At 64.7% G+C, this 94,024-nt stretch carries 84 protein-coding genes, 1 tRNA gene and 2 pseudogenes (1 of these 87 cut by a window edge); 44 read left to right on the top strand and 43 right to left on the bottom strand.

Translation table 11 applies throughout. From position 1 onward, the window contains the following. Window positions 1–584: 584 nt before the first annotated feature. Complete coding sequence (locus KK488_RS16850; RefSeq protein ID WP_214624859.1) at window positions 585–1,595, bottom strand: polysaccharide deacetylase family protein; 1,011 nt, start codon at window positions 1,593–1,595, stop codon at window positions 585–587. Between the two features lie 126 nt (window positions 1,596–1,721). Next, on the bottom strand, window positions 1,722–2,474 hold the full coding sequence (locus tag KK488_RS16845; protein WP_214624858.1) for an SDR family NAD(P)-dependent oxidoreductase: 753 nt from the start codon (window positions 2,472–2,474) through the stop codon (window positions 1,722–1,724). A gap of 113 nt (window positions 2,475–2,587) precedes the next feature. Here KK488_RS16845 and KK488_RS16840 point away from each other — a divergent pair, with 113 nt between their 5' ends. The 11 genes and pseudogenes from KK488_RS16840 (at window position 2,588) to KK488_RS16790 (ending at window position 15,247) form a co-directional block, all read left to right on the top strand. Next, complete coding sequence (locus KK488_RS16840) at window positions 2,588–3,496, top strand: LysR substrate-binding domain-containing protein (protein ID WP_214624857.1); 909 nt, start codon at window positions 2,588–2,590, stop codon at window positions 3,494–3,496. A 293-nt stretch (window positions 3,497–3,789) separates the two neighbouring features. After that, a complete protein-coding gene (locus tag KK488_RS16835; RefSeq protein WP_214624856.1) occupies window positions 3,790–4,161 on the top strand; it encodes a DUF305 domain-containing protein in 372 nt (123 codons plus the stop codon). A gap of 12 nt (window positions 4,162–4,173) precedes the next feature. Beyond that, window positions 4,174–5,604, top strand: coding sequence for a YncE family protein (locus KK488_RS16830; RefSeq protein WP_214624855.1), 1,431 nt, complete (start codon window positions 4,174–4,176; stop codon window positions 5,602–5,604). Between the two features lie 14 nt (window positions 5,605–5,618). Next, window positions 5,619–6,131: an RNA polymerase sigma factor gene (locus KK488_RS16825; RefSeq protein WP_250890590.1), complete on the top strand. Its 513-nt coding sequence runs from the start codon at window positions 5,619–5,621 to the stop codon at window positions 6,129–6,131. Continuing rightward, window positions 6,128–6,916, top strand: a complete 789-nt coding sequence (locus KK488_RS16820; RefSeq protein WP_214624853.1) for an anti-sigma factor family protein — start codon at window positions 6,128–6,130, stop codon at window positions 6,914–6,916. The genes KK488_RS16825 and KK488_RS16820 overlap by 4 nt, the downstream gene beginning before the upstream one ends. A gap of 215 nt (window positions 6,917–7,131) precedes the next feature. After that, a pseudogene (locus KK488_RS16815) lies at window positions 7,132–8,001 on the top strand (LysR substrate-binding domain-containing protein). Then, window positions 7,998–9,140, top strand: coding sequence for a TDT family transporter (locus KK488_RS16810; protein ID WP_214624852.1), 1,143 nt, complete (start codon window positions 7,998–8,000; stop codon window positions 9,138–9,140). Before KK488_RS16815 ends, KK488_RS16810 begins: the two are co-directional and overlap by 4 nt. A gap of 13 nt (window positions 9,141–9,153) precedes the next feature. Beyond that, entirely contained in the window at window positions 9,154–10,392 is a 1,239-nt protein-coding gene (locus KK488_RS16805) for a molybdopterin-dependent oxidoreductase (RefSeq protein WP_214624851.1), read from the top strand. Between the two features lie 11 nt (window positions 10,393–10,403). Further along, complete coding sequence (locus KK488_RS16800) at window positions 10,404–10,874, top strand: hypothetical protein (protein ID WP_214624850.1); 471 nt, start codon at window positions 10,404–10,406, stop codon at window positions 10,872–10,874. A gap of 309 nt (window positions 10,875–11,183) precedes the next feature. Beyond that, window positions 11,184–12,319: pseudogene (locus KK488_RS16795) on the top strand (IS30 family transposase). A gap of 480 nt (window positions 12,320–12,799) precedes the next feature. Then, the gene (locus KK488_RS16790) at window positions 12,800–15,247 is read left to right on the top strand and encodes a TonB-dependent receptor (protein ID WP_214624849.1); all 2,448 of its coding nucleotides are present in this window, start codon (window positions 12,800–12,802) and stop codon (window positions 15,245–15,247) included. A gap of 59 nt (window positions 15,248–15,306) precedes the next feature. Here KK488_RS16790 and KK488_RS16785 read toward each other — a convergent pair whose 3' ends face one another. Together KK488_RS16785 and KK488_RS16780 are read right to left on the bottom strand one after the other, a co-directional pair. Next, window positions 15,307–16,626 carry a sensor histidine kinase gene (locus KK488_RS16785; RefSeq protein ID WP_250890588.1) on the bottom strand — a complete coding sequence of 440 codons (1,320 nt, stop codon included), beginning with the start codon at window positions 16,624–16,626 and terminating at the stop codon, window positions 15,307–15,309. Window positions 16,627–16,652: 26 nt separating this feature from the next. After that, window positions 16,653–17,330: a response regulator transcription factor gene (locus tag KK488_RS16780; RefSeq protein ID WP_214624847.1), complete on the bottom strand. Its 678-nt coding sequence runs from the start codon at window positions 17,328–17,330 to the stop codon at window positions 16,653–16,655. Between the two features lie 500 nt (window positions 17,331–17,830). Here KK488_RS16780 and KK488_RS16775 point away from each other — a divergent pair, with 500 nt between their 5' ends. The 3 genes from KK488_RS16775 (at window position 17,831) to KK488_RS16765 (ending at window position 20,974) form a co-directional block, all read left to right on the top strand. Then, on the top strand, window positions 17,831–19,237 hold the full coding sequence (locus KK488_RS16775) for a sensor histidine kinase (RefSeq protein ID WP_250890586.1): 1,407 nt from the start codon (window positions 17,831–17,833) through the stop codon (window positions 19,235–19,237). 528 nt (window positions 19,238–19,765) lie between these two features. Beyond that, a complete protein-coding gene (locus KK488_RS16770; RefSeq protein WP_214624846.1) occupies window positions 19,766–20,596 on the top strand; it encodes a 23S rRNA (adenine(2030)-N(6))-methyltransferase RlmJ in 831 nt (276 codons plus the stop codon). A 57-nt stretch (window positions 20,597–20,653) separates the two neighbouring features. Next, the gene (locus KK488_RS16765; protein ID WP_214624845.1) at window positions 20,654–20,974 is read left to right on the top strand and encodes a hypothetical protein; all 321 of its coding nucleotides are present in this window, start codon (window positions 20,654–20,656) and stop codon (window positions 20,972–20,974) included. Between the two features lie 398 nt (window positions 20,975–21,372). Here the strand turns inward: KK488_RS16765 and KK488_RS16760 are convergent, their stop codons facing one another. Together KK488_RS16760 and KK488_RS16755 are read right to left on the bottom strand one after the other, a co-directional pair. Then, the gene (locus KK488_RS16760; RefSeq protein ID WP_214624844.1) at window positions 21,373–22,608 is read right to left on the bottom strand and encodes a tyrosine-type recombinase/integrase; all 1,236 of its coding nucleotides are present in this window, start codon (window positions 22,606–22,608) and stop codon (window positions 21,373–21,375) included. A 186-nt stretch (window positions 22,609–22,794) separates the two neighbouring features. Then, window positions 22,795–22,870 (bottom strand) — tRNA-Thr (locus KK488_RS16755). A gap of 224 nt (window positions 22,871–23,094) precedes the next feature. On the opposite strand from KK488_RS16755, the gene KK488_RS16750 reads away from it, so the two are divergent. Beyond that, window positions 23,095–24,396 carry a PAS domain-containing protein gene (locus KK488_RS16750; RefSeq protein WP_250890585.1) on the top strand — a complete coding sequence of 434 codons (1,302 nt, stop codon included), beginning with the start codon at window positions 23,095–23,097 and terminating at the stop codon, window positions 24,394–24,396. Window positions 24,397–24,560: 164 nt separating this feature from the next. Beyond that, complete coding sequence (locus tag KK488_RS16745) at window positions 24,561–29,231, top strand: NAD-glutamate dehydrogenase (protein ID WP_214624842.1); 4,671 nt, start codon at window positions 24,561–24,563, stop codon at window positions 29,229–29,231. A 30-nt stretch (window positions 29,232–29,261) separates the two neighbouring features. Here the strand turns inward: KK488_RS16745 and KK488_RS16740 are convergent, their stop codons facing one another. From KK488_RS16740 to KK488_RS16680, 13 genes are all read right to left on the bottom strand, one after another. Then, window positions 29,262–29,936 (bottom strand): peptidylprolyl isomerase, encoded by a 675-nt coding sequence (locus KK488_RS16740; RefSeq protein WP_214624841.1) that lies wholly within the window; start codon window positions 29,934–29,936, stop codon window positions 29,262–29,264. A gap of 291 nt (window positions 29,937–30,227) precedes the next feature. Continuing rightward, the gene (acs, locus tag KK488_RS16735) at window positions 30,228–32,171 is read right to left on the bottom strand and encodes an acetate--CoA ligase (RefSeq protein ID WP_214624840.1); all 1,944 of its coding nucleotides are present in this window, start codon (window positions 32,169–32,171) and stop codon (window positions 30,228–30,230) included. Between the two features lie 255 nt (window positions 32,172–32,426). Further along, window positions 32,427–32,936, bottom strand: coding sequence for an MmcB family DNA repair protein (locus KK488_RS16730; RefSeq protein WP_214624839.1), 510 nt, complete (start codon window positions 32,934–32,936; stop codon window positions 32,427–32,429). Between the two features lie 75 nt (window positions 32,937–33,011). Then, window positions 33,012–33,647, bottom strand: a complete 636-nt coding sequence (locus KK488_RS16725) for a cell wall hydrolase (RefSeq protein WP_214624838.1) — start codon at window positions 33,645–33,647, stop codon at window positions 33,012–33,014. A 172-nt stretch (window positions 33,648–33,819) separates the two neighbouring features. Beyond that, a complete protein-coding gene (locus KK488_RS16720) occupies window positions 33,820–34,161 on the bottom strand; it encodes a DUF1491 family protein (RefSeq protein ID WP_214624837.1) in 342 nt (113 codons plus the stop codon). Beyond that, entirely contained in the window at window positions 34,158–34,712 is a 555-nt protein-coding gene (locus KK488_RS16715) for a PaaI family thioesterase (RefSeq protein ID WP_214624836.1), read from the bottom strand. The genes KK488_RS16720 and KK488_RS16715 overlap by 4 nt, the downstream gene beginning before the upstream one ends. After that, window positions 34,660–35,127: a PTS sugar transporter subunit IIA gene (locus tag KK488_RS16710; protein WP_214624835.1), complete on the bottom strand. Its 468-nt coding sequence runs from the start codon at window positions 35,125–35,127 to the stop codon at window positions 34,660–34,662. Before KK488_RS16710 ends, KK488_RS16715 begins: the two co-directional genes overlap by 53 nt. 230 nt (window positions 35,128–35,357) lie before the next feature. Beyond that, window positions 35,358–35,960, bottom strand: coding sequence for a ribosome hibernation-promoting factor, HPF/YfiA family (hpf, locus tag KK488_RS16705; RefSeq protein WP_214624834.1), 603 nt, complete (start codon window positions 35,958–35,960; stop codon window positions 35,358–35,360). 73 nt (window positions 35,961–36,033) lie between these two features. Beyond that, window positions 36,034–36,732 carry a DNA polymerase III subunit epsilon gene (dnaQ, locus tag KK488_RS16700; RefSeq protein ID WP_214624833.1) on the bottom strand — a complete coding sequence of 233 codons (699 nt, stop codon included), beginning with the start codon at window positions 36,730–36,732 and terminating at the stop codon, window positions 36,034–36,036. Between the two features lie 28 nt (window positions 36,733–36,760). Then, window positions 36,761–37,366: a dephospho-CoA kinase gene (coaE, locus tag KK488_RS16695; protein WP_214624832.1), complete on the bottom strand. Its 606-nt coding sequence runs from the start codon at window positions 37,364–37,366 to the stop codon at window positions 36,761–36,763. Next, the gene (locus tag KK488_RS16690; protein WP_214624831.1) at window positions 37,367–38,200 is read right to left on the bottom strand and encodes a shikimate dehydrogenase family protein; all 834 of its coding nucleotides are present in this window, start codon (window positions 38,198–38,200) and stop codon (window positions 37,367–37,369) included. Then, entirely contained in the window at window positions 38,197–38,799 is a 603-nt protein-coding gene (locus tag KK488_RS16685) for a Maf family protein (protein ID WP_214624830.1), read from the bottom strand. Before KK488_RS16685 ends, KK488_RS16690 begins: the two co-directional genes overlap by 4 nt. Next, window positions 38,796–39,641: a pyruvate, water dikinase regulatory protein gene (locus KK488_RS16680; RefSeq protein ID WP_214624829.1), complete on the bottom strand. Its 846-nt coding sequence runs from the start codon at window positions 39,639–39,641 to the stop codon at window positions 38,796–38,798. Before KK488_RS16680 ends, KK488_RS16685 begins: the two co-directional genes overlap by 4 nt. Window positions 39,642–39,934: 293 nt before the next feature. Between KK488_RS16680 and hemE the strand changes: the two genes are divergently transcribed. From hemE to KK488_RS16620, 12 genes are all read left to right on the top strand, one after another. Beyond that, window positions 39,935–40,969: a uroporphyrinogen decarboxylase gene (gene hemE, locus KK488_RS16675; RefSeq protein WP_349356916.1), complete on the top strand. Its 1,035-nt coding sequence runs from the start codon at window positions 39,935–39,937 to the stop codon at window positions 40,967–40,969. A gap of 100 nt (window positions 40,970–41,069) precedes the next feature. Continuing rightward, on the top strand, window positions 41,070–41,528 hold the full coding sequence (locus tag KK488_RS16670) for a CopD family protein (RefSeq protein ID WP_214624828.1): 459 nt from the start codon (window positions 41,070–41,072) through the stop codon (window positions 41,526–41,528). Between the two features lie 42 nt (window positions 41,529–41,570). Beyond that, complete coding sequence (locus KK488_RS16665; RefSeq protein ID WP_214624827.1) at window positions 41,571–41,927, top strand: hypothetical protein; 357 nt, start codon at window positions 41,571–41,573, stop codon at window positions 41,925–41,927. A gap of 617 nt (window positions 41,928–42,544) precedes the next feature. After that, window positions 42,545–43,801 (top strand): transcription termination factor Rho, encoded by a 1,257-nt coding sequence (gene rho, locus KK488_RS16660; protein ID WP_214624826.1) that lies wholly within the window; start codon window positions 42,545–42,547, stop codon window positions 43,799–43,801. Between the two features lie 24 nt (window positions 43,802–43,825). Further along, window positions 43,826–44,479 carry a YjbE family putative metal transport protein gene (locus KK488_RS16655; RefSeq protein ID WP_214624825.1) on the top strand — a complete coding sequence of 218 codons (654 nt, stop codon included), beginning with the start codon at window positions 43,826–43,828 and terminating at the stop codon, window positions 44,477–44,479. A gap of 41 nt (window positions 44,480–44,520) precedes the next feature. Further along, window positions 44,521–45,159 carry a YjbE family putative metal transport protein gene (locus KK488_RS16650; RefSeq protein ID WP_214624824.1) on the top strand — a complete coding sequence of 213 codons (639 nt, stop codon included), beginning with the start codon at window positions 44,521–44,523 and terminating at the stop codon, window positions 45,157–45,159. 99 nt (window positions 45,160–45,258) lie between these two features. Further along, window positions 45,259–45,525: a DUF6489 family protein gene (locus KK488_RS16645; protein ID WP_214624823.1), complete on the top strand. Its 267-nt coding sequence runs from the start codon at window positions 45,259–45,261 to the stop codon at window positions 45,523–45,525. A 22-nt stretch (window positions 45,526–45,547) separates the two neighbouring features. Then, entirely contained in the window at window positions 45,548–46,849 is a 1,302-nt protein-coding gene (gene mnmE / locus KK488_RS16640) for a tRNA uridine-5-carboxymethylaminomethyl(34) synthesis GTPase MnmE (RefSeq protein WP_214624822.1), read from the top strand. Window positions 46,850–46,965: 116 nt separating this feature from the next. Beyond that, complete coding sequence (gene mnmG, locus KK488_RS16635; protein WP_214624821.1) at window positions 46,966–48,822, top strand: tRNA uridine-5-carboxymethylaminomethyl(34) synthesis enzyme MnmG; 1,857 nt, start codon at window positions 46,966–46,968, stop codon at window positions 48,820–48,822. Further along, a complete protein-coding gene (rsmG, locus tag KK488_RS16630; protein WP_214624820.1) occupies window positions 48,819–49,514 on the top strand; it encodes a 16S rRNA (guanine(527)-N(7))-methyltransferase RsmG in 696 nt (231 codons plus the stop codon). The genes mnmG and rsmG overlap by 4 nt, the downstream gene beginning before the upstream one ends. Next, window positions 49,511–50,293, top strand: coding sequence for a ParA family protein (locus KK488_RS16625; protein WP_214624819.1), 783 nt, complete (start codon window positions 49,511–49,513; stop codon window positions 50,291–50,293). Before rsmG ends, KK488_RS16625 begins: the two co-directional genes overlap by 4 nt. After that, a complete protein-coding gene (locus KK488_RS16620) occupies window positions 50,290–51,192 on the top strand; it encodes a ParB/RepB/Spo0J family partition protein (RefSeq protein WP_214624818.1) in 903 nt (300 codons plus the stop codon). The genes KK488_RS16625 and KK488_RS16620 overlap by 4 nt, the downstream gene beginning before the upstream one ends. Before the next feature lie 15 nt (window positions 51,193–51,207). On the opposite strand, the gene kdsA is transcribed toward KK488_RS16620, so the two are convergent. The 4 genes from kdsA to KK488_RS16600 all read right to left on the bottom strand — a co-directional run bounded on the left by kdsA (window position 51,208) and on the right by KK488_RS16600 (window position 57,137). Beyond that, window positions 51,208–52,071, bottom strand: a complete 864-nt coding sequence (gene kdsA, locus KK488_RS16615) for a 3-deoxy-8-phosphooctulonate synthase (protein ID WP_250890583.1) — start codon at window positions 52,069–52,071, stop codon at window positions 51,208–51,210. Beyond that, a complete protein-coding gene (locus tag KK488_RS16610; RefSeq protein WP_214624817.1) occupies window positions 52,068–53,087 on the bottom strand; it encodes a KpsF/GutQ family sugar-phosphate isomerase in 1,020 nt (339 codons plus the stop codon). Before KK488_RS16610 ends, kdsA begins: the two co-directional genes overlap by 4 nt. A gap of 15 nt (window positions 53,088–53,102) precedes the next feature. Beyond that, window positions 53,103–55,256 (bottom strand): class I SAM-dependent methyltransferase, encoded by a 2,154-nt coding sequence (locus tag KK488_RS16605; protein ID WP_214624816.1) that lies wholly within the window; start codon window positions 55,254–55,256, stop codon window positions 53,103–53,105. Between the two features lie 117 nt (window positions 55,257–55,373). Then, a complete protein-coding gene (locus KK488_RS16600; RefSeq protein WP_214624815.1) occupies window positions 55,374–57,137 on the bottom strand; it encodes a hypothetical protein in 1,764 nt (587 codons plus the stop codon). 200 nt (window positions 57,138–57,337) lie between these two features. Between KK488_RS16600 and KK488_RS16595 the strand changes: the two genes are divergently transcribed. Further along, entirely contained in the window at window positions 57,338–58,339 is a 1,002-nt protein-coding gene (locus tag KK488_RS16595) for a threonine aldolase family protein (protein ID WP_214624814.1), read from the top strand. Next, window positions 58,336–59,265, top strand: a complete 930-nt coding sequence (locus KK488_RS16590) for a DMT family transporter (RefSeq protein ID WP_349356915.1) — start codon at window positions 58,336–58,338, stop codon at window positions 59,263–59,265. Before KK488_RS16595 ends, KK488_RS16590 begins: the two co-directional genes overlap by 4 nt. Here the strand turns inward: KK488_RS16590 and KK488_RS16585 are convergent. Further along, the gene (locus KK488_RS16585) at window positions 59,194–60,033 is read right to left on the bottom strand and encodes a Rossmann-fold NAD(P)-binding domain-containing protein (RefSeq protein ID WP_214624813.1); all 840 of its coding nucleotides are present in this window, start codon (window positions 60,031–60,033) and stop codon (window positions 59,194–59,196) included. The genes KK488_RS16590 and KK488_RS16585 overlap by 72 nt on opposite strands. Before the next feature lie 123 nt (window positions 60,034–60,156). Here KK488_RS16585 and KK488_RS16580 point away from each other — a divergent pair, with 123 nt between their 5' ends. Together KK488_RS16580 and pepN are read left to right on the top strand one after the other, a co-directional pair. Further along, entirely contained in the window at window positions 60,157–60,297 is a 141-nt protein-coding gene (locus KK488_RS16580) for a hypothetical protein (RefSeq protein WP_214624812.1), read from the top strand. A 77-nt stretch (window positions 60,298–60,374) separates the two neighbouring features. Then, window positions 60,375–62,978 carry an aminopeptidase N gene (gene pepN / locus KK488_RS16575; protein ID WP_214624811.1) on the top strand — a complete coding sequence of 868 codons (2,604 nt, stop codon included), beginning with the start codon at window positions 60,375–60,377 and terminating at the stop codon, window positions 62,976–62,978. Between the two features lie 43 nt (window positions 62,979–63,021). On the opposite strand, the gene KK488_RS16570 is transcribed toward pepN, so the two are convergent. The 4 genes from KK488_RS16570 to KK488_RS16555 form a co-directional block, all read right to left on the bottom strand. Next, window positions 63,022–63,645 carry an ABC-type transport auxiliary lipoprotein family protein gene (locus KK488_RS16570; RefSeq protein ID WP_214624810.1) on the bottom strand — a complete coding sequence of 208 codons (624 nt, stop codon included), beginning with the start codon at window positions 63,643–63,645 and terminating at the stop codon, window positions 63,022–63,024. 14 nt (window positions 63,646–63,659) lie between these two features. Further along, the gene (locus KK488_RS16565) at window positions 63,660–64,622 is read right to left on the bottom strand and encodes an MlaD family protein (RefSeq protein WP_214624809.1); all 963 of its coding nucleotides are present in this window, start codon (window positions 64,620–64,622) and stop codon (window positions 63,660–63,662) included. Between the two features lie 71 nt (window positions 64,623–64,693). Further along, window positions 64,694–65,536: an ABC transporter ATP-binding protein gene (locus KK488_RS16560; protein WP_214624808.1), complete on the bottom strand. Its 843-nt coding sequence runs from the start codon at window positions 65,534–65,536 to the stop codon at window positions 64,694–64,696. Further along, window positions 65,533–66,642: an ABC transporter permease gene (locus KK488_RS16555; RefSeq protein WP_214624807.1), complete on the bottom strand. Its 1,110-nt coding sequence runs from the start codon at window positions 66,640–66,642 to the stop codon at window positions 65,533–65,535. Before KK488_RS16555 ends, KK488_RS16560 begins: the two co-directional genes overlap by 4 nt. Window positions 66,643–66,722: 80 nt before the next feature. On the opposite strand from KK488_RS16555, the gene KK488_RS16550 reads away from it, so the two are divergent. Further along, on the top strand, window positions 66,723–67,400 hold the full coding sequence (locus KK488_RS16550; protein WP_432653863.1) for an HAD family hydrolase: 678 nt from the start codon (window positions 66,723–66,725) through the stop codon (window positions 67,398–67,400). 153 nt (window positions 67,401–67,553) lie between these two features. Here KK488_RS16550 and pgeF read toward each other — a convergent pair whose 3' ends face one another. From pgeF to lgt, 3 genes are read right to left on the bottom strand one after another with little or no spacing between them, the layout of a single operon-like run. Beyond that, the gene (pgeF, locus tag KK488_RS16545; protein ID WP_214624806.1) at window positions 67,554–68,318 is read right to left on the bottom strand and encodes a peptidoglycan editing factor PgeF; all 765 of its coding nucleotides are present in this window, start codon (window positions 68,316–68,318) and stop codon (window positions 67,554–67,556) included. After that, window positions 68,315–69,277, bottom strand: coding sequence for a class I SAM-dependent methyltransferase (locus tag KK488_RS16540; protein ID WP_214624805.1), 963 nt, complete (start codon window positions 69,275–69,277; stop codon window positions 68,315–68,317). The genes pgeF and KK488_RS16540 overlap by 4 nt, the downstream gene beginning before the upstream one ends. Window positions 69,278–69,334: 57 nt before the next feature. Then, window positions 69,335–70,195, bottom strand: coding sequence for a prolipoprotein diacylglyceryl transferase (gene lgt / locus KK488_RS16535; RefSeq protein WP_432653867.1), 861 nt, complete (start codon window positions 70,193–70,195; stop codon window positions 69,335–69,337). An 80-nt stretch (window positions 70,196–70,275) separates the two neighbouring features. On the opposite strand from lgt, the gene KK488_RS16530 reads away from it, so the two are divergent. Beyond that, complete coding sequence (locus KK488_RS16530) at window positions 70,276–71,961, top strand: class I adenylate-forming enzyme family protein (protein ID WP_349356913.1); 1,686 nt, start codon at window positions 70,276–70,278, stop codon at window positions 71,959–71,961. Here KK488_RS16530 and KK488_RS16525 read toward each other — a convergent pair. Further along, window positions 71,958–72,461, bottom strand: coding sequence for a sterol desaturase family protein (locus KK488_RS16525; protein WP_214624872.1), 504 nt, complete (start codon window positions 72,459–72,461; stop codon window positions 71,958–71,960). The genes KK488_RS16530 and KK488_RS16525 overlap by 4 nt on opposite strands. An 88-nt stretch (window positions 72,462–72,549) precedes the next feature. On the opposite strand from KK488_RS16525, the gene KK488_RS16520 reads away from it, so the two are divergent. Beyond that, the gene (locus KK488_RS16520; protein ID WP_432653862.1) at window positions 72,550–73,338 is read left to right on the top strand and encodes a peptidylprolyl isomerase; all 789 of its coding nucleotides are present in this window, start codon (window positions 72,550–72,552) and stop codon (window positions 73,336–73,338) included. 104 nt (window positions 73,339–73,442) lie between these two features. Here KK488_RS16520 and KK488_RS16515 read toward each other — a convergent pair whose 3' ends face one another. The 3 genes from KK488_RS16515 to sseA all read right to left on the bottom strand — a co-directional run bounded on the left by KK488_RS16515 (window position 73,443) and on the right by sseA (window position 76,577). Beyond that, on the bottom strand, window positions 73,443–74,180 hold the full coding sequence (locus KK488_RS16515) for a TorF family putative porin (protein ID WP_214624803.1): 738 nt from the start codon (window positions 74,178–74,180) through the stop codon (window positions 73,443–73,445). A gap of 325 nt (window positions 74,181–74,505) precedes the next feature. Beyond that, the gene (metC, locus tag KK488_RS16510; RefSeq protein ID WP_250890581.1) at window positions 74,506–75,735 is read right to left on the bottom strand and encodes a cystathionine beta-lyase; all 1,230 of its coding nucleotides are present in this window, start codon (window positions 75,733–75,735) and stop codon (window positions 74,506–74,508) included. After that, entirely contained in the window at window positions 75,732–76,577 is an 846-nt protein-coding gene (sseA, locus tag KK488_RS16505; protein WP_214624801.1) for a 3-mercaptopyruvate sulfurtransferase, read from the bottom strand. Before sseA ends, metC begins: the two co-directional genes overlap by 4 nt. 76 nt (window positions 76,578–76,653) lie before the next feature. Here sseA and queF point away from each other — a divergent pair, with 76 nt between their 5' ends. Then, entirely contained in the window at window positions 76,654–77,100 is a 447-nt protein-coding gene (queF, locus tag KK488_RS16500; RefSeq protein WP_214624800.1) for a preQ(1) synthase, read from the top strand. Between the two features lie 34 nt (window positions 77,101–77,134). On the opposite strand, the gene KK488_RS16495 is transcribed toward queF, so the two are convergent. The 4 genes from KK488_RS16495 to hflK all read right to left on the bottom strand — a co-directional run bounded on the left by KK488_RS16495 (window position 77,135) and on the right by hflK (window position 82,486). Continuing rightward, window positions 77,135–78,757 (bottom strand): helicase HerA-like domain-containing protein, encoded by a 1,623-nt coding sequence (locus tag KK488_RS16495; protein ID WP_214624799.1) that lies wholly within the window; start codon window positions 78,755–78,757, stop codon window positions 77,135–77,137. A 118-nt stretch (window positions 78,758–78,875) separates the two neighbouring features. Further along, window positions 78,876–80,393 carry a Do family serine endopeptidase gene (locus tag KK488_RS16490; RefSeq protein WP_214624798.1) on the bottom strand — a complete coding sequence of 506 codons (1,518 nt, stop codon included), beginning with the start codon at window positions 80,391–80,393 and terminating at the stop codon, window positions 78,876–78,878. A gap of 153 nt (window positions 80,394–80,546) precedes the next feature. After that, a complete protein-coding gene (gene hflC, locus KK488_RS16485; RefSeq protein ID WP_214624797.1) occupies window positions 80,547–81,395 on the bottom strand; it encodes a protease modulator HflC in 849 nt (282 codons plus the stop codon). Then, window positions 81,392–82,486, bottom strand: a complete 1,095-nt coding sequence (hflK, locus tag KK488_RS16480; RefSeq protein ID WP_432653861.1) for a protease modulator HflK — start codon at window positions 82,484–82,486, stop codon at window positions 81,392–81,394. Before hflK ends, hflC begins: the two co-directional genes overlap by 4 nt. Before the next feature lie 148 nt (window positions 82,487–82,634). Between hflK and KK488_RS16475 the strand changes: the two genes are divergently transcribed. Genes KK488_RS16475 through KK488_RS16455 form a run of 5 tightly spaced genes read left to right on the top strand, consistent with a single transcriptional unit; the run spans window position 82,635 to window position 87,953 of the window. After that, window positions 82,635–83,654, top strand: a complete 1,020-nt coding sequence (locus tag KK488_RS16475) for an Mrp/NBP35 family ATP-binding protein (RefSeq protein WP_214624795.1) — start codon at window positions 82,635–82,637, stop codon at window positions 83,652–83,654. Next, window positions 83,647–85,932, top strand: coding sequence for a xanthine dehydrogenase family protein molybdopterin-binding subunit (locus KK488_RS16470; RefSeq protein WP_284732220.1), 2,286 nt, complete (start codon window positions 83,647–83,649; stop codon window positions 85,930–85,932). Before KK488_RS16475 ends, KK488_RS16470 begins: the two co-directional genes overlap by 8 nt. Further along, window positions 85,929–86,945, top strand: coding sequence for a ferrochelatase (gene hemH, locus KK488_RS16465; RefSeq protein WP_214624794.1), 1,017 nt, complete (start codon window positions 85,929–85,931; stop codon window positions 86,943–86,945). The genes KK488_RS16470 and hemH overlap by 4 nt, the downstream gene beginning before the upstream one ends. Window positions 86,946–86,967: 22 nt before the next feature. Beyond that, window positions 86,968–87,690, top strand: coding sequence for an acetoacetyl-CoA reductase (phbB, locus tag KK488_RS16460; protein ID WP_214624793.1), 723 nt, complete (start codon window positions 86,968–86,970; stop codon window positions 87,688–87,690). A 5-nt stretch (window positions 87,691–87,695) separates the two neighbouring features. Continuing rightward, entirely contained in the window at window positions 87,696–87,953 is a 258-nt protein-coding gene (locus tag KK488_RS16455) for a ribbon-helix-helix domain-containing protein (protein ID WP_432653860.1), read from the top strand. 1 nt (window position 87,954) lies between these two features. Here the strand turns inward: KK488_RS16455 and KK488_RS16450 are convergent, their stop codons facing one another. Then, entirely contained in the window at window positions 87,955–88,950 is a 996-nt protein-coding gene (locus KK488_RS16450; RefSeq protein ID WP_432653859.1) for an adenosine kinase, read from the bottom strand. Window positions 88,951–89,075: 125 nt separating this feature from the next. Here KK488_RS16450 and KK488_RS16445 point away from each other — a divergent pair, with 125 nt between their 5' ends. From KK488_RS16445 to msrB, 3 genes are all read left to right on the top strand, one after another. Then, window positions 89,076–89,741 carry an EI24 domain-containing protein gene (locus KK488_RS16445; RefSeq protein WP_214624791.1) on the top strand — a complete coding sequence of 222 codons (666 nt, stop codon included), beginning with the start codon at window positions 89,076–89,078 and terminating at the stop codon, window positions 89,739–89,741. A gap of 7 nt (window positions 89,742–89,748) precedes the next feature. After that, entirely contained in the window at window positions 89,749–90,111 is a 363-nt protein-coding gene (locus tag KK488_RS16440; protein ID WP_214624790.1) for a hypothetical protein, read from the top strand. 100 nt (window positions 90,112–90,211) lie between these two features. Then, the gene (gene msrB / locus KK488_RS16435; protein ID WP_214624789.1) at window positions 90,212–90,700 is read left to right on the top strand and encodes a peptide-methionine (R)-S-oxide reductase MsrB; all 489 of its coding nucleotides are present in this window, start codon (window positions 90,212–90,214) and stop codon (window positions 90,698–90,700) included. On the opposite strand, the gene KK488_RS16430 is transcribed toward msrB, so the two are convergent. The 3 genes in view from KK488_RS16430 to KK488_RS16420 are tightly spaced (at most 41 nt apart) and all read right to left on the bottom strand, a layout consistent with a single transcriptional unit that may run on beyond the window. Beyond that, on the bottom strand, window positions 90,701–92,452 hold the full coding sequence (locus KK488_RS16430) for a hypothetical protein (protein WP_214624788.1): 1,752 nt from the start codon (window positions 92,450–92,452) through the stop codon (window positions 90,701–90,703). Between the two features lie 41 nt (window positions 92,453–92,493). Beyond that, the gene (locus KK488_RS16425) at window positions 92,494–92,889 is read right to left on the bottom strand and encodes a GtrA family protein (protein WP_214624787.1); all 396 of its coding nucleotides are present in this window, start codon (window positions 92,887–92,889) and stop codon (window positions 92,494–92,496) included. A 14-nt stretch (window positions 92,890–92,903) separates the two neighbouring features. Next, window positions 92,904–94,024 carry the 3' portion of an NAD(P)/FAD-dependent oxidoreductase gene (locus tag KK488_RS16420; RefSeq protein ID WP_214624786.1) on the bottom strand. 445 nt of this gene lie beyond the right edge of the window, so only the last 1,121 of its 1,566 coding nucleotides appear in the window; its start codon lies beyond the right edge, outside the window; the stop codon is at window positions 92,904–92,906.

Here is a 94,024-nt window from a genome sequence, read left to right as displayed (position 1 = left end):
TTCGCCCGCTCAGCCATGCCAGGACGATCTCGCCCGGATCGTGGAGGATCAAACCTCGTGTCGGACACAGAGACGTCCACCCCATAACGCCCGGCCGCGATCATGAAGGCTCGGACAAGGTGCCTCCCCGGCAGTCCGGTGACCTCGCAGACAACCATTGGCCAGCGGTGGAGGAGATACCAATGTCGAAATCAATTAGACAACAGTCCGGAATGTCTGCTTTTGAGCGGCGATGAAGGGGAAGCGGACGATCGTTCACGGTGTGCGCGAGGCCTGCTGCCGACCAAAGTGAGCCGTTCAGTACAAAGAGCCTAAAGGTCCGTTTCCGCAAAAAAGCGGACCTCCCTAGTTGGCGATTGCTCGGCGTTTCGCCGGGCGGCCCGCCAAACCTCAGGATTGCGCTGCCATGCTCCGCGCGACGTCGGCTGCCGATGACCAATTCACTCTCAGCGCGACGCTGGAGAAGATCGACAACAGCGCGCTCACGACACGGCTGCCGTCTTCGGTTGATTTGATAGGCTCGTCGTCGATGAGGAAGAACAGGCGCCCCTTTCACGCGGGGCGTCTGTTTTCTGCATGGAAATTTACGGCAGTCCGGTTTCAGCAGGCGGTCCGCGATGGACGATTGGGGTCTTCTGTCGCTGCTGAAGCGCCCAGCGGGCGATCTCGTCCTTGCGCGCGAACCACACGCCTTCATGGCTCTTGGCATAGGTGAAGAAACGATCCAGCACGCGGATGCGATTGGCGTGGCCGCTCAGGCGGTCGTGCATGCCGATCACCATCATTCGCCGCCTGGTCCCGGCCTCTTCGTAAAGCTGGTCGAACTCGTCGCGAAGCGCCTGTTCGTGGGCATGCGGGTCATAGCCCTGGAAAGGGAAGTTCATGTCGTTCATATGTAGCGTGTAGGGTACAATGGCGAAATCGCGGCCGCGCACCGGAATGATGAAGGGCTCGTCGCGGCTCGGCTCGTCGATGCTGTAGAGGAAGCCGAGGTCTTGCAGCGTCTCCGAGATGTTGACCGAGTTGCGGATGAAATAAGCGTTCCAGCCAATCGGCTGCACGCCGGTAATGCGACGGATGGTGTCGGCCGATTCCTTGATGAATGCTTTTTCCTGCTCGCGCGACATGTCGTAGGAGGCCGACCAGATCGTGCCATGCGCGCCCGGCTCGTGGCCGCGCCGCACGATCTCGCTCGCCAACTCGGGATGCTTCTCGATTGCCTCGCCGATCATAAAGGACGTCATCTTGATATCGTGCTTGTCGAACAGATCGAGCGCCCGCGGGATGCCCTCGTTCGGGCCATATTCGAAAAAGGCGTTCGTTACCTGGTCGGGGTAACCGGGCTTGATCGGCTCGGGCACGGCACCTCCGGCTCCTGAGACCGGCTGGCCGCCTCCTTCGAACATCAGGGAGATGCTGATCGCCAGCCGCGCCCCGTTGGGCCAGAACGTCCCCGGCTTGCCGGAGGTCGTGGTAGTCGTGTCAACGCCGCTGTGGGCAGCCGCCGCCGGGGGGACCATCGTGGCTAGAGCGCTGGTCGCGGCGACGCTGGCGAAGGTGCGACGGGTAAGCTGAATATCTTCCATTTTTGACATGTTGCTGTGTCCTACGCAAAGGTGATCGCCAGACGTGCATCTCGCGGGCGTTGAGCGATCATTGTAGCGCCCCGCGTCGGGGCAGCTGCCGACCGGCTGATCTCTTGGGCGGTCGGACCATCCAGTTCAGATCTGGGTGATGCCGCCGTCCACGAACAACTCGGCACCGTTGATGAAGCTCGCATCGTCCGATGCCAGGAAGAGCGTGGCCTTGGCGATCTCCTCGGGCTCGCCCACGCGGCCGACCGGGATCTGCGTGGCGAGATAGTCCTTGATGCCCTGCGCCTGTTTGCCGCCGCCGAATACGTCGGTCAGGCCGATCGTGTCGGTCGGCCCCGGGCTGACGACGTTCACGCGGATGTGACGGTCCTTGAGATCGAGGATCCAGCTGCGCGCCAGGTTGCGCACTGCAGCTTTGCTCGCGCCATAGACGCTGAACGCGGGCGTTCCCGAGGAACCGGCGTTGGAACTCATGAGGATGATCGAGCCGCCATCCTTTAATAGCGGCAATGCCTTCTGCACGGTGAAGATCGTGCCCTTCACGTTCGTGTCGAACGTCTGCTGATATTGCTCCTCGGTGATCGCGCCCAGCGGAAGCATCGTGCCGCCGCCGGCGTTCGCGATGATGACGTCGATTTGGGCGTGCTGCTGCTGGACGGCATCATAGACCCGGTCGATGTCGGCGAGCTTCGACATGTCGGCGCGCACGCCCGTGACCCGGCCGTCAATCTTCTTCACCGCGGCATCGAGGACCTCCTGACGGCGGCCGGTGATGAAGACCGCCGCGCCTTCCGCGACGAACGCCTTGGCAATAGCAAGGCCGATGCCACTGGTGCCGCCGGTGACGACGACCACCTTGCTCTTGAAACGATCTGTCATTGTACGTCTCCTGCATCTTCTGCGGCGGACTGCCGCTCGTTGGAGATGAAGCCGGGACGACGTTGCTTGTAGTCGGCGATTTTGGCACGTAGCGTTCCACGAAAGGAACGATGATGCGCGCCGACCTGAACGATCTTGCTTATTTCGCGGAAGTCGTCGGTCACGGCGGTTTCGCCGCGGCAGGTCGCGCGCTTCGTGAGCCCAAATCCAAGCTCAGCCGGCGGATCGCGGCGCTTGAGGAACGATTGGGGCTTCGTTTGATCGAGCGCTCGAGCCGGCGTTTCCGTGTGACCGAAACCGGTCAGGCCTTTTACGAGCGATGCCGCGCTATGCTTGCCGAGGCCGAGCAGGCCGAGGCGTTGGTGATGCAGGCGCAGGTTGAACCGCATGGCCGCATCCGGTTCAGCTGCCCGACCGGTATGGTCGCGCCTGTCTCGGACGTGGTGACATCCTTTCTCGCTCGATATCCTAAGGTACGGTTGCAGCTGATCGTTACGGACCGCGCCGTCGATCTTATCGAAGAGCGGATCGATCTGGCGTTGCGGGTGCGGGTGGATCTCGCCACAGATGCGGAACTCACGGTCCGGTCACTGGGCCGATCCGTCCGGATCCTCGTTGCCAGTCCCCAGCTTGCTAGTCAGATCGCCTCGGTGGAACAGCTCGCATCGCTGCCTGCACTGTCGACGGACGATGAGCATGACGTCGCAGGCTGGAATCTGGAGGCAACCGACGGTCGAAAGCAGATGCTTCGTGTAGAGCCCCGTCTCGGCTGCACGAATATTGATCAGCTACTCAGCGCCGCCGTTGCCGGTCTTGGCGTCGCACTGTTGCCCGACCGTGTCTGCCGCGCCATGCTGCAGTCGGGCAAGTTGGTACGAGTGCTGCCGGATTGGCACGCACAAGTTGGGAACGTGCACCTCGTATTCACGACACGGAGAGGTCTGCCACCTGCGGTCCGCGCACTGATCGACCACCTTGCTCGGGATTTTCCACCCGCCATTGCGGCAGGGCAAACCTCATAGGGAGTAGGCGTACGGCAGCTTTTCTCTCGCGGACTTTCGACAATACCGAAGCGCGTTCCCACCTGGCGCAGCTGTTGCCCACGAGCGGGGCTAGCCACCGAACGCCTCTTTCATCGCTTATGCTCGGTTCACAAAGGCGGGCGTCGCAGTCTGAATGGGCGGCGGCACGCAACGCGCACCCGAAGGTAGCGCTCGTTGACCAACCTTGATGATTTGCATCTTTTGCATTGCTCGATGGAATAAATTGATCGCGCGGGTGTCAAACGCTCATTCGTAATCGAATGAGGGCCAGCATGAACCGATCCAAATTCCTGTTCCCAGCAGCTTTGCTGGTCGCCTCGGCCGCGCAGGCGTCGGGGCTGCCATCCGAATTCGCCAGGGCAATGGGCGTCGCGATGGACCGCATGATGGCGGACATGCACGTGCCGGCCACCGGCAATGTCGACCGCGATTTCGTTAACATGATGATCCCGCACCATCAGGGCGCGATCGAAATGGCGGTGGCGGAGCTGCGCTATGGCTCCGACCCCAATCTCAAGCGCATCGCCCAGGAGATCATCGTCGATCAGCAGCAGGAGATCGCGGCGATGCGCCTCGCGATGGGCGACCCTCTGCCCCCGTCCGCGCCCGCTCCCACCCAGCAGCCCGGCCACGAAACCCCGTGAAGGAACATTGACATGAAGACCACGGCCCTATTCCTGGCACTTGCCACAGCAACCTCCCCCGCGCTCGCCCAGGATGCCGCGCAAGCGCCCTGGAACCGCAGCGTTCCGGCGAGCCATCTCGACCGCGTCTATGCCGCCGAGCAATTCTCGAACACCGTCTCGGTCACCGATCCGATCGATGGAAAGCTGCTCGGCGTGATCCGCCTGGGCGATCCTCAACCGGCCAATTTCAGCCCGCTCTACAAGGGCCAGGTGCTGGTCCACGGGCTTGGCTTCTCGCCCGATGGCAAGACGCTGGCGGTCGTCTCGATCGGATCGAACTCCGTGACCTTCATCGATACCGCCACCAACAGCGTCAAACACACGACCTATGTCGGCCGCAGCCCGCACGAGGCCTTCTTCACGCCGGACGGCAAGGAGGTCTGGGTGACGGTGCGCGGTGAGGACTATATCTCGGTGCTCGATCCGGCCACCTATGAAGAGACGGCAAGGCTCAAGACACCGGGTGGGCCAGGCATGACGATCTTCTCGCCCGACGGAAAATACGGCTATGTCTGCTCGTCGTTCAATCCTGAACTGGTCGTGTTCGACGTGGCTTCCCACAGCATCGTCGGCCGCGTCGCGCAGCCCAGCTCCTTCTGCCCCAACATCGCAGCAACGCCGGACGGTAAGCAGGTTTGGTATACGCTCAAAGACATTGGCAAGACGGTCGTGATCGACGCCAAGGCGCCCTTCGCCACGCTCAAGGTGATCGAGACCGGTCCGATCACCAACCACGTCAATTTCGCGCGGACGGCCAAGGGCCTTTTCGCTTATGTTACCGTCGGAGGTCTCGGCGAGGTGCAAGTGTTCCGGACGGACAACTATGAGAAGGTCGCAACCATCCCGGTCGGACGACTTCCGCACGGCGTCTGGCCATCGGGCGATGGTCGCCGCATCTTCGTCGGCCTTGAGAATGACGACGGCCTGGCGATAATCGACACCGTGACCAACAGACTTGTCGGCACCGTGCCGATCGGCCAGGCGCCCCAGGCCATCGGTTATGTCGCCAATGCGGTGCCACAGGGCGATGGACTTCAGAACCTGCAACCGCTCGGTGTCTCCGGCCAGACGACCAAGCTGGCGCTCGGCATGGGCGGCAAGGCGGTGACCAGCGTTACGCTCTTTGACCAGGGCCTGATCCAGATTCTGCAGGCCTCGGTGACGGGACTGATGCCCAAGCACCCCTATCAGCTCGTGCTTGCGGCCAATGCCGACGGCACCGGTGAGGTCGAGCCGCTCGCCAACTTCACGACCAATCCGGCGGGCTCGGCTATCGTCAATGCGACCGGCCCGATCAGGCAGGTGGTCCAGGCGGACGCACCGTCCAGCCGACGCTGGCTCGCGATCCGTGAAGGCACCGCCAACGCCCCGGGCATGCTCGTCCAGGTGCAGCAGCCCTGAGCGCCATGCAGGACATGATGCTCCTGGTTGAGCCGCTGATCCCCAGGCTGCGGCGCTATGCGCGCGTGCTGCTGCGCGACAGCGTGGCGGCGGACGATCTCGTGCAGGACTGTCTCGAGCGCGCGATCAGCCGCTGGCACCAGCGGCGTGCCGACGGCGATGCCCGGACCTGGCTGTTCACGATCCTGCACAATCTGGCGATGAACCGACTGCGCCAGACGGCGCGGCGCGGGCCGCACGTGCCGGTCGAGGACGCAAGTCCCGCAACGATCGCGCGCGCACCTGACCAGGAAGCGGGTATTCATCACCGCGACGTCATGCAGGCGCTCGATCGCCTGCCCGACGACCAGCGCGCGGTCCTGCTGCTCGTGACCATCGAGGAGCTGAGTTATGTCGACACGGCCAAGGCGCTGGGCGTACCGATCGGCACGGTCATGTCGCGGCTGTCGCGCGCGCGGGCTCGCCTGCGCGACGAGATTACGGGCCGTGACAAACCCGCCGCACCCTATCTGAGGAGAGTGAAATGAACGGCGGTCGCCCGATCACCGATGACGACCTCCAGGGCTATATCGACGATGCGATCGACAGCCGCCGTCGGGCGGAGGTCGAAGCGTATCTTGCCGACCATCCCCAGGTCGCCGAGCGGATCGCACTCGACCGGGCACTGCGCGGCGCGATGCGCGATGCGCTGGGGCCGATTGCGGACGAACCGGTGCCGGCGGAGCTCAACCTCAGCCGCCTGATCGATCGTCACCAGCGCCAGCGACGAAATTGGCGCAGCGGCCCCTGGCAGGTGGCTGCCGCGCTACTGCTGATGGTCATGGGCGGCGTGGGAGGCTGGGGCCTGCGCTCGGCGCAGGAGCCTCCGCGCGCGGGCATCGCTGCGCTCGCCCAGGAAGCCACGGACAGCTATGCGGTCTACGCGCCCGATATGGGCCGGCCGGTGGAAATCAAGGCGGCCGACGCGCCGCAGCTGATCCAATGGGCTTCGCGCCGCCTGGAACGCCCGGTGTCAATCCCCGATCTGTCGGGCGCGGGATACAGCTTCATCGGCGGTCGCGTCGTACCGACGCCGCATGGCCCGGCGGTGCTCTATATGTTCGACAACGGCAAGGGCACGCGGCTGACCATGCTGTCGCGCAACATGGCGATCGATCGCGACACGCCGATGAAGCTGGGCAATGCCGGGCGCGTGACGTCGGTGAGCTGGTCGCGCGATGGGCTCGGGTTCAGCCTGGTCGGGCCGCTCGGCGAGGCCGAGCTCCATCCCATCGCGGACGTCGCCAGGGCACAATTCAACCAGGCGATTTAGTTGGTTCGACGGGAATAGACGCTGCAGGGAGCGGAACCGAGGACAGCGCCTCGCGAGGCGCCCAAAACGGCGGCTCGTGCATGCGGGACATCGGAGGGTCCTAAAACACTGGCCGACAGACCATGATCAATCACAAATTACGATTGAAATCATAATAACAATCGCATGGACCGATGGATCATGATGGCGCATCAACGCTCCTGGAGGTCCAACCCATGACCCTTGAACAGCTTCGCATCTTCGTCGGCGTCGCCGAACGCCAGCATGTCACCCGCGCCGCCGAGGCGCTGAATGTCACCCAATCGGCCGCCAGCGCCGCGATCGCCACGCTGGAAGCGCGCCACGGCGTGCCGCTGTTCAACCGGGTCGGCCGCGGCATCGAGTTGACCGAGGCGGGCCGCATGCTCCTCGACGAGGCACGGGCGGTCCTCGGGCGCGCGGCGAGTGCTGAACAGGCACTGGCCGACTATGCCGGGCTCAAGCGCGGGACGTTGCGGCTCGTCGCCAGCCAGACCATCGCCAGCTACTGGCTTCCCCCAAGGCTGGCGACCTTTCACGATCGCTACCCGGCCATCACCGTCGAGCTCGCGATCGACAATAGCGAGGGCGCCGCCGCGCGCGTCCTGAGCGGCGCGGCGGAATTGGGCTTCGTGGAAGGCATGATCGACGAACCCGTTCTCGCGCACTGGCCCATCGCCAGCGACCAGATGGTACTGGTCGGACGCGAGGCGGTGGAGGTGGTCGACGAGGCTTGGATGCGCCAGGCGCGATGAATCGTCCGCGAGCAGGGATCGGGCACACGCTCATCCTTCGAGGAGGCGCTGCGCCGCGACGGCGTCGATCCGGCAACGCTGACGATCGCGATGACGCTGCCGTCGAATGAAGCCGTTCGCACCGCAGTCGAAGCGGGCGCAGGCGTCGCAGTCCTGTCCGAGCTGGTAGTCGCGTCGGCACTGGCCGCCGGTACGCTGCATGTGCTGCCCCTCGACCTGCCGGCCAGACGCTTCCACGCGCTGCGCCATAAGGAGCGCTATCGCACCCGCGCCGCCGATGCGCTCACCGATCTGGTCAAGGAGCTGGCATGATGGCCTCGCTGCCTTCCACGACGCGCGGCCTGCTGGGCTTCGAAAACGCTCGGGAGATCATCCGCCAGTTCACGCCCAACTGGTTCGCCGCGACCATGGGCACGGGCATCCTGGCGCTGGCCCTGCCCCAGCTTCCGAACATCGGCCCAGCGCTCGCGCCCCTCGGCGAGGCATTGTGGCTGTTCAACATCGCTTTGTTTTGCCTGTTCGGCGGCCTCTATGGTGTGCGCTGGATCCTCTTCACGAACGAGGCACGCCGCATATTCGGACATGAGAGCATGTCGATGTTCCTAGGCACGATCCCGATGGGCCTCGCGACGATCATCAATGGCTTCGTGGCGTTCGGGCTGCCGCGCTTCGGCGACGGCGTCCTGCCGGTTGCCCATGCCTTGTGGTGGATCGACGTGGCGATGGCGCTCGCCTGCGGGGTGCTGATCCCCTATTTCATGTTCACGCGTCACGCCCATGCGCTCGAGCGGATGACGGCGATCTGGCTGCTGCCGGTCGTTGCAGCCGAGGTGGCGGGCGCGAGTGGCGGCCTGCTCGTGCCGCACCTCGACACCGCCGCAAGCCAGATCACGGTACTCGTGACCGGCTATGTGTTGTGGGCCTATTCGGTCCCCGTCGCCTTCGCCATCCTGACGATCCTGATGCTGCGCCTGGCGCTGCACCGGCTGCCACATGAGAGCATGGCCGCCTCCTGCTGGCTGGCACTCGGGCCGATCGGAACCGGCGCACTCGGTCTGCTCGTGCTGGGCAGCGATGCGCCTGAGATCTTCTCCGCCCATGGCTTGGCGCAGCTCGGCGCCGTGGCCGCGGGCCTCGGCGTGATCGGGGGGCTGATGATCTGGGGCTATGGCCTGTGGTGGCTGGCGCTCGCGGCGCTGATCACCGCCCGTTACTGGCGTAAAGGCATCCCGTTCAATCTGGGTTGGTGGGGCTACACCTTCCCGTTCGGCGTCTACACCGTTGCGAGCTTCAGGCTGGGCACGGCGCTTCATCTCGCCTTCTTCGGCGGGGTCGGCGCACTTCTCACGATCGTCCTGTTCGCAATGTGGATTCTGGTTGCCGGCAAGACCCTCTCCGGCGCCTGGAGCGGTCGCCTGTTTCACTCACCCTGCATCGCCAGCGCCGCCTGAAAAGGAGCATGCCGTGGATCGTTTTGACACCCTCCTCGCCCACGCCACCAGCCGTCGCCGATTACTCGGCGGGATCGGCATAGGCAGCGCCGCGGCGTTCGCCGGCCCTGGCTTGGCCGAGACCCTCGCCAATCTGGCCCTGCCCGGCGGGCCGTCCGAGCGCCCGATCACGAACGCCTTCCCCGGCAAGGGCAGCATGATCCTCCAGCGCATCCATCCGCCGCTGCTCGAGACGCCGATCGAAGTGTTCGACCAGGACGTCTTCACGCCCAATGACCGCTTCTTCGTGCGCTGGCACTGGGCGGAAATCCCGACATCGATCGATGCCACGACCTATCGGCTGACGGTGCGAGGGCATGTCGCCCGCCAACTGTCGATCAGCCTGGAAGAATTGCTGCGCCTGCCTCGTGTCGAGATGGCCGCAGTGAATCAATGTTCTGGCAATTCGCGCGGCCTGTTCGAGCCGCGCGTGCCGGGCGCGCAATGGCGCCATGGCGCGATGGGCAATGCGAAATGGCTCGGCGTGCGGCTGCGTGACCTGCTCGACCTCGCGGGAATCAAGCCGGGTGCGGTCACGGTCCGCTTCGGCGCACTCGACCAGCCCGTCGTCGCCGGTGCGCCGGATTTCGGAAAGTCGCTTGGCATCGATCACGCCCGCGACGGCGACGTGATGATCGCCTTCGGCATGAACGGCGAGCAGTTGCCTTTGCTCAACGGCTTTCCGATCCGCCTGATCGTGCCGGGCTGGTATTCGACCTATTGGGTCAAGATGCTCAACGACATCGAGGTGCTGCCCGGCCCGGACGACGAGTATTGGATGGCCAAGGCCTATAAAGTGCCGGCGACGCCCGGCGCCAATGTCGCGCCGGGCGCGAAGAATTATCCGGCGGTACCGATCAGCCGGATGGTGCCGCGATCCTGGATCACCAGCCTGTCGGAGGACCAGACGATTGCCTTCGAGGCCGCAATCCCCTTGGGCGGGATTGCGATGGGCGGCGACGCGGGGGTCGCCCGGGTCGACGTCTCCGCCGACGGCGGACACACCTGGTATAAAAGTGTGCTTGGCCCCGATCAGGGCAAATATAGTTTCCGGCGGTGGGACGCACGCGTGCCGCTACCCCGCCGGGGCCGCGTCGCCCTCATGTCGCGCTGCACCAGCACGTCTGGCGTCACACAACCAATGAAGCCGATCTGGAATCCCGGCGGGTTCATGCGCGCCAATGTCGAAACCACCCACATCATTGCCGCGTGAGGAGAGCGACCGTGACGACGCCATCTTTCGGAACCCTGTCTTTCGGTATCGTCGGCCTTGCGGCGCTAGTCTTGGTGGCGATCGGTCCGCCGGGCCCGCGTCCGGTCCGAACCGATCCCGTCGCAGCCAGCCCGCCACCGGGCGTCAGCGCGGGTGGCTTCACCATCAGTTCGACTTCGGTCGACCTGCCGATCGATGACGGAGTCTATCCCGATGGCCCGCACGCCGATGTCATCAACGCCAACTGCACGTCCTGCCATTCGGCGAGCATGGCTCTCACCCAGCCACGGCTCTCCGCCGAGCAATGGATGGCAATCGTCAAGAAGATGCGCGAAACCTACAAGGCACCCGTCGTCGAAACCGATGTTCCGGCTATCGCCGCCTATCTTACCGCCATGAGCGGCAGGCTTGGGCGGGGATCGCTCGATGACGCCTCAGGCCATACGTCATCGCAGCCCGCTGGCAAGGACGTGACCGGCTGAACTGATCGAGCTCGTTCATAATCACAACCTCAAATCTGGGCCATAGGTGCTGACGGTGAACACAACGGCACACCACGGTCAATCGACGCCCGCATCCAGACGAGGCTCAAAGGGCCTGCTCTCGCCAAGAGCGGCCATTCAATCATAGCCTCGCGAACGACAGCTTTGTCCCAGATTTCGCCGTCGCTGCTGGGATTAACAATCGGCTGCTTTCGGGGTGCTCATGGGGCGGCCTGAATGTCCGAGATTAGGGGGCGGGTTCAATGGGTCATCGCAACACCTTAATCTGAGGGGATGAGGAGGTGAGCGATGGTAACGTCACGGATCTGGTTCACGGCTTCGCAGAAGGTTGAGCTGGGAGCGCTGGAAGCAGGGCCAGAGCATATCGGCCATTTCGCGGGCGCTGGAACGGCGCAACAAGACGGGTGTGCAGCGGATCGTGGCCCTGCATGGCGGGATTGCTCCTCAGCCACGGCATCGTTAGTCTTGGCGCTGAGGCTTGAGGAACGCGAGGAGATATCTCGCGGGATCGCAGCGGGTCGATCGATCAGAGCTATTGCACGGGCGCTCGGGCGTTCGCCTTCGACGATCTGCCGGGAGATCGCTCGCAACGGCGGCTTGCGGACCTATCGCGCAGCGCGGGCGGACAAGCAGGCCTGGGAGCGAGCCCTGCGTCCGAAGCGGTGTCGCCTGGCGCTGCATGGGCGGCTACGCTGGCGCGTGGCGCAGAAGCTGGCGCTTGAGTGGTCGCCGCAGCAGATTGCGGGCTGGTTGAAGCGGCAGTATCCAGACGACCCAGACATGCAGATATCCCACGAAGCGATCTATCGCAGCCTCTTCATCCAGGCGCGCGGGGTGCTCAAGAAGGAGCTCATGGCGCACTTGCGTACCCGGCGGCAGATGCGCCCGGCCAAAGGTGCAAAGACCAGTCGTGGACACGGGCAGATCGTCGATATGGTTTCGATCCGCGAGCGCCCGGCCGAAGCCGAAGATCGCGCTGTTCCGGGTCATTGGGAGGGCGACATGCTTACCGGGGCCAACGACACACACATCGCTACGCTGGTCGAGCGGCACAGCCGGTTCACGATGCTCGTGAAGTTGAAGAGGAAGGACTCGGCAACCGTCGTGGCCGCGCTCGCCCAGCAGATCGGTAAGCTACCTGCAGAACTGCGACGCTCGCTGACCTGGGATCAGGGCAAGGCCACGAGTGCTTCACCATGGCCACCAATATCCAGGTCTACTTCTGCGATCCGCGCAGTCCCTGGCAGCGCGGTAGCAACGAGAACACCAACGGCCTTCTGCGCCAATACTTCCCGCGCGGAACCGATCTATCCCGCTTCTCTCAGAGCCAGCTCAACGCCATCGCCCTCAGGCTCAATCAGCGGCCGCGCAAAACCTTGGACTTTGAAACACCCACCGATAGATTACGGGCAGTGTTGCGATGACCCGTTGAACCCGCCGTCGGTAGGGGCCGCTGGCCCTAATGGAGTCCACGAACAAGGTCCCATTCTGCTTGTCGGGCGATGGTACCTCGACGGCATCAACCGCGCGTCAGGGCCGAGGCGGATTACACGAATGCCCAAGAATGCAACTTGCCCATGCTTAACCCGAGCTCGTCGCAAGCTTCGCGCACAACGATACCGCCCGTCGCATCAACGCCGGAATCTCAAAAAACGCTTGGCTGAAAGAAGGCTGCGACGATCGGCGCGCGCATTCCATCAACCTGTTTTGTTTTTTGCCTTGGCTACCGGAATTGGACAGCCTGCGTGGTCCTGATCCTCCTTTGATTCAAAGTCCTTGCCGCGAAAATGAAATGAACATGAAAATCGCTCTCGGGAGCTGTCCCAAAACTGAAATGCGATTGTCTTGATCTGGACATACTAGCCCTTTCGACGGATTTTTATCCTAAAAAGGGGTTTAGTATCATGAATTTAAATATTTCCCGCACGATGCTGCTTGCTGGCGGCGCGCTGGCCGGACTCACTGCCGCCCCTATATTTGCGCAGGCGCCTGCTTCTTCGGATCAATCGGCCGAAGACGGGTTGGCGCCCGACTCGCATTCGGGGCTGAAGGAGATTGTTGTCACCGCCACCAGGCGCGAAACCAATCTGCAGAAGACCCCCATCGCGATCTCGGTTGTGGATGACGCTGTCATCCAGGATCGACACGTCGGCAGCCTGATCGATCTTGCCGACGGCGGCGTTCCCTCGCTTCGGGTCGCGACGTTCGAGGCGCGCCAGTCCGCGCTGACTGTGGGCATCCGCGGCATTGTGCCTTTCGACCAGAACCAGACGGCTCGCGATACCGGCGTCGGCGTCTATGTCGACGGCGTCTATCTGGGCCGCTCACAGGGCCTCAACGCCGCTCTGTTCGACGTCGAGCGCATCGAGGTACTTAAGGGTCCGCAGGGCTCCCTGTTCGGCCGTAATACGGAAGGCGGCGCGCTGAGCATCGTGACGAAAGCGCCGACAGGTGAATTTGGAGGCCGCGTCAGTGCCGGCGCCGGCAATTATGGCAGCCATGAAGTGCAGGGTCATATCGACCTGCCTGAATTTCAGCACATCGCAATCAAGCTGGATGGCGTGGAGCAGCATCAGGACCCGACGGTCAAGAACCCGCTCGCGGGCCAGGCCGGCTGGAACCAGTATGAGCGCGTCGGTGGTCGGATCTCGGCAAAATGGACGCCCATAGAGGGCTTCTCCGCGCTCGTCTCGTATGACAAGGCGAGAGATGAGAACACGCCGAACTATAGCCAGCTGATCACCTATAACCCCAACAACAAGACCATCGGGATCTACGATCCGATCACCCTCAAGCTGGTCGCGCCAGGGAGCCCTGCCGGGACAAGCGTCGCCTGCTCGACCTGCATCGCGCCTCTTTCGCCGCTGGTCTATGTCAGTGGGAGCAATCGCCAGTCGGTGGCCGAGATCGGCGTCCCGCAGCAGGTCAGCGTCGATCGTACCGAAGGCACGTCGGCCACGCTCAAATATGAGCTGACGCCGCATATCGAACTGCGGTCCATCACGGCGTGGCGGACGGTCTCAACCGACCAGTGGGACAATTCGGGCGGTGCACACCGCACGATCTTCGCCCCCAATGCCCTCTTCAGCCGTTATAGCCTCTCGTTCCTCAACCAGCGCCAGTTCAGCCAGGAACTCCAGCTAGTCGGGAGCATTCCACAGGTCGATTTCGTCCTCGGCGGCTATTATTTCAACGAGGGCGCCCAGGAGCAGGCCGCAACGCCGGCTTCGAACAAGTGGAACGTCGACGGGACTGGCTATACGATCCAGAGCGAAACGGTCGTGGGTCCGGTTACCTCGAGCAATCAGGGCTGGGCAATCGGTCAGCAGTTCCTGCAGCGCGCCAGCCGGGCCTTTGCCAAGAGCTATGCTGCGTTCGGCCAGGCGACGTTCACGCCCGCCGGCTTCGACATGCTCCACCTGACGCTGGGCGGCCGCTACACCAACGACAAGCGCAATGGTCTTCTCTACCTGGTTTCGGGCGTCGCAACGAACTATCAGTTCGATTTCAGCAACAGCCGCTTCGACCCGCTGGTCGTGCTTGCGCTGGACGCGACTCCGACCGTCAACCTCTACGCCAAATATTCGACCGGTTATCGCGCCGGCGGCGCCAACGACCGGTCCCACAATTTCCTCGCTTTTGGCCCTGAAGCGGTCAAATCATACGAGGTGGGCGCAAAAATGGATCTGCTCGACCATCATGTCAGGCTCAACCTGGCCGGCTACATCATGGATCGCACTGGCACGCAGACCGACTTCGACAATGTCGACACCAACCCGTTCCTGCCGGGCACGACGACGCCGAACCCCACTTTCAACCTCCATACCGAGGACACTGGCAATGCCCCCGGAGTCTCGAAGATTCGCGGCATCGAAGCGGAACTGACGGCGCGCGTGACAGACGATCTGACCGTGGGCGCATCCTATGCCTATACCTACACCAAGGTGCCAGCGACGTTGAACACGCTGCTCACACCGCCCGTACTCTACCAGGTCTATGTGGTTTACACGCCGCGTAACGCCGCCTCGGCCTATGCCGATTACAACGTGCCGGTGATGGGCAACGGGAGCAAGTTGAAGTTCCATCTCGATGCCAACTATGCGGAATCGCAGTACAGCTTCCAGAATGAAGCGGTGAAGGCCGACGCTAGCTTTATCGTGAATGCCAGCATCGCGCTGGCGAAAATCCCCCTCACCAGCAGCACGAAGGGCACGCTTTCGTTCTGGGCCCGGAACCTGTTGGACGCGACATATATTTACCGCCGATCGGCCGCCAACGCCAACAGCCTGGGCGACTATGGCAATTTCAATCCGCCGCGGACATGGGGTCTACAAGGCACCATCGAGTTCTGACGATGGTTGGTCACTGATGAGCAACGCAAATGGCGCAGATCCGACGATCTGCGCCATTTTCATGAGTGGCTGCGCGGCAAGTCGATCGTCACCTTGAGGCCTGGCCGTGCGTCATCGAGCGTCAGCGTTCCGCCGTGCAGCCGGACGATGGCATCCACGAGCGGCAGGCCCAGTCCGTGTCCGCGCGCCGTCTGGCTGCGATCCAGGCGCCCGAATGGTCGCATGACCAGCGCGCGTTGGTCGGCCGGAATGCCGGGACCGTCATCCTGTACGATCAAGATCGATCGGCCAGACAATGCGTTGACCGACATCGCCACGCCTGTGCCGAGCGGTGTGTGGCGCAAGCCATTTTCGACGAGATTGAGCAGCATTTGGGAGAGTAATCGATGATCGCCGGTCAGCCAGGCATCATCGCATCGGCCAACACCGAGCCGCTTCCCGGCATCTTCCGCGACGGGCTGCATCATGTCCGCAACCTCCATGACAAGGGCGCCAAGGTGAACAGGTTGAAAGGCGGCTCGCCTCGATCCGCTTTCGATCTCCGCAATACGCAGCATGGCTCTGAACATGCCGAGCAAATCGTCGGCCTGTTTCGTTGCCTCGATCAGTTGCTCCCTGATCGGCAGCGCATTGGCCTGTTGCTCGAGGAGCGCAAGTTCGTTGCGCAATTTTGCCAGCGGCGTGCGCAGCTCGTGAGAGATGTTGTTCGAGACGTTGCGCATTTCCGCCAGCAGATGGCAAATCCAGTCCAGCATCCGGTTGAACGCCGCAGCTTGCTGGTCGAACTCCCCACCATCGCCGCTCAGCGGAACACGCTGGGTGAGGTCGCCTTCAATGATCGAATCGACGGTCTGCCGCATTTCCACGATGCGCTGGCCGATCAGGCGCCGGAACTGCAACAGGCCGGCGAGGATCACGACAACGATCGCCCCGAAGGCGATCATATAGATGTGAAGCCGCGCGGCAAAATAATGATCTATCGGCTCGGTCTCAGCGAACACGGCAAGGTGCATGTCATTGCCGATGTCGCGCACAAAGGCGCGTCCCGAGGTCAATCCCTCGATTTGATCACGCCGATCAAGAGAAGAAAAACCAAGCGGAAGGTTGCGCGCAAGCGCAACGTTTCCGGCAAGATGATCGCCCTGTCTATTGGTGAGCAACAGTCCGAGGTCGCCGGTATCACGGCGGTTGCCGAGATCCTCGATGCGCCGCTCTAGCACCGGGCGCGTGACCGGGACGCCCGGCGGCGCCAGCGCATGGCTCTCGGACTCGATGCGCTGGTCCACCAGAGCGTCTATCGTCGACAGGGTCACGAAGAACGTGCCGAGACCGGCAAGGATCGTGACAGCCAGTAACAGACTCAGAAACAGGACCGTCAAACCCTGCAGTGACTTTGGTCGTCCGATCATTCCCTGATCAGATAGCCGATGCCGCGGTGCGTACTGATCGGGTCGTCACCATATTGCGTAAGTTTGAGCCGGAGCCGGCGAATATGCGCCTCGACGATGTTGGTCGTCGGAACGAAATCATAACCCCAGACCTGTTCAATCAGCATCGGCCGGGTGACGATGGCTCCGGCGTGACGGACAAGCGCAAAGAGCAAATTGAATTCTGTCCGCGCAAGATCCAGCGCATGGCCTTTGCGCCATGCCCGAAAGCGCGATGGACTGATCACGATGTCGCCGGCGCCAATTGTGTCGGTGGTATCATTACTAGCACGCCGCGCGCGGACGAGTGCGTTCAATCTGGCATTGAGCTCCAGACCATCCACGGGCTTGACCACATAATCGTCGGCCCCCGCGTCGAGACCTTCGACTTTGTCGAACGTCTGGCCGAGCGCCGTCAGCATCAGGATCGGCACATTCATGCCGCCGCCGCGAAGTTGCCGAACCACCGCAAGACCATCAAGCGTGGGCAACATCCAGTCCAGGATGATGATGTCGAACGCGTTGCCGGCTATGAAGGCGAGAGCCTTTCGCCCATCATCGGCAGTGACGACAGCGTGGCCGAACTGGGAGAGCTGGGCAACGAGCTGCTTGGCCAGTTGCAGGTCGTCTTCGACCAGAAGGATTTGGAGTGTCATAGGGACCTGATCGCTAGTTGGTCATTCGTGACCGAAATCGGATCCCCCGCCGACTCCAATTGCAGCGCATATCACCGATGATGCGCCTCCTCCAGCTTGGCTGGTCAGTCAGAATGCTGGATTCTGCAACACCCTCGTTCGATCGTGCGAGCGACCCAAGGCGGATCATTGGCCTTTGGTTTGTACGCGTGCTTGAATGTCTTGGTTACGGCGGCGCCGACTCTGCATGAGGCGGATCGCGCGAAGCCTGTGATGAGGACTATCGTTCCGAGAGCGCCGAGCTCCGCTTTCCGTATTCGGCATACCCCTTTTGCTAAACGAACCGGTGGCAGTACTCGAGCGTCGGACGGTCTGTAACGAATGACCCACTCTAGGGCCATGGCGTCCGATAGCTGGGAACTGAAGGGAATACCGGTTTGCCGCCTTTCCCGATCTGGGAGCATAGCAGGGGCGGCGGTTCTGGGTAAGATGTGAAGGTCTGCATTAGGCTTGTTTCGGCATTGACGACACCCCGGCGAATGCGAAGAAGGACAAAATCAGGACGTTTGGAGAGAAACGAGATGTCTGCGCAGCACGGGTCATCCGCGGGCCTTAGTGCTCTGCGATCACAGCGGTTGATCGCCTATGCGATGGGGCTCTTCCTGTTGGTCGCGCTAGTGCAAGTGACGGCAAGCATCCTTTTCTATGAGGCGATCGACCAGAACGCCTTGCATCAGGACCATGCACGGCGCGTAGCGGAACTGCTGGTCGTTAGCGACCGTATCCATCGCTTCGATCCCGCCCTCACCGCGCGGACGATGTCCAGCCATTATCTCGATGTCCGCGTTGCCAGTCAGCCCAGTATCAAGCGGCCGGCGGATGACGAGGGTGCCGTGACGCGGATCCGCGAGCATATTGTCGCGTGGGAGCCGGGCCTCGCCGCGCGCGACATCATGCTGAGTATTGTGCGCGGCACATCGGGGCGACGGGATCTGGTGGGGTCCATGGCACTTACCGACGGTGCTTGGCTGAATTTCCGCTCACGCGACATTTCCTCCGGCTGGCCGATCGTATTGCGGGCGATTGCGGCCACGCTGGCGATCGCCTTGCTGTGCGTCGCCTTCGGCCTGTACGGCCTCCATCTCCTCGCCATGCCGCTCAACCGCCTGTCGCAGGTCATGGCGCGGCTTGTGAGCGATCATCCCGAGCCGCTTGAGGAGCGCGGTCCCGCCGATATTCGCGGACTTTTTCGGTCGTTCAACGAGATGCAAGCCCGCATTTCGGATCTTGAAGATAATCAGTCCAAATCGTTCGAGGCGATCAGCCATGATCTGCGTACGCCGATCAGTCGCCTGAAACTCGCCGCTAGTTTTGTGTCCGACACGGAGATCAGCCGCATCGTCCATGGCAGCGCGACCGAGATGGAAGCGATGATAATGTCGCTGCAGACTTTCTTGCGAGCTGAGCATCTGGAGAGCGATTTGTCGTCCTTTGACCTCACAGCATTGGTCGCTGGATTGCTGGGGCGCTATGGCGCACAGGCGGTGCTGGAGGCGCCGGCCCAGGCGGTTGTACGAACGTACCGAGAGTCACTTGAACTCGCGCTCGAGCCGCTCTTCGACAATGCCCTGCAATATGGATCGAGGCTGAGCGTCCTGGTTTGCTCGTCCGACAAGGACTGGATCATCGAGATCGACGATGACGGGCCGGGCATTGCAGAGCAGCATTTTGCGGCGGTGCTCGATCCCTTCTTCCGCGCCGATGAAGCGAGGGCGCGGGATACGCCAGGGTTTGGACTTGGTATCCCGACGGCCCATCGGTTGCTGACGCGCTTTGGGGGCGCGCTGAGCTTCCACAAGAACGCCATTGGCGGCACGACGGTGCGTGTGACTGTCCGCAGCACAGCAGACGCTGAGCCAATCGCCTGATTATGCCGGGTGCGGAGCAACGCCTCCCACGACCAAAACCTCAAAATCATTGAAACGAGTGACCGCATTGCGGAGAACTGATTTCCGCCTTGACGTCCGACTTTAAGGCGGCCCGCGCCCCGATCCTGCCCCCAATCGAGAGCGGCGGCTCGCGACCAATCCAAGGCATTCTACATTGAGCGGGTGCAGGCCTCTGCTGACACAGGCAGACGCGGACCTCGAAGCGCTGCAGCTCAGATGATGGGGTTTTATATGAACGTTCTGCCGACATCAGCCGGCCGGGCGCTTCGCGGCAAATGCCAGTTGCGTCCGACTCCTCGATGATCGGACATTCCCATGCACCCGGAGCCTTGCGTCTCCGCGTCCGGCGACGATCGCCATAGACGGCTTGAGGCCGCGCGCCGAAGTACTTTGAGAGTTTTCGCGCCACTGTATACGAGCACGGGATTGCTTGTTCGAATCGTCTCGCGCTCGGTTTCCGCGCCCATCTGCTCGTATAAGAGCAGATCGTCAGGATTTTGAATTACAATGAATTATCGTCATTCTTTCCATGCTGCAAATAGCGCCGATGTCGTGAAGCACAGCCTGCTGATCGCCCTCGTGCGGGCCTTGCAGCACAAGCCGGGCGCGCTGACCTTGATCGACACCCATGCCGGTCGCGGGCTATACAACCTTGGTGGCGACGAAGCTCAACGCACCGGCGAGGCCGCGCAGGGCGTGCTGCGGGCCTTTGCCGACCCGACCCCCTTGCTGAATGACTACCGCGCCGCCGTACAGGCGGTGAATATCGGGGCCGAGCCGCAGCTCTACCCCGGCTCGCCGCAAATTCTGGCGCAGCTTCTGCGCCCGCAGGATTTCCTGATCCTGAACGAAAAACATCCCGAAGACGCCTATGCCCTACGCGGCGTGATGCGCGACACATTTGCCGCCGTGCATGAGCGCGACGCCTACGAGCTTTGGCTGGCTATTGTGCCTCCCCGCACCGCGCGCGGCGTGGTGGTGGTCGACCCGCCCTATGAGCAACTGGACGAACGCGCACGCATCACAGCCACCCTCGCCGCCGCTTGCCGTAAATGGGCGCATGGCGTGACGGTGATCTGGTATCCACTGAAAGATCGCACCATGCATTGGCGGTGGAAGAAACAGTTACGCAAGCTCGGCATCCCGAAATTGCTGACGGTGGAGCATTGGTTGTACGATAGCGATCAGCCCGGAATCTATAACGGCGCGGGCCTTTTTATCGTCAACCCGCCTTACGCCTTCATGCAGATGCTGCCATCTCTGCTGGAAGCCCTGCGTGCCGCACTGGCGCCCGAAGGGCATCAGGGCGAAGTACTTTTCGGTTGGTTGGGCGACTAAAACAAACCCTCACCAGTGAAGGGTGGAGTGCGGCTGCCGGCATGCTAAAGGCGTGTCATGCTTCATAAACATGGCCGTGGTGGCACCGTCGAAGTCGACGGATCCAAGTATGACTGGGAACTGCTCAGCGATCCCCAATTGTCCTCTTCCGATGGCTGGAAGGGCATGACGGTTTCCCTGCGTCAGCACGACATGCCACGTGAAGCAGTGCTAGAATTTCCGGCACCAAAGCGCCTGTTGAAAGGATTGCCGAAAGGGCGTTTGCATATCAACGACGCGATTGCTTCGCGAGGCGTGAGGGCAGCGTTGTCGGCAGGATGGGATCCGGCGTCGCGAGGCAAGCCCACCGTCTTCATGGTTGATGCCAACGGCGATTAAGCGGACGGAAATCGTGCTCTGCTTCCATCGTAATTTCTACAGAGATGCCGATGCCGTTGCAGAAGCGGACAGCATGAACAAACGACCGCTATTGGGAAGCTCAAGATCCAATCACAATGTGCGACATGAAGGCGCAAGCAGCCGAGCCAAACGCTTAGCTTGGCGGAGTACACACGCTGGCTTCGCGCGCAATGCGGTCCCGCTGCCATGAATAGTTGTAGCGCGCCATTTCCCTATAGGCATCCCACTCTTGAACGATTCTTTCGATCGGCCACGCGCCTACATGCCGAGAAGCAAAGGCTGTCATCTCGATATCCTCCCGGCGAAACTGGGTAATTTGGTCACGGACATCTGGGCGAGATGGCTCGCCGTGAACTGGAAAGGCGGGCGACTACTGCTCATGAAGCGACCGCGGCATCCTGCGCCGGAAACGGCACGATCTGGACGCCGTCACGCAACGCGTCGAGGTAATCGCTCCACCACTGCGCCATCTCGACGCGCTCGGCCCAATGCTGTCCGCGCGCATACGCACCGCGCACTGCGTCACTGCGGCCGTGAGCAAGCGCCCGCTCGATCGCATCAGCATGCCACTTTCCACTTTCATTCAACAAGGTAGATGCCGTTGCTCGAAGTCCATGTGCTGTCACGACATCCGCGCCGAAACCCATACGACGGAACGCCGCGTTCAAGGCATTTTCGCTCGTAGGACGTAGGTGGGACCGCAAGCCTGGGAACATCAGGTCATGGCCACCGCTGACCAGCCGTAACTCAGCGAGCAATGCCCGGGCTTGACGCGAGAGGGGCACACTGTGAGGCCGACGGAGTTTTGTACGGACAGCAGGCACTGTCCAGATCGCGTCGGCCAGGTCCACCTCCTCCCACCGGCCTTGGCGCAGCTCTCCGGGTCGCAGAAACAGATGTGGAGAGAGTTGCATGGCCAGCTTCACCGTTGCGCCACCTCCATACTCGTCGATCGATCGCAGAAAGATGCCCAACTCAGTCGGATCCAGGATCGCAGCATGGTGCTTCACGATGGGCTGCGAGAGAGCGTCAGCAAGCAGTGCGGCCGGATCGCTTCTGCAGAACGTGTTCGCAACGCCATGACGGAAAACCCTGCTGGCGAAGGCACGCGTTCGCCGCGCCGTTTCACGATGTCCCTTCCGCTCTAGAGCTTTCAATACGGCAAGCACCTCGGCAGGTTCGATTTCCGAAATAGGGCGCGATCCCAGCGCTGGCGTGAGGTGGGAAAGAAACCAACGCGCCTTTCCAACCGTCGCATCGGCCTTGCGGTTCGCTTCGAGCTTCACCGCTATGCAGTCCTCTGCAACCGACCGAAAACTGTTTCCAGCGCTGACCTGGCGGGCGATTTTCTCTTTCCGCTTCTCATGGGCAGGATCGTCGCCGGCGATAAGTTGAGCCTTCGCTCTATCTCGCGCCTTGCGAGCAGCGGCCAGGCTCACGGTAGGCCAGCCGCCTAACGAGAGCAGCTTCTCCCTTCCAGCTATGCGGAACTTAAAACGCCACAGTTTCCCGCCCGCGGGCGATACGAAAAGATGCAGTCCTCCGGCATCCGATAACTTGTACGCCTTATCACGAGGCTTGGCGTTGCGAATCTGGACGTCGGTCAGCGCCACTTGAAGCCCTTCACAATGGAGTATCTGGGGGTAGTTAGACCGCGGCGCGCTATCCTACCCCAGAAAATACCCCCGATTTTCACCGAAGGCAGACGAACTCATGCGAACTCGCATGATCTGCGCGCCGATGAATATCGCAGTTTTCGGAGATGTAAAGACGCTCACGAACGCGTGCGAACGGAGAAATGGTGCCGCTTAGGTGACTCGAACACCTGACCCTCGCATTACGAATGCGATGCTCTACCGGCTGAGCTAAAGCGGCTCCGGTGGGTGACCCGCTTGAGGGGCATCCATGCAGCGGCGGCGCTTATCAGCAGCCGCCACCGCTGACAAGCCGATAGCGCATCATCTCCTAACGCAGCGTTACGCGATCATCGCCCTTTACCACGCATTTACCGTTTCTGGCGCAGGGTATGGCTCTCGAAATCGCGGAACAGGCGGGTCAGACAGATGGACGCACATGCGCATAGCCGGGCCGACGAGGCCATGATGCCCGATGAGGCCCTGATGCTGGACGAGGGCATGGAAGCCCCGCCCATCGTGCGCTTCGACGAGCGGCGCATGCACATCCGTGCCTATAATTATTGGGCCTCGCTACTCGGCGATCGTACATTACCGTCGATCGAGGATCTCAATCCTGCGGAAATCCACGATTTCGGCTCGCACAGCGTGCTGCTCGACTTCACCAGCGGCATCGACGATCCCTCTATCGCGTTTCTTGGAACGGCCCTCGCCGCGCAGTGCGACGTCACCACACCGATTGCCCGCGCCAGCCAGATTCCGCCGCGCACCTTGCTGTCGCGACTCACCGACCATTATCTGCAGATCATCGCCAATGCGGCGCCCATCGGTTTCGAGGCCGAGTTCACCAACCAGCGCGACAGTGAAATCATGTATCGGGGCATCATGATGCCCTTCTCGACGGATGATGACACGATCGACTTCGTCTATGGCGTCATCAACTGGAAGGAAGTGGTGAGCGACACATTTGCCGACAGCATCGCGGCGGAAGTCGCGGCGTCCGGCCCCGCGCCCCTCCCGGCGCCGACGACAGTGCCGGTCTGGGCCGATCGACCGTCGGCGCTCGATCTCGATTTCGGTGAAGAAGAAGACGAGGACGACGCGCAGGACGGGATTGGCGAAGCGTTCGAGCTTACCTCGGACATGATCGCCCAGCCGGACGAGGAAACGATGCTGGGCGATTCGCTCGCTCTGGCGCGGGAAGCGGCCGCCGCCGCCCACGCCAGCGAGGGTCGCACGCGCGCCGCGCTTTATCGCGCCATCGGCCTTGCCCATGCCTTTGCTTGCGTCGCTGCCGCGCGGCCGGCCGACTATACCGAGTTGCTCACCGATTCGGGCATCGCCGTGCAGGAGCGCAGCCCGCTGACCGCGCTCGCGAAGCTCGTCTTCGGCCATAACTATGACAAGACGCGCCTCACCGAGTTCGTCTGCGCCATCCAGTATGCGCTCGATGCGGACATGGCGCCAGGCGCACTGACAGACCACTTGCTGGCGCTCCCCGGCGGCCTCAAGGGCCTCGTCGCGAGCGTCCGCGCCGCGAAGCGCGGCGAAACGCCGGCCCCCCCACCGAAGAAAAATGCCCGTGTCCTGCGCAAGCTCGGCCGCGCCGCCCCTATCGAGAACGCACTGCTTCCGGTCGATGAAAATGGCCTCGCGGTGGTCGTCGTGCGTCAGGAGGGCGATGGCTCGCTGGCGATTGTCGGCGCGTTGCCGCAGGACGACCGCGTCATTGGTCGCGTCTATGCGAGCGCTGCCAAGCAACTTTAATAGCCAGTGGCGACGCTTTATGAAAGTTTCGCGCTAATATAATTAAATTCCGTCGATCTCGCCGGCTCACGGTTGCGGCGCGGACGGTGGGGGTTTAGTTGGTCTCATGAGACTGGCGCAGACAAGCGTCGCACCCAGACGCGAACCATCGAGAGAGGATGGGCATGAGCGCAGCTATTCAGATCGATAATCCGCCTTCATCCGTCATCGCCGAGGCCCTTGTCGAAGGCCTGCATGGCAGCGAGCGCGCGGCGCTGAGCGGCGTGGCGCTCGACGCTGCCGTCGCCCTCGTCAGTGAAGCTGCTGTTACCCGCAGGAGCGGCGAGACGGCGATCCTCATCGATTCGAGCACCGACGAGTTGCGCAGCGACGGCGGCCAGCGCCGCCTGCGCCTCGCCATCATCAATGCCGACATGCCCTTTCTGGTCGACAGCATCGGCCATTGCCTGAGCGAAGCCGGGCTCGTCATCCACTTGCTCGCCCACCCCATTCTTTCGGTCCGGCGCGACACGGACGGCAGACTCGTCGCGATCGGCGACGATGACGGCGCGATCCGCGAATCCTTCATCTATATCGAGACCGATCGGGTCGATGCGAAGGGGCGGCAAGCCCTCGCCAAGGCGCTCGAGCTGACGCTCGCGCATGTCCGCGCCGCCGTCGCCGGATGGCGCGGGGCGCTCGATGCCATGAATGCCGACGCCAACCGGCTTGGGCCCGGAGAGGGCGGCGACCTGCTCCGCTGGTTCCAGAAGGGCCATCTCACCTTGCTCGGCCATGAGCTGCGCGACCGGGACGGCAAAGCGACCCGCGCCAAGGGCATCTGCACGTTCACCGACGAGCCGCTGCTGGCCGAGACGCGCATCGGCGAGGCGATCGCCTGGTTCGAGGCAGGCAATGCTGCGCCGCTCATCCTCAAGTCCAACCGCGTCTCGCGCGTCCATCGCAATGTGCTCATCGACCTGTTCATCGTGCCGCTGCGCGAGGGCGATGCGATCACCGGCCTGTCGATCCATGCCGGCCTGTGGACCAGCGCCGCCCTCGCCGCCAAGCCCGACGAGATTCCGGTCCTGCGCGACACGCTCTCCACCCTGATGGCGCGCTTCGGCTATGATCCGGCCGGCCACGCCGCCAAGACCATGGTCCATGCGCTCATCACCCTGCCGCACGATCTGATGCTGGCCTTCAAGGCCGAGGACCGCGAGCGCATCACCCTCACCGCCATGTCGCTCACCGACCGGCCGCGGCCCAAGCTCGAACTGGCGAGCGATGCGCTCGGCCGCCATCTCTTCGCGTTCGTCTGGATGCTGCGCGAGGATCTCACCACCAATCGGCGCGAGATGATCGGCGACATGCTGCTCCATGCGTCCGCCTCGACCCTGCTCGGCTGGTCCATCGCACTGGAGGAAAGCGGCCTCGCGCTGGTGCGTTACACGTTCGACCTGCGCGACCATGGCCATGTGCCCGATGCGCAGACGCTCGATCAGCAGATCGAGCAGACGTTGCGCGGCTGGGTGCCGGCCGTCGAGCAGGGGCTGGCCGATCTGGGCGAAGGCGCGCGCGCGGCGGTGCTGGCGCAGCGTTACGCGCCTGGCCTGCCCGTCGCCTATCGCGAGAGTACCGGTGCGGCCGAAGCGGCCAAGGACATCATCGCGCTCCACCAGCTCGGCGGGCCAAGCGAGCGTAATGTCCGCTTCTATCGTGCTCACAGCGACGACGAGCGCACCTTGCGCGTGAAAATCTACAGCCAGGAGCCGCTGGTCCTGTCGGAGGCGGTTCCCGCGCTCGAGAATTTCGGCTTCCGCGCGCTCGAGGAGCGCAGCACGCCGGTCCGCTCCGACGGATCGGAATCGCCCGGCCGACATCTGGGTCACATCCAGCGTTTCTCCCTGGTCCGTCAGGATGGCGGCCCGGCGGCGCCGGTGCTCGATCGCGCCGGAATCATCGCCGAGGCGCTCGACGCGGTGCTGGAAGGGCGGGCGGAGAATGACCGCTTCGCCGAACTCATCGTCACCGCCGGCATCGGCCCGCGCGATATCGTCTTCCTGCGCGCCATCTTCCGCTATCTGCGGCAGACCGGCATTTCCTACGGTCTCTCGACCGTCGTCGAATCGCTGCGTCGCGAGACCGCGATCGCGCGCCTGCTGGTCGATCTCTTCTTCGCCCGTCATGACCCCGAACGCGCCGCCAACGCCACCGATGCCGGGGCGCTCAACAAGGCGATCGACGAGGCGCTGGAACAGGTGAGCGGCCTCGATGACGACCGCATCCTGCGGCTCTATCGCGCCGTCATCATGGCAACCCTGCGCACCAATGCCTTCTCGCCGGCGGCGCAGGAGGCACTCGCCTTCAAGCTCGATTCGGCGCAGGTTCCGGGCCTGCCCAAGCCGTTGCCCTGGCGCGAGATTTGGGTCTATTCCCCCCGCGTCGAGGGCATTCACCTGCGCGCCGGGCGCGTTGCCCGCGGGGGCCTGCGCTGGTCCGATCGGCGCGACGATTTCCGGACAGAAGTGCTCGGCCTGATGAAGGCGCAGCGCGTCAAGAATGCGGTGATCGTGCCGACCGGCGCCAAGGGCGGCTTCTATCCCAAGCAGCTCCCGCCCGCCTCGGATCGCGACGCCTGGTTCGCCGAAGGCACGGAAAGCTACCGCATTTTCATCCGCGCTTTGCTCTCCGTCACCGATAATCTGGTTAAGGGCAAGGTCGTCCATCCCAAGGGCATCACCATCCATGATGGCGAGGATCCCTATTTCGTCGTCGCCGCCGACAAGGGCACCGCAACCTTCTCGGACGTCGCCAATGCGCTCGCCATCGAACGCAAATTCTGGTTGGGCGACGCTTTCGCCAGCGGCGGCTCGAACGGCTATGATCACAAGGCGATGGGCATAACCGCCAAGGGCGCCTGGATCAGCGTCCAGCGCCATTTCGCCGAGATGGGCGTCGACGTGCAGAAGGAGCCGGTGCAGGTCATCGGTGTGGGCGACATGTCCGGCGACGTGTTCGGCAACGGCATGCTGTTGTCGAAATCGATCAGGCTGGTCGCCGCCTTCGATCATCGGCACATCTTCGTCGATCCGACTCCCGATCCGGCGGCGAGTTGGAAGGAACGCGCTCGCCTGTTCAAGCTGCCGCGCTCAAGCTGGGACGATTATGACAAGAAGCTGATCTCCCACGGCGGCGGCGTCTTCCCGCGCAATCTCAAGTCGATCCCGCTCAGCAAGGAAATGCAGGCGATCATCGGCACCAGCGAGACCTCTCTGGAGCCCGCTGCGCTGATCTCCGCGCTGCTGAAAGCCCCGACCGACCTGATCTGGTTCGGCGGCATCGGCACCTACATCAAGGCGGCCGCCCAGAATAATGCCGAGGTCGGGGACGCCGCCAACGACCGCCTGCGCGTCGATGCGGAAGACGTGCAGGCCAAGGTGATCGGCGAGGGCGCCAATCTCGGCGTCACCCAGGCCGGCCGCATCGCCTTCGCGCTCAGGGGTGGACGGATCAACACCGACTTCATCGACAATTCCGCTGGCGTCGACTGTTCGGACAATGAGGTCAACATCAAGATCGCGCTCAACAAGGAAGTGGCCGAGGGCCGCTTGAGCGAAGATGCCCGCAACCAGCTGCTACGCGAGATGACGGAGGATGTCGCCGAGATCGTGCTGGAGGATAATCGCCTCCAGGCGCTCGGCCTGTCCATCGCGCAGGCCGGCGGCGCCGGGGATCTGGCTTCCTATGTACGTCTCATCGCCACCCTCGAGGCCGGCGGACATCTCGACCGGCGCGTCGAGGGGCTGGCCGGCGACCAGGAGCTGCTGCGCCGCGCGGGCGACGGGCTGGGCCTTACCCGCCCCGAGCTCGCCGTGCTCTTCTCGACCGCCAAGCTCGCGCTGCAGGCGGCGATCGAGCAGAGCAGCCTCGCCGCCGACCCGGCTCTGGCCGGCGACCTTGTCCGCGCCTTCCCGCCGCAGATGCAGGAACGCGAGGGCGATGCCATCGCGCATCATCAGCTGCGCGGCGAAATCATCGCAACCAAGCTTGCCAATCGCATCGTCAACCGGTTGGGTGTCATCCTGCCGTTCACGCTGGCCGAAGAAGCGAGCTGCACGCTCGACGAGATCGCCCGCGCTTTCGTCATCGCCGAGCAATTGCTCGATGTGCGCAAGTTGTGGGACGATATCGATGCGGCTCGCCTCTCCGAGCAGGCCCGCCTCGCCCTCTATCGGCAGGTCGCCAATGCCATGGCTGGCCATATTGGCGACACGCACCGCTCGCTGCCTGGCGATATGAAGCCCAGCGGCGCGATCGCTACGCTGACACCGGCCATGACGACCATCGGCAAGGATGTCGACAGTCTGCTCCAGCCCGAGCCGGCGCGCCGCGTCTCTTCGGCGATGGAAGACTTGCTGGCACTAGGCGTCAGCAAGGCGCTCGCCGCGCGCACGGTGATGCTCATCAAGATGGATGGCGTCATCGGTCTCTCCATCCTGGCCCGCAATCTCGGCCAGCCCGAAGTCGGAACCGTCCGCGCCTTCACCCAGTTGGGCGAAGCGCTCGGAATCGATTGGCTGCAAGGCCTTGCCGCACGCATGAGCCCGGCCGATCCCTGGGAACGCCTGCTCGTCGCGGGCAATTCGCGCGATCTTCAGCAGATGCGCCTCTCCTTCCTGTCTGCCGCAAAATATAAGGAAGCCAATATCTTCGTTGCCGAATGGCTGGCGAAGCATGCCTCAGCCGTCGCCAAATATCGCCAGCTCATCGCGCGAGCGCAGGCCTCGGCCAATCCGACGGCGGCGATGGTGGCGGAACTGACCGGACAGGCGCGGGCATTGCTGGCGCGATAAGGCGCCAGATGAAATGGTGCGGCTTCGGCCTTACTTCGCCGCGTCGCGCTTGCGCATCAGCCACGGCTTGAGCGGACCGCTCGGCCGGGGCGTACCGTCGAGCCGGACCGCACGGATGATCGTCACCCGCTTCTTGATCATCTGGCCGAACATCGGTCCCTCGCCACAGCAGGTGTCCAGCGCCATGATCCGTTTGATCACATCCATCCCCGCGACCACCTGACCGAAAGCGGCATAGCCGGCATAGCCAGGCCGTGCGTCCAGTGTCGGATTGGCGCCAACCTGGATCGAGAAGTTGCCGGTACCGCTATTTTCCTCCTTGTGCCGGGCCATCGAAATGGTGCCGTCGAGGTGGCGCAGGCCCGTCTTGTTTGTCGGCTCCAGCTCCGCAGTCGGAAAATAGACGCGCCGCGCTTCGGTGCCGATGCCGCCCTGCACGAAGCCGGTCTTCGGATTATTCTTGCGCCGATAGGCCCGATAGAAGCTTGTATTGTCGAGCCGACCGTCATCGACATAGATCAGGAAATTCGTCACGGTCTTGGGCGCGCGTTTCGCGTCCAGCGCGATCACGATATTGCCCGCGCTCGTCTCCAGCCGCACCCGCACGAAGCCGGGCGTCGGCCGCGTGGCACTTTGCGCGGAAGCGGCAGTGAGCGGAAGCAGGGCAAGAAGGCACGCGGCGAGAAAGCGGAAAATCGGCAACATGTCTCTCGGGATAGGGGTTTTGGACGAACGTCACCTGAACATGTCACAGGAAGCGGCCACGATTCAACCCGTGCCGGCCTCCATCGTCATCAGTCCGCCGACAGCAGCGCCTTACCCGCCCCAGCCATCCTCGTCGACTAATCCATGACGCGCGAGCAGAGCAACGGCATCTTCTCTCGCGCTCAAGCTGGTCGCGACCCCCATTTCCGATACCGAGATACCGCTCGCACGACCAGACAAGGGCGATGAGCAGCTCCTTATCTTTGTCGGTACTGAGCGCCTGCGTGGACGTTAAGCCACCACCTTCTGCCGATTTGCCACCAGATTATCGACCACACTCGGATCGGCCAGGGTCGAGGTGTCGCCGAGCTGGTCGACCGCATCCTCGGCGATCTTGCGCAGGATGCGGCGCATGATCTTGCCCGAGCGGGTCTTGGGCAGCGCGGGTGCGAACTGGATCACATCGGGCGTCGCGATCGGGCCGATCTCGTGGCGGACCCATTGCACCAGTTCCTTGCGCAGCGCCTCGTCGCCTTCCTCGTTCGCATTCAGGGTCACATAGGCATAGATGCCCTGCCCCTTGATGTCGTGCGGCATCCCGACGACGGCCGCTTCGGCGACCTTAGCGTGGGCGACCAGCGCGGATTCGATCTCGGCCGTGCCCATGCGATGCCCCGAGACGTTGATGACGTCATCGACGCGGCCGGTGATCCAGTAATAGCCATCCTCGTCGCGGCGACAGCCATCGCCCGTGAAATATTTGCCGGGATAGGTGGTGAAATAGGTCTGGAAGAAGCGCTCATGATCGCCCCAGACCGTGCGCATTTGCCCCGGCCAGCTGTCGGCGATGACGAGATTGCCCTCGCAAGCGCCTTCCAGAACCTTGCCGTCCGCATCGACGATCTGCGGCAGTACGCCGAAGAAGGGCTTGGTCGCGCTGCCGGGCTTCTGGTCGATCGCGCCCGGCAAGGGCGTGATCATGTGGCCGCCGGTCTCGGTCTGCCACCAAGTATCCATGATCGGGCAGCGGCCGTCGCCGACCACGCGATGATACCATTCCCACGCCTCGGGATTGATCGGCTCGCCGACCGATCCGAGGATGCGCAGCGAGGCGCGGCTAGTCTTTTCCACCCAGGCGTCGCCCTCGCGCATCAGCGCGCGCAGGGCGGTCGGGGCAGCATAGAAGGTGCTGACCTTGAACTGATCGACGACCTGCCAGAACCGGCTGAAATCCGGATAATTGGGAACGCCCTCGAACATCACGGTCGTCGCGCCGTTGGCGAGCGGGCCATAGACGATGTAGCTGTGACCCGTGACCCAGCCAATGTCTGCCGCGCACCAGTAGATGTCGCCAGGGCGGTAGTCGAAGACGTAGTGATGCGTCATTGCGGCCCAGACGAGATAGCCGCCGGTCGTGTGCAGCACGCCCTTCGGCTTTCCCGTTGATCCGCTGGTGTAGAGGATAAAAAGCGGGTCTTCCGCGCCGACCGCTTCCGCCGGGCAATCGGCCGACGCGGCATCGCGCAACTCATGATACCAGTGGTCGCGGCCCTGCGTCATGTCGACCGCGCCACCAGTGCGCTTCACCACGATCACCCTGCCGACGCAGGTGCACTGCTGCAACGCTTCGTCGACATTGGCCTTGAGCGGAATCTTCTTGCCCCCGCGCAAGCCCTCGTCGGCGGTGATGACGATGGTCGAATCGCAGTCGGTGATGCGCCCGGCCAGGCTGTCCGGCGAGAAGCCCCCAAACACGACCGAGTGGATCGCCCCGATCCGCGCGCAGGCGAGCATCGCCATCGCCGCCTCGGGGATCATCGGCATGTAGATGGTGACGCGGTCGCCTTTCCTGACGCCCTGCCCTTTGAGGAGATTGGCGAACCGGCAAACCTCCTCATACAATTCGCGATAGGTGATCGTGCGGCTCTCGGACGGGTCGTCGCCGGCCCAGAGGATCGCGGGCACATCGCCCCGTTCGGCGAGATGCCGATCGAGGCAGTTGGCGGCGATGTTAAGCCCCCCATCCGCAAACCATTTGATCCCGAAATCCCCCGCGTCGAAGCTGGTCTGCTTGACCGCCGTGAACGGAGTCATCCAGTCTATGCGCTGCGCCTGATCGCGCCAGAAGCTGTCCGGATCGCTGATCGAGCGCGCATACATGTCCGCATATTGGGCGGCATTGACATAGGCCCTGTCGCGCCATTCGGCAGAAACGGGATAGATGGACTGGCTCACAAGGACTCTCCCAAGACTGGTTGGGATGACCTTAGCGGGAGTCTCCACGCCCTGCCAAGTGTGGTTGATACTGAACTTGTTCAGTATCTGCCCGATCTGATTGCCCGAAGGTCACACCAGGTCACACTATGAGCAACGATCCATGGCGAGCGCCAGCCCGGATACCGCATGCCCGACTCGTCATGCTCTAACGCGATCCAATGGGACAGCCCGATTTCGCGACTGCGCAAGGGACAAGCTGCCTGCCCTCTCCGCCTAACCCTCGGCGCCCCACAGAATCCGGCCGTCCGGATCGGCAATCTGCGCGAGCCGCCGCGAAGCGCGGCGCGCGAGGCGCTGGACCTCGGCCTTGCGGCGCGACGCCGCCAACGGCTCGCTTGGCGCGGGGCGGATGATCTCCGCATCATATTGATCGGCGACGATGAGACCAGTGCGCGCCGGCCAGAGCGCTTCGCTCTCGAACAGGGCGAGGTCGAAGCCTGCCGGCACCGCCCAGTAATAACGGTCGCAATAGTCGAAATAGTCCGGCCACTTGCCATCACCGAGCAGGTCCGCCCGGCTGCATTTGATCTCCACCGCGACGATCATGCCGCGCGCATCGACAGCCATGATATCGAGGCGCCGACCGTTGGGCAGCGGCACCTCGGTTACGCCGAAAATGTCATGACGCGCAAACAGCCGCAAAATGCCGCGGGTCACCGCCAGCGCCGTGCCCTCGCAGAGCAGGGAACCGGGAGCGAGATCGGGAAGTGAGGCGGGGTCCATCGACCCAAACTAGAACATGTCGGGAACAAACTCAAGCGGGGAACGTTGATTGTTCCCCGCGCGGCGCTGCGTTATCTAACGATAGAAAACGTGTCCGCCGATACGCGTCACGCGCTCCTTGGCCCAGCCCGGTGCAACATTAGCTGCATGAAAATAGAGGGCACCCTTGACGGGATTTTGCCAGCTGCCCTGTTGGGCAATGCGAGCGATCGCAGTGGCGGTCTTCCACTGGCCGCTATTGACCGGCGCGGCTGGCAGATGACCGCTACGCACAAAGCTGAACTGCCCCGGTTGCGTCACCACGCCACACAGGCTGCTGGGAAAACGGCCCGAACGGGCGCGCTGGATGACGACATGGGCGACCGCGAGCTGGCCGGAGAGACTCTCGCTGCGCGCTTCATAATAGATGGCGGAGGCGAGGCAGTTCGCCTCAGCATCGAGTTCGGACCGGCCGCCGGATTCCGCGACCAGTTCAGCAAGGGTGTCGACGCCATCAGCTGTGCTGGGTCGCGGCGTGGGCTGAACGAAATTGCTTTCCTTGCCGGGCTCGACCGCATCTTCAAGCGCGACGCTGGCGTCGGCGATGATGACAGGAGCCTCAAGGCTATTCTCTGTGGGTGTGGCAATGTCTGTGGTGACTTCTGCCAGGGCGAACGTGGAAGATAGCATTCCAAAGGCCGCCAGAGCGGCAACAACGATATTCTTGGGCATTGAGTCTCAGGTCTGTGCGGTGGGTCGGATGGCGATGCACCGGTCGCGTGGGATGCGATCTGTCGGTGCGTCGGTCCGCCCCCCGTCTGCGTGTTTGCGTCGGCTGGCCCCCATGACCAACCCTCGTGCAACCTGCGCGGGTGGGGCCCTTTCGCCGTTGGGAACCTTTGTGTCAACCCGCACAGAGGATGTCGGCGGCGAGCTGTTCCCCCTCTGCGACATCCAGCTCGACAAACCAGATGTCGGGATCGGCGCGCAAACGCCGATCTATATATTGTGAGATGTCGCTGAAATCGGACACAAGCTTCGGACCTGTAGAGACCAGGTGGGACCGCCCGTCCAAGCCCATGATTCGCTCGAAAAAGCCGGTATGTCGCGCGCTTTCGACAACCTGCACGACGATTGCCCCGCTCATCGACTCACCCTTGTGAAGCACGGTCGCGAAGCCTCCGGCCGCCTGGGCGCGGCGGATCAGCGCGCTGACGAGCATCTGGCTCGTCAGCCGGCCGCTCATGCCTCGGAAAGACTCTGCTCGTCGCCGTTGGACGTGCTGTAGCCGGGCAAGCTCGCGAGCGGGATGGTCGAACGCATGAAGGTGCCGGTACCACGTCCAACCTCCTCGCCATCGCCGTCGATCAGCCGCGCCTCCGCAACATAAACGCGCCGCTTGCCCGAGAGCCAGCGTCCTTCGGCGATGATCGGCCCCGCTTTCAATGGCTTGGTGAACAAGAGATTGAAAGCCGTGGTAAGCAGGAATCGGTCGCTGACCAGACTGTTAGCGGCATAGAAGGCCGCATCGTCCAGCATCTTGAAATAGAGCGTACCGTGCGTCGCGCCGGCGGCATGGAAATAGGCGGGCGCAACATCGAATTGGATGCGCGCCTCTCCCGGAGCCGGGATATGCAGCCGCGAGGGGAACAACCGGTTGATCGGCGCGGAGGCATAGAGCCGTTCGAGCGCGCGGAAGTGCGCGTCCTCGCCGGAAGGCTCCGTCTCCGGATGGATTGCCTCGTCAGGCCGCGTCACGCGTCTCGCCACCGGCGAGCAGGGCGTAAAGCGCCGCATCGGAGCGAACGCCGCGGATCCGTGCCAGATGCCGCTCGTTACGCAGCAGGCGCGAGACGCGGGCGAGTGTCTTGAGATGCTCGGCGCCGCTATCCGAGGGGGATAATAGCATGAAGACAAGATCAACGGGCATGTCGTCGATGGCGTCGAAGCCGATCGGCTCCGCCAGGAGGATCACCGCGCCGCGCACCTTGTCCACCGCATCGAGCTTGGCATGCGGAATAGCGATGCCGCCTCCGAAGCCCGTCGAACCCAGCCGCTCGCGTTCGGTGATTCGCTCGATCACGTCGGATGCGCTAAGGCCATAGGCGTCCGCCGCCAGTTGGCCGAGCTTCTGGAAGAGCTGCTTCTTGTTGGAAATCGTGACGGCTGACGAAACCGCGTCCGCCGCCAGCAAGTCGCTGAAATTATCCATGTTCACCTGTGTCCTGCGGTCGCCGACAGGTCGCGCCGCGCGGCGGGGTGAGGAACGTCCATCACGACCGCCGGAAAAGCCGTGGCGCCCCATAGAAGCAAAGCGTTGCGCGGTCAACTGGAGCGCGCGGCCGATGACCCGGGGCGGGACGGGGCAGCATCCACCCCGTACCCAAACGCCGATCGCACCTCTGGGGGTTCCAGGCGACCGGCGCATCCGGAAAGGCAACTTCAGCCCCTGGGCGGCTCGACCCAGCCGATCGTGCCGTCATTGCGGCGATACACCATGTTGAACGCCGCGGTCCCGCTGTTCACGAACAGGAGCGCATTGGTGTTGCGCAGGTCAAGCATCATGACGGCGTCGGACACGCTTGCCTTGGGGATGTCCACGCGCATCTCGGCAATGATTGCCGGCGCATCAGCCTCGACCTCGACATCCTCTTCATAACCGCTGCTCTGGAACACGACGTAATTGGCATTGTCGATGCCGTTGCCGTCGGGCGCGTCGCGGGTGGCCTCAGCCGCGGCGCTCTGCTCATGGCGATCCTTCAGGCGGCGCATGTAGCGACGCAACTGCTTCTCGATGCGTTCAGCCGCCTGATCGAAGGACACGTGCGCGTCGTGCGCTTCGCCGGCGCCCTTGAGGATGAGACCGGACATGACGTGCGAAATGATGTCGCAGCGGAAAGCGCCGTGCGGTGCGTGACTGAAGGTGACGTGGGAGGAGATAGCTCGCGCGAAATATTTGTCGGCGATGCCCTGCAAGCGCGCGTTGACATGCGACTGGAGGGCCTCACCGGTTTCAACCTGGTGACCCGATATGCGAATGTCCATCAGCTTTCTCCTTTTGTTGGCGCTTTGGATCAATGTAGGCGGCGCGACCGGCTTTGCCAGCGCGAGAGCGGCATCAGACAGCCGGTTCCAGCCAGATGGGATTGTCGATTTTCTCCAGGAAGGAAGCGTGACGCCGGCGCTCTTCCTCGCTCAGGGTGAAGATGCGGGCGGGGCGCGCCGTCCGCTCAACGTTGACTGTCACGAGGCAGTCCGTGGCGACGACCTCGATCTGTGACTCGGCCACCAGGGTGAGACCAATCTGACGACCCCCAGTCAGTTCGATATAGAGTTGAGCAAGCAGTTCGGCATCGAGAAGCGCGCCGTGCTTCACGCGGTGGCTGCGATCAATCCCATAGCGCGAGCAGAGCGCGTCCAGGCTGTGCTTGGCACCAGGATGGAGCGTGCGGGCAATGGCAATGGTATCGATCATCCGTCCCATATCGACGATCGGATGGCGGCATCGTTCCAGTTCCGCGTTCAAAAAGCCGAAGTCAAATCGCGCATTATGCGCCACCAACTTGGAGTCACCGAGAAACTCGAGCAATTCCGCAGCACGTTCGGCAAAGCGCGGTTTATCCGACAGGAAGCGGTCGGAAAGACCGTGGACCGCCTCGGCCTGCGCCGGCATCGTTCGCTCAGGATGAAAATATGCATGGAAGGTCGCGCCGGTCGGGATCCGGTTGATCAGTTCGATACAACCGATTTCGACGAGACGGTCCCCTGTCGAGGGATCCAGGCCCGTTGTTTCCGTGTCGAAGACGATTTCGCGCATCGTGCAATGTGACTCACTTAAACAGCTATTATCGGACCAGCGACCGACGAAGGCAAGCCAGCAAACGGGAGATTTCCGCTCTTGTCTGCCATTTCGGACGGGCAGTGTTGAGGATGAAGTCGGCCCGAGCGCACTTCAGGTGGTCCGGCATCTGAGCCGCGCGGATCTTGCGCAGGCGCCCTTCGGTCATGCCTTTGCGCCGCAGGACGCGTCGACGCTGAACGAAAAGGGGCGTGGACAGCACGATCACCCGGTCCATCGCCCGCTCTCCGCCGGTCTCGAACAGCAAGGGGATGTCGAGCAGCACCAGCCGATGCCCCGCCTGGCGGCGCAGGAAGGCCTGCCGCGCGGTCCCCACTGCCGGGTGCACGATCCTTTCCAGCGCGCGCAATTCGGCCGGCTTTCCGATCACGCGCGCGCTCAGGGCCTGCCGATTGACGCCCATCGGCCCGGTCGTGCCGGGAAATCGCGCCTCAATGGCCGGGAGCAGGGCGCCGCCCGGCCCCTGCAGGCGGTGGACCTCGGCATCGGCATCGAATACCGGCACCCCGGCCTGGCGAAACACCGCCGCGACCGTGGACTTACCCGACCCGATCGAACCGGTAAGGCCGAGCCGGAAGGGCCGATGCGCCATTCAATCGGCAGCGACCGGCGCGAGCAACAGGTCGCGCAGATCTGCATCCAGCTCGCGCGGAGCGACTGCATCGAAAAAGATATCGAAGGCCAGGGCTGCCTGACCGATCAGCATCTCCAGCCCGTCGATCGTCGCCAGCCCCCGTGCCCGCGCAGCCGCCAGCAGGGGCGTCTCAAGAGGAGCATAGACGATGTCATAGACCATAGCCGCGCCGGGCAGGGTCGAGAGATCCGGCGCGTAGGGCGCATTGCCGATCATGCCCAGGGAGGTTGAATTGACCAGCAAGTCCGCCGCCGGAAGAGGCGCATCGAAACCCTGCACGATCCCGTCCAGTCCGAGCTTGTCGAGCAGAGCGCGACCTTTGGCGGCGTCCCGCACGACCAGCGTGAGTTCGTTGATGCCGATCGAGCGCAACGCAAAGCCAATCGCTTGCGCTGCACCGCCCGCACCAGCCAGGATCGCCCTGCTGCCCTGCCATTTCCGCGCGGCCAACGGCTGGAGGAAACCGCCGGCATCAGTATTGGTTCCGATCAGCGGGCCGCCCGTCTCGCAGGCAACCGTGTTGATCGCCCCGATCCGCTGGCGTACGCCGCCGGGATCGTCGACATAGTCCATCGCGGCGATCTTATGCGGGATGGTAATGTTGCAACCCAGCCAGTCGGGATCGGCGCGGCGCTGGAGGAAGTAGGCAGCGAGACCGGCCGCAGTCACACGCGTCTTGCGATATTCGGCCTCAATACCGAGCGCTTCCAGCCAGAAATTGTGGATGGTGGGGGATTTGCTGTGGGCGATAGGATCGCCGATAACTTCCGCGTAAGGTATGCCTTGTCTCATGCGGGCAGAATAGAGCGCACGCGCAAATAGTCGAGCAAAGGAAGCAGCGGCAGGCCCTGCACCGCGAACAGGCTGCCCTGGATGCGCGCGAAGAGCTGCGCGCCGGGGCCCTCGACCCGGTAGCAGCCGACACACCAGCGGCAATTCTCCCAATCGAGATCGAGATAATGATCGATGAACGCCGCGCTCAACGGCCGCATCTGCAGGGTGACACTCTCGACCTGCCGCCAGACGGGCTCGCCGCCCTGCGCGATCACCGCCGCGCTGTGGAGCTTGTGCGTCCGCCCGCTCATCCGCGCGAGAAGGTCGGCCGCTTCTTCCCGTGTATCGATCTTGTCGAGCCGGCTGCCATCCTCGAGTTCCAGCGTCTGGTCGCAACCGAGAACCAGCGCCGTCGGATGACGCATCGAGGGACGCTTGGCCTTCCATTCGGCCAGTGCGTCAGCAAGATCGCGCGCGCCCATCCCCTCCGCATCCAGCGCCGCCTTGAGCGCCTCTTCATCCACGCCGGCATCGACCGTCTCGAAGGGCACCATCGCATCGGCGAGCAGGCGCCGGCGGCTCGTGCTCTGCGAGGCCAGCAATAATGTCTCGCTCATAGGCTGGCCGAGCTCCCTATCCCCTCGGCCACGCCTTTGAGACGCTCCTGATAAAGCTGAACGATCGCGGCAGCCGTCTCCTCGATCGAGCGGCGAGTGACGTCGATCACGGCCCAACCCTGATCGGCAAACAGGCGGCGGGCATGCGCCACCTCGCCATTCACCCGATCGAGATCGACATAAGCCGTTTCCGGCGCCTGATTGAGCGTCAGCAGCCGGTTGCGGCGGATCTGCACCAGCCGCTCCGGACTGGTGGTGAGGCCAACGACCATCGGATGCCTGAGCGTGAAGAGGCTCGGCGGCGGCGGCGATTCCGGTACGAGGGGAATGTTCGCCGTCTTGTAGCCGCGATTGGCGAGATAGATGCTGGTCGGCGTCTTGGAGGTGCGCGAGACGCCGGCAAGGACGATATCGGCCTCCTCCCAATTCTCCCAGCCGACCCCGTCATCATGCGCGATCGTGAACTGGATCGCATCGATGCGCGCGAAATAGGCGTCGTCCAGCACATGCTTGCGGCCGGGTCGGTTGCGCGTCTCCTGCCCCAGCAGATTGGACATCGCATCGGTCACGGGATCGAGCGGCGCGACGAAGGGAATGCCGAGCGCCCGGCAGCCATTTTCCAGCTTCTTGCGCAGCGCCTGATTGGCAAGCGTGAACAGAACCATCCCGGGATTGCGCGCCACTTCCTCGAGAATGCGCTGCAGATGCTGTTCGGAGCGGACCATGGGCCAGAAATGGCGGATCGTCTCGACATTCTCGAACTGTGCGATCGCGGCCTTGCCGATATGCTCCAGCGTCTCGCCGGTCGAATCCGAGAGGAGATGGAGATTGAGCCGATCCATGACGTCAAACCATGTGGATAAATCGCGGATAAGGCAAGGGACGGCTCTGTGGAGAAGTCGATCCGCCGGTTTCGTCCGCGCAACCCTGTCTGGAATCAGCCTGCTTATCCACACGGCCCGTCCATCGCCAACAGCCTGTGGGAAACGGGGATGAGGATCGGGACTCGTACGCACCAAGCGGACCTGCTGCGGTCAAGCTGTTGGCAAAATCGTGACAAGGCAATAATGCCCGTCATCCACCGACCAACAGACTCCAACAATCTTTAATTAACTCTTTATTAGGAAGTAGACCCGTGGACGTTTCCGCCATCACGCCGCCTCTGCTTGGCGTGCTCAAGGGCCAGATGCCGGCACGTCCGCCGCTCTGGCTGATGCGGCAGGCGGGGCGCTATCTGCCGGAATATCGCGCCTTGCGGGCCGAAAAAGGCGGGTTTCTCGATCTTTGCTATGATCCGGCGAGCGCGGCGGAAGTGACGCTCCAGCCAATCCGGCGGTTCGGCTTCGACGGCGCGATCCTGTTTTCCGATATCCTTGTCGTGCCGCATGCTCTGGGCCAGCATCTCTGGTTCGAAACGGGGGAGGGGCCGCGCCTCGCGCCGCCGCTTTCGGGCGCCGATCTGGCGGACCTGGCGCCGGCGCCCGAGCGGCTCGCGCCGGTGATCGAGACGGTGCGGCGCGTGCGGGCGGCGCTCTCACCGGAAACGACCTTCCTGGGGTTCGCCGGCAGTCCCTGGACAGTCGCCACCTATATGGTCGCAGGCCAGGGCAGCCGCGATCATGCGGCGGCGCGGCGTCTCGCTTATGGCGATCCGGTGCGCTTCGGCGGGATCATCGCGGCGATCGTCGAGATGACCGTCGACTATCTCTCCGCTCAGATCGAGGCGGGCGTCGATGCCGTGCAGCTCTTCGACAGCTGGGCAGGCTCGCTCAGCCCCGATCAGTTCCGCGAATGGGTGATCGCGCCCAATGCCGCGATCGTCGCGGGGCTCAAGGCGCGTCATCCCGAGACGCCGATCATCGGTTTCCCCAAGGGCGCCGGCGCCAAGCTGATCGATTATGCCGCAGGGACAGGTGTCGATGCGCTTGGCCTCGACGAGACGCTGGATCCGAGCTGGGCGAACCGGGAATTGCCGCGCGGCATGCCGGTGCAGGGCAATCTCGATCCGCTGGCGCTGATTGCCGGTGGCGCCACGCTCGACCGGGCGGTGGACGAGATTCTCGAAGCACTGGCCGGGCGGCCGCACATCTTCAACCTTGGCCACGGCATCCTGCCCGACACGCCGATCGCCTATGTCGAGCGGCTGGTGGCACGGGTTCGGGGCCTCTGAGGAAGAGGACAGACGCAGGTCAGGCCCGTTCCAATTCTCTCCGTGCCGTTCTACAAGGCACCGACATCGCGCATGGTCAAAGCAGAGGAACATTCTCCCCATGTCTATCCTGCCGGGCGTCGGTTTTCTCGGCGCCGCTTATCCCTGGATCCGCGCAGCTCATGTCATCTTCGTCATCTTCCTGATGGCCAGCCTGTTCATGATGCCGCGCTTCTTCGTCTATCATCACCAGACCGCGGTGGGATCCCCGGAGGACATTGCCTGGATCGACCGCGAGATGCGGCTCAAGCGCATCATCATGAACCCGTCGCTGATCATTGTCTGGCTGCTCGGCCTCGCGCTGGCATTGAATGTCGGCGCGTTCAGCCAGGGCTGGTTCCACGCCAAGCTGCTGCTGGTGATCATCCTCTCCGGTTTCCACGGCTGGATGGTCGGCTATGCGAAGAAGCTGGCCGTGGGGCAGCGCCCCTGGCCGGAAAAGCGACTGCGCATGATCAACGAGGTGCCGGCGTTGCTGGTGACGTTCATCATCATCCTCGTCATTGTGAGGCCCTTCTGACCGGCGCTTTCCGGTCGGCAAAAATAGGGGGAGGAGCAGGGGATGCGCACATCGTTTGCCGCGTCAGTCGGGGGTGTCGCGCTGATGGCCGGGTCGCCAGGTCTGGCCGCGCAGCCGCCTGAGGTTGAAGCCGATCTGCGCTGCATCGCGATCGTCGCCGCGGCGGTGGGCCAGGCGCAAGGCGAGGCGCGGACGGGGGTCATTGGCGGGATGATGTATTTCATCGGCCGCGTGGAAGGACGGGCACCGGCGATCGATCTCGAGGCGGAATTGCGGCGCATCTACACCGCGTTGACGCAGGAAGTGGTCGAGACCGAGCGCATCCGCTGCGGCGGCATTCTCTCCGAGAAGGGTCAGCGCCTCCAGGCAGTCGGCAAGGCGCTGCAGACAGTGCAATGACCGGGGACGAGCGCTCGTGGTGGCGAACGATCTGATGCTCTATCGCGCCGTTGAGTGTCAGGCGGGGGGAGAAATTCGAAAAAACGGCTATCCGAGATATCGTCCAGAAGCCGACAGTCAGGACGCGACGACTTTTCGGACATTTAGTTCCTCCCCGAGCTTGTCTCGGGGAGGGGGACCACCCGAAGGGTGGTGGAGGGGAAATGGACGGGCCTTCCGCCTTCGGCGGCCCCTCCACCGCTTCGCGGTTCCCCTCCCCGAGACAAGCTCGGGGAGGAATAGGTGCGTCAGCTCCCCACTCCCTTTCACCCATCCGGATTCGAGAGTCAGCGCTTAAGAGCGGACAATCATTGAAGCGGGAATTTGTCCACGCAGCTAGGCCGACCCCGTCAGCGCCGACCCGCTGATGTGCTGCATATACCCAGGGATTGAGGGCGCCGGGAGAGCCGGACATATGCGCCTGGGTGTTGACGGCGTGCCTTGACTTGATCCGGGCCAGTCCCTAATTCGAAATCATTCCTTCCTGAGTGCGGCTCTCGCGCTCGTGACGCCGGTCCAATGGCGATCCCGGCTTATCCGATCACCTTGCACAACCTCCCAACACCCGGACTCTACCAATGCATCTCAAGGACCTGAAACGCAAAGCGCCCGCAGACCTCGTCGCGATGGCCGAAGAACTTGGCATCGAGGGCGCATCGACCTTGCGCAAGCAGGATCTGATGTTCGCGATCCTGAAGGTCGAGGCCGAGAATGGCACGGAGATCATGGGCGAGGGCACGATCGAGGTGATGCCGGATGGTTTCGGCTTCTTGCGCAGCCCCGAATCCAATTATCTCGCCGGTCCGGACGACATCTACGTATCGCCGAATCAGGTGCGCCGATTCGGCTTGCGCACCGGCGACACGGTTGACGGTGAGGTCCGCTCGCCCAAGGATGGCGAGCGTTACTTCGCGCTCACCAAGCTGGTCAGCGTCAATTTCGACGATCCCGATGCCGTTCGCCATCGCGTCAATTTCGACAATCTGACGCCGCTCTATCCCGAATCGAAGCTGACGCTCGATCCGCAGGATCCGACGATCAAGGACAAGTCGGCGCGCGTCATCGACATCGTCTCGCCGCAGGGCAAGGGCCAGCGCACCTTGATCGTCGCGCCGCCGCGCGTCGGCAAGACGGTGATGCTGCAGAATATCGCCAAGGCGATCACCGACAATCATCCGGAAGTGTTCCTGATCGTGCTGCTCATCGACGAGCGGCCGGAGGAAGTCACCGACATGCAGCGCAGCGTGAAGGGCGAGGTCGTCTCCTCCACCTTCGACGAGCCAGCCACGCGCCACGTGCAAGTGGCTGAAATGGTGATCGAAAAGGCCAAGCGCCTGGTCGAGCACAAGAAGGATGTCGTCATCCTGCTCGATTCGATCACGCGTCTCGGCCGCGCCTACAACACGGTCGTGCCGAGCTCGGGCAAGGTGCTGACCGGCGGTGTCGACGCCAACGCCCTGCAGCGCCCGAAGCGCTTCTTCGGCGCCGCGCGCAACATCGAGGAGGGCGGTTCGCTCTCGATCATCGCGACGGCCCTGATCGATACCGGCAGCCGCATGGACGAGGTGATCTTCGAAGAGTTCAAGGGCACCGGCAACTCGGAAATCGTGCTGGACCGCAAGGTGGCCGACAAGCGCATCTTCCCGGCGCTCGACGTCGGCAAGTCCGGCACCCGCAAGGAGGAGCTGCTGGTCGACAAGGCCACGCTCTCCAAGATGTGGGTGCTGCGCCGCATCCTCATGCAGATGGGGACGATCGACGCGATGGAGTTCCTGCTCGACAAGATGAAGGACTCGAAGACCAACGAGGACTTCTTCGCGACCATGAACCAGTAAGGCGGGCCGGGGGGCGCCGCCGCGATGTTCAATTTCTCCGCCGTCTTCACCACCGCCGGGCTGATCCAGCTCGGCCAGATCATCATCGGCGATCTCACCATGGCGGGCGACAATGTCGTCATCATGGGGTCGCTCGCGTCGGGACTGCCCGGTAAGGACCGCAAGAAGGTCCTTTTCATCGGCGTCGGCCTGGCGCTGGTGTTCCTGATCGGCTTCGCCCTGCTGGCGACGCAGCTGCTCAAGATCACAGGTCTGGTCTTTGCGGGCGGGTTGCTGCTGCTCTGGGTCGCCTATAATCTCTATCGGGAGCTGCGCGCCCGACCGGACGTGATAGCCGATGATCCCGCGACGCCAGCGATCGAGGGGCCACCCGCAAGCAAGACCTTCCTGCGCGCCGTTATCCAGATCACGCTTGCCGACCTGTCGATGAGCCTGGATAATGTGTTGCTCGTCGCGTCGATCGCGCGCGAAAATCCGGCGCTCCTGTTTATCGGCCTCAGCTTCTCGGTGCTGCTGATGGGCCTGGCCGCCAACTATGTCGCGCGCCTCATCCAGCGCTATCACTGGATCGGCTGGATCGGCCTTGCCGTCATTCTCTATGTCGCCTGCTCGATGATCTATGAGGGCTGGATGGGCGGCGATCATGTGCTGGGCTTGCGCACCCTGCTCAATCTGTAGCAGAGAGCCGCCTTCATCCCCCGAAGCAAGGCGCAGAGAATATGGCTTTTTTCGATGCTTCCGCGCTGCAGGCTCTCGGCGAGATCCTGATGATCGATATCGTGCTGGCAGGGGACAATGCGATTGTCGTTGGTGCTCTGGCGGCGGGACTGCCGGCCGATCAGCGTCGCAAGGTGATCCTGATCGGTGTGGCGGCGGCGCTGGTGCTGCGCATCTCCTTCTCGCTCGTCGTAAGCCAGCTCATGGGAATTGTCGGCCTGATTCTCGCCGGCGGGCTGCTGCTGCTCTGGGTTGCCTGGCGCATGGTGCGCGAGCTGCGCTCCCACAGCGTTCTGAACAGCGGATCGCCCGAGGTCCTTGGCGATGAACATACCGGCATGCGGCCGGCCAGGAGCTTTGCCAGCGCGGCGTTCGGCGTCGCTGTCGCCGATGTCAGCATGAGCCTCGACAATGTTCTGGCCGTGGCGGGCGCTGCGCGTGAACACCCCTATGTGCTGGTCTTCGGTCTCGTCCTGTCGGTCGCCCTGATGGGCGTCGCCTCGAATGTCATCGCCCGCTATATTGAGCGTTTTCGCTGGATTGCCTGGTTCGGCATTGCCGTAATTCTCTGGGTGGCGCTGACCATGATTCATGATGGCATCGTCCACCCCCAGGTGGGCATCCTGCGGTTGTTCGGCTGAGCCAGGCTCAGCGCGAATCGGGGAAAATTCTGGCCAAGCCCGCGCGTTTGGGGCATCTCTGGCAGTGATGCCGGCCAGCGATCACACGGAGCGAGAGCCATGAAATTCACCGTCAACGTCGATTGCACGCCCGAGGAAGCCCGGGCTTTCATGGGGCTGCCGGACATGAAGCCGATCCACGATCTCTATCTGCAGGCCGCAACCGACGCGATGAGCGGCCAGACCAATCTTGAGCAGATGGAACGCATGTTCCGAAGCATGTCTCCCATGGGCGACGCTGGCATGAAGCTCTTCGCGAGCCTGATGGATTTGGGCATCAATGCCGCAGCGGGCGGGGCTAATGGGCCGACGAAGAAGGATCGGTGAAGGTCCCACGTGAAATATTGAGATGAGCGCGCCCGAGACCTCCACAATCTTTGCCTTGTCGAGCGGGCAACCGCCCGCGGCGATCGCTGTTGTCCGCCTCTCCGGCCCGGCGGCAATGACGGCCGCCCGAGCTCTTACCACGCGCGATCTGCCTGCGCCGCGTCAAGCTGCTTTCCGCCGCTTCATCGATCCGGCGACGGGTGAAACGCTCGATGAGGGCCTGCTCATCATCTTCCCCGGCCCGCGCACCGAGACCGGAGAGGATATGGCCGAGCTGCATGGGCACGGCTCGCGCGCTGTTTTGCGAGGGATTGAAACGGCCCTTGAGCGCTTGCCGGGCCTCCGGCTCGCCGAACCAGGGGAGTTCACGCGGCGCGCATTCGTCAATGGCAAGACGGACCTCGCGTCGATCGAAGGCCTGGGCGATTTGCTGGCGGCGGAGACGGCGCTGCAGCGCCGTGCGGCGATGGCAATGATGGGCGGGGCGTTGTCACGCAAGATCGAATTATGGACGACCGGGCTTCGACGTCTCGCCGCGGAGGTCGAGGCAAGGATTGATTTCTCCGATGAGGGGGACGTGGAAGCGACAAGCGCATTGACCGGGTTTGGCGATGCCTGTGTCGCCATTGCGGACGACATGGACGCCGACCTGAGCAAACCATCTGCCGACCGATTGCGAGACGGCGTCAGAGTGGCGATCGGGGGGCCGCCGAATGCGGGTAAGTCGACCTTGTTCAATCGGCTGATCGGCCGGGAGGGGGCGATCGTCTCTCCCATTGCAGGCACAACGCGTGATGTAATCGAAGCGTCCCTGGCGATCCGCGGCATTCCGATGGTGATCGCCGACACGGCGGGGCTTCGTGGCGCAACAGAGGACGCCATCGAGCGCGTCGGGATGGCGCTCGCGGAGACACTGATAGCAGGAGCGGACATTCTGCTTTGGCTTGGCGAGGGACGGGCGGCTCCAGAGACGGACGCCAGGATTATCCAGGTCGCGGCCAAAGCGGATAGGGAAAAGGAGAGGAGGGACGGCGTGTCGGTGTCGGCTCTAACAGGGCAGGGCATGGACGAGCTGGTCGAAATGCTCTGCGATACCGCGCAATCCCTGCTGCCTATGCCGGGAGATTATGCGCTGTCGCGGCGGCAGCGCACAGCCCTTCAGCGGGCGGCGGTTTCGCTTCGAGATGCAGCCGGCCTCGAGGACGACATACTGATCGGTGAATGCCTGCGCCAGGCGCTTGGCGCATTGGATGAGTTGACGGGGCGGGCGACGACCGATGCCGTTCTGGATGAACTTTTTTCCGGATTCTGCATAGGAAAGTGAAGGCGGCCGGGATTCTCGGCCGGGATTGTTGGGACGCTTTTCCTATTATGTTCCACGTGGAACGGGGGGCCGATAGAGGCTTTGACCCCATTCGCCGCGAGGGCTAGAGCGGCGCCATGAACAAATTCGACGTCATCATCGTCGGCGGCGGCCATGCTGGAACAGAGGCGGCGACAGTGGCGGCCCGGCGCGGCGCCCGCGTTGCTCTTGTGACGGCCGATCCGGCGCGCATCGGCGAGATGTCTTGCAACCCTTCGATTGGCGGATTGGGCAAGGGGCATCTCGTCCGCGAAGTGGACGCGCTCGATGGTCTTATGGCGCGCGCGGCCGACCGCGCAGCGATCCACCGGCGTATGCTGAATGCCAGCAAGGGCGCAGCGGTGCGCGGACCACGTGTTCAGGCAGATCGCCTGCTGTATCGATCCGCCATCCAGGAAATGGTCGCGACACAGTCTGGCCTCGAAGTGATTGCCGGAGAGGCGGCTGCCCTGAAGGTTGAGCATGGCCGTGTATCGGGCGTCGTTCTCGGCGACGGTTCCGTGATTTGCGCAAGCGCTGTTGTGCTGACGACGGGCACGTTCCTCGGCGGTCGCCTATTCCGGGGCGCCGAGCGGATGGTGGGGGGCAGGCTGGGCGAACATGCCGCGAATATGCTCGCTCAGCAGCTACGTGCGTTCGACCTTCCAATGGGCCGCCTCAAGACGGGGACGCCCGCGCGGCTCGACGGACGCACCATTGACTGGGGAGGGCTGGACGCCCAGCCGACGGATCGCGACGTCTGGAGCATGTCGTTTCTCGGTCTGCCCGAGGCGATGCGCCAGCCGGAGCTTGCGTGCGCAATAACGCGAACGAACGACGATACGCACCAGATCATTCGCGATGGGCTCGACCAATCGCCATTGTTCTCCGGAGACATTGAGGGGCGCGGTCCGCGTTATTGCCCGTCTATTGAAGACAAGGTCGTTCGCTTCGGCGATCGGGACGGACACCAGATCTTCCTCGAGCCGGAAGGTCTGACGACGCACCTCGTCTATCCGAATGGGCTGAGCACCTCGCTGCCCGCGGACGTGCAATTGGCCTTCCTGCGCACGCTGCCTGGTCTCGAGCAGGTCGAGATGGTCGTCGCCGGCTATGCGGTGGAATATGATCATATCGATCCGCGCGCGCTCGATCGTCGGCTTGGTCTGTCAGCAATGCCCGGTCTCTTTCTCGCAGGACAGATCAATGGGACGACCGGCTATGAGGAGGCAGCGGCGCAGGGCGTTGTCGCCGGGGCCAATGCAGCAGCTCATGCGTTGGATTTGGAGCCGTTGGTGCTGGACCGGGCGGAGAGCTATCTCGGCGTGTTGATCGACGATCTCTGTCTCCAGGGAATCACCGAACCCTATCGGATGTTGACGGCGCGGGCCGAGTTTCGGTTGCGCCTACGCGCGGATAATGCCGCCACCCGGCTGACGCCGATAGGGGCGCGACTGGGCCTCGTAGGCGAGGACCGTGTGCGCTGGTTGGAAGAGAGGGTTGGCGCGCGCCACAACCTTGATACTTTGTTCGACGAGATCGCGCCGCCGGGTTCGCTGCAACTGGCCGGTGCGGACGTTCGCGACGATGGCATTCGCCGGCCTCTTCGGGAATGGGTCCGCTTTCCGGCGGTGACGATGGAGCATCTGGCGGCCGTGTTCCCGAACATCCTGAAAGACACGGATGCCGATCTCCTTGGCGAGGTGATGCAGGACGCAATCTACGCGCCCTATGTCGAGCGACAGGAGGCCGAGGTCCGGGCACTGCGCGCCAATGAAGCGATCGCATTGCCTACCAATCTCGATTTCGCGGGCATCGGCGGGCTGAGCGCCGAAATGATTGAGCGGTTGGACCTCGCTCGACCGGAAACGCTGGGTGCCGCTGCGCGAATTCGCGGAATCACGCCGGCGGCCCTGGCGGCGTTGCTCGTCGCCGTGCGACAACGCGCCGCATGACCGAAGAAGAGGCTCAGGCATGGCTCGCCAAACAGGGCTGGTGGGACAGCGAGGGTGGGGACCGATTGCGCCGCTTCGTCGAATTGGTGCTGGATGAAGCCGATCGGCAGAACCTGATTTCCGGCAGTAGCCGCCCTCATATCTGGGCGCGGCACATTGCCGACTCGGCGCAACTGGTCCGCCTGGCACCGCCGCCCAGGGCGGATGCCGACTGGATCGATCTTGGGACGGGTGCCGGCTTTCCGGGAATTGTCATTGCCTGCCTGCGGGATTCGCCCATGAAGCTTGTAGAAGCTCGCCCATTGCGCGTGGCCTTCCTTCAGCGCTGCGTCGATGAGCTTGGCCTTCGCCATGCGGAGGTGATCGGGGGGAAGGTGGAGAATAGTCGGTTCAGGGAACCCGCCGCGGTCATATCAGCGCGGGCCTATGCACCGCTGGATCGTCTGCTGATGACCGCGCGCCACCTGTCGGATGAAAAGACCGTCTGGCTGTTACCAAAAGGCCGTCAGGGCGAGAAGGAACTGGAAATCATCCGCCGCGACTGGCAAGCTGTGTTTCACGTGGAACAGAGCATCACCGATCCCGAAAGCGCTATCGTGACCATCAATCAGCTTGTCCGTCGGCCCAGCAGCTTTTCTTACGCGCCGCATGGCGGACGGAGCAATTCGTCCCGCGTGCGGAAACCGTCATGATCAGCATCGCCATCGCCAATCAGAAGGGCGGGGTCGGGAAAACGACCAGCGCCATCAATCTCGCCACCGCGCTTGCCGCGACCGGTCATCGCACGCTGCTGATCGACCTCGATCCCCAGGGCAATGCTTCCACGGGACTCGGGATCAATCAGCGCGACCGTGGGCATTCGAGTTATGACCTGTTGATGGGTGATTGCACTCTTGATGAAGCCGTCATGGCCACTCTGGTGCCAGGACTTGATCTGATCCCCGCAACGCAGGATCTCTCGGGCGCCGAAATCGAACTCATCGAAGTCGAGCAGCGTACCCACCGGCTGATCAACGCCTTCTCGAACGGGAGTGACCATCGCTGGGATGTGTGCCTGATCGATTGTCCGCCCTCGCTCGGGCTGCTGACCGTCAACGCCATGATCGCGGTCCAATCCGTGCTGGTGCCGCTGCAATGCGAGTTCTTCGCGCTTGAGGGGCTCTCCCAGCTCCTACAGACGGTCGAACGCATCCGTGCCCGCTTCAACCCGGGTTTGTCGATCCTGGGAGTGGCGCTGACCATGTATGATCGACGCAATCGTCTCACCGATCAAGTCGCCGACGATGTGCGCGCCTGCCTTGGCGATCTCGTGTTCAAGACGGTTATTCCGCGCAACGTGCGCCTTTCGGAAGCGCCCAGCCATGGGATGCCCGCGCTCATTTACGACATGCGTTGCGCCGGCTCGGAAGCCTATATGGCGCTTGCAAGAGAGTTGATCGACCGACTGCCGAAACAGGAGATTGCCGCATGAGCGACGCCCGGCGCCCTCTCGGCCGTGGCCTTTCCGCATTGCTCGGCGAGGCGAATCGCGATGTACCGGTGCGCGGCAAGTCCGATGGCGATTCGTCGAGCGGCGATCGTTCCATCCAACTCCTCCCCATCGCGCGGGTAGCTCCACATCCGGATCAGCCACGCCGCCATTTCGATGAATCGGCGCTGGACGAGCTTGCCGAGAGTATTCGTGCGCGCGGCGTCATCCAGCCGATTATCGTACGGGCGAAGCCCGGCGAGCGCTATCAGATCGTCGCCGGCGAACGGCGGTGGCGTGCTGCGCAGAAGGCACAGCTGCACGAGATCCCCGCAATCGTGCGCGACTTTAGCGAGGGCGAAACGCTGGAGATCGCGCTCGTCGAAAATATCCAGCGGGAAGATCTCAACCCGATCGAGGAGGCACAGGCCTACAGGCGTCTCATCGCCCAGTTCCAGCACAGCCAGGAAGGGCTGGCGCGAATCGTCGGAAAGTCGCGCAGCCACGTCGCAAACCTGATGCGGCTTCTCGATCTTCCGGGAGAGGTGCAGGATCTCGTCATGGCGGGCCGGCTCAGCATGGGTCACGGCCGCGCACTGATCGGCGCGCCCAACAGCATCGCACTGGCGAATGACATTGCGGCGAAGGATTTGTCCGTTCGCGAGACCGAGCGGCTGGTGCGCGTTGCACGCGACGGCGGCGAATCGTCACGTGGAGAGAAGGCGGCACCCTCGGGATCGCGCGATCCCGATCTTGTTGCGATGGAGCAGCATTTGTCGGATCTGCTCGGCCTCAAGGTCGGCATCAGTCACGAGGGCGGCAAGGGATCGCTGACCTTGCAGTATTCCAGTCTCGAGCAGCTCGATATGATCTGTCAGAAACTGACCGGCGGCGGTTTCTGAAATTCCTTCGCGAGATCAGCCGATGCGCTTGGCCAGCGCATCAAATGCCTGCAGGTCGGCAAGAAGGGCTGGTAGCTCGTCGAGGGGCACCATATTGGGCCCGTCGCTCGGGGCATTGTCCGGGTCTTCATGCGTCTCGATAAAGACGGCCGCGACGCCGATTGCAACGGCCGCGCGGGCCAGCACCGGAACGAAGCGGCGCTCGCCGCCTGAGCTGGTACCCTGGCCGCCGGGCTGCTGTACGCTGTGGGTCGCGTCGAAGACGATCGGGCAACCAGTCTCGGCCAGAATGGGAAGGGCACGCATGTCGCTCACCAGCGTGTTATAGCCGAAGCTCGCCCCGCGTTCGGTGAGCAGGATCCTGTCATTGCCGGTGCTACGGACCTTCGCGGCAACATTGGCCATGTCCCACGGTGCGAGGAACTGCCCCTTCTTGACGTTGATGGCGCGGCCGGTCGCGGCCGCCGCAAGCAGGAGATCGGTCTGGCGGCAAAGGAAAGCCGGAATCTGGAGGACGTCGACAACTTCGGCGACCGGGGCGCAGTGGCCGTTTTCATGTACGTCGGTGATCACCGGGCAGCCGAAGCGCTCCTTGACCTCGGCGAAGATGTCGAGTGCCTTAGCGAGGCCGATACCGCGCGGCGCGTTGGCCGACGTGCGGTTGGCTTTGTCAAAAGAAGACTTGTAGATCAACGGCATGCCGATCGCCGCGGTCATCTCGACCAGCGCCTGCGCCGTCTCCAGCGCATGCGCGCGCGATTGCATGGCGCAGGGGCCGGCGATCAGCGCCAGGGGCCGGTCATTGGCCACCTCGATCTGGCCGATCGTGACGGTGCGATAGTCCGGGTGGGTTTCTGTCATGCGCGCGCCATAGCTCATTGCTGGGCCGGCGTCATGCCGAGACGATTGAGATCGTGGATGTGGAGCAGGCCGATGGGCCTCTCCGGCGCATCGGCATCCATGACGAACAGGGCCGTGATCCGATTGATGGTCATGATCGCGAAGGCGTCCTCGGCATAGGTTCCGCCTGGGATGGTCTTGGGGCTCGCGGTCATGACGTCGCCCGCGCTGCGCGCAAGCAAACCGTCGATCTTGCGGCGTAGGTCGCCGTCCGTGATCGTGCCGATCAGACGCCCGGCCGCGTCGATCACGCCGGCGATGCCGAAGCTTTTCTCGGTCATTATAACCAGCACATCCTGCATTGGCGCGTCGGCCGACACGAGCGGAAGCTCGGCGCCCTCGTGCATCATCTTGTCGACCGGCAGCAAGCGCGAGCCGATCGATCCGCCCGGATGCAGCAGTTCGAGCTGGGTGCGGGAGATGCCGTGGGCGTGCATAACGGTGACGGCAAGGGCGTCGCCCAGCGCGAGCATCAGGGTTGTCGTGGTGGTCGGCGAGATGTTCGCAGGGCATGCCTCGCGGACCCGTGGCAGGGTCAGGCAGACGGTGGCGATCTGGCCCATCGGCGAGCCCCGCTGCGATGTGATGCCGATCACCGGGCAGTCAAGAAGACGCGCATGCCGCATGATCGGTTGCAACTCGCTTGTCGCACCGGAATTGGAAAGCGCGACCAGCACGTCCCCCGGCGTGATCATGCCAAGATCGCCGTGCGCGGCCTCGCCGGGATGGACGAAGAAGGCGGGGAGGCCGGTCGACGAGAAGGTCGCCGCCATCTTGCGGGCGACATGCCCGGATTTGCCCATGCCGCTGACGATCACGCGGCCGCTGGTCGCCAGCAGCAGCTCGATCGCCTGCGGAAAGGATTCGTCCAGCTGGTCGCCAAGCTGGGTGAGGGCACTCGCCTCTATGGCAAGCACCGAGCGGCCGTGCGCAAGCATCTGCTCGGCGGTGAGGTTGCTCCGGAGAGCGAGACGTTGCTTGATGTCATAAAACATGGATCGCGGCTCCGGTCAGGGCTTCATCGCGAACCAGGTCGGATATTTGGAATTCCAGGTATCGACCTCGCCGCACCTGATCACGTGGAGCTCCAGCCCGACATCGGCCGCGAACCTGTCGACGGCTGCGACTACCAGCGGCCAATCGGCGTGGTAGTCGTCCCCCGCGATGAAGCCGCCCCGCTTCAGCTTGGGGAACCAGTCGCGGAAGGTCGCGCCGTTGAGCTCGCCGTCATGGGCATAGCCATCGACATAGACATAATCGAGCGAATGGTCGGCGAAGAGCGGCAGCGCATCCTCGAAGCGCATCCGCCAGATGGCGTTGCGGTCGCGATAGGGCGCCAGGCGCACGATGGTCTCGCGATACTGATCCATGTCATGGCCGCGATCGCCGGCCCACATGTCGATGCTGTAAAGATAGCCGACCTTCGAGCGCTTGAGGATGCGTTCGGAAAAGTCGCCCCCGGCAACGCCCAGCTCGACGCCCGTGCCGCCCTCTAGGAACAGGGTGGCGACATCGTCGCGGCGCGTGAAGGTGGCGGCGAGGACGCGCAGCGCCTCGCTCATCGACGCATCGTAGACGTCGTTGAGGATGTGGGATGGGGTCGGGGCAACCGCGGCCGGTTGGGGCGCGATCGAGTTCATGTCCGCCATGGGCGCCGACCTATATTCCTGCCCCTTGATGTAGAAGGTGAGGGCGATCGTATTGCGGGGCGCCTCGTGCGGGCCGATTTCATCGACGCTGTGCCAGCTCTCTTCCGTCCGCACAAAGGCATAGGCGCTGTTGGGGTGGAAGTTGTTGGTCTTCACGCGTTCAAAGCCCGCTGCGCCCTTGCGGTGGAATACGGTCCCCAGATGCGCCTGCGTCTCGTCCGCCGGCAGATAGAATTGCAGCGTGGCGACCTTGCTCGCCGCATCGGGATGAATGCCGATACGATAACCCGGGAAATCGCGATAGAGCAGGGGAACGGCGATCAGCTCAGGCATGTCGTCGCCGAAACGATCGCGCAGCTTGTCTTCAAACTTGGCGACAACGGCGCGCGCGATGGCGGGCGCGGTGAAGACCTCGATCATTGCCTGCCAGAATTGCTGATCGTCAGGATCGAGCCGCGCGAGCGAATTGCGCGTCAGATCGAGAAGGTAGCGCGTGACGCGACCGTCGCTGTCGACCGCATCAGGATGCGCGATCGGCTCAAGCGCACTATCCTGGGGCAGGCGCGCGAGAAGCTCGCGATAGACATTCGACGCGAACAGGCCCTCCATGACGAGATGATCGCACGGGTCGCCGTCGACAGGCGCTGCCTCGATCCGGCTGACGATCCGCTCGACGATCTGGTCGACCGTCACCAGCGCCTCGTCATCCTCATCGGGGCCGGCGTCGGCACCCGGCGTCGTGGCGCGCAGCAGCTTGGCAGGATCGCGATGAAACAGGAAATTTTTCACATCGGCGGTCTGGGGCGTCGCAAAATGGGCATTCTGCTTCTTGTGGACGAACTGGAGCCCGGCGCCTTCAAGGAGTGCGGTCACGCTCGCAACCTGATCGAGGTCGCTTTCGATGAGCTCGATCGAGACGGACTGTAACGTCTCGTTGGCCAGGAGCGCCTGCGCGCCCTGCACGATCGCCAGTTCGATGCCATCGACGTCGATCTTGAGGTGAGTCGGAATCGCCAGTCCGAAATCGGCGATGAAGCTGTCGATATCATAGCCGATCATGCCCTGGCGGAAGGCCGGAACGAACGGCTGACCGCGGAAATCCAGAGCGGCGCCAAAATTGCTCATCGACGTCCCAACGTCGAGACTGGCCAGATTCAGCTCGCCGATCGATTTGCGATTGTCGAACGCCAGGCATAGCGGCGTCACCAGATCCTGCAGCCCGTTGAGCGCGATCGAGCAGCACAGTTGCTGATAATTGGCGAAGTGCGGTTCGAAGGCCAGCGTACGGATACCCTTTACGCCGGCATAGACGCTGTAGATGCCGACATTGGCGCCGATATCCCACAAAGTATCGCCCGGCTCGAAGCTGTCGATCCACTCGATCGTCTCGGGTTCCTTGTCGAGGAGGGTCGCATAGCGCCATCCTGCGGCATTGTTGTCATAGTGGATGAGGTGACCCTTGGCTTCGATCGTATGGAACTGCCCGGCTTCCAGGCGATGGGCCATGATGTTCATCGTGTGTCTCCTCAAACGCAGCCGGTGATGGGCCGATGGCGCGCGATCCCGAAACTGAAGAGGGCGTAGCGGGACATGGTTATCGCTTGGTTAATGACGTGCGCTGAAAGGGGCGCCTCACGCTGCGCGCAGGCGGTCATTCTCGCGCTCCAGATCGCGCGCCCAGGAGGCGAGGCCGAAGCGCCGGACATCGACCTGGCGCCAGAACAGGCCCGGATCGCGCGCCCACAGATGGAAGTGGGTGAGCGCATTGGCGCATTGCGACCCCATGTCGATGACCTCGGCGAGTTCGGTCATGTAGAAGGAGAGCGGATGCTCGGCCGGGCCGATCTGCTGCGCGTGCGGAAAAGCCGCCGCGCTCAGCGCCGTATCGAGGCCCCGCTGGAAGCAGGCGCGCGCTGCCGCCGCGTCCCCATCGGCGAGGGAGAGGCGTGCTTCGTAAAATGAAGCGGCGATCGCCTTGGTCGCGAGGAGCGGCGAGAAATCTTCCCACTGCGCCAGCGCGGCCCGGTGATACCAGTCCCGCGCGGCGGCGCGGTCGCCAGTCAGCTCCGCCAGGCGCCCGGCAAGGAAGGCGAGCGAGATCGCCCAGCGGCGCACATGTGGTGGCGCATCGTCGAGCGGCTGCTGCGCATAAGCGGCGATGACCGGCAGAACCGGCGCGGCGAGATCGGGCAGGCGCATCTCCAGGACGCGATAGCCCAGCACGGCCAGCGCCGCGCCGCGATCAGCCGAATCCGGCCGTGCATCCTCGATCACGCATTCGGCGAGGCGCGCCAGCGTGACGTCATGGCTCAGCCGCTCGCCCATCTGCACCATGGCGCGATAGAGGTAGGGATTATCATAGGCCGCGCCGAAATCGACCAGCGCCGGCCAGGGACCATCGGTCTTGGGGAAGGCGGGGTGGTCATAGTCCGCGCCACGCCCTTCGCCCGCGAGCGGGTTGGCCGACGCGATGAGGATCATCCAGTCGAGGTCCACATCCTGATCGAAGGGAGCCGACTGAATTACTTGCGGGCCACCGAGATCGGCGCTGGTCGGACCAAGAAGCTGGCGCGACTCGGGCAGGAAATATGCGGAGGCCGCCTCGACCAGCGTCGCCCAGTCGCCCGGCCGGGCATTGCTTCCGTCGCTGCGGCGCCAGCCCAGGATGATGCGGCCATCGCATTTGAGGATGCGCGCATAGTCGGCGAGTCGCCGCGTCCAGTCGCCGGGAATGATGGGCTCGATGGCGACGATCATGTCGACGCTGTTGTCGGCAACGGAGGCAAGATCGGGCTTGATCCCAGCGCGATCCTCTCCGGTCCGGCTGACCGATCCCGCGCGAGAGAGGGCGGCGAGGATAGAGGCGCCATCAGCGGATCCGGCACTATCGACGAGCAGATGATCGCCGGGGCGGGCATGAGTGGCGGCCATGGCATAGCGGGCGATCAGCGCGTCGGCCTCGCCGCCGCTGCTGCGCAGCGCCCCGGGGCGGCCCTGCACTGCGCGGGAATAATAAGTGAGACCGGGCAGGAAATAGGCCGACCAGCCGCCGAATTCATGCAGCATCATGCCTGCGGGGTGCCGCTGCCAGCCGGCATCGAACAGCGCCTGCTCGAGCGCGTGGCGCTGCTGGCCGGCTGACTGGAGGACGAGCGCGTCCATGCCGGCATAGGCACGCAGGGCCTGGGCGAAGGGCTTGCCGATCTCGGCGCCGGGCCAGTCGAGGAAGCCGATGGTCTTGCCGGGTCGGCGTTTGGCGCCCGGCCGCGGCAGGTCGATCGGATCGCAGCCGAGCAGGGCCAGTTCGTTCGCGAAATCCGCGAAAAGGCTGCGGTCCAGCGCGATCCTGCACGGGCCGAGGCGTTGAACGATTGCAGATGCCGTCTGGATGCTCATCTTCGTCTCCCCGACCGCGGATGCAGTCCCGCACAGGGTGTGCGAGACCGTCGTTGCCGATGGTTGCAACCCGACGGCTCCTGCATCCGGTTCCGATGCACGGGCCGGGATACCTGCCAGATGTTTAGGGTTGGTTAACGATGTTCTTTAGGGAAGATCGGCGGATTGACGCGCCCGGCCAAGCTCGCCATGCGAGCGACATGGACTTTTTCTCGGACAATACTGCGCCGGTGCACCCCGCCATCTGGCAGGCGCTGGCCGCCGCCGACGCGGTCGATCATGCCTATGATGGCGACGCGCTGAGCCAGTCGCTGGACGCGCGCTTCTCGGCGCTGTTCGAGCATGAAGTGACGGTCGTCTGGTCGTCGACGGGCACCTCGGCCAACGCGCTCGCTTTGTCACTGCTCTGCCCGCCTTATGGCGGGATCCTCTGCCACGAAGAGGCGCATATCGTGCTCGACGAGTGCGGCGCGATCGAACATGCGACCGGCGGAGCCCGGCTGCTGACCTGTCCGGGGAACGGCGCGAAGCTCGATGTCGACATTCTGCGCGCGCGGATCGCGAAGCTCGGCAAGGGCGTGCATCACACCCGGCCGTTCGCCGTCTCGCTGACCAACGTGACTGAATATGGCCGTGTCTATCGCGCCGACGAGGTCGCCGCGATCGGGGCCTTCTGCCGCGATCAGGGGCTCAAGCTGCATATGGACGGCGCCCGCTTCGCCAATGCGCTGGTGCGCCTCAATGCACGGCCGGCCGACCTGACCTGGCGAGCAGGTGTCGATGCGCTGAGCTTCGGCTTCACCAAGAACGGCGCGATGAATGCCGAGGCGCTGATCCTGTTCGATCCGGCCAAGGCGGACGAGGCCCGGCGCCGTCGCAAGCGCGCCGGGCATCTCCTCTCCAAGGGGCGTTATATGGCGGCGCAGCTTCACGCGATGCTGGAGGGCGACCTCTGGCTCGCCAATGCCCGCGCCGCCAATGCGGCCGGGGCCGTGCTGGCGCAGGCGGCGGGGGATCGCCTGATCCACCCGGTCGATGCCAATATGCTGTTCGTGCGCTTCTCGGACGAAGAGGCGGCGCGGCTGCGCGCTCAGGGTTTCGGCTTTCACCCGGCCGGGCCGGGCGCGGCGCGGCTGGTGGCGAGCTGGCACCAGAGCGAGGCGGATGTGGCGCCCTTCGCCGCCGCCATCGCCGCCCTGTGAACCGTAGCGCTGGGACGGGCCAGCGGCTGACCGGCGGGATCATCCTGCCGTTCCTGATCGTCACCCTGATCTGGTCCTCGACATGGATCGTCATCCGCGATCAGCTGGGCGTGGTGCCGCCGAGCTGGTCGGTCTGCTATCGCTTCGCGGTCGCTGCGCTCGGCATGGCGGTGCTGGCGAAGATGAGCGGCGTGGCGCTGCGACTGGGACGGCGGGAGATCCTGTTCTGCGGCGTGCTTGGCCTCTGCCAGTTCGTGCTCAATTTCAACCTGCTCTATCGGGCCGAGGCACATCTGACCTCGGGCCTGTGCGCCCTGGTCTATGCGCTGCTGCTGATCCCCAACAGCCTCGCCTCGCGGCTCCTCTTCGGCGAGAAGGTGAGCGGCGGCTTCCTGGTCGGTTCGGCGGTTGCGGTGGCGGGCATCGGCCTGCTCTTCCTCAATGAATATCGCGCGAGCGTCACGGCCGCGCCGGGCGAAGTGCTGCTGGGCATGGGGCTGTGTGTCCTCGCCGTGCTGTTCGCCTCGGCCGCGAATGTCATGCAGGTCGCGCCGATCGCGCGGCGTATCCCGACGGCGAGCCTGCTGGTCTGGTCGATGGCGATCGGCGCCGGGGCAGACGCCGCTTATGCCTGGATCACGACCGGGCCGCCGCCCTTCGATCCACGGCCGGGCTATGGCCTGGGCATTCTCTATCTCGCCATTGCCGGATCGGTCGTCACCTTCCCGCTCTATTTCCGGCTGATCCAGCAGATCGGTGCCGGGCCGGCCGCCTATACGAGCGTGCTGATCCCGATCCTCGCAATGGCGCTCTCGACCGCGTTCGAGCAATATCGCTGGACGCCGCTCGCCGCGTCAGGCGTGGCCCTGGCGCTCGGCGGCATGGTCATTGCCTTGCATGCGCGTCTCCGCCAGGCACGCGGCTAGCCCGGCGCGGTAGTCGCGATAAAGCGGCGCCCAGCCGAGCAGGCGCTTCGCCCTGCCATTGGCGATCCGGCGATTCTCGGCGTAGAAAGCGGCGGCGGCGGGCGAGAGCTGCGCCGCGTCCAGGCTTTGCAGGGGCGGCGGCGGGATGCCGAGCAGGGCGGCGGCATGGGCGATCACGTCATTCTGTGGGCAGGGATGATCGTCGGCGAGATTGTACAGGCCCGCCGGCCCGGCCATGCCCGCGATCACGCCCGAGACGATGTCGTCGACATGGATGCGGCTGAAGATCTGGCCGGGCAGGTCGATGCGCCGCGCCCGGCCGTCGGCAATCCGGTCGAGCGCGCTGCGGCCCGGTCCATAGATTCCCGGCGGGCGGAAGAGATGGACGGGGCGGCCGAGCGCCTGCCAGGCCAGATCGGCGGTGGTCCGTGCATTGCGGCGCCCATGGCCGACCGGCGAAGCCTCGTCGACCCAGGCACCGCCCGTGTCGCCATAGACGCCGGTCGCGGAGAGATAACCGATCCAGCCGGCAGGCGTGGCCCGGATCGCATCGCCATACCGGTCGAGCACGGGATCGCGCGCGTCGACGGGCGGCACGGACGACAGGATGTGGGTCGCGCGGCGCAACGCTGCGGCCACCGCAGCGTCGTCGTCGAAGCGGATCGTGCCGGCGGCGCCGGTTGCCTCGATCTGCCAGCCATCGTGCGCGAGGCGCCGGGCGAGGCGCGCCGCCGTGTAGCCGAGACCGAAGATCAGGAGATGAGGCATGGTGACCCTCCGTTAACTCCGATGCGGCATTTTTCCGACGGCCAAATGCTGGATCGTCCGTGAATACAGATCTTCAGCGCCAATCTGGTCGGGTCCGACTGACCAACACGGCCTTCGCCGCGCTTGCGCAGAGCATCCCCGCCTATTGCAGGCCGCTGCCCGCCCATCAACGCCTATCCCTCTGTGCTCTCGGCCCTCAAGCGCTTGGCCGGCATGATCGATGGCTGGTTCGAAGCGCAGACCGCCGACACGGCCTGCACCTGAGGCGAATCGCAGCGAAAGGGCGCTTCTGTCAGCCAAGGCCGATTGTCGCGCCCGGCGCGGGCGGTTAGGACGGCGCCATGGACACCCAGACCACTCAGGCTTCCGCCGCTCCGCCCGTCATTCGCCGCGAAGATTACAAGGCGCCGCTCTGGCAAGTGCCGCAGATCGCGCTCGAGTTCGATCTCGATCCCGCCGCGACGCTGGTGAAGGCGCGGCTGACCGTCACTCGCGCCGGATCGCATGACCGGCCGCTGCGGCTCGACGGCGATGGCCTTACCCCGCGCGCGGTCAGTGTCGACGGCAAGGCGCTGAGCGCTGGCGACTGGCGGATGGACGATGGCGTGCTGATCATTGCGCTGCCCGGCGACGATCATGTCGTGGAGACCGAGGTCGAGATCGTCCCGGCCAGCAACACCCAGCTCATGGGCCTTTATGCCTCGGGCGGGCTGCTCTGCACCCAATGCGAGCCGGAGGGTTTCCGCCGCATCACCTTCTTCCCGGATCGGCCGGACGTGCTCTCGCGCTATGACGTGACGATGCGCGCCGACAAGGCGGCCTATCCGGTGCTGCTCGCCAATGGCGACCCGATCGAGCAGGGCGATCTGGCCGATGGCCGCCACCGGGCGCGCTGGGTCGATCCCTTCCCCAAGCCGAGCTATCTGTTCGCGATGGTGGCGGGCAATCTCGCCTGCAATGCCGACAGCTTCACGACGATGAGCGGCCGGGAGGTCAAGCTCGGCATCTGGGTGGCGGAGAACGACCTGCCGCGCACCGGCCATGCCATGAAGGCGCTCAAGGACAGCATGGCCTGGGACGAGCGGACCTATGGCCGCGAATATGATCTCGACGTGTTCAACATCGTGGCGGTGGCCGATTTCAACTTCGGCGCGATGGAGAACAAAGGTCTCAACATCTTCAACTCACGCTACGTGCTGGCCGATCCCGAGACGGCGACGGACCCGGACTATGACGCGATCGAGAGCGTCGTTGCCCATGAATATTTCCACAACTGGTCGGGCGACCGCGTCACCTGCCGCGACTGGTTCCAGCTCTCGCTGAAGGAAGGCTTCACCGTCTATCGCGATCAGAGCTTTTCGGCCGATATGGGCAGTCCCGCCGTCAAGCGGATCGAGGATGTGCGCGTGCTGCGCGCCGCGCAGTTCCAGGAGGATGCCGGGCCGCTGGCACACCCGATCCGGCCCGAATCCTACATGGAGATCAGCAACTTCTACACCGCGACCGTCTATAACAAAGGCGCCGAGGTGATCCGCATGATGGCGCTGCTGCTGGGGCCGGAGCGCTTCCGCAAGGGGACGGACCTTTATTTCGCGCGGCATGACGGGCAGGCCGTGACCTGCGAGGATTTCGTCAAGGCGATGGAGGATGGTGGCGACATCGATCTCTCCCAGTTTCGCCTGTGGTACAGTCAGGCCGGTACGCCGCGCGTTACCGTACGGCCGAGCTATGATCCGGAGAGCGGCGCGCTGACGCTCGCGATGCGCCAGACAATCCCGGCCACGCCCGGTCAGGACGTCAAGCAACCCATGGCGATCCCGGTCAAGTTCGCCCTGTTCGATCCGGCGACGGGCGAGAAGCATGATGGCGAGGAGGTTCTGCTGCTGACCGAAGCGCAGATGGAAACGCGCCGCGAGGGCTTTGCGCAGGCGCCGGTGCTCTCGATCAATCGCGGGTTTGCCGCCCCGGTGATCATCGAGGCCGAGCAGAGCGCGCAGGATCTGGCCTTCCTCGCCGCGCATGACGATGATCCGTTCAGCCGCTACGAGGCGATGCAGCAGCTCATGATCCATGCACTGCTCGGCTCCATTGCCGGCGGTCCGCTCGACAGCGCGGCCGTCATCGACTCGATCCGCGGCACGATCGCCGATGCCGCGCTCGATCGGTCCTTCGTCGCGGAGGCGGTCCGCCTGCCGAGCGAGGCCTATCTGGGCGACCAGATGCAGGTGGTCGATCCTGACGCCATCCACGCCGCGCGTGACGCGTTGCAGCGCGAGATAGGCGTGGCGCTGCAGAAGGAGTGGCGCGCCATCCACGCCGAGTGCGCGCGCAACGGCTTCTCCCTGTCGGCGGACGCGCGAGCGGCACGCAAGCTGCGTGGCGTGGCGCTCAATTATATCGTGGCGTCGGACGCGGAGGACGGGCCGGCGCTGGCCTTCGACCAGTTCGACCGCGCCGACAATATGACGGAGCGGCAGGCAGCCCTCGCAATCCTGGCCAGCGGCGCGAGCGGCGAGCGGGCGCAGGCACTGGCAGCCTTCTACGATCGCTACGCGGGCAATGCGCTGGTCGTCGACAAATGGTTCCAGACGCAGGCGCTGTCGCTTCATCCCGACGTGGTCGAGATGGTCGAGGCGCTCGGGCAACATCCCGATTTCACTTTGTCCAATCCCAACCGGGCACGGGCGCTATACGCGGCGTTCGCGGCCAATCAATGGGGCTTCAATAGCAAGGACGGCAAGGGCTACAGGATGGTGGCCGACGCGATCATCGCGCTCGACAAGCTCAATCCGCAGACCGCCGCGCGGCTGGTGCCGCCGCTCGGCCGCTGGCGGCGCTTCGATGATGAGCGCGGCGCCATGATGAAGGCGGAGCTGGAGCGAATCGCGGCAACGCCGAATCTGTCGAAGGACGTGCTGGAGCAGGCGACCAAGAGCCTGGCCTGACCCGTACATGGCCCCTCCCTTGAACGGAGGGGGCTGAAGCAGCTCAGTTCTGCGCCTTCACCCAGTCCGCCACGGCGGTTGCGACCTGGTTGGCCGCCTCGCTGATCGCGGGCGCGACCGTGTCCGCGTCGATCTGGTTCACCGGCACGGCGGCCGAGAAGCGCTGACGCTTCAGGCTTTGGCCGTCCATCGACATGAGGCTGGCATCATAGGTCACGACTGCGCGATGCGCCGCCGCATCGATGCCGAAGTCGAGCAGATTACCTTCGAGCATTTGCCCGCGCCGCGCAAGATATTGGCCCGGATCGAGAACCAGCCTGCCCGCGCGGGTGCGGATCGTCTCGGCCAGCACGGCCTGAAACTGGCGCGCGGGGGTGTCCGCCCAGACGGCGTCCTTTACATAGGCATAGCTGTTGTCGTTGTTGCGCACCGCGACACGCAGCGGGGCGATGGCGCGGGGCGTGGTTGGCAGGTTCACGAACAGCGCCTTGTCGACACTGGCCGAAATCGTCTCGCCTGCCGGCGCCGGCGAGGCGGCCGTGATCGCCAGCAGCCGCGCCGGCGCCTTGCCGCCGAACCGCACGCAGCCACCCGTCAGAATGAGCGCGCCGGCGAGCAGGGCCAGCCCCGCCGGGCGGCGATAGGCGCGAGGAGCGGGTCGCGGCATGGCATGCTTTCCTGTCATGGCTTGTAATCCGGGAGCGCAGGCGAGCCGATCAGACCGCCTGCTCCTTGCTGGTCGATCTTCTCGGTGATGGCGAGGATCGAGCGGGACATCTGGCGCAGGTCGCGCACGAGCAGGCCGATCTGCGGCATGGTGTCCTGCGTGAAATTCTCGACCCCGGGCTTGGCATCCTTCAGCGTCGTATCGAGGCTGTCGAGTGTCGTCTTGGCCGATCGGATCGTCGCGCGCAGGTCGCCGATCAGCGGCTTCCCCTCGCTGTTGACCAACTCGTTGGCATTGTTGGCGGCCGCCGCCAGGGCATCGCCCGCCTTTGCCGCGCTTTCCAGCGTGAGGCGCGCCTGCACGATGGTCTGGGCGAGGTCCGGGCCGCGTGCGGCGAGATCGCCGGAAAGCTTGTCGACATTGGCGAGGATGCCGGCGATGTGCTTGAGATTCTTGTCGTCGAGCGCCTCGGTCAGTCGCTCGGTCAGAGTGGTCAGCCGCTGCAGCAGCATCGGCGCACTGGTCAGCAGCTGGCCGAGCGCGCCCGGCTTGGTCGGGATGACGGGCACGCCCTCCGGGCAGACCGCTTCGCTGTTATTGTCCGGGCAGACGATCTGCGGTGCGCCGCGCACGGCGCCGTCGAGCTGGATGGTCGAGACGCCGGTGAAACCGCCGCCGTCGATCGTCGCCGTCGTGCCTTGCAGCACCGGCGTGCTGCGGTCGACCACGATGCGCACACGCACGAACTCGGGATCCTTGGGCCAAAGCTCGACCAGCTTGACCTGGCCGGAGGGCACGCCCGAATAAGTGACGGCCGATCCCTTGGCGAGGCCGTTCACGGCCTGCTTGAAGAAGATGTCATATTCGCGTTTGCTGCCCTCGCCGATCCGCGAGAACCAGAAGGCCGCCCCGATGGTCACAGCCACGAGGATCAGGACGACAACGCCCACGAACACATTGTTGGATCGTGTTTCCATTTATCCCCTGTTCCCCAAGAACCCGCTTATGGCGAGGCGGTTCCAGCCTGTCCATGGGTGCGGCGGTGCGGTCATGCGGGCGCTCCGGCGACGGGGCGGCCCGGATGCCGGCTCTGGCCATGGGCGATGCGCCCGCGCGGGCCGTTGAAATATTCCTGGATCCAGGGATGGTCGAGCGCCAGCAACTCGTCGATCGTGCCGACCGCGATCACCTTGTGATCCGCGATCACGGCGACCCGGTCGCAGATCGCGTGCAGCGTGTCGAGGTCGTGGGTGATGAGGAAGATGGTGAGGCCGAGCGTCTGCTGAAGCTCGCGGGTCTGCTCGTCAAAGGCCGCCGCGCCGATCGGATCGAGGCCCGCGGTCGGCTCATCGAGGAACAGCAGATCCGGATCGAGTGCCAATGCGCGGGCGAGGCCGGCGCGCTTCTTCATGCCGCCGGAGAGCTCGGACGGGAATTTCGGCCCGGCATTGTCGGGCAGCCCGGTCATCAGGATCTTGTAGGCTGCGATCTCCTCGCGCAGTTGCCTGGGCATCTCGGGATAATATTCGCGCAGGGGCACCTGCACATTCTCCGACACCGTCAGGGTCGAAAAGAGCGCCCCGCTCTGGAAGAGGATGCCCCAGCGCTTGCGCACGGCGAGCAGCGCCGGATCGTCCGGATCGCGATCGAGCATCGGTTCGCCCAGCACGTTGATCTCGCCGGCCTCGGGCTTCTGCAGGCCGATGATCGAGCGCATCAGCACCGATTTGCCGGTGCCGGATCCGCCGACCACGCCCAATATCTCGCCGCGCCGCACGTCGAGATCCAGCCCGTCATGGACCAGCTGATCGCCGAACCGGTTGACCAGTCCGCGAATCTCGATGATCGGCGCATCGGATCGCCGCGACGACGCGGCCGGGTCTTGCGTCATGTCCAGCCGATCCAGGTGAAGAAGACCGCGAAGACGGCATCGAGCACGATGACGAGGAAGATCGCCTGCACGACAGCAGAGGTGGTGCGCAGGCCGACTTCCTCGGCATCGCCGCGCACCTGGAGGCCCTGGAAGCAGCCGGCGATGCCGATGATCAGGCCGAACACCGGCGCCTTGACCAGCCCGACATAGAGATCGGTGATCGGCACCACCTCACGCAGCCGCTGGATGAAGGTGATCGGCGGAATGTCGAGGCTGACGGCGCAGAGGAAGCCGCCGCCGATGATCGCGCAGATCGACGCATAGAAGCCGAGCAGAGGCATCATGATGACGGCGGCGAGGATCCGCGGCATGACCAGTGCCTGCATCGGCTGGACGCCGATGGTCCGCATCGCGTCGACCTCTTCGTTGAGCATCATCGTGCCGATTTGCGCCGCGAAGGCGGAGCCGGACCGGCCCGCGACCATGATCGCGGTCATCAGCACGCCGAGCTCGCGGAAGGTCAGGCGCCCGACCAGATTCACCGTCAGCACTTCCATGCCGAACTGCTTGAGCTGCACCGATCCCTGCTGGGCGATGACGATGCCGACCAGGAAGCTCATCAGGCCGATGATCGGCAGCGCCGCGATGCCGACCACCTCGAGCCGCTGGACAAGCGCGTTGATCCGGATCGAGCGGGGATGAGCGATCATGTGGCCCATCGCCATGACGGTCGCGCCGAGGAAGCCGAGCAGGCCATACATGGTGTGACCGACGATCTTGGTCGCGGCGCCGATCTGGGCGAGGACGCGGATCGTCGGATGCGGCTCAGGCTCGGTCAACGCCAGCGGCGTGTCGTTGCGCGCCACGACCTCGAGCAACCGGGTCGCATCCTCGTCCGCGCCGATGACCCTGGCCTGGGTGCGCTCGGCGAAGCGATGGACGATCCAGGCGCCGATCGTGTCGATATGATCGATGCCCTTGAGGTCGATCTGGGCGACCTCGCCGTCGATGGCGTCGATCCGCTGGGGAATGTCGCCGAGATGGGCGAGGGAGAGACTGCCGGAAAGCGCGACGGTGCGGCCCTGCGCGTCGTCGCGTTCGCTGAGATCGGCCTCTTGCGTCATCGCGCCCACACTGTGCCAGTTTGCGTTGCGCGGCAAGCCGATTTGCCCCATGCGCCCCCAACGCGCGAAACCGGGGATGGATGCAGCGAGTGCAGAAGATCGCCATTTACGACATGGACCGCACCATCACCGTCCGTGGCACCTATGCCGCGTTCCTGGTGCACATGGCCCTGTCGGTGGCGCCGTGGCGGCTGATCCTGCTGCCGCTCGTCGGGCTGATCATGCTCGGCTATATCTTAAAGCTGGTGCCGCGCAGCCGTGCCAAGGAACTGAACCAGGCGCTGCTGATGGGGCGCCGGGTGAGCCGCGCGCGCATTCTGCCTGCGGTCGAGGCCTATGCGGACAAGGTCGTCACGACCAACATCCGCGCCGGCGCCCTCGCGCAGATCGCGGCTGACAAGGCAGCCGGATGCCGGCTCGTCATCGCCTCGGCCTCCTATCGTCTCTATGTCGAGCCGATCGCCCGGCGGCTGGGCTTCGATCATGTCATCGCGACCGATCATTTCACCCAGGGCGTGGACTATATCCGCGCCAGGATCGCCGGCGAGAATTGCTACGACACCGCCAAGCTGCGGATGATCGAGGCGTGGATGGCGGCTGAGGGGGTCGGACGGCTCCAGGCCCATGTCCGCGCCTATAGCGACCATGTCACCGATGCGCCGATGCTCGATTTCGCCGATGAACCCTATGCGGCCAATCCGCACAAGCCGCTGGTGACGCTGGCCAAACTCAAGGGCTGGCCGATCCTGCACTGGTGAGGTTGCGCCGCGCGACCGGGGTTCCCATCCCGTTCGGTTCGAGCGGCCATCGCGCTTGTCGAGATGGTTGTCGAGACCATCGCGCTGCATTGGTCTTCTCGACTCCGGTTCTCGACAGGCTCGAACCTCAGCTCGAATCGAACGGAGGATTTGCTAGTCCGTCAACCCGATCAGCGAAATCTCCCGCCCATAGCCCGGCTCGCCGAGATGGCAGGAACGGCGATAACTGAAGAAGCGCTCGGGCTGGCTGTAGGTGTCCTCGTCCAGCATCGCGACCTGGCCGACACCCGCTGCCGCCAGCCGGGCCGCCACATAGCCGGCAATGTCGAACTGGAGATGCCCCGCCCGCCCTGCCGAGAAGAAGCGGGCATCCTCGCCATCCCGCTCCAGGAACGGCCGCTCGAACCCCTCGCTCACTTCATAGCTCGCCCGGCCGATGCAGGGGCCGATCGCGCAGGCGATGGCGCCGCGCCGCGCGCCGAGCGCGATCATGGCGTCAAGCGTCGCCTCGCCCACGCCATGCAGCGCGCCCTTCCAGCCCGCATGCGCCGCGCCCACGACGCCCCGCTCGGGGTCGGCGAAGAGGATCGGTACGCAGTCGGCGGTCAGGATGCCGAGCAGCAGGCCGGGCCGGTCGGTCACCAGCGCGTCCGCCCTGGGCCGCGCATCGACCGGGATCGGTTCGCTCACCGTCACGACATCGGGAGAATGGACCTGATGCGCGGTGACCAGAGTCGAGCCGGGCAGCACGGCGTCGCGCGCCAGATCGCGATTGCGCAGCACCGCCGCCTGATCGTCGTCGGACCCGAGTCCGACATTGAGGCCGGCATGGATGCCGGTCGAGACGCCGCCGCGCCGGCCGAGGAAGCCATGGGGCACGGCGCCGAGCAAAGGCGCGCGAAGAACCTCGACGCTCATGCGAAGCCTGCCGGTTCGGGCCAGGCGGGATGGCGCAGGGCCAGCGCCCTGAACAGCCGGCCCATCTGCGCCGGGGCAACGAGGCGCGTCTTCGCGGCCTGGAGCTCATCGGCCCGCTCCGGATTTGTCCGCGCCAGCGAGGCAGCGCGCGCTTCGATGCCCAGCGCGGTCAGGAATGCGCCCTGGCCGACGCAGGGACTCGCGCGCAGTCCCACAACCCGGCCGACAGCGGCGAGCATGGCGAAATCGACATGGGCGGTGAGATCGCGACTGCCTGGTTCGGCCAGCGGATCGACGAAAGCATGGGCTTGCATGGCCTGCAGCGTATCGCCGGTCGCGGGGCCCTCATAGCCATAATCGATGGCGAGCAGCGCCCCGCCCTGCTTCGCGATGCGCGTGCCCAGCCTGGCGACGATCGCTTCGCTCGCCGGATTGCGCTCGACGATGCTGCCGAGCGGCGCGTCGGCCAACTGCGCGGGGATTGCGTCGGCGCAGTCTCCCTCACCCAGGGCGAAGTGGCCGTTCGCCACCATCCGCTCGTGCCAGCCCCGGCCTGTCCGCTCATACTGCCGGATCGGCAGCGCATCGAAAAACTCGTTGGCGATGATGATGAGCGGGCGGTTATCGGGCAGATCGTCGATGCTCTCGTGCCAGCTCGCTTGCGGCACCGCCCTGCCCTGCCGTGCCCGCAGCACCGGGCTCGTCTCGACGAAATGGACCGGCGGCGAAAGCCCTGCCTGTCCCATCGCGCGCAGCGCATCGGTGGCGAGCGTCCCCCGCCCCGGCCCGAGCTCGACATAGGCGACAGCATTCCCCGCGCCCGCGCGCAAGGCCAGATCGGCGAACCACAGCCCGATCAGCTCGCCGAACATCTGGCTGATCTCCGGCGCGGTGATGAAATCGCCTTCCGCCCCGAGCGGATCGCGTGTCGCGTAATAAGCGGCGTTCGCGGACGCCATATAATCGTGGAGCGAGATTGGTTTTGCGCTGGCGACCATTTCGGAAGCGCGAGCGCGTCAGGCGACGCTGTCCAGCCCGACCGTCGGCTCCACCCGTGTGCGCCGGCCCTTGGCGGTCGCGATCAGATAGATACCGAGCACGATCAGCGGGATGCTCAGCCACTGGCCCATGTGCAAGCCGGTGCGCTCGGCAAATTCCATGAGCTGCGAATCCGCTTCGCGGTAAAATTCCACGAAGAAGCGCGCCGCGCCATAGGTCAGGGCGGCGATGCCGAAGAGCTTGCCCGGCTCATAGCGCGCCTTCGTCTTCCAGAAGAAGAAAGCGAGGATGGCGAACATGAGCGGGCCTTCCAGGGTCGCCTCATAGAGCTGGCTCGGATGGCGCGGCAGATCACCGCCGGTCGGGAAGATGATGGCCCACGGCACGTCCGTCACCTTGCCCCACAGCTCGCCATTCACGAAATTGGCGATCCGGCCGAAGCACAGGCCGAAGGGCACGACGCAGGCGATATAATCGCACACGCGCAGGAAGTTCAGCTTCTCTCGCCGCGTCATGATCCAGATGGCGAGGATCACGCCGATCGCGCCGCCATGCAGCGACATGCCTCCTTCCCACAGCTTGAAGACGTCGAGCGGGTGCTCGAGGATCTTCTGCTGGTAGAAGAGCACATAGCCGAGGCGTCCGCCCACGATGATGCCGAGCGTCGCGTGAAAGATGAAATCGTCGGCGTGGCGCCGCGCCATCGGCGATCCGGGCTGGCGGATCAGCACGGTCAGATACCAGTAGCCGATCAGGATGCCGGCGAGATAGGCGAGGCTATACCATTTGATGGCGAAGAAGCCCAGGTTCAGCGCGACGGGATCGAGCCCGAGATCGTCGAACCGGATCGGCTGGGCAGCGGCGGCGGCCGCGAGCATGGCAAGCGTCAAGTCTTTTCCCCGGAGGTTTTGCGCTGCATAGTGCAAGACGAGAACAAGACCAAGGCCGGAGAGACGCAGTGGCGCATCCCTTTGAAGAAGCCCTCGATGCGATCCGCATGGTCATCACCGCTCCGGACGGCCCCCTTCCGGTCGGGCAGGTCACGGCGCGGGGCGCGCTCTATCCTGGCTTCGTTGCCGCCCCGCCCGATCTGCCGCGCTTCTTCGCCCATTTTTGCGCGGAGCATGGCGAGCGGACATGTCTGGTCGACGGCGCCGAGCGGCTGAGCTTCGCGCAGGTCCATGCGCTGGCACGCCGGCTGGCTGCCGGCCTCATCGCGCATCATGGCGTCACGCCTGGCGAGCCGGTGGGCCTTGCCGGGCGAAACGGCGCGGGCTGGATCGTCGCTTATATGGGCATCGTCATGGCCGGCGGGGTCGCGACTCTCATCAATGCCTTCTGGACCGGGCCGGAAATGGCCGCGGCTGTCCGCGACGTCGGCTGCCGATTGGTTCTGGCCGATCGCTTCCGCCACGACGCCCTCGTGGCGCGGGGAGAGGAAAGCGGCGCACGGCCGATCCTGCTCGATCTCGACATACCAGTCGCCGAAGCGCTGGCGCCGCTCTGCGCCGATCCGGCTGACATCACCTTTCCCGCGCCTGGGCCCGACGCGCCGGCGACCATCCTGTTCACCTCCGGCTCCACGGGGCAAAGCAAGGGCGCGCTCTCCGATCATCGCGCCAAGGTGCAGGCGGTGTTGAACTTCGCCTGCAACGGCCTGTGCGTCGCGACCTTGCTCGCCCAGCGCGGCACGCCCGCCGATCCCGCTCCGGCGACCTTGCTGAACCTGCCCCTGTTCCACGTCACCGGCGAGGTGGTGGTGATGCTGCAGAGCTTCGTGCTCGGCCGCAAGATGGTGGTCATGCGCCGGTGGGACGTGCCCGAGGCGCTGCGCCTGATCGAAGCCGAGCGGGTGACCTATGTCACCGGCGTGCCGCTTATGGGGCTGGAGCTGGCGACGCATGGGGAGCGCGAGGGCTTCGATCTCTCGTCGCTCAGCGATCTGGCGGCGGGGGGCGCGCCGCGTCCGGCCGAGCATGTCGAGCGGATCCGCGCTTCCTTGCCGAACATCTGGCCGTCCTTCGGCTTCGGCCTCACCGAGACCAACGCGGTCGGGACCGGCATCGTCCGCGAGACCTGCCTCGCTTATCCTCACAGCCCCGGCCGCGCGACGGCGCCGCTGGTCGATCTCGCCATCTTCGGCGAGGATCATGCCGTGCTTGATACGGGTGAGGTTGGTGAAGTTGGCATCCGCGCCCTCGCCAATATTTCCGGCTACTGGAAGCGCGCCGCGGACAATGCGGCTCTGTTCACGCCCAGCGGCCACGTGCTGACCGGCGATCTCGGCAACCTGGATGCGGACGGCTATCTGACCATCGTCGGGCGCAGCAAGGACATCATCATTCGCGGCGGCGAGAACATAGCCTGCCCGGAAGTCGAGGCGGCGCTCTATGCGATCGCCGACGTGCGCGAATGCGCGGTGTTCGGCATCCCTGATGCGCGTCTCGGCGAAGTGTCGGTCGCGGTCGTGCATCTCGATGCGGCGAGCGGCCTGGACGAGCGCATGATCGGCGAGGCGCTGAACGGCCGGCTCGCGGCCTACAAGCGGCCGAGCCGTATCCTGCTGCACGACGCGCCGCTCCCGCGACTCGGCTCCGAGAAGATCGACAAGAGAGCGCTGCGCGAGACCTATCTCGCGGGTTAGGGCCTCGGCCGTGCGGCGCGAATCCGGCCGTCCTGCATCTGCGCGAGCTGGCGCTTGAGCGTCTCGGGCGCCGGCGCGACGAGGAAGCCGAAGCTGACATTGCCCGCGCGCGTCTCCACGACATGGTGCAGCCGGTGCGCCTGGACGATCCGCTTCATATAAGAGGAGCGCGGCACATAGCGATGCGCGATCCGCTGGTGCACGATGATGTCATGGAAGCCGAGATAGATGGCGCCATAGGCCGCGATGCCGGCGCCCACGGCGATCGCCCAATCGCCCCAGCCGAGCTGGACGCCGCCCAGGAGCAACAGGATCGACGGGCTCGCGAAGATCACGAAGTAGAGATCGTTCAGCTCCCACAAGCCGCTCCGCGCACGGTGATGGCTGGCATGCAGGAACCAGCCCGGACCATGCATCACCCAGCGGTGCATCACATAGGCGAAGCCCTCCATCAGGGCGACGGTAAGCAGGAAGAGCAGGATGAGACCGGCAAGTGACATGGCGAAACGGCTATAGGCACGGCGGGCCGGGCTGTGAAGCGGAGGGACGACTCTTGTCAGGACGGCGGCGCGCGCTAGCATTGCGATCATGACCGCCCTTGCGACTCTTTGCCGTATCGCGCTGCCGCTGGCGCTTCTTGGCATGACGGGCACGCAAACGGCGCCGGCCGCTGCCGCCCGGCCCACCGAGGAGGAGATCCAGGCGCGGATCGAGGCGGATCTGGCCGCCCAGGCGAAGGCCGAGGCGCAGGCAAGGGCCGAGGCTGCCAAACGCCAGGCCGACGCCGATGCGGCCGAGGAAGCGCGGATCGCCCGAGAAGCACAGGCCGCGCAGGCCAGCGCGCCGACCTACAGGACCGTCCCTGTCATCCTGACGACCAGCCTCGGGACGATCACCATCGCGCTCGAAGTCGAGCGGGCGCCGATCACCTCCGCCTATTTCCTGCGCTATGTCGACGAGAAGCGGTTCGACGGAACCAGCTTCTATCGTTCGTTCAAATATCCCGACGGCACGCCTGGCGGGTTCATCCAGGGCGGCACGCAGAATGATCCCAAGCGGATCCTGAAGCCCGTGCCGCACGAGCCGACGAGCAAGACCGGCCTCAGCCACGTCAACGGCGCCGTCTCGATCGCACAGGCCGCGCCCGGCACCGGCACGGGCGATTTCTTCATCATGGTCGGCAGCATCAAGGGCTTTGATGCGGATGCGACGCAGCCGGGCTTCGCCGTGTTCGGGCGGGTGGTCGAGGGCATGGATGTCGTGCGCGCCATCGCCGACGCACCACGCAGCGCAACGGCCGGCGAAGGCGTGATGAGGGGCCAGATGCTCGATCCGACGGTCAAGATCCTGACCGCCCGGCGTGCACCGGGGTCCTGAACCTCTGCAATCACGGCCGATCCGCAAAAGAAAAGGGGCCGCGACCTAGGTCGCAGCCCCTTATGGCGTGCCGCCGCTCCCACGGCGGGCGGCAGTGCCTTGTCTTAGAAGGCGGCGGTCAGCGAGAAGACCACGGCCGCGTCCGAACCGCGAATGAAGCCCGGCTCGTTGGTGTCGACATAGGAGACGCCGAAGGTCAGCATCTTGTAGGTCGCCGTCGCGCCGAGCGACCAGTCGACCACCTCGCCGTCGGTGCCGCCCGGGAAGGCATCGCTGCTGGCATAGCCGAGATGGCCGTTCACGCCGAACGGCGTGCCGGGGATCGCCAACGACGGCTCGGCATGGATGTAGATCTCGTCCGAGTTGCCGACGCCGGTCTTGAGGTTGGCGAGCGCATCCTGCGACCAGCCATAATTGACGCCGACCTTGAGCGTCGCCGGGCCGATCGCGCCGGTGAGGTTCACATAGGGCTCGAAGAAGTCGGTGTCGCCGCCGCCATGCTTGGGATAGAGATAATAGAGCAGGCCGACATCGAGCGTCACGCCCGGCGTGATCGCCTTGGACCAGCCGGCGAACAGATCGATCTCCGTGCCACCCGCGAAGGTGATGCTGGAGCCCCAGGTGCCGACATAGAAGCCGCTGTCATGCGTCGCGGTGATGCCGCCCTGAATGGCTGCATTCTGGCTGCTCTGCGAGAAACCGCGGAAGCGATAGTCGGACACCAGGGCGACATTGCCGGTGATCTTGAATGGTTCGGCCGCCGGCGCATCTTCCGCCAGGGCCGGCGTCGAGATGGCGGAAAGCAGAGCGATGGCCGAGAGGCCGAGAATGGACTTACGCATGGGAATTTCCCCTTATCGAGATGATGCGATCGTCCCTACCTGCGGTACCGTCGATCCCTTCGTCTTGCATCCGCCAGATGGCGGCCGAGCGACCTGTCCGGTAAACCGCCTGCAACCTGCCGCCTCGTTGTGCGGCGCACAAGCAAAAATCGTTACCGCCATGTTGCAACGCGCAACTCTGTTGCATGCGTGCAACGATGCCTGTCCCGATCAGACGGTGCGGAATCCTGCCGTATAATTTAATTACAACATAGCCGCGCGCCGCAAAGCAGCCGTGCTGCAACACGAGGGAAAGCGTGAAGGCGGCTTGGTCGGAAGAACCGTTTCAGCCGTTCATGGCTGCGCGCCACGCCCCGAAAGCCCCATCCATATCGGCGATAAGATCCGCCGGGTCCTCCAGACCGACATTGATTCGGACCAGCGGACCTCGATTTGCATCCCACGGGGTGGCCGTGCGCAGGCCGTCGGGATCGACGGGCAGGGCCAGGCTCTCATAGCCGCCCCAGCTATAGCCGATGCCGAACAGGCCGAGCGCATCGATGAAGGCGGCCCGCTCCGCCTCGCCGCCGCCCCTGAGCTCGAAGGCGAACAGGCCGGACGCGCCCCTGAAATCCCGCGTCCAGGCATCATGCCCCGGGCAGGAGGGCAGCGCCGGATGCAGCACGCTCGCCACCTCCGGCCGCTCCTCCAGCCATTGCGCGACCTTCAGGGCGCTGGCGCCCTGCTCCTTCAGGCGCACCGCGAGCGTGCGCAGGCCGCGCAGAGCGAGCCAGCAATCGTCGGGACTCGCCATCTGCCCCAGCATATGCCCGCGCCGCTGGACGCGGGGCCAGAGCGCGGCATTGGCGCTCACCGATCCCATCATGACGTCGCTATGGCCGACGATATATTTGGTGCAGGCGACGATCGAGATGTCGACGCCGAGGCCCAGGCCCGGCAGCAGCAGCGGTGTCGCCCAGGTATTGTCGAGCAGGGTGACGATACCGCTCGCCTTCGCCACGGCCACGATGGCGGGAATGTCCTGCACCTCGAAGGTCAGGCTACCCGGGCTCTCCAGGAAAATGGCGCGCGTCTTGTCGCTGACCAGATTGGCGATGCCGGCGCCGATCTGCGGATCATAATATCGCGTAACGACGCCGAACTCGCGCAGCAGCCCGTCGCAGAGCGCGCGAGTCGGGCCATAGGCGCTGTCGACCATCAGCAACTCGTCGCCCGGTCGCATCACGGCGAGCAGGGCGCCGGCGATCGCCGCGACGCCGGACGGGAAGAGCATGGTGCCCGCTGCTTCCGGCTCCATCTGCGTGATCGCCTCGGCCAGCGCCCAGCTCGTCGGCGTGCCGCGCCGGCCATAATAGAGCTTGTGCTGATCGGTCATGTGGGTGCCGCGCAGATGCGCCACATCTTCATAGAGGATCGTCGAGGCGCGCCAGACCGGCGGGTTGACGATGCCGCCCCGGTCGCCGGGCATGCCCGTCCATTCGGCGCGCCGGCCGGCCTGGACGAGTCGGGTCGCGGGCTTCAGCATGCGCTCGCCGTCGCCGTCTTCGCCGCTCATGCCGGGCCGGTCGCCTTGGGCGTGTGCGGATCGGCGCCCCATTCGGACCAGCTGCCGTCGTAGATGGTCACGTCGTCCTTGCCGATGAGCGCCGCGCCGAACAGGAGATTGCAGGCGGTGACGCCGCTGCCGCAGCTCATGATCAGCGGCCGGTCGAGATCGACGCCGGCTTTCGCAAAGGTCTCGCGCATCGCCTCGTCTCGCTTCCACAGGCCGTCAGCGTCCAGCATCTGGCCGGTCGGCAGATTGACCGAGCCGGGAATATGGCCCGAGGCCATGTCGGCGCGGGGCTCCGGATCCTCGCCGGCAAACCGCGCCGCGCCGCGGGCATCGACCACTTGCGCCGCGCAACTCTCGATATTGTCCAGCACGTCCGCCATGCTGCGCACCTGGCGCTCGTCCTTCGCGGCGGCGAAGGTCGCGGGGGGGCGTGCACGACCCTCGCCGCTTTCGGTCGGCCGGCCCTCGGTCAGCCAGCGCGCGAAACCGCCGTCGAGAATCGCGACCTGCCGCGCGCCGAACAGGCGCAGCAGCCACCAGGCGCGGCCCGAGCTTGCCAGTGGGCTATTGTCATAGACGATGATGCGATCCGTCTCGCTCACCCCCAGCGCGCCCAGATGCGCTGCGAACTGGGCATTGGTCGGCACCATCGAAGGGCGTGGATCGTCGACGTCCTTCAGGTTCGAAAGATCGAGGAACGCTGCGCCCGGAATATGGGCCTCGCGAAATTCGGCGAGCGGATCGCGCGGCGTGCCGGGCAGGAAGCTGGTCGCGTCGAGGATGCGCAGATCCTGCGCGCCTAACTGGCTCGCAAGCCATTCGGTGGAAACAAGCTTGTCCATCGCCTTGCCCTCTTCTCATTGCCGCCGCCGCGCAAGGGGGTTCGCGCGGGCGCCGAATCATATTAAAGGCGCGGCCATGACACTCAAGCATCTCGGCCAGTCCAGCGCTCTGCCCGCCAGCCCGGACGAGGCGGTCCTCGACTATGTGGCCAATCCGCGACCCGGCCGCCCCTATCTGGTGCGCCTTTCCGCACCGGAATTCACCTCGCTCTGCCCGATCACCGGCCAGCCCGATTTCGCCCATCTGGTGATCGATTATGTGCCGGGCGAGACGATCGTCGAATCCAAATCGCTCAAGCTCTTCCTCGGCAGCTTCCGCAATCATGGCGCCTTCCATGAGGATTGCACGGTCGGCATCGGCGAGCGGCTGTTCGCGGAGATGAAGCCGCTGTGGCTGCGCATCGGCGGCTATTGGTATCCGCGCGGCGGCATCCCGATCGACGTCTTCTGGCAATCGGGCGCGCCGATCGAGGGCGTGTGGCTGCCGGACCAAGGCGTGGCGGGCTATCGCGGACGGGGATAACACCCGTTCCGCGAAGAATGACATTTGCCTGATCTTATTTGATCCAGCTGCCGAGTACACCGCGGACGATGCTGCCAATGATGCCTCCGCCGCTGCTGCGCCCTCGGCTCGATCCTCCGATTGCACGGCCAAGTTCGTTGGCTACTTGCCGACCAACGGAGGAAGCAGCTGCGCGCGTTGCCGACTGGATCGCCTTGTCGAACATGCCGGGCTTCGCCGCCTCGCGTTCGGCCGCAGCCTTGGCGCGCGCTTCTTCCTTGAGCTGTGCCTCGCGCTGCCTGGCCTCGACCTTGGCCTGCTCGGCGGCCGCCTTGTCTGCCTCGGCCTGCGCCTTGGCGGCGGTCGCCGCCGCCGCCGCGGCCTGACCGCGCGCCAGGAGAATTTCCTCGGCCGATTCGCGATCGACCTCCTGGTCATATTTGCCCGCGCAGGGCGAGATGGACTGGATGATTGCGCGCTCCTTGGGCTCGAGCGGCCCGACGCGTGAGCGCGGCGGCGCGATCAGGGTGCGCTGCACCGGCGAGGGCGAGCCGTCCTCCTGCAGCAGCGACACCAGCGCTTCGCCCACCTTGAGCTCGGTGATGACGGTCTCGACGTCGATGTCGGGATTGGCGCGGAACGTCTCGGCGGCGGACTTCACCGCCTTCTGGTCGCGCGGGGTGAAGGCGCGCAGGGCGTGCTGAACGCGGTTGCCGAGCTGGCCGGCGACATCCTCCGGAATGTCGATCGGATTCTGCGTGATGAAATAGACGCCCACGCCCTTGGAGCGAATCAGCCGCACGACCTGCTCGATCTTGTCGGTCAGCGCCTTGGGCGCGTCGTCGAACAGCAGATGCGCCTCGTCGAAGAAGAAGACGAGGACCGGCTTGTCGGGATCGCCCACTTCCGGGAGCGTCTGGAAAATCTCCGACATCAGCCAGAGCAGGAAGGTCGCATAGAGCTTGGGGCTCTGCATCAGCTTGTCGGCGGCGAGTATGCTGATGTAGCCGCGGCCCTTCTCGTCGAGCTTCAGGAAATCGTGAATGTCGAGCGCCGGCTCGCCGAAGAATCTGCCGCCGCCCTGGCTGTCGAGCTGGAGGAGCTGGCGCTGGATCGTGCCGACGCTGGCCTTGGTAATATTGCCATATCTGGCGCTCAGCGCATCCGCATTCTCGGCGCAATAAGCCAGCATGGCCTGGAGATCGTCGAGATTGAGGAGCAGCAGCTTCTCCTCGTCGGCATAGCGGAAGGCGATGGTGAGCACGCCTTCCTGCACTTCGTTGAGGTCCATCAGGCGCGCGAGCAGCAGCGGCCCCATCTCGGAGATGGTGGTGCGGATCGGGTGACCCTGTTCGCCGTACAGATCCCAGAAGATCGCGGGATTGTCGGAGAAAGCATAGTTGGTGAGGCCGATCTCCTGTGCGCGGGCGACCAGCTTGTCGGCATTCTTGGCGGTCGGCGAGCCGGCCATGGCGATGCCGGAGAGGTCGCCCTTCACGTCGGCGACGAAGACCGGGACGCCGTCGGCGGAGAAGCTCTCGGCAATGCCCTGCAGGGTCACCGTCTTGCCGGTGCCGGTCGCGCCGGCGATCAGACCGTGGCGATTGGCGCGGCGCAGGACGAGGGACTGCGGCTGTCCGCCGCCCACGCCGATGAAGATGCTCGTCTCGTCGCTCATGCCGCTCTCCGCTTTGTCGTCCCGCATGAGATACCAGCTTCCGCCCGTATGACGAGGGGTGGAAATGACGAAGGGCGCGGATTTTACCCCGCGCCCCCTCGAAATCCTGGCTGCCCGCTTACTCGCCGCGCAGGCGGATCGGCACGAATGCGGGCGGTGTTCCGCGCCGGGTGACCTGGAGCAGCACGGCGCTGCGCTTGGCATCCTTGGCGGCCTGAGCCAGGCGGTTGAGATCCGCCTCGTTGGTGACGCGCTCGTAATTGGCCTGGGTGATGACGTCCCCGCGGCGCAGGCCCTTGGCGCCCGCGTCCGTGGACGGATCGACCGCGGTTACCACGACGCCGGTCGTTTCGGCCGGCAGGGCGAGCTGGCGCGCGATATTGGGGGTGAGCGTCTGTACCGCGATGCCGAGCAGCTGCTGCGCGGCCTGCTTGACCGACTGCGCGTCCTGGTCGGAGAAATCATCCTGCGACGGCTGCGCGAAATTGGCGAGCTCGTCCTCGGACGGCCGCTCGCCGATCAGCGCGCGCACGGTCATCGGCTTGCCGTTGCGGATGATATCGATCGGCACCGTGGCGCCGACCGGCTGGCCCGAGATGATGTAGGACAGCGTTTCGTCCGGCGTCACCGACTGGCCGTTGACGCGCACGATCACGTCGCCGGCCTTGATCCCGGCCTTGTCCGCGCCCTTGCCGGCCTCGACCGACTGGACGAACTCGCCGCGATTCTTGGGCAGGCCGAGCGAATCGGCCATGTCGTCGGAGAGCTGGCTGATCTGGATGCCCAGATAGCCGCGCTTGACGCTGCCGCCCTTGCGCAGCGTCTCAATGACCGGGATCGCTTCCTCGGCGGGGATGGCGAAGCCGATGCCGACATTGCCGCCGGTGGGCGAGAGGATCTGCGAGTTGATGCCGATCACGTTGCCGTTCATGTCGAACATCGGGCCGCCCGAATTGCCCTGGTTGATCGAGGCGTCGGTCTGGATGAAGCGATCCGCGCCGCCGGTGTTGCGATGAAGCGCCGAGATGATGCCGGCGGTGACGGTGCTGCCGATGCCGAACGGATTGCCGATTGCCACCACCCAGTCGCCGACGCGCGACCTGGTCGAATCGCCGAACTTCACGAACGGCAGCGGCTTGGGCGCCTGGATCTTGAGCACGGCGAGGTCGGAGCGCTGGTCGGTGCCGATCAGCTTGGCGGTATATTCGGTGCGATCGGGCAGGATCACCGTGATCGAATCGACGATCGCGCCGCGCGCGCCGGGCGCCACGACATGGTTGTTGGTCACGATATAGCCGTCGGGCGAGATGATGAAGCCCGAGCCGAGCGACTGGGCCTGGCGGGTCTGCGGCGCACCGCCGCTGCCGTCGTCACCGCCGAACAGGCTGCCGAACGGCGTGCCGGCAAAGGGATTCTGATTCTGGACCTGGACGCGCTGGCGGGTGGAGATGTTGACCACCGCCGGCTGCAGGCGCTCGACCATGTCGGCGAGGCTGACCGGTGCGCCGCGCGGAGCGGCGGCGGACATGCCTTCATTCTGCGCGGTCTGGGCGACCACGCTGGTCGAGTTGGACGTCAGGGCGAGTGTTGTGCCGCCGACGAGCAGGGCTGCTGTGATGGCATAAGCGTAGCGCACGAAAACCTTCCTCTCATTCAATCATCGTCAAGGCGCCCCTCACGGGCTGGACCGAAACTGGTCAGGCATCCCGGCTTGGGCCATGACGCGCGCCGGATTAACCGGCATTGAATGGCGCGCCGCCGTTCCGCGACGGCGCACCGGCTCTTGAAATCAGCGCCCGCGGAACTGGCGGAGATACTCGCTGTCCGGCGACAGGATCGCCGTCGTCTCGCCAGCCGCGGCATCGGGCTTGAGGCTGACACGATAGGACTGCATCGCCCGATAGAAATCATAGAAGGCTGGGTCCTTGCCGAAACTCGCGGCATAGACTTTGGCTGCATCCGCGTCGGCCTGGCCGCGAATTTCCTGTGCACGCCGTGCGCCTTCGGCCCGGATCGTCGCGGCTTCCTGCTCGCGCGCCGAGCGCATGCGCTGGAGCGTGTTCTGCAGCGGTGCGCCGTCGGGCAGGTCGGTGCGGGTGATGCGCACGTCGACGATCTGCGCGCCATATTGCCGCGCCACGACATTCAGGCTCTTGCGGATGTTGGTCATCACCTCGCCCCGCTCGGGGCTCAGCAGCAGGCGGGCCTGCCGCTTTCCGAGCTCGTTGCGCAGCGCCGAGCCCAGGATGGGCTTGAGCGCATCGGCGACGCGCTCCTCGCTGCCCGCTGCGATATACATCTGCCGCGGATCGACGATGCGATAGCGCGCGAAGGCATCGACCTGCAGCCGCAGCTGGTCGGTCGAGAGCACTTGCTGGCGCTCCATCGCGACGGACTGGATGCGTTTGTCGATCCACACGATCTGGTCGAAGAACGGCAGGCGGATCTTGAGGCCCGCGCCGGTATGGCCGAAATCCTCATTGGCGCGATACGGATTGTAGATCGCCTCGGGCTTGCCGAGCCGCAGCACGACAGCCTGGCTCGTCTCGGGCACGATCGCGAAGGTGCTGCCGAGCAGGACCAGCGCTATCGTCGCCAGCACGGCGATCAGGATGGGGTTGCGCAGGGACAGGGTCATCGGCCGCCTCCCTGTGCCGGCACCGCTTCGACGCTGGTGCTCGGCCGCGTCGGTGGGCGAACGGCGGGAAGCGGCAGATAGGGCGTCACGCCGCCGGGCTCGACGATGGTCTTGTTGATGCCCGCGAGCACCGTCTCCATCGTCTCGTAATACATGCGGCGACGCGTCACTTCCGGCGCCAGCTTATACTGCTCATAGACCTTGTCGAACGCCGCCGTCTCGCCGAGCGACTGCGCCTCGAGCTGTTGCGCATAGGTGCGCGACTGGTTGATATAGGTCTCGGCGGTCTGCTGCGCGGCGGTGACTTCCTTGAACGCGTCGTTGACGGCGTCCGGCGGATCGGCCTGCTTGACCGCAACGCCCTGGATGCGGATGCCGGCATGATAGCCGTCGAGAATCTCCTGCATGCGCTGCTGCACCTGCGTCTCGATCGCGCCACGTCCCGATCCCATCGCGTCCGTCAGCGAGACGGTCGCAATGACTGCACGCATGGCGGATTCGGCGACATCTTCGATCGTCTTGTCGGGATCGGCGATCTGGAAGGCATAGAGTTTGGGATTGCTGATGTTCCAGCGCACCGAATAGCCCAGATCGATGATGTTCTGGTCTTCGGTCAGCATCAGGCGCTGCGATTCGTCGCCGGCCGAGCCGAGATCGAGCGTGCGGATCTCCTGCACGTCGATGACCTGGACCGTTTCGAGCGGGGCCGGCAGAGTCATGCTGACGCCGGGAGTCAGGATGCGGCTGTAGCTGCCCAGGAAGGAGACGACGCCCTGCTGCTTGGCGCCGATGCTGTGGAAGCTGGTCAAAGCGAGCCAGATGACGACCACCGCGCCGACGGCATAGGGCCACAGCGAGCGGGCGGTCGGGCCGTTCGGCATCCCGCCGCCGAAGCTCTCACGGGCGCGCCGGAGCAGTTCGTCGATCGCGCTGGGACCGCGTGGACCGCGGCCGCCGGCGTCGTCGCGCGGAGGCGGCGTCCACGGGTTACGGGGGCCATCGCCGCCCTTGCCGCCCGACTGGTCCTCATCCTTGCCGCCCCAGGGGCCGCCCTCGCTCATTGCCAGCGGGCGGCCTGTGCGCTCCGTCATGTCCGTGTCCATAGGGCTTCTATAGGGAGGCGAACTGAGGAAATACAGGGTGGGCAAGGCAATATTGCGCGGCCCCTCCGCAAATCTTCTCCCAAAATAGCGGCCGCGACGCTTTGCGCTGGCGATCCGATGCGTCTAGAGCGCGCTCATGAGTGACGGATCGAGCAGGGCCGATGCGGCCATAGACCCAGAGGTTGTCCAGCGCATCGAGACTATCGCGCCCGGTCGCGTGAGCGGCCTGCGCCTGCGTGACGGCGTGTTGAGTCTCGTCCTCGAGGTCGGCGGCCTCGAGCCGGCCGAGCGCGAAGCGCTGACCGCGCGGATCAAGGCGGCCGGTGAGATCGAGCCCGGCATCGATCATGTTCGCATCGCCATGACCGCCGAGAAGTCGGCGCGGCCGCTCATCGTGGCGGTCGGGTCGGGCAAGGGCGGCGTCGGCAAGTCGACCCTGGCGGTGAATCTGGCGGTGGCGCTCAAGCGCCTCGGCCGGAAGGTCGGCATGGTCGATGCGGATATTTATGGCCCCTCCCTGCCGCGCCTGCTGGCGAGCGAGGACGTCAAGCCCGGCACCGAAGGCACCCGGCTGATCCCGGTGCCCAATGCGCAGGGTGTGCCGATGCTCTCGATGGGCCATCTCGCCAAGCCCGGACAGGCGATCGCCTGGCGCGGACCGATGGCGGGCAATGCGCTTGGCCAACTGATCGATGCCGACTGGCGCGGCATTGACCTGCTGATCGTCGACCTGCCGCCGGGCACCGGCGACGTGCAGCTCACCATGATCCAGAAATACAAGCCAGTCGGTGCGGTGATCATCTCGACGCCGCAGGATCTGGCGCTCATCGACGCCGCGCGCGCGATCAGCTTCTTCGATCAGGCCAAAGTGCCGGTGATCGGCATGGTCGAGAACATGTCCGGCTATGTCTGCCCGCATTGCGGCGAGGTGTCCGATCCGTTCGGCTCGGGCGGTGCCGAGGCGGAGGCGGCCGATATGGGTCTCGCCTTTCTCGGCCGCGTGCCGCTCGACATCGCGGTGCGCAGCGCGTCCGACGCGGGCACGCCGCCGGCCGCCGACGAAGGCATCGTCGGCCAGCCCTTCCGGCTGATCGCCGAGCGGGTGGCGCGCTGGCTCGACAATCAGCAGCTGCCGGCAGGCGCGACGTTTGGCTGAGGCGCCGACGAGCGAGGACGACGGGAGCGGCGGTTCGCGCCTCCGCCTCAGCCGCCGCACCTTGCTCACCGGCGCGGCGGCGGGCGGCGGACTGGCGCTCGCCTGGATGCTCTGGCCGCGCCACTACGAGCAACAGGCCGATGCCGCGAAGGGCGAGACCGCGTTCGGGGCCTTCGTGAAGGTCGATCGCGGCGGACAGGTCATCGTCATGGTGCCGCAGGCGGAGCTCGGCCAGGGTGTGTTCACTTTGTTCGCACAGATTGTCGCGGACGAGCTCGGTGCGGATTGGCGCACGGTTGCGGTGCAGCCGGCGCCGCCGGGGCCGGTCTATGCCAATCGACTGCTCGCGCGCGAATGGTTCGACGGTCCGGTCAAGCGCGCCTTCGGCAGCTGGGGCGACAGCGCGGTCGACGAATATGCGCGCCGCTCCTCGCTGATGCTGACCGGCGGATCGACCTCGGTCGCAAATTTCTACGAGGATCTGCGCAAGGCGGGCGCGGCCGCACGCGTCCTGCTCTGCATGGCGGCGGCGGCGCGCTGGGACGTCGCCTGGGAAGCCTGCGACATCGTGAACGGCATCGTGTCGGACGGCAAGCACAAGGTGCGCATCGGCGAGATCGCGCATGAGGCTGCGGGCTTCAAGCTGCCGCCGGTGCTGCCTTTCCGTCCCGACGATCGCGACGATGCGCTGGTCGGCAGCGATGCACCGCGCCTCGACGTGCCCGCCAAGATCGACGGCTCGGCCAATTATGCCGCCGACATCCGCTTGCCGGACATGATCTATGCGGCGATCCGGCAGGGGCCGGTGAATGCGGCGGGCCTCAAGTCGATCGACGAGGGCGCGGCGCGCAAGGTTCAGGGCATGATCGGCATCGTGCGTGAGCAGGGCTGGGTCGCGGTCACGGCGCGCAATTGGTGGGCGGCCAATCAGGCGCTCGACCGGCTCGATCCGGTGTTCACGCTGAGCGGTCCGGCGCTCGACGATCATGCGATCGGCAAGGCGCTCGACGATGCCTTTGCCGGTGACAATGGCGCGGGCTTCTTCAAGCGCGGTGATGTGCAGCCTGTCTTCGATCGGGCGAAGGTCGTGCGCGCCGATTATGCGGTGGCGCCGGCGCTGCATCTCCCGCTCGAGCCGATGGCGGCGACGGCGCGCGTGCGCGAGGGCGACGTCGAGGTGTGGATGCCGACCCAGGCGCCGGTGCTGGCGCGCCAGGCGATCGCGAAGGCGCTGGACGTCGCCGAGAGCAGCGTCACCGTCTATCCCCTGTTCGCCGGCGGCTCGTTCGGCGTCAAGATGGAGGTGGATGCGGGCGTGCAGGCTGCCTTGATCGCGCGCGCGGCCAGGGCGCCGGTGCAGCTCCTCTGGTCGCGCTCGGAGGATATCATCCGGGACTGCCCGCGCCCGCCCGCCAAGGCGCGCATGACGGCGCGACTGGGGCCGACGGGCTTCGTGCAGGGCTGGTCCGCCAAGGTCGCGGCGCCGGCCGCGCTCGCCCAGGTCTGGCGCCGCGTCGGCCACGGCGAGACGCGGGCGGCGGCGCTGGCCTCGACCGCGGGCAAGGCCGATGCGCTGGCCGTCGCGGGCATGGACCTGCCTTATGCCATCCCCAATTTCCAGGTGGATCATTACCCCGCCGACATCGATCTTCCCGCCGGCCGCTGGCGTGGCAATGCGGATAGTTACGGCACGTTCTTCTCCGAGAGCTTCATCGACGAGCTGGCGATCGTCTCCGGCGTCGAGCCGCTCTCCTTCCGCATCCAGATGCTGGGCGCGCATCCGCGCCTCGTCCAGTGCCTCACCACCTGCGCGACGCTCGGCGGCTGGCAGGGCGGTTTGCGTGGCAGCGGGCAGGGCATTGCCTGCCACATGATGCGCGGTGCTTACATCGCCGTGCTGGTCGAGGCCGGCTTTTCGCAGGGCAGGGTGGCCGTGCAGCGGATGGTCGCGGTGGTCGATGCGGGCAATCAGATCAATCCCGACATTGCCCGCCAACAGATTGAAGGCGGGCTGATTTTCGGTCTGGCGGCGGCGCTGGGCGCGGCGCCCGGCTACCGCAATTCCATGCCCGTCGCGATGCGGCTGTGCGACTACGGCCTGCCGCACTTGCGCGATACAGGTGACGTCATGGTAGAATTCCTCGACAATCCCACCGGCGACCCCATCGGTGTTGGCGAAATCGGCGTCCCGGCCGTTGCCCCGGCGCTGGCGAGCGCGCTCTCGACGATCAGTGGCAAGCGCTATCGGCAGCTTCCCATCATCGGCAAGACAGCATGAGCGCGCTGCGTCCACCCGACCACCCCGCTGCGCCGACCGGCAAGGTCGCGGTGCTGATCGTCAATCTCGGCACGCCGGATGCGCCGACGCCGGAGGCGGTCAAGCGCTACCTGCGCGAGTTCCTGTCCGATCGGCGCGTGGTCGAGATCCCGCCGATCGCGTGGCAGCCGATCCTGCGGGGGATCATTCTCAACACGCGGCCGAAGAAATCCGCCCATGCCTATCAACAGGTCTGGACGCCCGAGGGCTCGCCGCTCGCCGTCCATACGCGCGACACGGCGCGTGCCTTGCAGTCGGTCTGGGGCGATGCGGTCACGGTAGACTGGGCGATGCGCTATGGCGCGCCGGCCATCGCTGACCGGCTCCATGCGCTCAAGCAGAGCGGCCATGACCGCATCCTGATCGCGCCACTCTATCCGCAATATTGCGCGGCCACGACCGCGACGGCGATGGACGAGGTCGGCCGCGCCCTCGCGGCGATGCGCTGGCAGCCCGCCATCCGCATGCTCCCCGCCTATCCGGGCGATCCCGCCTATATCGAGGCGTTGCGCGCACGCACCCAGGCGCAGCTTGCCGCCTTGCCCTTCGCGCCCGATCGCATCCTGGCGAGCTTTCACGGCATGCCGCAGCGCACGTTGACGCTGGGCGATCCCTATCATTGCCAGTGCGTCAAGACGGCCCGGTTGCTCGGCGAAGCGCTGGGGCGCGAGGTCATGGTCAGCTTCCAGTCCCGCTTCGGCCGCGCCAAATGGCTGGAGCCGGCGACCGACGCGACCCTCGCGGCCCTGCCCGGTCAGGGCATCCGCTCGATCGCGGTGATGACGCCGGGCTTCTCGGCCGATTGCCTGGAGACGCTCGAGGAAATCGCGCTGCGGGGAAAGGACGTGTTTCTTGCGGCGGGCGGCGAAAACTTCGCCTTTTTGCCCTGTCTAAACGCGGAGGCCGACGCTATCACGCTCTACAGGCAGCTGCTCGGCCGTGAATTGGCTGGCTGGGTGGAGGCCCTGGTTTGACCGGTATCTGGAGAGGAAGTGCATGAGCAGAGTGGCGATCGTGACCGGCGGCACCCGCGGCATCGGCGAGGCGATCAGCCTCGCTCTGCGCGACATGGGCTATACGGTGGCCGCCAACTATGCCGGCAATGCCGAGAAGGCGAAGATTTTCACCGATGAGACCGGTATCCCCGCTTATCAATGGGATGTTGGCGATCACCAGGCCTGCCTGGATGGCTGCGCCAAGGTCGCCGCCGATCTCGGGCCGATCGAGGTGGTGGTCAACAATGCCGGCATCACCCGCGACGGCGTCCTCATGAAGATGAGCTTCGAGGACTGGACCGACGTGATGCGCGTCAATCTCGGCGGCTGCTTCAACATGTGCAAGGCGACCTTCGCCTCGATGCGCGATCGCAATTGGGGCCGGGTCGTCAATATCGGCTCGATCAACGGTCAGGCCGGCCAATATGGCCAGGTCAATTATGCCGCCGCCAAGTCCGGCATTCATGGCTTCACGAAGGCGCTGGCCCAGGAGGGCGCGCGCTACGGGATCACCGTCAACGCTGTCGCGCCCGGCTATATCGATACCGACATGGTCGCCGCCGTCCCGCCGCAGGTGCTGGAGAAGATCGTCGCGCGCGTGCCGGTCGGCCGGCTCGGCCACGCCCATGAGATCGCACGCGGCGTGGCGTTCCTGTGCAGCGAGGATGCGGGCTTCGTGACGGGATCGACCCTGTCGATCAACGGCGGCCAGCACATGTATTGAGTGCGGTGAGCAAGGACTCGCCACCGCTCTATGCCGGCCCGGTCAAGCGCAGCATGACCATCGCCGGCCACACTACCTCGATTAGCCTGGAGCCGGTCTTCTGGCGCGCGCTGGAGCTGCGCGCGCAGGCGCAGGGCCTGCCCTACAGCGCGTTGGTCGCGCGGATCGACGCCGAGCGGATCGCGGTGGCCGATCCGCCGAATCTGGCGAGCGCGATCCGCTGCTGGCTGCTGGCAGAGGCCGGGGACTCCCCGCCACGATAAATCAGTCCAGAAATCCGCCAACGAGCTGTTTCAGGTCCGCTTCCGGTCGCGCGCCATAATGCGAGATGACCTCCGCCGCGCAGATCGCGCCCAGAGCGAGGCATTCGTGGGGTGCTTTGCCGCGCACATAGCCGGTGAGAAATCCCGCCGCGAACAGATCGCCCGCGCCCGTCGTGTCGGTCACCTTGGCAACGGGTGCCGCGCCGCATTCGTGCCGCGCGCCGTCCCGGATTGCGATGGCGCCGTGCGGGCCGCGCGTCACCGCGAGGATCTTGAGTTTCGACGCGAACCGGGCGACGGCCTTCTCGAAATCATCGGTCTGGGCCAGCGAGGTGATTTCCGCCTCGTTGGCGAAGAGAATATCGATCTGTCTGCCGTCGATCAGCGCCAGGAAGTCCTCGCGATGCCGGTCGATCACGAAGGCGTCGGACAAGGTGAAGGCGACTTCGCGCCCGGCTCCGCGCGCCGCTGCGATGGCCTCGCGCATCGCGGCGCGAGGCTGCTCGGGGTCCCACAGATAACCCTCAAGATAGAGGATGCGCGCCGCACGGATCATGTCGAGATCGAGCGCGGTGGCGGGCAGGAACTGCGAGGCACCGAGGAAGGTGTTCATCGTGCGCTGCGCATCAGGGGTCACCATGATCAGGCAGCGCGCGGTGGGCGGGCCGTCGGTCGCCGCCGCCGTCTCGAAGCGAATGCCGAGCGTCCGAATGTCGTGGGCGAAGATGGCGCCGAGCTGGTCGTCGAAGACCTGGCCGATGAAGCCGCATTTGCCGCCGAGCGCGGCCATGCCGGCGAGCGTATTGGCCGCCGAGCCGCCGGATACTTCGCGCGCCGCGCCCATGTCGGCGTAGAGCAGCTCCGCCTCGTCGGTGTCGATGAGCTGCATGCCGCCCTTGGTCAGCGCATGCTCGGCGATGAATGCGTCGTCTTCCTGCGAGATGACGTCGACGATGGCATTGCCGATAGCGACGACATCGAGCGTGGGGTCGGGCAAGAGGAGTCCTTTCGGTGCGAGTGGATCGCGCTTTGGTGCGGTCATGGCCTGTACCGTGCGGAATTTCGGGCCGCAAGCTGGGCGGGACGATTGACAAGCGGCTCCTGCTGCTCTGACGTCATGCCATGATCTTTCAGGCCCTGTTCCGCGCCCTGCCGCAGATCGGCCTGCCGGCCGTTCGCGCCGTGCTGTGGCGGACGCTGGGGCTGACCCTGCTGGTTTTCCTGGCGCTGGGCGCCCTTGTCTGGCTGGGCTTGCGCGCGTTACTCATGCAGGCCGGCTGGCTGCAAGGTGCGGGCGTGGCCGGCGCGGTGCTGGCCGTGTCAATCGGCATCCTCTGCGCCTGGCTGCTGTTCCGCGCCGTCGCGATCGCCATCGTCGGGCTCTATGCCGAGCGTCTGGTCGCGGCCGTCGAGAGGGCGAGCTATGGCGCGCGCCACGATCTTGCCCGGGCTGTGCCGCCGATCGAGGGAGCGCGTGTCGCGATTCGCTCGGGCTTGCGCGCCATCGGCTGGAATCTCGCCGTCTTGCCTCTCTATGCCGTGCTGCTGGTCACGGGCGTAGGGGCACCGCTGCTGTTTCTCCTCGTCAATGCCTATCTGCTCGGCCGAGACCTGGCTGAACTGGTCGAAGGGCGGCATCCCGGTCTGCCGCGCTTCACCTCCGGACAGCGCTGGCAGCTCGGCGTGGTTTCGGCACTGTTGTTCGTGCCCCCGGTCATCAACCTGCTTGCACCAGTGTGGAGCGTGGCTATGGCCACGCATATGTTCCATGGTCGACAGATGCGCTGAGCCATCCATGCGCGGTTTTCTCACTTTGCTCGCCCTGGCTCCTCTCGCTGCCTGCGGCCCGACCCTCGTCCCCCAGCCTGCCCTGCCGCCCCCGGCGGTCGGATTCACGCCTGCGAGCAAGCCGCAGCCGACCGGCGTTATCGGCGCGGACGCGCGCGGCCTCAAGCTGCTGTTCGGCGAGCCCCGTCTCGACATTCGCGATCCCACGGTGCGCAAGCTGCAGTTCGCCAATGGCCAATGCGTGCTCGATACCTACCTCTATCCGCCCGCGCCCGATCGCGAGCCGCTGGTGACGCTCGTCGAAGCACGGACCAGCGCCGGCGCAGACATGAACTGGAATGCCTGTGTAAGGATGCTGCGCGGGCAATAGACAGATGTTGCATCCGATCCGGCCAGGGCTGCGTAACTGGAGCAGGGCGGGTTGTGATCCCGTTCTGCGAACCCACATTGGAACGCGGGAGAAGAGGCCCATGAATTTCGATCGGCGGACATTGTTGGCGACCGGCGCGACGGCGGCCGTCGTTCTCTATACAGGCATGGCGCGGGGGGGCGAGGGCGATCCGCGGCCCAAGGCTCCGTTCCAGCTCAGCGATGCAGAATGGCGCAAGCGCCTCGGTCCGTCGGCCTATGCCGTCCTGCGTCAGGCGGCGACCGAGCGCGCGTTCACATCACCGCTCAACAACGAACACCGCAAAGGCATCTTCGCCTGTGCGGGCTGCGGGCAGAAGCTGTTTGACTGGCGGACCAAGTTCGACAGCCACACCGGCTGGCCGAGCTTCTATCGCCCGCTGCCCAAGGCGGTAGGCACCCGGATCGACCGGGATCTCGGTGATGTTCGCACGGAAGTTTATTGCAGCAAGTGCGGCGGCCATCTCGGCCATGTCTTCGATGATGGCCCAGCGCCGACTGGGCTGCGCTACTGCATGAATGGAGTGGCGATGACTTTCCAGCCTGCCTGATCAGGCGGACGGATCCTTGATCACCCGATAGACCTTCACCGATTCACCCCGGCGCATGGTCACGGGCACCAGCCAGGCGGGCGTCTTGCCGGCCATCAGCGCCGCAATCAGGCTGCGCGGATAGCGTTTGCGATATTTTTCGATCTCGTTCTCACCACGGCAGAAGACGACATAGTCCGCACGCGTACCGTTCACGATCACCCGGGCGTTGTCTGGGTCGGCGGTCAGACCCTCGAGCACGGCCTTCATGCCCTCGACATTGCGGTGGTGGCCGGTCGCGACAACATCATGGTGTGTATAGACAAGCATATGTGCGCCGATGTCCAGCGGCGTGAACAAGATGGCCTTAGGCAGCGCATCCAGGCCGCGCAGCGTGTCATAGGTCGTGCAGCGAAAACGGTCGGCGACCTGATTTGCGGCTTTGCTGCTCGCCTGCGGCATGTCGAGTGCGGCCGCCGCCGCCGAGGCGGCGCCAAATGGTGTCGCGATGACCGTCCCGGCCGTGAGGCAGACGCGCAGCGGCATGAAGGTGAGGCGTTGGGCTGCACTCATCAGGCTGCCGAGCAGCATGGCATTACCGGGCAGCGCCAATACATGCGCGAAGGACATGGCGCGCATGACGCTCAGCGACACGGCGAAGGCTGCGATCTGCATCATCAGCAAGCTGAACCAGGCTTCACGCATCCGCCCATCCGGCGAGCGATGCCAGGCGAGCAGGCTGCCGAGCAGGCCAAGCAGCGAGGGCATGATGATCATCGCCCGCAAATCGGGCGTTTGGGCCGTGACCGGCAGTCCTTCCATGACTGCGAGATACCAGAGCTTATAGACGATCGGATCGAGCGTATCGAATGGGCCGGCCAGGCATTGCCGCGAGAGAAGAAGGAAGCTCACCAAGCCCACGACGCCGGCGAGGGCTAGCGGGACTCCACGCGCGACGAGGCTGTCTTTCGGCAGGAAATGCCGCGCCCCGATCATTGTCGCGGTTGTGAGCGCCAGCGGGAGGAGGTAGCTCGGCGAGAATGAATCGCACCAGGGGATGAGCGCATCGGACGGATAATGCGTGCCGAAGAGCAGGGCGGCCGAGACGCCCGTCAAGCTGATCATGTAGGCGCGCAGATCCGGCCAGCGATCGGTCCGAGTGATCTGGCGAAGACCCAGGATGACGCCGGCGACCACCGCATAAGGCAGCCCCTCGATCGAAATCTGCATCCAGCAGGCCATGGCCATGCCAGCAATGAGGCCGAGGTGGCCGTCATGCCGGTCGCTGCGGACCAAAGCGAGAACGGCGATTGCCCCGCAGAGCACCTGCGCGCCGTGATGGTCGATGCGCATCGGTGCGAACTGGATGAGGATCGAGAGCGAACTGAACAGCATGGCGACCGCGATCAGTGCCGTGCCGCGTCCAAGACTGAGATGGCGCGCGATCTTGTAGACGACGAGGGCGAGCGCCAGCAGCAACAGGAGGGGGATCGTGACCAGCGTGACTCGCTCCGCGAGCGGCGCACCGAGCAGGGGCTTGAGCGCGTTCAGCATGATGGCGATAGGCAGATCGATAAGGCGCGACCAGTGCATCGGCACGCCACTGGGCGGGAAAATGCGATGCTGTGTGAGATCGAACCAGCTTTGCCCGGCGAGTAGATCACGTACCTGAACGAGGCGCAGTGCGTCGTCGGGATCGCGGAAATTCATCGGCACGATGAAATGCCAGGTCGTGGCAATCAAGGCCGCACTGGCGATGAGCCAGAGCAGCACAAGAAGTGCACGAGCGGAGCCGGCGGACAGGGCAGGTTGTCTTACCATCCGGAGAAGACGATTGCCCTGCGGAGCATGTAGGTGGTCTGGAAACTGACGACGACGGCGATTAGCTTGGCGGCGATGGGCATCAGGCCGACAAGGCTGCCGAGTGTCACGAAGGCCGTCGTGACTGCGAGGCCCACGAGCGCCGAGCCAACGAACAGGCCTTTCTGCCGATTGCGTTCCGGACCGCGCGGCGCGGCGCCATCCGGAAAGACGAGCCGCGAACTGATCAGCCAATGACTGCCGATGCCGATGCCATAGCCGAGCGCCGAGGCGGTCATCGGCGAGAAGCCCAGCTCGAGAAACAGTAGGAACAGGCCGATATCGCTGCCGAGCGCGACGACGCTTGCAGCGCCGTAGCGGATGTAGGTCTGCGAGAGGAAGCCGGTCATCGCCGCGTCTCCGCTCAGGCCGCGCGCCTGGCGCGCTTGGGAACGTCGCGCTCGCTGGTAAGCGCAGCACGCTCGCTCGGCGTCAACGCTCGGGCATCTGCGCGCGCTGCGGCCTCCTGAGCGCCTTCGTTGCCCGCCTCATGATATTCGGCATCCTCGTTGACCTGCCAAATGTCGTAGATTTTAGCGCCCGCCTCGATGTTGCGAACAGTCAGCATCGCCGTCATCATGGCGTGATCCTGATTGTTGTAGCGATGCATGCCGTTGCGGCCGACCAGATGCAGCGTCGGGAACTTCTCTTCCAGCTCCTCGCGCATTGCGGTCACGTTGGCGGCATAGGTCTCGTCATAGACCGGATAGGCCTTTTCCTGCCGGACGACGGCACCCCCAACGACCTGCTCGCCCTGGATGAGACCCATCAGCTCCATTTCGCGCGTCGCAAGCGCGATCAGTTCCTCGTCGCTCGATGACCAGAGACCATCGCCCTCGAAGCAGAAATATTCGAGGCCGACGCAGGCAATGTCCGGATCGGGCACCATTTCGGGCGACCAGCTGCGGAAATTCTGCACGCGGCCGACCTTCACGCGCGGATCATGGATATAGATCCAGTTGTCGGGGAAGAGATCCTCCGACTTGATCATCAGCGCCACGGTCAGGAAGTCGCGATAGTTGAGCGACAGGGCGTTGCCGAGCGTCGCCTGCACCGGATGAATGCGGCTTGCCAGCTCGCGCATCGGTGCCGAGCTGATCACATGGCTGGCCTTGATCGTCACGATCTCGCCGCTCGTGGTCGTTGCGGCGACGCGCCACTCGCCAGTAACCTGGTCCTGGCTGAGTTGCCGCAATGCATGACCCATCAGCACCTGATTGCCGCCGGCGACGACGAAATCGCGCGCGGCATCCCACATCATGCCGGGGCCGAGGCGAGGATAGCGGAAATTCTCGAGCAAGGTCTTGGTGCCCATGCCGTCGTTGGGCTTCTTGTTCAGACCGAGGCTGCGCCTGAGGCCGTCGAGCACGGCGGCGCCGAGCGACAGACCCTTGATGCGCTGGGCGGCCCAGTCGGCGGACATCTCGTCGCAGGGCATACCCCACACCTTCTCGGTGTAGGTCTTGAAGAAGATCGAATAGAGCG

Source organism: Sphingobium nicotianae, assembly GCF_018603885.1.
In the GTDB taxonomy this organism is placed as follows: Bacteria; Pseudomonadota; Alphaproteobacteria; order Sphingomonadales; family Sphingomonadaceae; genus Sphingobium; species Sphingobium nicotianae.
Note: the sequence above shows the minus strand (reverse complement) of the source record. Positions and strands in the feature narration are given on the sequence as shown.

What these genes read in the sequence shown, in the direction of transcription:
- KK488_RS16655 (WP_214624825.1), top strand. Translation starts at nt 43,826, where the DNA reads ATGTTCAATTTCTCCGCCGTCTTCACCACCGCCGGGCTGATCCAGCTC.
- hflK (WP_432653861.1), bottom strand. Translation starts at nt 82,486, where the DNA reads ATGACGGAGCGCACAGGCCGCCCGCTGGCAATGAGCGAGGGCGGCCCC.
- KK488_RS16715 (WP_214624836.1), bottom strand. Translation starts at nt 34,712, where the DNA reads ATGCGGCGCTTTACGCCCTGCTCGCCGGTGGCGAGACGCGTGACGCGG.
- KK488_RS16555 (WP_214624807.1), bottom strand. Translation starts at nt 66,642, where the DNA reads ATGACGCAAGAGGCCGATCTCAGCGAACGCGACGACGCGCAGGGCCGC.
- KK488_RS16710 (WP_214624835.1), bottom strand. Translation starts at nt 35,127, where the DNA reads ATGGATAATTTCAGCGACTTGCTGGCGGCGGACGCGGTTTCGTCAGCC.
- KK488_RS16620 (WP_214624818.1), top strand. Translation starts at nt 50,290, where the DNA reads ATGAGCGACGCCCGGCGCCCTCTCGGCCGTGGCCTTTCCGCATTGCTC.
- KK488_RS16495 (WP_214624799.1), bottom strand. Translation starts at nt 78,757, where the DNA reads ATGAGCGACGAGACGAGCATCTTCATCGGCGTGGGCGGCGGACAGCCG.
- KK488_RS16670 (WP_214624828.1), top strand. Translation starts at nt 41,070, where the DNA reads ATGTCTATCCTGCCGGGCGTCGGTTTTCTCGGCGCCGCTTATCCCTGG.
- KK488_RS16825 (WP_250890590.1), top strand. Translation starts at nt 5,619, where the DNA reads ATGATGCTCCTGGTTGAGCCGCTGATCCCCAGGCTGCGGCGCTATGCG.
- KK488_RS16445 (WP_214624791.1), top strand. Translation starts at nt 89,076, where the DNA reads ATGATCTTTCAGGCCCTGTTCCGCGCCCTGCCGCAGATCGGCCTGCCG.
- KK488_RS16850 (WP_214624859.1), bottom strand. Translation starts at nt 1,595, where the DNA reads ATGTCAAAAATGGAAGATATTCAGCTTACCCGTCGCACCTTCGCCAGC.
- rsmG (WP_214624820.1), top strand. Translation starts at nt 48,819, where the DNA reads ATGACCGAAGAAGAGGCTCAGGCATGGCTCGCCAAACAGGGCTGGTGG.
- pgeF (WP_214624806.1), bottom strand. Translation starts at nt 68,318, where the DNA reads ATGAGCGTCGAGGTTCTTCGCGCGCCTTTGCTCGGCGCCGTGCCCCAT.
- KK488_RS16610 (WP_214624817.1), bottom strand. Translation starts at nt 53,087, where the DNA reads ATGTTTTATGACATCAAGCAACGTCTCGCTCTCCGGAGCAACCTCACC.
- KK488_RS16720 (WP_214624837.1), bottom strand. Translation starts at nt 34,161, where the DNA reads ATGAGCGGCCGGCTGACGAGCCAGATGCTCGTCAGCGCGCTGATCCGC.
- mnmG (WP_214624821.1), top strand. Translation starts at nt 46,966, where the DNA reads ATGAACAAATTCGACGTCATCATCGTCGGCGGCGGCCATGCTGGAACA.
- phbB (WP_214624793.1), top strand. Translation starts at nt 86,968, where the DNA reads ATGAGCAGAGTGGCGATCGTGACCGGCGGCACCCGCGGCATCGGCGAG.
- metC (WP_250890581.1), bottom strand. Translation starts at nt 75,735, where the DNA reads ATGAGCGGCGAAGACGGCGACGGCGAGCGCATGCTGAAGCCCGCGACC.
- KK488_RS16690 (WP_214624831.1), bottom strand. Translation starts at nt 38,200, where the DNA reads ATGAGACAAGGCATACCTTACGCGGAAGTTATCGGCGATCCTATCGCC.
- KK488_RS16665 (WP_214624827.1), top strand. Translation starts at nt 41,571, where the DNA reads ATGCGCACATCGTTTGCCGCGTCAGTCGGGGGTGTCGCGCTGATGGCC.
- mnmE (WP_214624822.1), top strand. Translation starts at nt 45,548, where the DNA reads ATGAGCGCGCCCGAGACCTCCACAATCTTTGCCTTGTCGAGCGGGCAA.
- KK488_RS16820 (WP_214624853.1), top strand. Translation starts at nt 6,128, where the DNA reads ATGAACGGCGGTCGCCCGATCACCGATGACGACCTCCAGGGCTATATC.
- hflC (WP_214624797.1), bottom strand. Translation starts at nt 81,395, where the DNA reads ATGACCCTGTCCCTGCGCAACCCCATCCTGATCGCCGTGCTGGCGACG.
- dnaQ (WP_214624833.1), bottom strand. Translation starts at nt 36,732, where the DNA reads ATGCGCGAAATCGTCTTCGACACGGAAACAACGGGCCTGGATCCCTCG.
- KK488_RS16740 (WP_214624841.1), bottom strand. Translation starts at nt 29,936, where the DNA reads ATGTTGCCGATTTTCCGCTTTCTCGCCGCGTGCCTTCTTGCCCTGCTT.
- KK488_RS16780 (WP_214624847.1), bottom strand. Translation starts at nt 17,330, where the DNA reads ATGACACTCCAAATCCTTCTGGTCGAAGACGACCTGCAACTGGCCAAG.
- lgt (WP_432653867.1), bottom strand. Translation starts at nt 70,195, where the DNA reads ATGCTCGCGGCCGCCGCCGCTGCCCAGCCGATCCGGTTCGACGATCTC.
- hemH (WP_214624794.1), top strand. Translation starts at nt 85,929, where the DNA reads ATGAGCGCGCTGCGTCCACCCGACCACCCCGCTGCGCCGACCGGCAAG.
- KK488_RS16790 (WP_214624849.1), top strand. Translation starts at nt 12,800, where the DNA reads ATGAATTTAAATATTTCCCGCACGATGCTGCTTGCTGGCGGCGCGCTG.
- KK488_RS16570 (WP_214624810.1), bottom strand. Translation starts at nt 63,645, where the DNA reads ATGCCGCGACCCGCTCCTCGCGCCTATCGCCGCCCGGCGGGGCTGGCC.
- KK488_RS16730 (WP_214624839.1), bottom strand. Translation starts at nt 32,936, where the DNA reads ATGGACCCCGCCTCACTTCCCGATCTCGCTCCCGGTTCCCTGCTCTGC.
- KK488_RS16770 (WP_214624846.1), top strand. Translation starts at nt 19,766, where the DNA reads ATGAATTATCGTCATTCTTTCCATGCTGCAAATAGCGCCGATGTCGTG.
- KK488_RS16845 (WP_214624858.1), bottom strand. Translation starts at nt 2,474, where the DNA reads ATGACAGATCGTTTCAAGAGCAAGGTGGTCGTCGTCACCGGCGGCACC.
- KK488_RS16645 (WP_214624823.1), top strand. Translation starts at nt 45,259, where the DNA reads ATGAAATTCACCGTCAACGTCGATTGCACGCCCGAGGAAGCCCGGGCT.
- KK488_RS16565 (WP_214624809.1), bottom strand. Translation starts at nt 64,622, where the DNA reads ATGGAAACACGATCCAACAATGTGTTCGTGGGCGTTGTCGTCCTGATC.
- KK488_RS16425 (WP_214624787.1), bottom strand. Translation starts at nt 92,889, where the DNA reads ATGACCGGCTTCCTCTCGCAGACCTACATCCGCTACGGCGCTGCAAGC.
- KK488_RS16745 (WP_214624842.1), top strand. Translation starts at nt 24,561, where the DNA reads ATGAGCGCAGCTATTCAGATCGATAATCCGCCTTCATCCGTCATCGCC.
- KK488_RS16550 (WP_432653863.1), top strand. Translation starts at nt 66,723, where the DNA reads ATGCAGCGAGTGCAGAAGATCGCCATTTACGACATGGACCGCACCATC.
- KK488_RS16585 (WP_214624813.1), bottom strand. Translation starts at nt 60,033, where the DNA reads ATGCCTCATCTCCTGATCTTCGGTCTCGGCTACACGGCGGCGCGCCTC.
- KK488_RS16685 (WP_214624830.1), bottom strand. Translation starts at nt 38,799, where the DNA reads ATGAGCGAGACATTATTGCTGGCCTCGCAGAGCACGAGCCGCCGGCGC.
- KK488_RS16605 (WP_214624816.1), bottom strand. Translation starts at nt 55,256, where the DNA reads ATGAACATCATGGCCCATCGCCTGGAAGCCGGGCAGTTCCATACGATC.
- KK488_RS16525 (WP_214624872.1), bottom strand. Translation starts at nt 72,461, where the DNA reads ATGTCACTTGCCGGTCTCATCCTGCTCTTCCTGCTTACCGTCGCCCTG.
- pepN (WP_214624811.1), top strand. Translation starts at nt 60,375, where the DNA reads ATGGACACCCAGACCACTCAGGCTTCCGCCGCTCCGCCCGTCATTCGC.
- KK488_RS16810 (WP_214624852.1), top strand. Translation starts at nt 7,998, where the DNA reads ATGATGGCCTCGCTGCCTTCCACGACGCGCGGCCTGCTGGGCTTCGAA.
- KK488_RS16650 (WP_214624824.1), top strand. Translation starts at nt 44,521, where the DNA reads ATGGCTTTTTTCGATGCTTCCGCGCTGCAGGCTCTCGGCGAGATCCTG.
- msrB (WP_214624789.1), top strand. Translation starts at nt 90,212, where the DNA reads ATGAATTTCGATCGGCGGACATTGTTGGCGACCGGCGCGACGGCGGCC.
- KK488_RS16750 (WP_250890585.1), top strand. Translation starts at nt 23,095, where the DNA reads ATGATGCCCGATGAGGCCCTGATGCTGGACGAGGGCATGGAAGCCCCG.
- KK488_RS16840 (WP_214624857.1), top strand. Translation starts at nt 2,588, where the DNA reads ATGCGCGCCGACCTGAACGATCTTGCTTATTTCGCGGAAGTCGTCGGT.
- KK488_RS16540 (WP_214624805.1), bottom strand. Translation starts at nt 69,277, where the DNA reads ATGGCGTCCGCGAACGCCGCTTATTACGCGACACGCGATCCGCTCGGG.
- KK488_RS16625 (WP_214624819.1), top strand. Translation starts at nt 49,511, where the DNA reads ATGATCAGCATCGCCATCGCCAATCAGAAGGGCGGGGTCGGGAAAACG.
- sseA (WP_214624801.1), bottom strand. Translation starts at nt 76,577, where the DNA reads ATGGACAAGCTTGTTTCCACCGAATGGCTTGCGAGCCAGTTAGGCGCG.
- KK488_RS16830 (WP_214624855.1), top strand. Translation starts at nt 4,174, where the DNA reads ATGAAGACCACGGCCCTATTCCTGGCACTTGCCACAGCAACCTCCCCC.
- KK488_RS16835 (WP_214624856.1), top strand. Translation starts at nt 3,790, where the DNA reads ATGAACCGATCCAAATTCCTGTTCCCAGCAGCTTTGCTGGTCGCCTCG.
- rho (WP_214624826.1), top strand. Translation starts at nt 42,545, where the DNA reads ATGCATCTCAAGGACCTGAAACGCAAAGCGCCCGCAGACCTCGTCGCG.
- coaE (WP_214624832.1), bottom strand. Translation starts at nt 37,366, where the DNA reads ATGGCGCATCGGCCCTTCCGGCTCGGCCTTACCGGTTCGATCGGGTCG.
- KK488_RS16520 (WP_432653862.1), top strand. Translation starts at nt 72,550, where the DNA reads ATGACCGCCCTTGCGACTCTTTGCCGTATCGCGCTGCCGCTGGCGCTT.
- KK488_RS16765 (WP_214624845.1), top strand. Translation starts at nt 20,654, where the DNA reads ATGCTTCATAAACATGGCCGTGGTGGCACCGTCGAAGTCGACGGATCC.
- queF (WP_214624800.1), top strand. Translation starts at nt 76,654, where the DNA reads ATGACACTCAAGCATCTCGGCCAGTCCAGCGCTCTGCCCGCCAGCCCG.
- KK488_RS16600 (WP_214624815.1), bottom strand. Translation starts at nt 57,137, where the DNA reads ATGAGCATCCAGACGGCATCTGCAATCGTTCAACGCCTCGGCCCGTGC.
- KK488_RS16680 (WP_214624829.1), bottom strand. Translation starts at nt 39,641, where the DNA reads ATGGATCGGCTCAATCTCCATCTCCTCTCGGATTCGACCGGCGAGACG.
- KK488_RS16440 (WP_214624790.1), top strand. Translation starts at nt 89,749, where the DNA reads ATGCGCGGTTTTCTCACTTTGCTCGCCCTGGCTCCTCTCGCTGCCTGC.
- hpf (WP_214624834.1), bottom strand. Translation starts at nt 35,960, where the DNA reads ATGGACATTCGCATATCGGGTCACCAGGTTGAAACCGGTGAGGCCCTC.
- KK488_RS16515 (WP_214624803.1), bottom strand. Translation starts at nt 74,180, where the DNA reads ATGCGTAAGTCCATTCTCGGCCTCTCGGCCATCGCTCTGCTTTCCGCC.
- KK488_RS16725 (WP_214624838.1), bottom strand. Translation starts at nt 33,647, where the DNA reads ATGCCCAAGAATATCGTTGTTGCCGCTCTGGCGGCCTTTGGAATGCTA.
- KK488_RS16595 (WP_214624814.1), top strand. Translation starts at nt 57,338, where the DNA reads ATGGACTTTTTCTCGGACAATACTGCGCCGGTGCACCCCGCCATCTGG.
- KK488_RS16560 (WP_214624808.1), bottom strand. Translation starts at nt 65,536, where the DNA reads ATGACGCAAGACCCGGCCGCGTCGTCGCGGCGATCCGATGCGCCGATC.
- kdsA (WP_250890583.1), bottom strand. Translation starts at nt 52,071, where the DNA reads ATGAGCTATGGCGCGCGCATGACAGAAACCCACCCGGACTATCGCACC.
- KK488_RS16475 (WP_214624795.1), top strand. Translation starts at nt 82,635, where the DNA reads ATGAGTGACGGATCGAGCAGGGCCGATGCGGCCATAGACCCAGAGGTT.